The sequence below is a fragment of the Allobosea sp. CS1GBMeth4 genome, assembly GCF_900185715.1.
Taxonomy (GTDB): Bacteria; Pseudomonadota; Alphaproteobacteria; order Rhizobiales; family Beijerinckiaceae; genus Allobosea.
Window position 1 is genome coordinate 1 of sequence record NZ_FYAS01000009.1, and the last position, 110,531, is coordinate 110,531.

Sequence of the window (110,531 nt, forward strand, 5' to 3'; positions counted from 1 at the left end):
GGCAGCAGCGGCTCGATCAGCCGCCACTCCGCTTCGCTCAGATCGTATCGCGCCATCAAAGCCTCCTGACGGAGACGTTGAATCAGCCAAGACCAGCGGCGGCAACCTTTATGGGTTCAGAACCTAGTTCGCCGCCTGCGGCGAGAGCGTGACCGACAATGCGCCGCCGTCGCTCGAAACCGACACTCCCTTTGCCCGAAACGCAGCTTCGATTGCCGCTAGATTGTTGGCAATGGGAACCCGCCTACCGGCCTCGTAATCCCGTACCGTCGAATTCGACACGTTCGCGGCGCCGGCCAGATCGGATTGCGACCAGTCCAGAAACCCACGAGCTGCACGGCACTGTTCGGGCGTCATTACCTACGCCTAGCGCTGGCGCATTTTTCAGTCAACCCCAACGAATAGTGTTGACATCACTCATCTCCGCGGATATCGCCAACGTCAACGATTTTCGTTGGCGAAGGCATGGCACAGCACTTCCTCCTCTCCTCTGCGGCTCGCACCCTCTCGCTGGTGACGGTTGCGCGCATGTCGGACGAGGAAGCCCACAAGGCCTTTCGCATGATCCGGTGGTGCGACACCGGCGGTGAGCCGGTCTGCCCCCGCTGCCAGTGCGGCGCGGTCTACAGCTACAAGACCCGCAAGCTCTATAAGTGCCAGGGCTGCACGCATCAGTTTTCGGTCACGTCCGGCACGATCTTCGCCAGCCGCAAGCTCGCCATCCGCGACTATCTGCTCGCCATCGCGATCTTCGTGAAGGGCGCCAAGGGCCATTCGGCCTTGCAGCTCTCGCGCGACATCAACGTCCAGTACAAGACCGCTTACGTCCTGTCGCACAAGCTGCGCGAGGCGATGGCTGCCGAAATGGCTGAGGCGACGGTCGGCGGTACGGTCGAGGTGGACGGCGGCTATTTCGGTGGCCACGTCCGCCCGGCGAACTACAAGGAGAACCGCCGGGACCGTCGCCTTGCCAAGAACCAGAATGGCAAGCGCCGTGTCGTGGTGGTGATGCGCGAGCGCGGTGGCCGCACGCTGCCGTTCGTCTTCAAGAGCGAGGGTGCTTCACTCTCGACTATCGGCCAGCGCGTGCAGGCGTCTGCAACGGTTCACGCTGACGAAGCCCTGCATTGGGGCGAGCTGCACACCTTCTATCTGACGAAGCGGATCAACCACAGCGAGGCGTACTCTGACGGCGAGGCTTGCACCAATCAGGCGGAAAGTTTCTTTTCTCGCCTGCGCCGCGCTGAGATCGGCACGCACCATCACATCGCCGGCCCGTACCTCAATGCCTACTCGTCGGAGATGGCTTGGCGCGAGGATCATCGCCGCGTGAGCAATGGTGAGCAGTACCTTATGGTTGCCAGCGCTGCGCTCGCGCATCCCGTCAGCCGGCAGTGGAAGGGCTATTGGCAGCGTAGCGCCATATGAGGGATTCGACTCAAGAGTATGCACCATGTCATACTCCGGCCATGGCGAAGGTTGCAAAGCTCCACAGCAAAGGACCACCTGCCCGCAGCAGGGTGGCGCGCCCATCAGTTGATGCGGCGGAATCAATCAAACTACTACTGTCCCCGCTCACCCAAGAAGAGCGCGAGCACGTGCTGGCTGAGATTGAGCAGTATATACGCCCCGTTCCAGTGGCCAAGGCTGGCGATGTTCTCGGCGCGATAGTCAAATTCCTACCGCGGAAAGGAACTTTGACCGTTGATGACTTCAAGGCTGCTGTAAAGAAAACCGGCTTGGAGGCAAAGCCAAAGGAAATCTACAACGCTATTGGCTACCTTAATCGAAAAGGACACATCCGCAGAATCGGCTACGGGAGGTATATTGTCGACGGTGTCGAAGTGATTACCGCTGACGACCTTGGCGGGGAAACCGCTCGCCACGAAGACGATTATCGGACGGATGTTGGAAACCGGCTTGCCCCGAAGGAGCGAAAGTAGGATATTGATCAGACAAGGCCTCGGCCGGCGCGTCTGAGTGAGTGTTCGAGACTCACTCAGACGCTAGGCCGTAGCCTTCGCGCCCGTAGCTCAGCTGGATAGAGCGTGCGGAATGGTATCCCTCAGGTCGCAGGTTCGAATCCTGCCGGGCGCGCCATCCTACTTCGCCACTGCGCATTTGAATCGTAGCATCCGTTTACACGGTTGTGAATCGTGTTTCTGCAAATTGGTTATCGATTTTTCGTCATACTAATTTCGTTAGCATTTCTGGTGGTCGTTCAAATTCCCCCACAGCCGCACGCCGTCGCGTTTGCAAGGGCTTGCAATCTGCCCGCGCTTCAACTGCATGCTCAACGCCTGCACGACGCGATGAGCGACGGAGCTTCGCAGCACCTTGTCGCTTTCATCCATACCCTTCGCGCGCATCACGCGTAGCGCCAGCTCGCGCGTGTCCAGAGGCGATTCCAGCGCCAGCGCGGTGTGACATAGCTTCCCGATCTCGCGCGGCCGGAACAGCCTGCCTATGTCCATGTAGACGGGGAACTGCAAGGGTTCGTCGCCGACCTCGAATAGCCGGATGGTCGCGGACACGTTCGCGAGATCGCGCCGCGCCTGCGCCAGCTTATCCTCATAGAGCTTGATCGCCTCGTTTATGGCGTCGCGCTTGCGGCGGAGGGTGTTCAAAACCTGGGGGTCGCTCATCGCCAAAGGCTAGACCAACGATTCCCGTTGGAGTAGGTCCTTTTAGGTGAGATTGCTACCTAATGCCGAGCTTTTCCGGAGGCGGATGCGTGAGCCGTTTCCGGCCGGCGCGAAAGCGCGCTAGGCAGGGCCATGCGTTCTTCTCGCCACCCTCCCGCGCTGATGCTGCTCGGTACCGGCTCCAATGTCGGCAAGTCGCTCATCGTCGCCGGTCTCTGCCGTCTCTTCGCCGATCGCGGGCTGAAGGTCCGCCCGTTCAAGCCGCAGAACATGTCGAACAATGCCGCCGCCACCGCGCAGGGCGAGATCGGCCGGGCCCAGGCGCTGCAGGCGCGTGCGGCCCGGATCGCGCCGCATGTCGACATGAATCCGGTGCTGCTCAAGCCCGAGGGCGAGCGCGGCAGCCAGGTCATCCTGCAGGGCCGCGTCGCCGGCCATCTCTCGTCGGGGGATTTCAGCCGTCGCGGCGATTTCCTGCCCAAGGTGCTGGAGAGCTTCGAGCGCCTGTGCGACGGCGCCGATCTCGTCCTGGTCGAAGGGGCGGGCTCGCCGGCCGAGACCAATCTGCGCGCCCGCGACATCGCCAATCTCGGCTTCGCGCGCGCTGCGGGCGTACCGGCCGTGATCATCGGCGATATCGACCGGGGCGGGGTGATCGCCAGCCTGATCGGTACCCATGCCGTGCTCGACGCCGACGACCGGGCGATGATTCGCGGCTTCGCGATCAATCGCTTCCGCGGCGACGTCGCCCTGTTCGAGCCGGCGCTCGCCACCATCACCCGGGCGACGGGCTGGCCGAGCCTCGGCGTGGTGCCCTGGTTCGCGGACGCCGCGCGCCTGCCGGCCGAGGACGGGCTCGACCTCGTCCGGGGCGCGACGGCCCGCGGCGGTGCGCTGAAGATCGCCGTGCCCGTGCTGCCCGGCATCGCCAATTTCGACGATCTCGATCCGCTCAAGCTCGAGCCCGCAGTCGAACTCGTCTTCGTCCGCCCCGGCACGCCGCTGCCGGGGGATGCCGCTCTCGTGATCCTGCCGGGCTCGAAGACCACGCTGCGCGATCTCGCACGGCTGCGCGCGGAAGGCTGGGACATCGACATCCTCGCCCATCGCCGCCGCGGCGGCCATGTGCTCGGCCTCTGCGGCGGCTACCAGATGCTCGGCAGGACCGTGCGCGATCCGCTCGGCCTCGAAGGACCGGCCGGGGCGGCGCCCGGTCTCGGCCTGCTCGAGATCGACACCGAGCTCACCGCCGACAAGACCGTCAGGGAGGTCATGGTCGAGCATCCCGGCAGCGGTACCGCCGGGCGCGCCTACGAGATCCATCTCGGCCGCAGCGAAGGACCCGACCGGGCGCGGGCGCCGTTCCGCGTCGGGGAGCGTCCGGAAGGCGCCCGCAGCGCCGACGGCAAGGTCGTCGGAACCTATCTCCACGGTGTCCTCGCCTCCGATCCGCTGCGCCGGGCCTGGCTCGGGAGCCTGGCCGGCGGCCCGCTCGCGATCGGGGAGGCCTACGAACCGGCGGTTGAGGCGGCGCTCGATGCGCTCGCCGCCCATCTCGAGCGCCATCTCGACATTGCGAGACTGCTCGAACTGGCGCGGTCGCGCTCCTGACACCGGGCGGGAGCCCGGCGAAAAATTGTCAGGAGGGTGCAAATAAAGCTTTGCTGTTCAAATTGTTGACGAATGACGAAATTCGTCATATTAAGAAATGGCGTCCGAGGGCGGCCTACAGGATCACGTCATCAGACCGGGAAACTGCCCTGGCATGAGCACATCAGAGCGCGATACACGGCACGAGATCATCGACGTCGCCGAGCGGTTCTTCCGCCAGATCGGCTATCAGAAGACGACGGTCGCCGACATCGCCAAGTCGCTGCGCATGAGCCCGGCGAATGTCTACCGTTTCTTCGACTCGAAGAAGGCGATCAACGAGGCGGTCGCCGAACGCTCGATGACCGAGCTCGAGGCGACCGTCGCCGCGATCGCCGGCGAGAAGCGGCCCGCCGTCGAGCGCCTGCGCGACATCCTCGCCGCGACCTGCCGCATCAGCGCCGCCCGCTATCTCGACAATCACCGCCTGCACGAGATGGTGGCCTGCGCCATGGAGGAGAGCTGGGACGTCATCCGCGGCCATATCGAGCGCTATGACGCGATCCTGCGCGTCGTCGTCGCCGACGGCATCGCCAAGGGCGAGTTCACCGCCCGCGATCCGATCACGGCGACCCGGTGCGTGCGCATGGCGATGATGCGCTTCTATCACCCGCTCCTCCTCGGCCAATGCGCCGAACTGCCCGGGCCGAGCGTCGAGGAGATGATCGACTTCGTCCTCGCTGGATTGGGGGCTGCGCGCCCGGCGGCCTGACCGGCTGCTTCCAGCCTGCGTTGACAAGGCGCCGAGGGAGCGGGATACCCCGCCGCGCATGCTGAACCTCTCCAAACAGAGCGCCAAGAAGCTCGCCGTCATCGCCCATGACCTGGCGATGACCGCGCTCGCGGTCGTCTTCGTCTTCGCCGTTCGCTTCGAGGGCTGGCTGTTCGAGGAGCGGATGCGGCAATTGCCGACGATCCTGCCGTTCTTCGTCGCCTATGCCGGCGCGATCTACTGGTTCTTCCAGCTCTACCGCTCGAAATGGCGCTTCGCTTCGCTGCCGGACCTCTCGAACATCGTCCGGGCGGTGACGGTCCTGACCCTGACCCTGCTGGTCGTGGACTACGTCCTGGTCGCGCCGAACTTCTACGGCTACTTCTTCTTCGGCAAGATCACCATCGCGCTCTACTGGCTGGTGCAGATCGCGCTGCTCGGCGGCCCGCGCCTGGCCTATCGCTACTTCAAGTACTCCCGCTCCAAGCACCAGGCGGCGCGCGAGGCGACGCTGCCGGCCCTCCTGCTCGGCCGGGGCGTCGAGGTCGAGATGGTCATCCGCGCCATGGAGTCGGGGGCGATGGGCAAGATGCGCCCGGCCGGCATCCTGACGCCGCGGCCGGACGATCTCGGCCAGTCGATCCGCGGCGTGCCGGTGCTCGGCCTGCTGGCGCAGATGGAGACGGTCGCGACCGACGCCGGCGAGCGTGGCGAGCCGTTCCGCCGCATCGTCGCGACGCCGAGCGCCCTGGCGCCGGAGGCCGAGCCCGACAAATGGCTCGCCCGCACGCGCAAGCTCGCCATTCCGATCTCGCGCCTCGATACGCTCGGCGAGAGCATGCGCGGCAGCGAACTGGCGCCGCTCGAGATCGAGGATCTCTTGGTGCGGCCCTCGGTCAAGATCGACCGCGAGCGGCTCGGGCGCTTCCTCAAGGGCAAACGCGTCGTCGTCACCGGTGGCGGTGGCTCGATCGGCTCCGAGATCTGCCTGCGCTGTGCCGCCTTCGGAGCGGCCGAGCTGCTCGTCGTCGAGAACTCCGAACCGGCGCTGTTCCACGTCACCGAGGCGCTGGCGGCACAGGACCTGCCGGTCCGGATCACCGGCGCGCTCGCCGATGTCCGCGACGAGGCGCGCATCGGCGAGCTGTTCAAGGCCTTCGCGCCCGATATCGTCATCCATGCCGCCGCGCTGAAGCACGTGCCCTATCTCGAGGCCGATTGGGGGGAGGGCATCAAGACCAACATCTTCGGCTCGGTCGTCGCCATCGAGGCCGCGATCGCCGCCGGAGCCGCGATCTTCGTGATGATCTCGACCGACAAGGCGATCGAGCCGGTTTCGATGCTGGGCGCGACCAAGCGCTTCGCCGAGATGTACGCCCAGGCGCGCGACGCCGAATTCGCCGCCGGGAACCGCGGCACGCGGCTGGTCGCGGTGCGTTTCGGCAACGTGCTCGGCTCGGTCGGCTCGGTGGTGCCGAAATTCAAGGCGCAGATCGAGCGCGGCGGCCCGGTCACGGTGACCAGCCCGGACATGATCCGCTATTTCATGACCATCCGCGAGGCCTGCGACCTCGTGCTCACCGCCGCCTCGCATGCGCCCGAGCACGAGGCGCAGGACGAGCGCGCCGCCGTCTACGTGCTGAAGATGGGCCAGCCGCTCAAGATCATCGACCTCGCCGAACGGATGATCCGCCTCGCCGGCTACGAGCCGGGCGTCGACATCGAGGTCGCGATCACCGGCGTCAGGCCGGGCGAGCGCCTGAACGAGATCCTCTTCGCCAAGGACGAGCCGATGGCCGAGACCGGCCTCGACGGCGTCATGGCCGCCAAGCCGGTCTTCGCCGGGCGCGCCCGCATGCGAGACTGGCTCGACGAGCTCCAGCGGGCGCTGGCCGCGCACGACCGGCTCGGCGCCGAGGCGGTGCTCGAGGCGGCGATCCCCGATTTCAGCCGGCGTCGGCCGGCGACGCCGCCAGCTGCGCCAGAGCAGCCTTCGTCTGCGCCGGCGGTCGCCAGCCGGCGCTGATCAGCGCCGCCGGCGAGGCGACCAGCCCGTTCGCCAGCCGCTCATAGGCGCCCTCGCGACCGGCGAGCCGCGCCGCCGCAGCCAGCAGCGGCGGCGGGACCGCGATCAGCCCCGGCCCGCGCCCGAGCCCGGCGCGCATGGCGGCGAGCATCTCCGCGACCGACAAGGGCTCCGGGTCCGCGACGATGTAGGCCCGCCGCGGCGGGCAAGCCTCGCTCAGGGCGAAAGCGACGGCTTCGGAGAGGTTCTCGATCGCGAGCAGCGAGCGCTTCGCCGACAGCGCGCCGAACGGCAGCGGCAGAGGCAGGCGGGCCAGTCTCGCGAGCGCGGCCATGTTGGCCTTGACGCCCGGCCCGTAGACCAGCACCGGCCGCAGCGCGACCCAGTCGAGGTCGAGCTCCGCCAGGCCGCGCTCGGCGGCCAGCTTGGAACGGCCATAGGCGTCGGTCGGTGCCGGCGGGTCGGCCTCGCTCAGCGCACGCGCCGCGATCGGCCCGCTCTGCGCCCGGATCGAGGACAGGAAGACGAGGCGCCGCACGCCCGCCGCCTGCGCGGCCCGCGCCAGCGCCAGCGTCGCATCGGTGTTGACCGCCCGGTAGCGCGCCTCGGGGATATCGCCGCCGGCATGAGCCAGCCCGGCGCCGTGGACGACATGGTCGACGCCGTCGAGGATGGGGCGCCAGTCGGTCGGCCCGCCGAGATCGCCGATCGCGACATGCTCGACGCCGGGAAGGGCGGGAGCCGCGCCGCGGCCGGCCGTGCGCACCCGATAGCCGCGGGCCGTGAGGTCGTGCAGCAGGTGCCGGCCGACGAAGCCGCTCGCGCCGGTGAGCAGGATGCGTTCATCGCTCACGGCCGCGCCCGCCGGCGCGAGAAGCGGCGCAGCAGGGCGCCGGTCAGCGCCAGCGCCGCCAGCAGGCAGGCCAGCTGCGACCAGGGCTCCGGCCGGGCGATGCTGAGCGCCGCGAGCGCGACCAGGCAGAGATTGAGCAGCGCGACCTGCGCCACGATCTCGATGACGCGGAAGCCGTGATCGGTCGCCTGCTGGTAGAAATGCGAGCGATGCGCCTGCCAGACCTTTTCGCCGCGCCCGAGGCGGCGGAAGAGCGTGATCGTCGAATCCATCACGTGATAGAGCGGCAGGATCAGCGCCGCAGCCAGCGCGCCGGTGCCGGCGAGGCGGTAGAGCAGATAGGCGCCGAGCAGGCCGAGCGGCAGCGCGCCGACATCGCCGAGGAAAATTCGCGCCACCGGCTTGTTGAACGGTGCGAAGCCGAGCAGCCCGCCGAGCAGCGCCGCGGCGAGCAGGCCGGTGGCGGGGTCGACGAGGCCGTAGCCGCCCGCGAGCGCGATCGCCCCGGTCAGCGGCACCAGCCCGGCGAGCGTGATCCAGTCGATCCCGTCCATGAAGTTGACGAGGTTGACGAACCAGGCGCCGGCGACGAGCGCCAGGCCGCGCTCGGCCCAGAGCGGCAGCGCCTCCGGCAGCAGGCGCAGCTCGGGCGCGGCGTGGAACACCACGATCCCGACGCACAGAATCTGCAACGGCAGGCGCAGGGCGGGCGAGAGCGGCCTGATGTCGTCCCAGGCGCCGACCAGGGCCAGCAAGGCGGCCGCGAGCATGACCAGCACGAGAGCCTGGCGGGCGCTCGCGTCGAGCGGGACGACGGCGAGCGCCAGCGCCAGCGCCAGGAAGGCTCCGGCGAGCACGGCGATGCCGCCGCCCTGCGGCGTCGGCTGCCGATGGCTGGAACGCGCGTTCGGGCGGGCCAGCGCGTAGCGCATCATCACGGGCCGCAGGGCGAGGCACAGCGCGAAGGCGAGGCCGGCGGCGACGGCGATCAGCAGGAGGGGGGTGAAGCGTTCCAAGGCGCGCGGACCATAGCCATAGCGGCCGTCGCTGCAAGGGGCACTTGCATTGGCGAGCACAAAAGCAGAACATGGCCGGCATGGACATCGCCGTTTCCGTCATCGAGCCGCCGCTTGCCCGGCCGGAGATCACCCGCGCCGTCTGCCGCGGCGCCGCGCGCCATCTGCGCGAGCGCGGCTATGCCATCGTCAAGGAAATGACCTTTTCCAATGGCCGGCGCGGCGACATCGTCGCACTCTCGCCCTCCGGCGAATTGCTGGTGGTCGAGGTCAAGTCGGGGATCGAGGATTACCGGGTCGACGGCAAATGGCCCGATTACCGCGACTATTGCGACGGCTTCCTCTTCGCGGTCGCGCCCGAATTCCCGCTGGAGATCCTGCCCGGCGATGTCGGCCTGATCGTCGCCGACGCCTTCGGCGGCGAGATGCTGCGCGAGCCGCCGCGTCACCAGCTGGCACCGGCGCGCCGGAAGATGCTGACCATCGCCTTCGCCAAACTGGCGGCAGCGCGTCTGGCGCTTCTCGAGGATCCGGGCGCCTAGAGCCGGAAAGGCGTGGTTCCGTCGGAGGAATGCTAGACTGCTGCCCGCTGCGGCAGGTCGAGCGCCTTCGGGCCGATGTTCAGGCTGATCTGCAGGCTGTCGGCGATGCGGCGGGCGCGGTCGACGAACAGGAAGGCGGCCGGGCCGGTGCAGAGCTCGGCGACGGTGGCCTCGAACAGCGAAAGCCAGCGCTCGAAATGCGCCGGTTCGAGACCGAGCCCCATATGAACCGCGTGCGGCTTGCCGCGATAGCGCCCGCTCATCAGCGTCACCGACGACCAGAAGTCGCGCAGCTTGGCGAGATGCGGCTCCCAATCCTCGCCGAGCCTGGCGAGGAAGATCGGGCCGAGCAGCGGATCCTGCCGGACCCGGCCGTAGAATGTCTCGACCAGCTCTGCGATCAGCGCCTCGGAAATCCGCTCCGGCAGCGGCGCGGAGCCTTGCCCGGACAGGTCGTCACCGTCTTTCTGGGAAGGCAACGCTCAATGCCTCGGGCTCATCGCGGCGCGCGCTTGGCGAGGATGCGCTGCAGGGTGCGCCGATGCATGCCGAGCCGGCGCGCCGTCTCGGAGACGTTGCGGCTGCACAGTTCATAGACGCGCTGGATATGCTCCCAGCGCACCCGGTCGGCCGACATCGGGTTCTCCGGCGGCACCGGGCGCGCATTCGGCCCCGCCGCCAGCGCCGAATGGATCTCGTCGGCGTCGGCGGGCTTGGCCAGGAAATCATAGGCGCCGAGCTTCACCGCGCTGACGGCGGTCGCGATGTTGCCATAGCCGGTGAGGACGACGCCGCGGGCATCCGGCCGCTTCTCCTTGAGGCGGGCGATCACATCGAGCCCGTTGCCGTCGCCGAGACGCAGGTCGATCACCGCGAAGGCGGGCGCGGCTTCCTCGACGGCCGCGAGCCCGGCCTGGACCGATTCGGCCGTCCGCACCGAATAGCCCCGCCCTTCCATGGCGCGGGCAAGGCGATTCAGGAACGGCTTGTCGTCGTCGACCAGCAGCAGGGACATGTCCCTGCCCGCCTCGTCGGTGGCCTGGCCTGAGGTCGGCGCCGTATCCATCGCCATCATCTCCTCCGGGCGATGCCTGCCCGGCTCAACATCCATTGTACCGATTGCGTGACGCGCTGAAACGTCGCAACGCCTCATTCTGTCGCATATGGGGCCAGAAGCTCGGGGTTTGAAGCCCCGGCGGGCCGGTCGTCGCGCTCGAAAACCATCCGCGGCCAGGTGATGCGGATGCTGGCGCCGGTCGCCGGCAGCGGCAGATTGGAGAATTCCAGCACCGCGCCGCTGCGCTCCAGCAGCGTCTTGGCGATGAACAGGCCGAGGCCGAGGCCGCCGCCGGCCCGCGATTCCTTGGCATGGGAGCGCGACAGATAGGGGTCGCCCGCCCGCATCAGCACCTCCGGCGGGAAGCCCGGCCCGTCGTCGGCGATCGTCAGCATGACGACGTCCTGCGTCCACTGCGCCGTGATCGTCACCTTGGAGCGGGCGAAGTCGACGGCGTTGTCGACGATGTTGCCGAGCCCGTAGATCATGCCGGGATTGCGCCGGCAGACCGGCTCCGGCTTCTCGCCCACGACCGCGATCTCGAAGGGCACGCCGAAGGGCCGCTGCGGTCCCGCCGCCTCTTCGATCAGCAGGCGAAGCGAGAGCTGGTCGAGCGGACCGGCATCGTCGTCCTGGAGCGAGGCCAGCTTGCCGAGGATGCCGCGGCAGCGCTCGACCTGCTCGCGCAGCAGCGTGATGTCCTCCGCCATCTCGCCCCCGGGCGGGGCCAGGCGCGAGAGTTCGCGGGCGACCAGGGCGATGGTGGCGAGCGGCGTGCCGAGCTCGTGCGCCGCGGCGGCGGCCAGTCCGTCGAGCTGCGAGAGGTGCTGCTCGCGGGCCAGCACGAGCTCCGTCGCCGCGAGCGCCTCCGACAGGTCGCGCGCCTCCTTGGCGACGCGCCAGGCATAGATGCCGGTGAAGCCGAGTCCGAGCAGCAAGGCGATCCAGTTGCCGACCTGGTATTGCGGCGGCAGCACCGGACGGTCCGCCCCGGCCCAGGGCAGGGGCCAGTGCAGGAAGACGAGCAGGGTCGCGAGCCCGGCCGCGAGCAGGCCCAGCGCCAGCGTGTGCCGCGGCGGCAGCGCCGTCGCCGAGATCATCACCGGCGCGAGGAACAGGATCGCGAACGGGTTCTGCAGGCCGCCGGTGAGGTAGAGCAGGGCCGCGAGCTGGAGGATGTCGAAGCCGAGCAGCGCCGTCGCCGCGCCCTCGCGCAGCCGATGGCTGAGCGGGAAGCGGATGCGCAGCGCGATGTTGAGCCAGGCCGAGACGGCGATGGCCAGGAAGCACCAGCCGAAGGGCAGGGAAAACCCGAGCCCGAAATGCACCCCCGCGACGGCGACGCTCTGGCCGGCGATCGCCAGCCAGCGCAGGCGCACCAGCGTGTCGAGCCGCAGATGGCGCGGCGCCGATCCGGGCGGCGAGGAGATGAGGTCGGCGATCGTCACGTCACGGCATCTCTGCAAGCCGAACGCCGGCGGGAAAGCAAGAATCTGTGGCTAATCGGCATCACAAGGAAATCTTAGCCGTTTGGACGATTGAATGAGAACAATTTCCACCTAGGCTGCGTTCCCTGTTGCGCTGCACCCTGGATGCGGCGCTGCGAAAGAGCGAAAGGGCCGCCATGTCGTTCGCCTATCACGCCTATGAAGCGGTTCACATGATGGTCAGCCCGGCGCGAGCCGTGTCGGACGCGATGCATCTCGCCTTCAAGAACCCCGCCAACCCGCTGACCTATACGCCGCTCGGACGCTCCATCGCCGCCTCCTGCGAATTGTTCGAGCGCACCACGCGCCGCTATGGCAAACCGGCCTTCGGCCTGGATACGACCACCATGAACGGCGTCAAGGTGCCGGTCGAGGAACGGGTCGTCTGGCAGCGCCCCTTCTGCAACCTGATCTATTTCGACCGCAATATCGAGAGCCGCCGCAAGCCGCAGCCGAAGGTGCTGCTGGTCGCGCCGATGTCCGGCCATTACGCGACGCTGCTGCGCGGCACGGTCGAGACCCTGCTGCCCGATCACGAGGTCTACATCACCGACTGGATCGACGCCCGCCTGGTGCCGCTTGCGGCCGGCAGCTTCGATCTCGACGATTACATCGACTACGTCATCGCCATGCTGCAGAAGCTCGGCCCCGACACCCATGTCATGGCCGTCTGCCAGCCGTCGGTGCCGGTGCTCGCGGCGATCGCGCGCATGGAGGCCGAGGGCGATCCGGCCTCGCCGCGGTCGATGACGCTGATGGGCGGCCCGATCGACACCCGCCGCTCGCCCACCGCGGTCAACCAGCTCGCCATGGAGCGCGGCATCGACTGGTTCCGCCGCAATTGCATCACCCGCGTGCCGTTTCCGCATCTCGGCGCCTTCCGCGAGGTCTATCCCGGCTTCCTGCAGCTCTCGGGCTTCATGGCGATGAACTTCGATCGCCATCTCACCGCGCATTACGAGATGTACAAGCATCTGATCGCCGGCGACGGCGATTCCGCCGAGAAGCATCGGGATTTCTATGACGAGTATCTCGCCGTCATGGACCTGACCGCGGAATTCTACCTGCAGACGGTCGACACGGTCTTCGTCAAGCATGCCCTGCCGAAGGGCGAGATGACGCATCGCGGCAAGCCGGTCGACCTCACCGCCATCCGCGGCGTCGCCCTGATGACGGTCGAGGGCGAGAACGACGACATCTCCGGCGTCGGCCAGACCAAGGCGGCGCATGATCTGTGCGTCAACATTCCCGACGACATGCGGGTCGAGTACCTGCAGAAGGGTGTCGGCCATTACGGCGTCTTCAACGGCTCGCGCTTCCGCGCCGAGATCGCGCCGCGCATCTCCGACTTCATGCTCAACCTCGACATGAAGGCGGCCAATGAGCGCCGCAGCGAGACCGCGGCGACCGCGCGCAAGGCCCTGAAGGTCGCGAGTTGAGCGAGGCGGCTATCGCCGGGGCCGTTTCGGCAGGCTTTTCGCCACGGCTGCAAGCTCGGCGACATGCGCGTCCGCCTCGTGACGGCGTTCCAGCTTCCTGCGGCGGTCAAATTCGAGATACTGTGCTTCGGCGCGGGCTTTCGCCTGATCCGCACTGATCGAGCCGCCGCCGCGGAGCACGGCGCGCCCGAGTTGCTGCAACTGTCGGTCGAGGAGCCGACGTGCATCCTCCATCATGACGAGCCGGCCGATGTCGAGCTGGTCTTCGAAGATGTCGAGCAGGATCGACGTCAGGCGGTTCAGTTCCGTGATCTCGGCGTCGGTGAGATAGTTCTTGGAGACCGTCGCGTCCTGCTTGCGTACATTGTCGGTTGGCCATGTCTGCAGGCCCATGTTCGGAGCCTTGGAGTCGGCGCGCTCCGTCAGGAGCTCGGCCGGCGTCTGCGAGGTCACGGCATAGACGAGCTTGGCCTGGACGCGCTGGTAAAAGATGCGGGCGGCCTCGCTCGATCCGTCATAGTCCTGGCACATCGAGCAGATTCGGCGCAGTTCCTGATAGAGGCTCGCTTCCTCGGAGCGGAGGTCGCGGATGACCTCGCGCAGTTCCGCGATCCGGTCGGTATTGCCGGGCTCCTTCAGCCGGCGGGTGTCGACGACGAAGCCCTTCTTGGCGAATTGGACGAGAACCCCGGTTGCCCAGCGGCGGAATAATGTCGCCTGCGCCGATGACACGCGGTAGCCGACCGAGATCACCATATCGAGGCTGTGGAGCGTAGCGGGCCTGCCGGTACTTGTTTGCACTTTTTGCAAAGAAGTCGCTTCCTCGAGTTCTCCCTCCTCGTAGATGTTGGCGATGTGCCGAGAGACAGTTGAAACATCGCGGCCAAAGAGCTGTCCGATCTGCGCCTGCGTCATCCAGAGCGTCTCGCCCTCATAGCGGATGTCGATCCGTAGGCCCTTCTCTGTCCCGTAGACGAGGAAAAGATCGCCGGTTTCGGCGTCTTCCTCCAGGCGAACCGGTTCGGTCTGATCGTGAGTCATCCGGGTCTCCGATTCCGGGCGGGAACAAACAGAATACACGATATCGGAAAGAGGCAAGCGGAGTGCGACAGCGATACGAAAACGAGACTGTTGTCTCATCCGCGAGGCGACGGGCCCGAACGGCGCCTCGTGCCCCTTCCGCTCGCCGCGCGAATCTCGCACAATTGCCGCGATGCGGTTCTCCCTGTTCAGGCGCAAGCCCGATCCCGACCGGATCGAGGTCGCCCATGCCGGCCTGCTCTATCCGGTCACCGTCAGGCGGCGCTCGACGGCGCGGCGGCTGACGCTGCGCGTCTCGCAGGCGACCGGCGAGATCACCCTGACCCTGCCCGAGCGCGTCGACTTCGGCACCGGCCGCGTCTTCGCCGAGAAGCATGGCGGCTGGATCGCGGCGCGCCTCGCCCGGCGCCCGCAGGGGGTACCCTTCGAGCCCGGAGCCGTTGTGCCGCTGCGCGGGGTGCCGCATCGCATCGTGCACTGGACCAAGGTGCGCGGCGTGACCTGCGCCACGGTTTCGGCCGAGGGCGAGCCGGTCATCGCGGTCTGCGGCGAGGCGGCGCATGTCGCGCGCCGGGTCAGGGATTTCCTCCGGCGCGAGGCGCTGGCCGACCTCGAGAAGGCGGTCCGCAGGCATACTGCGGTGCTCGGTATCCCGGCGCGCAAGATCACGCTGCGCGATACCACCAGCCGCTGGGGCTCATGCTCCTCCAGGGGCCATCTCAGCTTCTCCTGGCGCCTGATCCTCGCGCCGGCGCCGGTGCTCGACTATCTCGCCGCCCATGAGGTCGCCCATCTCAAGGAGATGAACCACTCGCACCGCTTCTGGGCGCTGACGCACAGGCTCTGCCCGCGCACCGACGAGGCGGAGGCCTGGCTCAAGCGCCACGGCGCCGGCCTGCACGGCTATGGCTGAGCCGCCATCATCAGCGCGCCTGACAGGACAGCACGCCCTTCGACCCTGATGTCCGGGCGAAGACCGCCAGACTCGCCGCGGCGAGCAGCCATACGCCGATCCCGCCATAGAGCATCACCGCCCCGAAGCCGTCGGCGAGCGCCTGACGGGCCAGCGCCGCCGGCAGGCCGGTCTCGGCGGCAAAGGGCGCGCCGGCGGCCACCGTCTCCGCTAGGCTGCGCAAGGTCGCCGCATCGGTACCGGGCGGGAGCCTGGCCGCGAGGGATGCGCGCACGCCCTCGACGAGGATGAAGCCCATCACGGCGATGTTGATGGCGAGAGAGATCATGCGTGCGCTCAGATCGATGCCCGAGGCCATGCCGGCGCGCCCGGCCGGGACGGCTGCGGTGGACGTGTTGGTGACCGGCGTGTTGGTGAGGCCGATGCCGATGCCGGAGAGCAGGCAGCCCGGCAGCATGGTGAGCCAGCTCGGCGAGGGCGCGGCGGTGCCGAGCTTCATCGCGACGAAGCCGAGCCCGATGGTGAAGAGCCCGGCGGGGATGACGGCGCCCGGCCGATAGCGCCGCAGCAGATGTTCGGCCAGGGGCGGGACCGCCAGGGTCGGCAGCGTATAGGCGAGCAGCACCAGCCCGGCGCCGAGCCCGTCATGGCCCAGTCCGGCCTCGAACCAGATCGGCAGGTAGATCATGAACGGCCAGTAGCTGACGTTCATCGCCGCTGCCCCGATGATCGCGCCGGAGAAGGCATGGATCCGGAAGACCGAGACATCGATCATCGGGCGGCTGACCGAGCCTTCGATGATGAGAAAGGCGACGAAACTCGCCGCCGCGAGCGCGAGGACGAGCAGAGCCTGCGGGCTGGCGAAGCCGAAGGCCGGGCCCTGGGTGATGAAATAGGCCAGGCAGAACACCGACAGCGACAAGGTCGCGATGCCGCCGAGATCGAGCCGCTCGGCCTCGGGGTCGCGCGATTCCCGCATCGCGACGAAGGCCAGGAGCGCCGTACCCGCGGCCGCCGGCGTATGGACCAGGAAGACCCATTGCCAGCCGACGAGCGCGACGATGGCGCTGCCGATGATCGGTCCGAAGCCGAGACCGATGCCGGCGACGACGCCCCAGACGCTGAAGGCCATCGCCCGCTCGGCCGGTTCGCGAAACTGCTGCGACAGGATGGCGACGCTGCAGATGAAGGCCGCCCCGCCACTCAGGCCCTGGAGCGCGCGGGCAATGACGAGCGTCGTCGCGTCCGGTGCGAGGCCGCAGGCCAGGGCGGCGGCGGCGAAGGCCGAGATGGCGATCAGGAAGACCCGCTTGCGTCCGTAGCGATCCGCGAGCGTGCCGGCGGCCATCAGGACGCCGGTCACCGCGATGGTGTAGGCGTTCATGATCCATTGCAGCTCCCTGAAGCTCGCCGGCAGGGCCTTTTCCAATGTCGGCAGGATCGCCGGCACGCTGGAGATCTCGAGACCGAACATCAGCGCCATCAGGCAGGCGGCGATGAGGGCCGGGGTGCCGCGCGAACGCGACGCCGGCAGCGTTTGGGTGACGTCCATGGGCTCGGATCTTTCCTGTCGGCGGGCGCTCGCGCCCTTCGTCGCGTGGTGGCCACGGTAGCCGGCACCTCGCGATAACAGAACCGAATGGCTTGATATTTTAGCGATGATGAATTGATATGGTTGGCACCATGACACTCGACGTCGACGCGGTCAGAGCTTTCGTCACGATCGCGGAATTGCGCAGTTTCACCCGCGCAGCCGCGGCTCTCGGCAGCCATCAGGCCGCCGTCAGTCTGCGGCTCAAGCGGCTGGAAGAGCGGCTCGGTCACCGGCTGATCGAACGGACGCCGCGGCTCGTGCGCTTGTCCGGGCAGGGAGCGGCCTTCCTCGACGAGGCTCGCGCCTTCCTCGCCGCGCACGACCGGGCGCTGTCGGCTCTGAGCCATGCGCGCCGCCGCTTCGGCCTCGGCATCGCCGCCCATGTCTTCGGGCCGGAAGTGCCGACCCTGCTGGCGCGGCTCAGCGCGCACGATCCCGGCCTGATGATCGAGGTTCAGCTGGGCCATTCCCGCGCCCTGCTCGAAGCGTTCGACAAGGGCGATCTCGACGCGGCGATCGTCCGCCGCGACGACGATCGCCGGCCGGCCGAGGTCCTGGCGCCGGAACTGTTCGGCTGGTACGCCGCGCCGGGCTTCGACCATCGTCCGGGCGAGCCGCTGCGTCTCGCGACGCTCTCGTCGAGCTGTGGCGTGCGCGATATCGCCACCAGGGCGCTCGATGCCGCGGGCATAGCCTGGATCGAGGTCTTCATCGGCGGCGGTTCGATCGCCGTCGATGCCGCCGTCGCCGCGGGCCTCGCCGTCTCGGCCTTCTCCTGCCGCCTCGCCCCGGCCGGCACCGTCGAGGTCAGCCGCCGCTTCGGCCTGCCCGAGCTCCCGACATCGGAGATCGTGATGGTCTCCACCCTCACCGACGCCAGATCGCGCGCCGCCCTGCGCACGCTCGCCGCCGCGTTCCGCGAGCATCGGCCGGCCGCCCGCTGAGGGCGTCGGCGTCAGTTCCGCGCCGTCGGCACGCCCTCGCGGATGACGCGCGGGAAATCCGGGCTGTCGGGCGGAAGGCTGCGCGCCCTTTCGCCGATCCGGCCCAGCCGGACCAACTCGTCGAGCCGGAGATCCCGGCGCACCGCGCCGATGTCCTGGAGATAGCCGGGAAGATAGCCCGAGAGCAGCACGCGCGGATCGAGCGGCAGCGAGAAGCGCCAGCCCGGCGCCACCTGCCGGACGAGCTCGTAGACGACGGTGGTGCAGTTGGTCGTCAGCGTATTGTACCAGCGCGGCTCCTGCGCCAGCCGGTTGATGTCCCCGGCATAGGCGAGCAGCAGGTCGCGCGCCTGCGCGGGCGAAGCGTTGAGCCGGAACAGCCGGGTATCCTCGCCGCGCGCCTGGGTTCTGAGGCCGATCAGGTCGCGCTCGTCCGCCGCGACATAGGCCATCTCGTAATTGCGGAAGAAGCCGGCCAGCGCCGACCACTCCTCGCCCTGCTCGCGCCGGATCTCGATCGAGATCGTCAGCGGGTCGCTGTCCTCGAAGGTGAAGCTGATCAGCAGATGCGCGATCGCCTCGCCAGACCAGTAGGACAGGAACAGGTCGGCGCCGCGGATGCGCGCCAGGTCATAGCTGCGGGTCTCCCAGCGCTGGTCGTAGTCGCTTTCGGTGCGCCAGGTGAAATGGCGCAGATTGCTCACCGTCAGCCGCGAGTCCGCCACCGCCATCTGCGGCAGCCGCGCGAGTTCGGGAATCCAGGCCCGGTCATGCGAGGGCTTGAGACTGCTCCACCAGCCGAGCAGACCGAGGAAGAGCACGGCGAAGGCGAGCGGCAGGCGCGGCGCGCCGGTCCAGAGCCCGAGAGCGCCCGCCAGCCCTGCGAGCCCGAAGCCGCTCGCGGCGGCGATCCCGGTCGCGCCGGGCAGGCGGAAGACCAGGAGCCCGACCCCCCAGGTGGCGGTGCCGAGGACCAGGAGCGTCAGCAGGACCTGCAGCAGGACAAAAATGAGGCGGCTCATCGCCGCCTCTCATAGCCTGCTTTCCCTCCGGCCGGAAACGGCCGGGCGACCGGGCACCGCCCGGCGCTCACGCGGCGAGCGAGCTCGTCGGCGCAGCGGCCTTCACCGCGTCGTCGACATGGCTCTCGAACTTCTCGAAGTTCTTGGCGAACATGCCGACCAGCTTCTTCGCCGTATCGGCGAAGGCAGCCTTATCCTGCCAGGTCTTGACGGGGTAGAGGATGTGCGGCTCGACGCCGGGCACCGAAGTGGGAACGGCGAACCCGAAATAGGGATCCCGGCGGAAATCGGCGCGGTTGAGCGAGCCGTCGAGCGCCGCCGTCAGCAGGCGCCGCGTCACGCGGATCGGCATGCGCCGGCCGGTGCCGTAGCCGCCGCCGGTCCAGCCGGTGTTCACCAGCCAGCAGTCGACATGGTGCTTGGCGATGAAGTCGCGCAGCAGGTTGGCGTATTCGGAGGGGTGGCGCGGCAGGAAGGGCGAGCCGAAGCAGGTCGAGAACTCCGGCTGGACGCCGACGAGCCCGCGCTCGGTGCCGGCGACCTTGGCGGTGTAGCCGGAGAGGAAATGATACATCGCCTCGGCCGGGGTCAGCTTGGCGATCGGCGGCATCACCCCGAAGGCGTCGGCGGTCAGCATCACGATGTTTTTCGGCGTGCCCGCCCGGCCCGAGCGCGAGGCGTTCGGGATGAAGTCGAGCGGGTAGGCCGAGCGGGTGTTCTCGGTCTTGCTCTCGTCGTCGAAGTCGACCTCGCGCGCGATCGGATCCATCACGATGTTCTCGAGCACGGTGCCGAAGCGCTGCGAGGCGGCGAAGATCTGCGGCTCGGCCTCGGCCGAGAGGCGGATCGTCTTGGCGTAGCAGCCGCCCTCGAAGTTGAAGATGCCGTCCTTCGACCAGCCATGCTCGTCGTCGCCGATCAGGGTGCGGTCCGGGTCGGCCGAGAGCGTCGTCTTGCCGGTGCCCGACAGGCCGAAGAAGATCGCCGGGTCGTCCTTGGAGCCGACATTGGCCGAGCAGTGCATCGGCACCACGCCCTTGGCCGGCAGCGTGTAGTTCAGATAGGTGAAGACCGATTTCTTCATCTCGCCGGCATAGGCGGTGCCGCCGATCAGCACGATCTTGCGCGAGAAGTCGATGGCGATCACGGTCTCGCTGCGGCAGCCATGGCGCGCCGGATCGGCCCTGAAGCTCGGCAGGTCGACGATCGTCAGCTCGGGAACGTACCCGGCGATCTCGCCCGCCTCGGGCCGGATCAGCAGGTTGCGGATGAACAGCGAGTGCCAGGCGAATTCGGTGAAGACCCGCGCCTTCACGCGGTGCGACGGGTCGGCGCCGCCATAGAGGTCCTGTGCGAACAGTTCCTTGCCCTCGGCATGCTTGACGAAGTCGGCGAGCAGGGTTTCGAACTGCTCAGACGAGATCGCGCCGTTATTGTCCCACCACACCGTGTCCTCGGTCAGCGCGTCCTTGACCACGAACTTGTCCTTGGGCGAACGGCCGGTGTGGCTGCCGGTGTCGGCGCAGAGCGCGCCGCCGCGGGCGAGCTGGGACTCGCCGCGGGCAAGCGATTGCTCGTAGAGCGGCGCGGCCGCGAGATTCCAGTAGACGGCCTTGAGCCCGCGGAAGCCGAAGCTCTCGGCGCCGCAGTTCGGGTTGACGTGACCGATGGTCTCCACTGGCGTTTCCTCCTGCCGAAAGCCGTCGCCTGGCGATGCCGGCGCCGTGATTGAGAGCGGGGCGAGCCCCACTATGGGCCCGATGGGCCGGTGAAGTGGAGGGCTCTTTAGGCGCATGGCGCCGCCGGCTCAAGTCGCAACGATACCGCGTTTCGAGCCGGGCCGGACCTAAATCGGTTGAAACAGCGATGTGATGAAAAGCCGGGCTCAGCCCTCGTCGCGGGCCTTGGCCGCCAGGGCGACGAGGGCCGCGCGCAGCGCGTCCGGCGTGGTCACCGGCTCGTCGAAAGGCAGGCGCAGCGCCCTGTCGCCGAGCATCAGGTCGGCGCCGTCCGGATCGACCCCGGAGAGGCGCCAGGCCCCGTCTTCGCCGCCGAGCAGCCGCGTGGCGTAGAGCCGGACCGCCTCGGCATGGTCCTCGTTCATATGGGCGAGCACCTCGTCCTCCGCCGCGATCAGCGCCCCGGCTCGCGAGCAGTCGCTGAGCACGTCGTCGGGCTCGAGCTCATAGGCCTTGCCGAAACCGCCATTGAGACTGGCGCGCTGGATCTGGAGCGCGAAGAAGGAGAAATCGGGGAAGTCGACGTAGAGCGACGCCTTGGGCTGGCGCGCCAGGAAGCGGCGGCGGGCGCGCCGGCCGGCATCCGTGTCGCGCTCCACCTGCCGGGCCAGGGCCAGCAGCGTGATCCGGGCATGGGCGAGCGGATCGCCCTTGCCGCCCGGCGCGATCAGCAGCGAGCAGCGCGGGTCGGCGACCAGGTTGCCGGTGTGCCCCGCAAGCGAGGAGACCAGGATGAGCGGTGTGCCGTCGATGTCGGTCGCGAGGCTGGTCAGGCTGGCGAAAGGATGCCCGTCCGTGGTCAGGGTCGCCAGGGACCCGGAGCGTGCGCTGCGCAGGAGACCGCGCGCCAGTCCGCGCGCGCTCGCATCGGTCGGCCTGATCGGATTGGTCGCCATGATGTCGTCACCCGTATCGCGCTGGCGCGGGTTCCGGTCGTTCAGCCGAATCCAGTTGAACGGAAAGCGCGTCCGCGGGTTTTCTGGGGCGAGACGTAGCGAAACCGCCTTGGCTTGGCTAGATTGCAGCCACGCTTTGGCCGTTCTCCCGCGAGAGTGGACGCCTTTGATCGCAACGCCTGGACACGAGAGCCGGAACAGCTGATGCCAACCATTGCGCTGGTCGACGACGACCGCAACATCCTGACCTCGGTTTCGATCGCGTTGGAAGCCGAGGGCTATCGCATCCAGACCTACACCGACGGCGCCTCGGCCCTGGACGGGCTGAAGCAGAATCCGCCGGACCTCGCCATCTTCGACATCAAGATGCCGCGCATGGACGGGATGGAGCTGCTGCGCCGCCTGCGCCAGAAGTCCGACCTGCCGGTGATCTTCCTGACCTCGAAGGACGAGGAGATCGACGAACTCTTCGGCCTCAAGATGGGCGCCGACGACTTCATCCGCAAACCCTTCTCGCAGCGCCTGCTGGTCGAGCGCGTCAAGGCGATCCTGCGCCGCGCCGGCGCGCGCGACGCCGGAGCCGCCACCCGCTCCGAGGACGCCAAGGCGCTGGAGCGCGGCCTGCTGCGCATGGATCCGGAGCGGCACACCTGCACCTGGAAGGGCGAGCCGGTGACGCTGACGGTGACCGAGTTCCTGATCCTGCAGTCGCTGGCGCAGCGCCCGGGCGTGGTCAAGAGCCGCAATGCCCTGATGGACGCGGCCTATGACGACGAGGTCTATGTCGACGACCGCACCATCGACAGCCACATCAAGCGGCTGCGCAAGAAGTTCAATCAGGTCGACGCCGAGTTCGACATGATCGAGACGCTCTACGGCGTCGGCTACCGCTTCAAGGAGACCTGAGACGCGCCCCGGCGCGGCCGAGGACCGCGTTTGCGCGGGCGCCGGGACAGGGTATGAGCCAGGAATGGCGACGATCGAGCAGGAAGAGACCCGCCCTGACGGGCCGCGTCTGGGGCTGACGCTGCGCCGGCGCGCCGCCCTGTTCGCTCGCCGTGCGCTGCGCGCCGTTTCGGGCCGGGCCGCCTCGAGCCTGACCCGGCGCATCGTCGTCCTGAATCTCGCCGGCCTCGTCGCGCTGCTGGTCGGCTTCCTCTATCTCAACCAGTTCCGCGAGGGCCTGATCGAGGCGCGGGTGCAGAGCCTGCTGACGCAGGGCGAGATCATCGCCGGCGCCATCGCCGCCTCCGCCACGGTCGAGACCGACACGATCGCGATCGATCCGGACAAGCTGCTGCAGATGCAGGCCGGCGAGAGCGGCGCCATCGCCGAGGATCCGCTCGACTTCTCGATCAATCCGGAGAAGGTCGCGCCGCTGCTGCGCCGGCTGGTGACTCCGACCAAGACCCGCGCCCGCATCTACGACAAGGACGGGATGCTGACGCTCGATTCGCGCAATCTCTATTCGCGCGGCGACATCCTGCGGCTCGATCTGCCGCGCATCGGCGAGAACGACGAGCCGCCCCTGCTCGAGCGCACCTGGAACATGTTCCGCAACCGGCTGGGCCGGGCCGACCTCCCGGCCTATGACGATTTCGCCAACGCCAACGGCAAGTCCTATACCGAGGTCGCCCGGGCGCTCGCCGGGACCCCGGCGAGCGTGGTGCGGGTCAACACCCGCGGCGAGACCATCGTCTCGGTCGCGGTGCCGGTGCAGCGCTTCCGGGCGGTGCGCGGGGCGCTGCTGCTCTCGACCCAGGGCGGCGACATCGACGCGGTCATCGCCTCGGAACGCTATGCGATCTTCCAGGTCTTCGTGGTCGCGGCCGGGGTGATGATCGTGCTTTCGGTCCTGCTCGCCGGCACCATCGCCGAGCCGATCCGCAAGCTCGCCGACGCCGCCCAGCGCGTCAGGCGCGGTGTCAAGTCGCGCGAGGAGATCCCGGATTTCTCCAGCCGTCATGACGAGATCGGCCATCTTTCGGGCTCGTTCCGCGAGATGACGCAGGCGCTCTACAACCGTATCGAGGCGATCGAACGCTTCGCCGCCGATGTCGCGCACGAGCTGAAGAATCCGCTGACCTCCCTGCGCAGCGCCGTCGAGACCCTGCCCCTGGCGAAGACCGAGGAGGCGCGCGGCCGCCTGCTCGCCGTCATCCGCCACGACGTGAAACGGCTCGACCGGCTGATCTCCGATATCTCCGACGCGTCGCGGCTCGATGCCGAGCTGGCGCGCGACGACGCCGCCCTGCTCGACGTGGCCCAGCTGGCCGAGGCGGTGGTCTCGGTCCAGAACCAGATCCGCCGCGACGGCCAGCCCGTGGTCGAGCTGTCGGTCGACCGGCGCGGCCAGCGCCCGGGCAGCAACCCTTTCCGCGTGCTCGGCCACGATTCCCGCCTGGGCCAGGTCATCGTCAACCTGATCGAGAACGCCCGCTCCTTCTCGCCGGCCGACAAGCCGGTCCGCGTCAAGCTGTCGCGTGTCGCCGGCGACGTGCTGATCACCGTCGAGGATGACGGGCCGGGCATACCCCCACATGCCCTCGAGCGGATCTTCGAGCGCTTCTATACCGACCGTCCGGAGAGCGGCTTCGGCCAGAATTCGGGGCTCGGCCTGTCGATTTCGCGTCAGATCGTCGAAGCGCATCGCGGCACCATCCGGGCCGAGAACCGCTATGCGTCGGAGCAGTCCGAGGGCGAGGACAAGCGGCTTGGCGCCCGCTTCGTCGTGTGCCTGCCCGCGGCGCCGCAATCGGCATGAGCGGAACCTCTCCGCTTCGCCTCCATGCCAGCACCGTCGTCGTCGGCGAGGCCGGCATCCTGATCCGGGGCCCGTCCGGAGCCGGCAAGACGGGCCTGGCGCTGGCGTTGATCGGCCTGGCGCGATTGCAGGGCCGCTTCGCGCGGCTGGTGGCGGACGACCGCACGGCGGTCGCGGTCCGTGCCGGGCGTCTCGTCGCCGCGCCGGTGCCGCCGATCGAGGGGCTCGTCGAGCGCCGCGGCCTCGGCCTGACGCCCGAGCCCCATCTCGCAGCTGCGATAGTGCGCCTGGTGGTCGATTGCGGCGCGGAGCCGGAGCGCATGCCGGAGCCGGAAGCGCTGGTCGCGACCGTCGCCGGGATCGCGCTGCCACGGCTTCGGCTGCTTCCCAGGCCGGGCGACGAGCGCCTCGTGCTCGCGGCGCTTGCGCTCTTCGCAGGCTCTGGTTGAATTGCTTTCGACGAGTTCGAGACAAGTGCCTTGCCTATCTTTCGCACCTGCCGCATAAACCGCGACCTTGTCCGGGCGCCGATGGGCGCTCTCCGGTGGTACTGAATGATCGGACTCGTGCTTGTCACGCATGGGCACTTGGCGACGGAATTCCGCGCCGCGCTCGAGCATGTCGTCGGCCCGCAAGCCAACCTCGCCACCATCGCCATCGCCCCCGATGACGATATGGAGGGCCGCCGACGCGACATCATCGCGGCGGTGGAGCAGGTCGAGAACGGCAAGGGCGTCATCGTCCTGACCGACATGTTCGGCGGCACGCCCTCCAACCTCGCCATCTCGGTGATGGAGCCGGGCCGGATCGACGTCGTCGCCGGCGTCAACCTGCCGATGCTGATCAAGCTCGCCAGCGTGCGCGAGGAGAAGACCCTCGACGAGGCCGTCAGCAGCGCGCAGGATGCCGGCCGGAAATACATCACGGTCGCCAGCCGCGTGCTCGCGGGCAAGTGAGGTTGGCCATGCAGGGCATGCGCGAAGACGAGGTCCGCGACGAGGATTGCGACTGCTCCGAGGTCGAGATTCCGGCCGGCGCCGTCCATGGCGAATTCCAGATCGTCAACAAGAAGGGACTGCACGCCCGCGCCACGGCGAAATTCGTGCAATGCGCCAGCCAGTTCGATGCCGACATCACCGTCAGCCGCTGCGGCGAGACGGTCGGGGCCACCTCGATCATGGGCATCCTGACGCTGGGCGCCGGCATCGGCTCGACCATCACCGTGGTGGCGAAGGGCGCCGAGGCCAGGGAAGCGCTCCAGGCGCTGGGCGCGCTCGTCGCCGATCGGTTCGGCGAGGGCGAATAGGTTTCAGCCGTCATTCCCGGGCGGAGCCCTCGGGTCCGGTCATTGGGGGGCCCGGGATCGACTCGGCGCGGACCCGGCAATCTCGTTCAGAATGGATTGCCGGCGGTGCGCTCGCCGCGAGATCCTCGGGTCGAGCCCGGGCATGACGCTTGGCATCCGGCCGCAGGATATAAAGACATCTTTATATCTTTGATTGCCTTCCGGCGGAGGCCCTGCTACAGAGCGCGCCGTCATGCGAAGCAAGATCGATGGGAGCGCCCCCGTGTCGAACCAGGATTACGTCGTCAAGGACATCGCGCTTGCGGATTACGGCCGCAAGGAGATCAACATGGCCCAGGACGAGATGCCGGGACTGATGGCGATCCGCGCCGAGTACAAGGGCAAGGCTCCGCTCGAGGGCGCGCGCATCGCCGGCTGCCTGCATATGACGATCCAGACCGCGGTGCTGATCGAGACCCTGAAGGAGCTCGGCGCCGACGTGCGCTGGTCGTCCTGCAACATCTTCTCGACGCAGGACCACGCCGCCGCCGCGATCGCCGCCACCGGCACGCCGGTCTTCGCCGTCAAGGGCGAGAGCCTGAAGGAGTACTGGGACTATGTGCTGCGCACCGCGACCTGGGGCGATGGCGGCACGCCGAACATGATCCTCGACGATGGCGGCGACCTCACCATGCTGATCATCCTCGGCGCCGAGGCCGAGGCCGGCAATGCCGCCTTCCTCGACAAGCCGGGCAACGAGGAGGAGACCATCTTCTTCAAGCTGATCAAGCGCCAGCTCAAGGACAATCCTGGCTGGTTCGGCAAGACGCGCGCCGCGATCAAGGGCGTCTCCGAGGAGACCACCACCGGCGTGCACCGCCTCTACGAGCTCGCCAAGGCGGGCCGCCTGCCGTTCCCGGCGATCAACGTCAACGACAGCGTCACCAAGTCGAAGTTCGACAATCTCTATGGCTGCCGCGAATCGCTGGTCGACGCGATCCGCCGCGGCACCGACGTGATGATGTCGGGCAAGGTCGCGGTCGTCGCCGGCTATGGCGATGTCGGCAAGGGCTCGGCCGCCTCGCTGCGCCAGGCCGGCTGCCGCGTGCTCGTCACCGAGATCGATCCGATCTGCGCCCTGCAGGCGGCGATGGAGGGCTACGAGGTCGTGACCATGGAGGACGCCGCCCCGCGCGCCGACATCTTCGTGACCGCGACCGGCAATCTCGACGTCATCACCGTCGACCACATGCGCGCGATGAAGCACCGCGCCATCGTCTGCAACATCGGCCACTTCGACTCCGAGATCCAGGTCGCCGGTCTCAAGAACTTCAAATGGGACAACGTCAAGCCGCAGGTCGACGAGGTCGAGTTCCCCGACGGCAAGCGCATCATCCTGCTCTCGGAAGGCCGGCTGGTGAACCTCGGCAACGCGACCGGCCATCCCTCCTTCGTGATGTCCTGCTCGTTCTCGAACCAGACGCTCGCCCAGATCGAGCTCTGGAACCACCACGCCAAATACGAGACCAAGGTCTACACCCTGCCCAAGCACCTCGACGAGAAGGTCGCGGCGCTTCACCTCGCCAAGGTCGGCGCCAAGCTGACCAAGCTCAACGAGACGCAGGCGAAGTACATCGGCGTGCCGCAGACCGGGCCGTTCAAGCCCGAGCTCTACCGCTACTGACGGCCGCCGGCGGCCGGACGGCACGGCATCGTGCCGCCGGAGCCCGCTGCGGACGCGGCACGGCCCGAGAAGCCCGGCCTTCGCGCCGGGCTTTTTTTGCGCCCTGAAGAAATGTCCGGCTTGAAATACCACTAATAGAGGCCCGGGCACTCCGGGCATCAACTTGTTGAGCGTCTCGGCGCCGCCTGCCGCATCCTCGGCGCCGGCCGGGCTTTACTGTCGATTAAGCACTTCCTGCCGGACTCCTGCGGTGATTACAGTGGCACTGATTCGGGTGGCCGACAGGCTTCGCATGCGCCGTCCGGTTTCGTGCAGCAGTGGCTTTGCGGGGTGTGGGCGTCGGTCCTCTTCGAGGGCCACGGCCGGCTGCCGTGCCGGCGGCACGTCGCCGATCGCGGCCACATCTGGTCTGGGACAGGACGGAAGACGGGAATGAGACGGGCAAGCCAGGTCGGACGGGAGCTGAACGGAGCGGTCCGCTTCCTCCTGCCCGGACTTGCCGGCGCTACGCCGGCTCCCGCTCTCGCCCAGGCCGATGCGTTCCTGCCGTTCCGGGCCGATTGGCTCAATGCCGGCGCCATGTCGATGATCCTCGTCGGGCTGGTCGTCTTCGCCACCACCACCTCGATCCTTTATGTGCGCGAGCGCTCGCGCTGGACGAGGCGGGAGGGCGAGCTCGCCGCCGGGCTGGAGGCGACGCGCGGCCATCAGGAGCGTCTCGGCGCCCTGCTCGCCTCGGACCGGCAGGTCGTGCTGAGCTGGGACGGCCCGAAGGCCAGCCCCGTGCTGGAGGGCGACAGCGGCTTCCTCGGCATCGGCGGCTCCGCCCCCGCGCTGGCCTATGGCACCTGGGCGCCGCCGGCCGATGCGAAGCGGCTCGAACTCGCCACCGAGGCTCTCAAGGAGCACGGCGAAGCCTTCGCCCTCACCGTCAGGGCCAAGACCGGGCGCTATGTCGATGCCGAAGGCCGGCCCGTCGCCGGCCGCGCCGTGATCCGCCTGCGCGAGGTCAGCGGCGAGCGCGCCCGCGCCCTGGCGCTGGAGGACGAGCTCGGCAAGCTCGCCAGCGATCATGCGGCGCTCACCACGCTGCTCGCCGGCGTGCCGCAGCCGGTCTGGACGCGCGCCACCGATGGACGCCTGACCTGGGCCAATGCCGCCTATGCCCGCGCCGTCGAGGCCTCCGACAGCCAGCAGGCGGTCACGGCCGGGCTCGAGCTCTTCGACCGCAGCGAGCGCGAGAGCGCCGAGAAGGCCCGCAGGGAAGGCCGCGTCTTCCAGATGCGCGTGCCGGTGGTGATGGCCGGCCAGCGCCGCATCGTCGACGTGCTCGAGACGCCGACGCCGTCCGGCTATGCCGGCATCGCCACCGACATGAGCGAGCTCGAGGCGGTCCGCGCCGACCTGCAGCGCCAGATGGACGCCCATGTCCGCACCCTCGACCGGCTGAAGACGGGCGTCGCCGTCTTCGACGCCTCGCAGCGCCTGGTCTATCGCAACAGCGGCTACGAGGCGCTCTGGTCGCTCGATCCGGGCTTCCTCGATTCGAGCCCGAGCGACGGCGAGATCCTCGACCGGCTGCGCACGGAACGCCGACTGCCCGAGCTCGGCGACTATCGGACCTGGAAGGCCTCGGTACACGCCGCCTACACGGCGACGCGGGCCAGCGAGGATTGGTGGTACCTGCCGGACGGGCGCACCATCCACGTCGTCGCCAGCCCTAATCCGCAGGGCGGCGTCACCTATCTCTTCGACGACGAGACCGAGCGCTTCACGCTCGAATCGCGCTTCAACGCGCTCTCCCGCACCCAGCGCGAGACGCTCGATTCGCTGCGCGAGGGCGTCGCCGTGTTCGGCTCGGACGGGCGCCTCAAGCTCTCCAATCCGGCCTTCGCCCAGCTCTGGAAGCTCTCGCCTGAACGCGTCGCGGCGGCGCCGCACATCGACGAGGTCGTCGGGCTGAGTCGGCCGCTGTTCCCGGACGATGCCGTCTGGACCGAGATCCGCAGCGCGGTCGCCGGCGTGCGCGATGCGCGCGAGGATTACCGCTGCCATATGGAACGCCGCGACGGCACGGTGCTGGACTGCACTGCGGCGCCCCTGCCGGACGGCGCGACGCTGATCACCTTCGCCGACGTCACCGCCGGCGTGAACGTCGAGCGGGCGCTGACCGAGCGCAACGAGGCGCTGGAGCGCGCCTCGCGGCTGCGCGAGGAGTTCGTGCATCACGTGTCCTACGAACTGCGCTCGCCGCTGACCAACATCATCGGCTTCGCGCAGCTGCTCGGCGAGGAGACGGTCGGTGCGCTGAACGAGAAGCAGCGCGACTATGCCGGCCACATCGTCCGCTCCTCCGGCGCGCTGCTCGCCATCATCAACGACATCCTCGACCTCGCCTCGATCGACAACGGCGCGCTCGCCCTCGATCTCGAGGAAGTCGACGTCGCCCAGACCATCGCCCAGGCCGCGACCGGGCTGCAGGACCGGCTCGCCGACAGCAAGCTCAAGCTCGAGGTCGACATCGCGCCCCAGACCGGGCCGCTGCGCGCCGATCCCAAGCGCCTGCGCCAGATCCTGTTCAACCTGCTCTCCAACGCGATCGGCTTCTCGCAGCCCGGCCAGACCATCCGCGTCAGCGCCGGCCGCTTCGGCGGCGAGATCCGTATCACCGTGGCCGACGAGGGCCGCGGCATCCCGGACGAGGTCAAGGAGAAGGTCTTCGACCGCTTCGAGAGCCATTCGCTCGGCTCGCGCCATCGCGGCGTCGGCCTCGGCCTGTCGATGGTGCGCTCGATCGTCGAGCTGCATGGCGGCCGCGTCGAGCTCGACTCCGCGCCGGGTCGGGGCACGCGCGTCACGGCCGTCTTCCCGCCTGAGGGCATGCGCATCTCGGACGCCGCGGAATGACCGACGAGGCAGCCCGGGCGGGCACTCATCTCGTCACCCTGCCGGACGAGGCCGCGACGGTGCGGCTGGCAGAGGATCTCGCCGACATCCTGAAGACCGGCGACATCGTCGCGCTCTCCGGCCATCTCGGCGCCGGCAAGTCGCTGCTGGCGCGCGCCATGCTGCGCCGCCTCGCCGGCGACCCCGCTCTGGAAGCGCCGAGCCCGACCTTCACTTTGGTGCAGAGCTATGACAGTCCGCGCGGGCTGCTGCTCCATGCCGATCTCTATCGCGTCCGCAGTGCGGACGAGCTCGACGATATCGGCCTGGTCGAGGATCTCGACCTCGCCGTCACCATTGTCGAATGGCCGGACCGGGCCGGCATGCGCCTGCCGGCGGGCCGGCGTCTCGACATCGTGCTCGAGGTCGACCCTGAGAATCCCGAGCGGGGCCGTATCGCGACCCTCTCCGGCGGTGTGCTCTGGCGCCAGCGCCTGGCGCTCGCGATCGGCTCGCGCCGGCTGATCGACGAGGCCGGCTGGAGCGATGCGCGACGCGACTTCATGCTCGGCGACGCCTCGAGCCGGGCCTATGAGCGCCTGACCAGGGCGTCGGGCGAGACCGCGATCCTGATGATCTCGCCGCCGCGGCCGGACGGACCGGCCATCCGGCAGGGCAAGCCCTACAGCGCGATCGCCCATCTCGCCGAAACCGTCGACGCCTTCGTCGCCATGGACAAGGGCCTGCGCTCGCTCGGCCTCTCCGCCCCCGAGATCCTGGCGCAGGACCTCGCCACCGGCCTCTTGCTGATCGAGGATCTCGGCTCGGAGCCGATCGTCGGCGCCGATGGACCGATCCCCGAGCGCTACGAGGCCGCGGCCCGCCTCCTCGCCGAACTGCACCGGCACGCCCTGCCGACCATCCTGCCGGTGGCGGAAGGGCGCGACCATGTCCTGCCCGATTATGACCGCGAGGCGCTCGCCATCGAGACCGAGCTGGTGCTCGACTGGTACGCTCCGCACATCGCCGGCGTCACCCTGCCCGCGGTGACGCGGGCCGAGTTCGGCCGCATCTGGGAAAGGTTGTTCGACGAGCTCTTCGAGACGCCGGCGACCTGGACGCTGCGCGACTATCACTCGCCGAACCTGCTCTGGCTCGCCGATCGCGTCGGCCATGCCCGGCTCGGCCTGATCGATTTCCAGGATTCGGTGCTCGGCCACCCGGCCTATGACCTGGTCTCGCTCGGCCAGGACGCCCGTGTCGACGTGCCGGCGGCGCTGGAGCTGCGCCTGCTCGCCGCCTATGCCGGGGCGCGGCGCGGCACCGATCCGGGCTTCGACCTGCCGGGCTTCGCGCGCGCCTATGCGATCCTCGGCGCACAGCGCAACACCAAGATCGCCGGCATCTTCGCCCGGCTCGACCGGCGCGACGGCAAGCCGGCCTATCTCAGGCACCTGCCGCGGATCGAGGCCTATCTGCGCCGCAATCTCGAGCAGCCGGCCCTCGCCGAGCTGAGAGCCTGGTACGAAGCCCATCTGCCCAAGCTCTTTGCCGGGCAGGAGAAGGCGGATACGAAGGGACCGGACGAGGCCAGCGACCCGGCTTGAAGCGAGGTCAAGTCAAGCGGGCAAGCGCGAGACCCCCTCCCGGATGCGAGAGGGGTTCTCCGTGCCGTTCGTCGCTGTTTGCGCCTGCCGGTCTTTACCCCGGCCCCGCCCCCTGCGTGCCGAGATGGACCGCGTAGAGCGACTGGCTCGCCGCCATGAACAGGCGGTTGCGCTTCGGCCCGCCGAAGCAGATGTTGCCGCAGACTTCCGGCAGGCGGATGCGGCCGATCAGCTTGCCCTCCGGGTTGAAGCAGAGCACGCCGTTGTAGCCGACGGCGCGGCCGGCATTGCTGGAGGCCCAGAGATTGCCCTGCACGTCGCAGCGCAGCCCGTCCGGCCCGCATTTCACCCCGTCGACCATGCAGTCGGAGAACAGCTTGCCGTTCGAGAGCTTGTTGTCCGGGCCGACGTCGAAGACATGGATGTCGCCCTTGCCCCCCGGGCCGGTGTCGCCCGGCCCCTTGCCGGTCGAGGCGACGTAGAGCTTCTTGAAATCGGGCGAGAAGCAGAGCCCGTTCGGGTCGGGCACCTGTTGCTCGGTGACGACGAGGTCGACGCGGCCGCTCGGGTCGATGCGGTAGCAGTTCGTCGGCAATTCGCGCTTGTAGAAGCCGATCTCGGGCGGTTGGCCGAGGCGGGGATTGATCTTGCCGCCCGAATTGCTCGGCCCGCCGGCCGCGTCGGGCGCGCCCTCATAGAGCTGGCCGCCATAGGGCGGATCGGTGAACCAGTAGCTGCCGTCCGGATGGGCGACGACGTCGTTGGGCGAATTCAGCCGCTTGCCGTCGAACTTGTCGGCGAGGATCGTCACCGAGCCGTCGAGCTCGTAGCGCACGACGCGGCGGTTGAGATGCTCGCAGGAGAGCTGCCGGCCCTGGAAGTCGAAGCTGTTGCCGTTGCTGTTGCCGGACGGCGTGCGGAAGACGCTGACGCGCCCGTCATCCTCGAGCCAGCGTAGCTGCCGGTTGTTCGGGATGTCGCTCCAGACCAGGTAGCGGCCCTGCGCGTTCCAGGCCGGCCCCTCCGCCCAGAGCGCGCCCGTCCAGAGCCGCTGGATGGCGGCGTTGGGCTGGGCCAGCCCCTCGAAGGCCGGGTCGACCGCGATGACGTCCGGATCCCAGAAATAGGTAGTCGGCGCGCCGCCGCGGCCGAAATCCCGCGGCGGCGTGGTGACCGTGCTCGGCGGGCCGGGGCGGGCGGCCGGAGCCTGCGCCAGCGCCGTGTCGGCGGCGGCGGCGGCGGCGAGCGCTCCCGCTCCAGCGACCTGCAACAAACGGCGGCGTGACAATGCGGGATGTGATTCAGCGATGCTGTTGCGCGGCATTCGTGACCTCCCTGGATTGAACTATGTCGTTCTTGCCAGGGCATCGGGAGCGCCGATTGCGGCGGTGACGTGGCGGCAGGAGCCCGCCTCGTCATGGCGAGCCCCACTCGAACAGGGCTTCTCAACGCCTTAAATCGGTTTAATAATATCGAGTCCGGCCGTCACCGTTGCGACCAGTCCTCAGGCCGCTAGGTCGGCGACGAGCGCGTCGAGCAGCAGGGCGCCTTCCGGCGTCGCGGCGAGCCGGCCGTCCCGCCTGCGGGCGAGGAAGCCTTCGCCGATCAGGCTGCCGATGCGGTTGCCGTTGAGCTTGCGGCCGGCAAGGCCTTCGAACACGTCGGGATCGATGCCTTCGACGAGGCGCAGGCCCATCAGCAGGTATTCGTCGCCCTGCGCCTCGGCCGAGAGCTTCTCGTTCTCGATCAGGGCGTCGCCGCCGGCCTCGATGCGCTCCAGCCAGGCCTCTGGCCGCTTCTCGGTCGATTGCGCGAGGCGGCCCTCCGCCGTCACCAGCCGGCCATGCGCGCCCGGGCCGACGCCGGCATATTCGCCATAGTGCCAGTAGATCAGGTTATGCCGGCATTCCGCGCCCGGCCGGGCATGGTTCGAGATCTCGTAGACCGGCATCCCGCGCTTCGCCGTGATCTCCTGCGTCACCTCGTAGAGCGCCGCGCCCGCATCGGGATCGGGAATGGCGAGCTTGCCGGCGCGGTAGAGCTGGTCGAAGGCGGTGCCGGGCTCAATGGTCAGCTGATAGAGCGAGAGATGCTCGGCGGCGTGGCCGATCGCGAGCTCGAGCTCCGCCTGCCAGAGCGCCGGCGTCTGCTCCGGCGAGCGGGCATAGATCAGGTCGAAGGAATAGCGTTCGAAATAGCGCTGGGCGATCGCGACGGCGTCGAGCGCCTCCTGTGCCGAATGCATCCGGCCGAGCGCCTTGAGGTCGGCATCGTTCAGCGCCTGCACGCCGAGCGAGACCCGGTTGACGCCGGCCGCGCGGAAATCCCGGAACCGCCCGGCCTCGACGCTGGTCGGATTGGCCTCCAGCGTGACCTCGCAATCGGAGGCGACGGCCCAGTGCTCGCCGATCGCGTCGAGGATCGCGCCGACAGTCGCTCCCTCCATCAGCGAGGGCGTGCCGCCGCCGAAGAAGATCGAGGACACCGTCCGTCCGGGCGCGAGCTCCGCACGCTGGGCGATCTCTCGCCGGAAGGCGGCGACGTAGCGCGCCTGGTCCGGCGGCTGGTGGCGGACATGGGAGTTGAAGTCGCAATAGGGGCATTTGGCCAGGCAGAACGGCCAATGCACATAGACGGCGAAGCCGGCATCCGCCGTCGGATGCGCCGGCACGCCGGGCCGCCCGGTCGAGGCGATGCCGTGCGTCAAGCGGGCTTCCTCAGGCAGGCGGCGGCCAGCACATGGAAGGCGCGGGCCCGGTGCGACAGCCCGGGCGAGCCGTCACGGGGGATGCCGTGCTTTTCCTCCGCCGTCATCTCGCCGAAGGTCTTGGCATGGCCGGCCGGCTGGAAGATCGGGTCGTAGCCGAAGCCGGAGCTGCCGCGCGGCGCGTCGGCGATCGTGCCGAAGACGCGGCCCTCGAACAATTCCTGATGCCCGTCCGGCCAGGCGATCACCAGCGCCGAGACGAAATGCGCCTTGCGCTGCTCGGGCGTGGTCGCGCCACGCTTTGCAAGCTCGGCCTGCACGCGGGCGAGGGCCGGGGCGAAGTCCTTGCCCGGACCGGCCCAGTTGGCCGAGAACAGACCGGGCGCGCCGTCGAGCGCGTCGATGCAGACGCCGGAATCGTCGGCGAGTGCCGGCAGGCCGGAGGCCTGCGCCGCCGCGACCGCCTTGATCGCGGCGTTCTCGGCGAACATGTGGCCGTTCTCCTCCGGCTCCGGCAGGCCGAGCTCGCCGGCGGAGACGAGCTCGATGCCATAGGGTCCCAGCAGCTCGCGCATCTCGCGCAATTTGCCCTGGTTGTGGGTCGCGATCACGACCTTGCCGGTGAGGAGGCGGTTGCTGGTCTCGCGCGCCGTCATTCCGGGGCGCTCCGCAGGAGCGAGCCCGGAACCCATGACCACAGGTTCTGGTCGTCAGGCCTCGTCATCGCAGTTCCTTCGTTGCGGACTGTCCGCTCGCCTCGTGTTCATGGGGTCCGGGCTCTTCGCTGCGCGAAGCCGGAAAGACGGAGAGGTTCAGCTCACCGCCGCCTTCTGCAGGGCGACGAGCTTGCCGACGCCGCCCTTGGCGAGCCTGAGCAGAGCCATCAGCTCCTCCTCGCTGAAAGGCGCGCCCTCGGCCGTGCCCTGCACCTCGACGAGGCCGCCAGCGCCGGTGATGACGAAGTTGGCGTCGGTCTGCGCGCCGGAATCCTCGACATAGTCGAGATCGATGACGGGATTGCCGGCGACGATGCCGCAGGAGACCGCCGCGACATGGTCCTTGAGCGGATTGGCGCCCTTCAGCAGGCCGCGGCCCTCCATCCATTTCAGCGCGTCGTGCAGCGCGACCCAGGCGCCGGTGATCGAGGCGGTGCGGGTGCCGCCATCGGCCTGGAGCACGTCGCAGTCGACGACGATCTGGCGCTCGCCGATCGCGGTCAGGTCGACCACGGCGCGCAGGCTGCGCCCGACCAGGCGCTGGATCTCCTGCGTCCGTCCGGAGGGCTTGCCCGAGGTGACCTCGCGGCGGGTGCGCTCATGCGTCGCGCGCGGCAGCATCGAATATTCGGCGGTGACCCAGCCCTTGCCGGTGCCGCGCAGCCAGGGCGGGCCCTTCTCCTCGACGGTTGCGGCGCAGAGCACCCTGGTCTCGCCGAAGGTCACCATGCACGACCCTTCGGCATAGCGGACCACGCCGCGTTCCAGCGTGACCTTGCGCATCTCGTCGGCCGCGCGCTTCGAGGGTCTCATCATTCCGTTCCTGTCGCCATCAGAGCATTTTCGCGCGTGGTGGGCGCCGGCCCGCGGTAAGAAAATGCGATAAACCAAAACGTTGGAGGATGTCAGGGCTACGAGGACATGCCGAGATCCGCCAGCCCGCGGCTTGTAGGCGCTTAGCACGACAGCGGCAAGGCGAAGCCTGTCGAGAGGGCTTGATCCCGCCGCGCTCGCCGGGGACAATAGGCTATGGACACGAGGCTGTTCGTCAGAGAATGAGCGCCCATTCGCGCCCGGAAGCACCCGGCGGACTGATCGAGATCGACCAGCGCTCGCGCGAGATCTTCCGCCAGATCGTCGATGGCTACCTGACCACCGGCGAGCCGGTCGGCTCGCGCAACATCGCCCGGCTGCTGCCGATGGCGCTGTCGCCGGCGACGGTGCGCAACGTCATGACCGATCTGGAGATGGCCGGGCTGATCTACGCGCCGCACACCTCGGCCGGGCGCCTGCCGACCGAGCGCGGCCTGCGCTTCTTCGTCGACGGCATGATGGAGGTCGGCAATCTCACCTCCGACGAACGGGGTCGCATCGAGGCGCAGATCAGGGCCGCCGCCAGCAACCGTTCGCTCGACCAGACCCTGACCGAGGCGTCCGCGCTGCTGTCCGGCCTGTCGCGCGGGGCCGGCGTCGTCGTCACCACCAAGGCCAATGCCCGCCTGCGCCATATCGAATTCGTCCGGCTCGATGCCGGCCGGGCGCTCGCCGTGCTCGTCGCCGATGACGGCACGGTCGAGAATCGCATCCTGACGCTGCCGCCGGGCCTGCCGGCCTCGGCGCTGGTCGAGGCCGGGAACTTCCTCAACGCCCGCATCGCCGGCAAGACGCTGGACGAACTGCGCCGCGAGATCGCCGACAGCCGCGCCCAGATGGAGCGCGAGCTCGACGAGCTGACGGCGCGGCTGGTCGAGACCGGGATCGCCACGAGCTCCGGCCCGTCGAGCGATCGGCATCTCATCGTCCGCGGCCAGGCCAATCTGCTCGAGGACCTGAAGGCGCAGGAGGATCTGGAACGCATCCGTCTGCTCTTCGCCGATCTGGAGACGCAGACCGAGCTGATCGACCTGCTCGCGCGCGCCGAGGCCGGCGACGGCGTGCGCATCTTCATCGGCTCGGAGAACAAGCTGTTCTCGATGTCGGGCTCCTCGATTATCGCGGCACCCTTCCGCGACGGCGGCCAGCGCATCGTCGGCGTCGTCGGCATCATCGGCCCGACCCGGCTGAACTATGCCCGGATCGTGCCCATGGTCGACTATACCGCCAAGGTGGTCGGGCGCCTGCTCGACAGCGGCCGGTGAGGCGGCCGTTGCGGGCTGCCGCGATCCTGGCGGGAGTGTTGCTGATGACCGGAGCAAGCGAGGCGCAAACCGGCCTGCTCGAAGCCGCGGGCCGCGGCGATCTTGCCGCGGTGAACCGCCAGATCGCAGCCCGCGCCGATCTCGAACAGCGCGACGCCCAGCGCCAGACCCCGCTCCTGCTCGCCGTCGCCGGCAACCATGTCGCCGTCGCCAAGGCGCTGCTCGCAGCGGGCGCGAGCCCCAATGCCCAGGCGTCGAACCAGGACACGCCCTGGCTGCTCGCCGGCGCCAGCGGCCGCACCGAGATCATCGCGGCGATGCTGCCGCTCAAGCCGGACCTGACGATCCGCAATCGCTATGGCGGCAATGCCCTGATCCCGGCCTGCGAGCGCGCCCATGTCGAGACGGCGAAGCTCCTGCTGACATCAGGCATCGACGTGAACCACGTCAACAATCTCGGCTGGACCTGCCTGCTGGAGATCGTGATCCTCGGCGATGGCGGCCCGCGCCATCGCGAGGTGGCGAAGCTCGTGCTCGACGCCGGCGCCGATCCCAATCTCGCCGACAAGGACGGCGTCAGCCCGCTCCAGCACGCCCGCAAGCGTGGCCAGAGCGAGGTCGCCAGGCTGATCGCGGCGGCCGGCGGGCGCTGAGCCCAATGTCATTCCGGGCCCATCGCTGTGTGATGTCCTGGAATGACGGGAAGAGGGCCCGCTACTCCAGCCAGTCGGTGACGAAGCGCTCGCTGGCGTGGATGTCGATCGATTCCAGCATGTCCGGCCCGAGGCTGCGGAACTTGTGCGGCACGCCGGCCGGAACCACCAGGATTTCGCCGGGCCCGGCCTCGATCTCCCGGTCGCCGATCGTGTAGAGGGCCCGCCCGGCCCGTACGATGAAGGTCTCGGGATAGGGGTGGCTGTGCAGCCGCGGCCCCTTGCCGGGCTCGGCGCGGACGAAGATCAGAGAGATCTCGCCGCCGAAACCCTGCACCTCGCCCTGCCATTCGCCCGGGGTCTCGGACCAGTCCGCGCGGCGAATGGCGCGCGGCCCCGCGCGTTCGCCCGCCATCTCAGCCGCGCGCCGCGATCGCCGCCGCCGCGCCGGCCATGACGCCGCCGGTGACACGGTTGATCCGGCGCATGGTGCGTGGGCTCGCGACCAGCCGCCGGGCCCGGTCGGCGGCGTAGGCATAGCCGAGCAGCGTGGTGTTGATGATCAGCATGGTGAGCCCGGCCACCTCGGCGAAGGCGAGCGGCGTCAGCGCCTGCAGGTCGACCACCAGCGGCAGGATCGAGACGAAGAACACCATCACCTTGGGATTGCCGAGCGTCAGCGCGACGCCGCCGAGGAAGAGGCGGACGCCCTCGCCGCGCGCCGCGGGCTCGTCCTCCAGGCTCTTCACCGGGGCAGTCCAGAGCTTCCAGGCGAGATAGCCGAGATAGGCGCAGCCGGCATATTTGATCGCCAGGAAGACACCGTGGAAGCTCTGCATCAGCAGCGTCAGGCCGAGCGCCGAGAAGGCGAGCCAGATCAGGTCGCCGGCCGCGATGCCGAGCACGAACGGCACGGCGCGGCGGAAGCCGGTCGACAGCGAGCGCGCCACGATCGCGGCGATGCCCGGGCCCGGCGAGGCGACGGCGAGGAAATAGACACCGGCGAAAACCAGCAACCCGGCGAGATCCATCGGCGCTTCTCCCTGATTGATGCCGTTGGGACAGCCTAACAGCAAGCGGCCCCGGCGTCCTATCGGCTTGCGTGATGGCGCCGATCAGCCGGGCTGACCGATGATGGACCGCGGCTCCTTTCAGGATGCGGCGCGAACCTCTCCCGCCGTCACCAGGAAGCGCTGCGCCCCGGCGGGAAGATCGCCGAACAGGGCCGGGTCGGCGCCGGTCATCCAGACCTGGCAGCCGAGCTCCGCCAGCGTGGCGTAGAGCGCCGCCCGCCGGCGCGGATCGAGATGGGCGGCGACCTCGTCGAGCAGCACCAGCGGCGGCAGATCGCTCATCGTCGCGACCAGGCGGGCATGGGCGAGCACGAGCCCGATCAGCAGCGCCTTCTGCTCGCCGGTCGAACCCTGGCCGGCCGGAATGCCCTTGGCGGCATGGCGCACGGCGAGGTCGGAGGCCTGGGGGCCCGTGAGGGTGCGCCCGGCCGCCTTGTCGCGCGGGCGCATCTCGCGCAGCAGCTCGCGATAGCGGTCTTCGGCGTCGAGCGCCGGCAGGCTCGCGACCAGCGCGTCGATCTCGCCTTCCAGCGCGATCTCGGCCCGGGGGAAGGGCGAGGCCTCGTCCGCGGCCTGTGCGATGATGGCGGAGAGCCGCGCCACCGTCTCCGCCCGCGCCGCCGCGACCGCGACGCCGAGCTCGGCGATCTCGCGCTCGACCGCGTCGAGCCAGCGCTGCTGGTGCGCGCTCTCCTCGAGGATGCGGTTGCGCGAGCGCAGCGCCTTTTCGAGCGCGTTCGAGCGTGTGCCATGGCCCGGGTCGACCGCCAGCACCAGCCGGTCGAGGAAACGGCGCCGGTCGCCGGCCGCGCCGCGGAACAGCCCGTCCAGGTCGGGCGTCAGCCAGACCAGGCGCAGATAGTCGCTGAAGGCGAGCGCCGAGCCGGCCGGAACGCCGTCGATGCGGGCGATCCGCGCCCGCCGTCCGTCGGCGTCCGGCGGCTCCAGCCCGATCCCGAGCCGCGCCCCGTCATCGGCGAGCGCGATCGAGACCGCGAAGCTGCCGTCTCCCGGCTGGCGCGCCATCTCCGACAGCTCGGCGCGGCGCAGGCCGCGGCCGGGCGCGAACAGCGACAGCGCCTCGAGCAGATTGGTCTTGCCGGCGCCGTTCTCGCCGCACAGTGCGACGAGCCGGCCCTCGATCGCCAGATCGAGGGCCGGATAGGAGCGGAAATTCTGCAGGACGAGGCGGGCGACCGCGGTCAAGAAGCGCTCGCCGGGTCAGACCCGCATCGGCATCAGCACATAGAGGGCCGAAGCGCCTTCGCGGTCCTGGATCACCGTCGGCGAGCCCGGGTCGGCGAGCTTGAGCAGCGCCGTGTCGCCGTCGAGCTGCGCGGCGATGTCCATCAGATAGCGCGCGTTGAAGCCGATATCGAGCGGGCCGGCATCGTAGTCGACCTCGATCTCCTCGGTCGCCGAGCCGGAATCGGGATTGGTCACCGAGAGCGTCATCCGCCGGTCGGCCATGGACAGCTTCACCGCACGGCCGCGCTCGGAGGAGATCGTCGAGACGCGGTCGACCGAGGCGGCGAAGTCGCCCTTGTCGACGGTGAGCAGCTTGTCGTTGCCCGACGGGATGACGCGCTGATAGTCGGGGAAGGTGCCGTCGATCAGCTTCGAGGTCAGCACGACCTCGGCGGTGGCGACGCGGATCTTGGTGGCCGAAAGCTCGACCTGGACCTCGCTCTCGCCGTCCTCGAGCAGCTTCTGGATCTCGGCCACGGCCTTGCGCGGCACGATCACGCCCGGCATGCCGAGCGAGCCCTGCGGCGCGGCGGTGTCGACGCGGGCGAGACGGTGACCATCGGTCGCGACCGCGCGCAGTACCGGGCGCCCGTCGACATCGATCGCGTGCAGATAGATGCCGTTCAGGTAGTAGCGCGTCTCCTCCGTCGAGATCGCGAACTGGGTCTTGTCGATCAGGCGCTTGAACTCGCCGGCCGGCAGCACGAAGCGGTGGGCCATCTCGCCGGCGGTGATGTCCGGGAAGTCGCTTTCCGGCAGGGTCTGCAGGGTGAAGCGCGAGCGGCCGGAACGCAGCACCATCTGCCCGGTCTCGCCGGTGGTCTCCAGCGAGACCTGCGAGCCGTCGGGCAGCTTGCGGACGATGTCGTAGAGGGTGTGGGCCGGAACCGTGGTCGCGCCGGGCTCGACCACCTCGGCCGGCACGGTCTCGACCACCTCGATGTCGAGGTCCGTCGCCTTCAGCTTCAGCCCCTCCTCGCTGCCGCGCAGCAGGAGGTTCGACAGGATCGGGATCGTGTTGCGCCGCTCGACGACGCGATGGACATGCCCGAGCGACTTCAGGAGCGTGGAGCGTTCGACCGTAACCTTCATGGCATCTTCTGGCGTGCTGGCGTCCGCGGCGGGCCGGCGGGCGAAAGAATGGCCCGCGACATTGCCGGAGGGCCGGCCCGCGCGCAAGGGCGCCGGAGGCCGGCCTGCACAGTTAACCGAGCCGGGCCGGGCTTCACTCCTGCAGCATGCGCTTCAGCAGGTCGACCTCGTCATGCAGCAGCCGGTCCTCGACGATCGCCTTCTCGATCTTGCGCACCGCGTGCAGCACGGTGGTGTGGTCGCGCCCGCCGAAGCGGCGGCCGATCTCCGGCAGCGAACGCGGCGTCAGCGCCTTGGCGAGATACATCGCGATCTGGCGCGGCTTGACCACCGCCGCGGTGCGGCGTTCGGACAGGATGTCGGCGCGGCTGACATTGTAGCGGGTCGCGACCAGCTTCTGGATGTCCTCGATCTTGACCCGCCGCGGCTCGCGCGTCCGCACCAGGTCGCGGATCGCCGCCTCGGCCGTCTCCATCGTCACGCTGGCGCCGGTCAGCGTCGCATGCGCCAGGATGCGGTTGGCGGCGCCGTCGAGGTCGCGGCCATTGGTGGCGACGAGCTTGGCGACATAGGCGATCACGTCCGGATTGACGTGGAAGCTCGGATGGGCCGCCTTCAGCCCGTCGAGGCGGGTGGTCAGGATCTTGACGCGCAGCGCCTCGTCGAGCTCGCCGATCTCGACGACGAGCCCGCCGGCGAGGCGCGAGCGGATGCGTTCGTCGAGCGCTTCGAGATCGGCGGGCAGCCGGTCGGCGGCGACGACGATCTGCTTGCCGGCGTCGATCAGCGCGTTGATCGTGTGGCCGAATTCCTGCTGGATCGAGCGGCCCTGGATGAACTGGACGTCGTCGACGATCAGCAGGTCGATGCCGCGCAGCTTCTCCTTGAAGGCGAGCGCCGTCTGCGATTTCAGCGCCGCGACGAAGCCGTACATGAAGCGGTCGGCGGTGAAGTAGGCGACGCGCTTGCCGTGCTGGCGCGCATCCTGCGCGATCGCCTGGATCAGGTGCGTCTTGCCGAGCCCGACCCCGGCATGGAGGTAGAGCGGGTTGTAGGGCGTCGAGCCGGCCGGCGCCGCCGAGATCCGCTCGGCCGCGGCGAAGGCGAGTGCGTTCGACTTGCCGACGACGAAGCTCTGGAAGGTCATCCGCCGGTCGAGCAGCGTGCCGCACGCGTCCATCGGATCGCGTTCGCAAGGCTGGGCAGCGGCCGAGGCGGGAGCGACCTCCGCCAGCGGGGCCGCGTCCCGGGCCTGGGCCGGGCGGACCCGCGGCGCCGACATGTCGAGGGACGGATCGGCGCTCTCGCGCGCCACCTGGCGCACCGAGAGGGCGATGCCGTTGGGCGCATCGAGCTCGGCCATGCAATGCGCCCGCAGACGCTCGGCATAATGGGCTTCGAGCCAGCTCTTCAGGAAGCGGGTCGGCACGGTGAGCTGGGCGACACCCTCGACGATCGCCCCGATCTCGACACGCGCGAACCAGCTGGAGAAGACATCCTCGCCGAGCTCGGCGCGCAGGCGCCGGCGGACCCTGTCCCAGCGTTCCTTGAAGCCGGCGACGCCCGCCGGCTCGGTCAGGACGAGGCTGGTCACCGTCGGGGTGGCCCCAGCCTCAGCCAGATTGACAGTCTCCATCCGCTCGAACATCCGATTGCCCCGTTCACGATAGCGCGCACTTGTCCGCCCGTCCGAGAGGCGGGTGGCTGTGCGATGTCTGGTTTCTAGGAAAAGCATGGCCCTCTTCGCGGTTGCGATGCCGCGAAGCGAGGTCACTCCAACGCTCTTCATGGTATTGCCGCGTGATCGGAAAACTCGATCGCGGCCGCTTGTCTTTTCAGTGCTTTCAAATCTTGAAGTCAAGCAATCTCATTCTTCCAACCCCTTCGGTCGTAAGCCAAAACGATCAACAATTCTGTGGGGGGCCGGTCAGACATCGCTGTCCGCCCGGCGATGAAAAGGACCTTACAGGGCCGCCTCGAACGGGAGCAATATCCCCCTCAGCCGGCTTCGCGGCCCGGGGCCGAGTCGGCCCGTCTCCGGCAATCGGAAAGGGGCCTGCAATCAGTTGGGGAAGTTAAGCTTTTCTTTACGCGGCGGGTCTCGCGCCGGCCCCGAATCTTTTTTTTCCGAGGCTGCGCCCTACCCCTTCCGGGGGAGGGCGATTCCCGCAGGCGAATTGCTTTGCCCACTAAGATGATGAAAAATATGGAGGAATTTTGCGCGGTCGAAAGTCCCGGACGGGACCTGTCGCGACCCCGAAAACCGCCCGGGAGTCAAGTCGGTAAAGCAGTGGAAAGATTGCGGAATCCGCGTTGACAGCAGGTGTTGCGCCGGAGCATCGGGGCCTGGTTTTCACCGCCGGCCGGGCAAACGAAAACCCGGCCTCGCGGCCGGGTCGAAAGCAGTTCGAAATCCGTTCCGGCGAACGCCGGTCAGGACGCCAGTGCGCCGATCCGATGCGCCAGGCGCGAAACCTTCCGGGAGGCGGTGTTCTTGTGAACCACGCCCTTCTGCGCAGCCCGCATGATCTCCGGCTGGGCGGCCTTCAGCGCCTCGGTGGCGGCGCCCTTGTCGCCGGAGGCGATCGCCTCCTCGACCTTGCGCAGGAAGGTGCGCACGCGGCTGCGGCGCGCCTTGTTCACTTCGGTGCGCCGCGCGATCTTGCGCGTGGCCTTCTTGGCCGAAGTCGTGTTGGCCATGCTCTGTCCTCGTCCTCATCGCGGCAGGCGCCTGGCAATCTGCCGGCTGGCACGACCACGAACCCTACCAGTGAAAATGCGAGCGACGGTCCTGCTGGAGCAGGCCGTCGCGAGGCCCGAGCCTATAGTCCCTGCCGCGTCCGTCGTCAACGGCGGAATCGCGCGGCGTCCGTCGCGGCTCGCCGCGTGCCGTCCCGGTCCCGTCAGGCGCCCTCGCCGATGAAGCGCGCGAAGCTGGCGAGGTCGACATTGCCGCCGCTGAGGATGACGCCGACGCGCTTGCCCGCCACCGGCACGGCTCCGGTGAAGGCGGCGGCGGCGGCGAGGCAGCCGGTCGGCTCGACCACGAGCTTCATCCGCTCGGCGAAGAAGCGCATCGCGGCGACGAGCGCCGCATCCGGCACGGTGACGATGTCCTCGACCAGGTCGCGGATGATCGGGAAGGTGTAGTCGCCGAGGAAGGGCGTCTGGGCGCCGTCGGCGATGGTCTTGGGCACGGCGATCTTGACGATCTCGCCCTTGCGCAGCGATTGCTGGCCGTCGTTGCCCGCCTCCGGCTCGACGCCGTAGACCTTGCAGCCCGGGTTGAGCGCCCGGGCCGCGAGCAGAGCGCCGGCGAGCAGCCCGCCGCCGCCGAGGCAGACCAGCAGCACGTCGAGCTCGCCCGCCTCCTCGATCAGCTCCTTCGTCGCCGTGCCCTGGCCGGCGATCACCTCGGGATGGTCGTAGGGCGGGATCAGGGTCAGGCCGCGCTCCGCCGCCAGCCGGCTGCCGAGCTCGAGCCGGTCCTGCGTATAGCGGTCATAGGTCACGACCTCGGCGCCATAGCCCTTGGTCGCCGCGACCTTCGCCGCGGGCGCGTCGAGCGGCATGATGATCGTCGCCGGGGCGCCGAGCAGCCTGCTGGCATAGGCGATCGCCTGGGCATGGTTGCCGGAGGAATAGGTCAGCACGCCCGCCTTGCGCTGCTCGGGGCTGAGCGCCGCGATGGCGTTGTAGCCGCCGCGGAACTTGAAGGCGCCCATGCGCTGCAGGTTCTCGGCCTTGAAGACGAGATTGGCGCCGGTGCGCTCGTTCGCCGTGCGCGAGGTCAGGGCCGGCGTGCGGTGGGCCACGCCGGCGATGCGCTTCGCGGCGGCCTCGACATCGGCATAGCTCGGCAGCGCGATGCCGTCGGTGAGGGGGCGGGCGGCGGCGGTCATGGCGAATCCTGCGTCACTGCGGAGTGCGCGCATGGTGTCAGCAGCGCCGCCGGCCTTTCAAGTGAAAGAACGTGACCCCGGTCATGCGCGGCGCTGATCGCCGGGGCCGGCTGCCTCAGCGATTCCTGAACTCGGGCTTCCGCTTCTCGGCGAAGGCGGCCATGCCTTCCTTCTGGTCATGGGTCGCGAACAGCGCCGAGAAGACGCGGCGCTCGAAGCGCAGGCCCTCGGCCAGCGTCACCTCGAAGGCGCGGTTTACCGCTTCCTTGGCGGTGAGGACCGAAGGCAGCGATTTCGCGGCGATCTGCTCGGCCGCCTTCAGCGCTTCCGTCATCAGCTCGGCGAGCGGCACGATGCGGGCGACGAGCCCGGCCCGCTCGGCCTCCTCCGCGCCCATCATCCGGCCGGTCAGGCACAGATCCATCGCCTTCGCCTTGCCGATCGCATGGGTCAGGCGCTGCGTGCCGCCTGCGCCGGGGATGACGCCGAGGTTGATCTCGGGCTGGCCGAACTTGGCGTTGTCGGCGGCGATGATGAAGTCGGCCATCATGGCGAGCTCGCAGCCGCCGCCGAGCGCGAAGCCCGCCACCGCGGCGATGATCGGCTTGCGGCGCTGGCCGATCCGGTCCCAGTCGGCGAATTTGTCGTCGAGATAGGTGCCGGGATAGGTGCGCTCCTGCATCTCCTTGATGTCGGCGCCGGCGGCGAAGGCCTTGTCCGAGCCGGTGATGACCGTGCAGCCGATGCCGGCATCCCGTTCGAAGCCGTCGAGGGCGGCGTTGACCTCGCCGATCAGCTGGCCGTTGAGGGCGTTCAGCGCCTGCGGCCGGTTCAGCGTGACGATGCCGACCTTGCCCTTCACCTCGACGAGAATGGTCTCATAAGCCATGGCGGCCTCCCTGGGGTCTGTCGCCCGCAGCATTAGCGGGTGGCGCCGCGGCAAGTCCATGCGCGCCGGTGCAAGGCAGGATGCGGGTGCTTGGCATTCGCCGGCCCGCCGAATTTTCGCGACCGCCGCGGCGGTTCATGCGTTGATGCTTCGCAAACCCGTCGAACAGGAGGCAGGCAATGGCCGGCGAAAGCAGAACCGACACGGCCTCGCGGCTGGTCAAGGCCTCACCCGGCGCGATCTACAACGCCTTTGCCGATCCCACCGCGCTGGGCCGCTGGCTGCCGCCGAAAGGAATGAGAGCTCGGATCGAGCGTTTCGAGCCGCGTCCCGGCGGCAGCTACCGCCTGGTCCTGACCTATGACGACCCGTCGGGCGCGCCGGGCAAGGCCGCCGCGGACAGCGATATCGTCGAGGGCCGCTTCCTCGCGCTGGAGCCGGGCGAGCGCATCGTCTGGGAGGTCGGCTTCGTCTCGGACGATCCGGCCTTCGCCGGCACGATGACGATGACCTGGCGCTTCAAGGAGGTCCGCGACGGCACCGAGGTGACGATCCTCTGCGAGAACGTGCCGGCCGGCATCCGCAAGGAGGACCACGATGCCGGCCTGCGCGCGACGCTGGAGAACCTCGCGAGCTTCGTCGAAGAGGCCTGAGGCGGTCAGCGGCGCTGGCAGCGCTCGCAATAGAAGGTCGAGCGGCCTGACTGGACGAGCCGCTTGACCAGATGTCCGCAGCCCGGCGTGACGCAGGGCTCGCCCTCGCGGTCATAGACCCTGAAGCGGTGCTGGAAATAGCCGAGCGAGCCGTCGGCATGGGCGAAGTCGCGCAAGGTCGAGCCACCGGCGGCGACCGCCTCCTCAAGCACCTCGCGGATGATCTGCGCCAGGAGACGGGCCTTCTCGCGCGGCTTGCCGGCCGGTGTCGCCAGCGAGCCCGCCTCCGCCTCGGGATGCAGGCCGGCGCGGAACAGCGCCTCGCAGACATAGATGTTGCCGAGCCCGGCGATCAGCCGCTGGTCGAGCAGCGCGGCCTTCAACGGCGCGATCTTGCCGGAGAACAGCTTGGCCAGCAATTCGCCGGAGAGCTCGTTGCCGAGCGGCTCGATGCCCATCCCGGCGAAATGCCTGGAGCTTTCCAGCCCGGCACGCGGAACGAGGTCCATGAAGCCGAAGCGGCGGACGTCGTTGTAGGTGACCCGCGCGCCCGAGCCGAGATGGAAGACGACATGGTCGTGGACGAGGTGCCGGCCGATCTCGTTGTAATAGGCGCCGGGTTCGGTCGGCGGCGTACCGGGTGCCTCGACGACGAAGCGCCCGCTCATGCCCAGATGCATCACCAGCGCCTGCCCGTCGTCGAGATCGGCGATCAGGTACTTCGCCCGCCGCGACAGCGCCTCGACCCGCCGCCCGGTCAGCCGTTCGGCGAAGCGCTCCGGCAGCGGAAAGCGCAGATCGGGCCGGCGCTGCTCGACGCTCGCGAAGCGCTCGCCGAGCATGGCGGGCTCCAGCCCGCGCCGGACGGTTTCGACCTCGGGAAGTTCAGGCATTAAACGGTCAGAGCCTTGAAGCCGGACGAGCGCTTGACCGGTAGTTCAAATAATGAGCCAGGCGCCGCGGATTTAATGAAGTTCTCCATTTCCGGCCAGCGCCAGAGCAGGGTCGATGCGATTTGGTTTATGGGAGTCTTTTGGAAGCCTGATGCTAGTACGAACCCTTTCAATCCAGATCGCAGCCATGCCGCTCGATTCGCCCTGTTACGGCTAATTCTCAAATCATTCGTCAGAACGACCCAGTCGGCAGGCCTATCCTGATGTAGGCGTTCGATCCAATCGATATCGGGAGTATTGTGGCGAAAACCATAATCCGCCATATCCCGCACGTGCCGTGCAACTCCTCCCTCGGTGCGGATGTAAGCGTTTAGAACTTCGGCAAGCACAGGAGATGTGCAGTTGTCGAAGAAGATTCTCACGCGGCCAAGCCGCGTTCAAAATCCACGGCGCGCTGTACAGCGGCCGGGCTTACACGAAAGAGCTGCGCTGCCCGGGTGATGGAGCCTTCAGCTTCCGCAGCTGCGCTCAAAATCGATGTAGGTACGCCTACACTCTCGATAATTGGTTGGCCAAATTGCCTCGTTGGGTCGAGGACGATGTCGCTGGCGCGGCCTCTAGGCCACCACCGGGCAGCAATATCGGTGTCGAAATCAATACCTTTTAGGCTCGGCTCGATTACCTTGTGCATGACATATTGGCCTCGCTTGAATAGATCGACGAGCGGCCGATCGTCTTCACCTTCGCCCAGCGCCTCCAAGAGCAAGGTTCGACCATCCGTTCTAAAGCGAGATGTCGCAAATGGGTGGTCATGCTCGATCAATTCGCGGGCTAGAACGAGAGCTCTGCGAACCTTTTGAGGGCTCAACCCGGCGGCGATAAAGGCCGAAGCCATCCGGCTTTGCACAAGATCGAGAAAACCAAGGTAGAGCTTGTCGTCGTGCAGATCGATCTGTCCGTGCCAAAGGGGAGCGTAGGTGCGATTTCCAGAACCATGCCCCTTGAGCCAACGGGTCAGTTTTGCAGCTGGCACCTTGATCAGGCGCGCCGCTTCAGCGGGTGTATAAAGCCCTAGGCCAATGAGAGAGGTGTCGTGCTTCGTCAAGAATGAACCCTCGGCCCCAAAACTAGAATCACGCGGCGACGTTTAGGTCAACGCGCGCGACATCCAAGGCGATGGCGCTGATGGCGCGCTTTCGCTATTCATCGCCTCACCCGAACACAAGAGCGGCCTCAACCGTGACAGCAGCCTCCGACACCACCCATTTCGGCTTCGAGAGCGTCCCGCTCGGCGAGAAGCAGGCCAAGGTCGACGACGTCTTCCACAAGGTCGCCGGCCGCTACGACCTGATGAACGACCTGATGTCGGCGGGCCTGCACCGGGTCTGGAAGGAGGCGCTGCTCACCGCGCTGAAGCCGCCGCGCGACCGGCCCTTCCACCATCTCGACGTCGCCGGCGGCACCGGCGACGTCGCCTTCAAGGTGCTGGAGGAGGGCGGGCCGCAGACGCAGGTCACCGTGCTCGACATCAATGCCGAGATGCTGGCCGTCGGCCGCGAGCGCGCCCAGAAGCGCTTTCCGGGCGACGAGCGCATCCGCTTCGTCCAGGGCAATGCCGAGGCGCTGGCGCTGCCCGACAATACCTTCGATGCCTATACGATCGCGTTCGGCATCAGGAACGTCCCCCGCATCGAGAAGGCGCTGGCCGAGGCCTATCGCGTGCTGAAGCGCGGCGGCCGTTTTCTCTGCCTCGAATTCTCCCATGTCGACGTGCCGCTGCTCGACAAGGTCTACGACGCCTATTCCTTCAACCTGATCCCGCCCATGGGCAGGCTCGTCACCGGCGACGGCGAGCCCTATCGCTATCTCGTCGAGTCGATCCGCAAATTCCCGCGCCCGCAGCTCTTCGCCGACATGATCGCGCAGGCGGGCTTCCGCCGCGCCGGCTTCACGCCGATGACCGGCGGGGTGGTGGCGCTGCATTCCGGCTGGAAGCTGTGATGGCCCTCGCCTCGTCATGCTCGGGCTTGACCCGAGCATCTCCGGAAGCGAGCCCCTTTCGGCCTGAGATGGCCGGTGCAAGCCCGGCCATGACGGGTACTGCCGCCGCATGATCTCGGCCCTCGCTCATCTCGCCCGCTCGGCCCGGGTCGGCTTCGTGCTGGCGCGCGAGGGCGCGCTCGCCCTCGTCGACCCCTCGGTGCTGCCGCCGGCGGCGCGGGCGCTGATCGCGCTCGGCCGGCTGATCGAGCGCCGCGGCGCCGGTTCCTCCGCGACGCGCCTCGCCGCGGCGCTGACCCGGCTCGGACCGTCCTATGTCAAGTTCGGTCAGTTCCTGGCGACGCGGCCCGATGTCGTCGGGATGAAGATCGCCGAGGACCTGTCGGCGCTGCAGGACCGGATGCCGCCCTTCCCGATGGCGCAGGCGCGCGCCGCCCTCGCGGCCGCCTACGGCCGGCCGGCCGAGGCGATCTTCGCCGAGTTCGGCGAGCCGGTCGCGGCGGCGTCCATCGCCCAGGTCCATCGGGCCCGCCGCAAGGACGGCTCCGAGGTCGCGGTCAAGATCCTGCGGCCCGGCATCCGCGACCGCTTCCATCGCGATCTCGCCGCCATGCGCTTCGGCGCGCAGCTGGCGGAGGCGCGCTCCCCCGAGGCGCGGCGCCTGCGCATGACGGCGGTGGTCGAGACCCTGGCGCGCTCCGTCGCCATGGAGATGGATCTCAGGCTGGAGGCCGCCGCCCTCTCCGAATTCGCCGAGAACACCCGCGAGGACGCCGATTTCCGCGTGCCGGTGCCGGACTGGCAGCTCACCGCCCGCGAAATCCTGGTCGACGAATGGATCGACGGCATCCGCCTCTCGAATGTCGAGGCGCTGCGCGCCGCCGGGCACGACACGGTCGCGCTCGGCCGCACCGTCATCCAGTCCTTCCTGAAGCATGCGATCCGCGACGGCTTCTTCCACGCCGACATGCATCCGGGCAATCTCTTCGTCGATGCCGAGGGTCGGCTCGTCGCGGTCGACGGCGGCATCATGGGCCGGCTCGGCCACAAGGAGCGGCGCTTCCTCGCCGAGATCCTCTACGGCTTCATCACGCGCGACTACCGGCGCGTCGCCGAGGTGCATTTCGAGGCCGGCTATGTCCCGGGCCATCACTCCGTCGACGATTTCGCCCAGGCGATCCGGGCCGTCGGCGAGCCGATCCACGACAAGCGCGCCGACGAGATCTCGATGGCGAAGGTGCTGACGCTCCTGTTCGAGATCACCGGCCTGTTCGACATGGCGACGCGCACCGAGCTCGTCATGCTGCAGAAGACCATGGTCGTGGTCGAAGGCGTCGCCCGCACGCTCGATCCCCATCTCGACATGTGGACCACGGCCGAGCCGGTGGTGCGCGACTGGCTGACGCGCAATCTCGGGCCGATCGGCAGGCTCGAGGATGCCGGCCGCAGCGTGCGCAGCCTCGCCGCCAGCCTGGCCAACCTGCCGGAGACGGTCGGCCGGGCCGAGCGCGTGCTCGGGCAGCTCGAAGACTCCTCGCGCCACGGCTTCTCGCTGGACGAGGCCAGCGTCCAGGCGATCGGCCGCGCCGAAGCGGCGCGCAATCGCTGGGGCAATTGGGCGCTCTGGCTGATCGCGGCGCTGCTGGCCTGGATCGCGATCTTCGACTAGCGAACCGCCCAGCGTTGCCGCTGGACGACTGGAAACCATTTGAACGGTTTGCGCTTTACAAGCGCCGGCCCGTCGGGATTCCTTTACGGCAAGGCCGGGGCTGTCCCGCATGGCGCGAGCGCCCCAGCGACAGCGACCACAGAGCCGATTCCTCAGGTTGCGTCGTTCAGGAGTCGCGTCATGCATCGCCTTCTCGGCATTCTGGCCTTTCTATGCGCGTCGGTCGCCGGCCTCGCCTCGGCCGAGGCGAGGCTCGACGTCCGCGTCGACATCGCCGCGCAGCGCATGACCGTGACCACCAGCGACGGCGAGATCCACAGCTGGGCGATTTCGTCCGGCCGCAAGGGCTTCCGCTCGCCCAACGGCGTCTATCGCCCGACGCGCCTCGAGCGCAGCTGGTATTCGCGCAAATATGGCGGCGCGATGCCCTATGCCGTCTTCTTCCGCGGCGGCTACGCCATCCATGGCACAACCGCCGTCGGCGCGCTCGGGCGGCCGGCCTCGCATGGCTGCATCCGCCTGCATCCGGCCAACGCCGCCAAGCTGTTCGCGCTGGTCAGGAAGCATGGTTCGGGCAACACCCGCATCGCGCTGAACGGCGCCGCGCCGGACAATCTCTCGCGCTTCGCCAAGGCGTCCGCGGGTACCAAGCACAAGATCGCCAAGGCCAAGGTCAAGACGCAGAAGGCCGTGCTCTCGGCCAAGCAGCAGCGCCCGGGCCCTGCCTGGGGCGAGGCGCGCGAGCAGATCCTGCTCAGGCCCGCCGTGCCCGCCGGCGCGATCGGCTTCCAGCCGCTGTCGGGACCGGGCTGGCGTTGACAATTCCGCCCCGGCACCGAGCCTCGGCCGCCCCGGAATGACCTACAGCTTAGATCGCCTCCGCGGCGATCCGCGCCCAGCCTTCCAGGGCCTCGCGGGGCCGCAGCCGGGCGAGCGGCGAGGCTTCGCGCACGATCCTTTCGCTCGGCGCGCCGGCAGCATGGCTCTGCGGCTCGACGCAGAGGAAATCGGCTCCGGCGGGCGCCCAGACCACCGGGCAGCGCAGGCTCTCGCTCGCGCTCACGGTGATGGCGAGGCCGGCCGAGGGCGTCTCGATCCGGGCCGCCCCGTCCCAGCCGAGAAAGCTCCACGCGGTCTCGGCTCCCGTGGCGAAGACCGGCTTGCCGGCATAGGGGCCGCCTCCGGCGAGGGCTTGCGTGCCGGTGGCGCGGAACTTGTCGCCGAAGATCAGCGCGCCGGCCGCGATCATGGCGAGGCGCGTGTCGGCGGCACAGGGGAACCAGGGATGCAGGCCCATGCCGAAGGGTAGTGCCCGGTCGGACTCGTTGATCAAGGTCAGCACCACGGTCATGCCGCGCTCGTCGAGCCGGATCTCCTGGCGCGCCAGGTAGCGATAGGGATCGGGCCCGGCGGCCCGGCGGTGCACCAGCACGGCATCGCCGGCATCGTGCTTCTCCACCTGCCAGGCCGACTGCCAGCCGAAGCCGTGGATCGTGCCCGACGGATCGTTGGGCGGCACGCCGAAGCGGGTATGGCCGTCGTCGACGAGGCTGCCGAAGGCGCGGTTGGCGAAGGGCAGCATCGCCCAAGCGCCGAACTTGTTGGGCGTGGCCGTCTGCGGCACGAGCCCGGCCGGTGCGTGCAGCAGCGGCTGCGGTCGGCCCTCGGGACAGCGCCAGTCGAGCGCCGCGATCATGCCGCCGGCCTCGGGCGCGATGCGGGCCGTGTAGCGATCGGCCGAGAGCGTCAGCATGTCCGGTGTCCTTCAGGCGATCAGGGGCTGCAGCAGGCCCTGCATGGCCCGCATCCGCGGCAGGAAGTTCGTCTCGATCTCGACCCGGCCGGCATGCTGGACCTGAGCCGAGAGGTTGAAGGCGGCGACGGTCTCGCCGCGGCTGTTGCGCAGGGGCATCGCGACCGAGATCAGCCCGAGCTCGAGCTCCTGGTCGACGATGGCGTGGCCCTGCTCCTTGACCCGGGCGAGGACGGTCATCAGCGCATCCACATCCGTCACGGTCTTCGCCGTCAACGCCCTGGGGCGCCCCGCGAGGATGCGCGCCCGCGCATCGTCCGGGTCGCGCGCTGCCAGGAGCACCCGGCCCATCGATGTGCAGAAGGCCGGCAGGCGCGAGCCGACCGAGAGGCCGACCGACATGATCCGCCTCTGGGCCGAGCGGGCGATGTAGACGATCTCGGGCCCGTCGAGCAGCGAGGCGGAGGAGGATTCGTGTGTCTCCTCCGACAGGCGCTCGAGAAAGGGCTGCACCAGCTGCGGCAGCGCGGTCGACGACAGCCAAGCATAGCCGAGGCGCAGCACCCGCGGCGTCAGCCGGAAGAACTTGCCGTCGAACTCGGCATAGCCGGTCCGTGCCAGCGTCAGCAGGCAGCGGCGTGCCGCCGCGCGCGAGAGATCGGTGGCGCGCGCGACCTCGGCGATGGTCAGCCTGTCGTGGCCGGCGTCGAAGCACTCGATCACCGCCAGCCCTTTCTCGAGCGCGGCCATATGGTCGGGCGACGGCTTGGCGGCTTCGCTGCTTGACCCGGGCACGGCCGCTCTCTAAAGTTCGAAAATCAGAACGATGTGCGATAATCGCACAACATGAGGAGATGTCAAGGTGGCGAGCTTCGTCTCCCTTCAGCAGGGGATCGAGGAGGTGCTGCGCGATGGCGACAGCGTCGCGATGGAGGGGTTCACCCATCTGATCCCGCATGCAGCCGGCCATGAGGCGATCCGCCAGGGCCGCCGGCGCCTGACGCTGATCCGGATGACGCCCGACATCGTCTATGACCAGATGATCGGCATGGGCTGTGCGCAGAAGCTGGTCTTCTCCTGGGGCGGCAATCCCGGGGTGGGCTCGCTCCACCGCCTGCGTGACGCGGTCGAGAACGGCTGGCCGCACCGGCTGGAGCTGGAGGAGCACAGCCATGCCGCCATGGCCAATGCCTACGAGGCCGGCGCGGCGAACCTGCCCTTCGCCGTCTTCCGCGGCTACAAGGGCGTCGACCTGCCCAAGGTCAATCCGGTGATCCGCTCGGTGACCTGCCCCTATACCGGCGAGGTGCTGGCGACGGTGCCGGCGCTCCGGCCCGACGCCGCGGTCATCCACGCGCTCAAGGCCGATCGCGAGGGCAATGTCCTGATCGAAGGCATCGTCGGCGTGCAGAAGGAGGCGGTGCTGGCGGCGAAGCGCTCGCTCGTGACGGTCGAGGAGATCGTCGAGGATTTCGGGCCGCGCAGCGCCAATGCGGTGATCCTGCCGTCCTGGACCGTCACCGCGATCGCGCATGTGCCGGGCGGCGCCTATCCGTCCTACGCTCACGGCTACTACAAGCGCGCCAACGAATTCTACATCGCCTGGGACAAGATCGCCCGCGATCGCGACAGCTTCTTGTCCTGGATCAAGGCGAACGTGTTCGGACAGGGGCCTGATGCCTTCGCCCGGCATGTCCGGCCGCAGGCTCGGGCGGCGGAGTGATGCGATGAGCCACACCCCTTCGGAGATGATGACCATCGCCGCGGCGCGGCTCCTGTCGAACGACGACGTCTGTTTCGTCGGCATCGGCGCGCCGTCCGCCGCCTGCAACCTCGCCCGGCTGACGCACGCGCCGAAGATCACGCTGATCTACGAATCCGGCACGCTCTCGACCCGGCCGGCCGTGCTGCCGCTCTCGATCGGCGACGGCGAGCTCTGCGACACCGCGCTGACCACCGTCTCCGTGCCGGAGATGTTCCGTTACTGGCTGCAGGGCGGGCGCATCACCATCGGCTTCCTCGGCGGCGCCCAGATCGACCGCTACGCCAACCTCAACACCACGGTAGTCGGCCCCTATGACGCGCCGAAGGTGCGGTTGCCCGGCGGCGGCGGCGCGCCCGAGATCGCTTCCAGCTGCGGCGAGATCTTCATCACCATGGCGATGGGCACCCGCGCCTTCGTCGACCGCCTGCCCTTCGTCACCTCCTTCGGCCACGGCTCCGGCAAGGGCGATCGCGAGAAGCTCGGCCTGGCGACCAGGGGCCCGACCAGGGTGATCACCGATCTGTGCGTGATGGAGCCCGATCCGGAAACCGCCGAGCTCACCGTCGTCTCGCTGCATCCCGGCGTGACGCGCGCGCAGGTCGAGGCCGCCTGCGGCTGGCCGCTGCGCTTCGCCGCCGCGCCGGCGGACACGCCGGCTCCGACCGCGGAGGAGCTCGCCATCCTGCGCGATCTCCACGCCCGCACCCGCAAAGCCCATGGAGTGGCGGCATGAGCCTGATCTTTCCGCGCAAGGGGCTGACGGCCCACCCGCTCAACAACTCGCCGGATTATCGCAGCACGCTGAAGCGGGCGCCGTCGCAGCCGCTGATCCTGCTGCCGCACATGCTGTCGGAGACGACGGGGCCCGTCTTCGGCCATGTCGCGGTCTCCGAAACCGACAGCGATCTGACGCGCCACCATGCCGGCGAGCCGCTCGGCGAGCGCATCATCGTCAGCGGCCGCGTCCTCGACGAGGATGGACGGCCGGTGCCGCACACGCTGATCGAGATCTGGCAGGCCAATGCCGCCGGCCGCTATGTTCACGTCAAGGACCAGCACCCGGCGCCGCTCGACCCCAACTTCACCGGGGCGGGGCGCGCCCTCACCGATGCGGAAGGGCGCTACCGCTTCGTCACCATCAAGCCGGGCGCCTATCCCTGGCGCAATCACCACAATGCCTGGCGGCCCGCCCATATCCATTTCTCGCTGTTCGGGCCGAGCTTCCTGTCGCGGGTGATCACCCAGATGTATTTCCCGGGCGATCCGCTCTTCCCCTTCGACCCGATCTTCCAGTCGATCACCGAGGAGCGGGCGCGCAACCGGCTGATCTCGCGCTTCGACCTCGACACGACCCAGCCGGAATGGGCGCTGGGCTACAGGTTCGACATCGTGCTGCGCGGCCGCGAGGCGACGCCGACGGAGGAGCCGCATGAGCATTGAGAAGCCGGACGGCCTGACCCCGTCCCAGACCATCGGTCCCTTCTTCGCCTACGGGCTGACGCCGCGCGCCTATGGCAGGCCGGAGCTCGCCACCGAGCAGGTCGCGGGCGAAAGCGTCGCCGGCGAGCGCATCCGCATCGAGGGCAGGGTCCTCGACGGCGACGGCGAGCCGGTCGGCGATGCGATGATCGAGACTTGGCAGGCCGATTCCGAGGGCCGGTTCCAGGCGGCCGGCAATGCCGGCTTCACCGGCTTCGGACGGGCCGAGGCCACCGCCGAAGGGGCGTTCTTCTTCGAGACGGTTCGCCCCGGAGCGCTGCCGGGGCCGAACGGGTCGCGGCAGGCGCCGCATCTGGCCGTATCGATCTTCGCCCGCGGCCTTCTGGTCAGGCTGGCGACGCGGATCTACTTCGATGACGAGCCGGGCAATGCGCAGGATCCGGTGCTGGCCCTGGTGCCGGCGGAGCGCCGCGGCACGCTGATCGCCAGACGCGGCGCCGACGGCGTCTTCCGCTTCGACATCCGTCTGCAGGGCGAGGGCGAGACGGTCTTTTTCGACCTCTGAGGCTTGGCCGTCATGCCCGGGCTTGACCCGGGCATCTCCGGCAGGAAGATTCCCGGCTCTACGCTTCGCTTCGGCCGGGAATGACGGACGAACAAGCCCTGCCGGAGCCTGCCATGGCCAAACCCCTGATCGCGCTCGACTGGGGCACGACGCGCGCCCGCGCCTTCCTCATCGGCGAGGATGGCGCCGTTCTGGCGAAACGCGTCGCCGACCGCGGCATCCAGTCGGTGCCATCGGGCGGCTTCCCGGCCGCCTTCGCCGAGATCGCCGGCGAGCTCCGCCGGGCCCGCCCCGACGCGGCCGTGCTGCTCGCCGGCATGGTCGGCAGCCGCAATGGCTGGGTCGAGGCGCCCTATGTCGCCTGCCCGGCGCGTGCGGAAGACATCGCTGCCGCGGGCCTGGTCGTTACGCTCGACGACGGCACGCGGGCAACCGTCCTGCCCGGCCTCTCCTACGACGATGGCGCCTTCGACGTGATGCGCGGCGAGGAGACGCTGATCGTCGGTCTCGGCCTGGCCGACGGCGTCGCCTGCCTGCCCGGCACCCATTCGAAATGGGTCGAGGTCGAGGGTGGCCGCATCACCCGATTCGCCAGCTTCATGACCGGCGAGGTTTACGGCCTGCTGCGCGAGCAATCGATCCTGTCGCGGCTGGCCAGCCAGCCGATCGGCGACGATGCCGCCGAAGGCGCGAGCCGTGGGCTCGCGGCGGCGCGGCGGCCGGGCGGGCTGCTCAATGCCGCTTTCCATGCCCGCAGCGAGGTTCTCGCCGGGCGCATGAGCGGCGGTGCGGTCGGCCCCTATCTCTCGGCCCTGCTGGTGGCGCAGGAGATCGAGGGCGCCCGCGCCCTGTTCGGTGGCCTCGCCAATCTCAAGCTCGTGGCGGATGGCGTGCTCGCGCAGAGTTATGGCCGGGCGCTCGCGGCAGCCGGGCTCGACCATGCGCTGGTCACGCCGGAGGATGCTTTCGTCGCCGGCGTGAGCCGGCTCGCCCGGGATCTCGCGGCATGATCATCGTCTTCGGCTCGCTCAATGTCGATCTGGTGACGCCGGTCGAGCGCCTGCCCGGCCCGGGCGAGACCGTCATCGGCCCCGGCTACGCCCTGCACCCCGGCGGCAAGGGCGCCAACCAGGCGCTGGCGGCGCGCCGCGCCGGCGCGGCGGTGACGCTGGTCGGCGCGGTCGGTCGCGACGGCTTCGCCGGGATCGCGCTCGATCTCCTGGCGAAGGACGGCGTCGAGCTGAGCCATGTCGCCCGCCTGGAGGCGCCGACCGGCGCGGCCTTCATCGCCGTCGACGCCCACGGCGCCAATCAGATCGTCGTGGCGGCCGGGGCCAATGCGCTGGCGAAGGCCGATGCCGTCGCGGGCCTCAGGCCGGGCGAGGGCGACCTGCTCCTGCTCCAGCGCGAGGTTCCGGAGGCCGAATGCCTGCGGGCCGCAAAGGCGATGCGCGCCGGCGGTGGCCGGGTGATTCTCAATCTCGCCCCCGCCGGGACGCCGGCGCCGGAGCTGCTGGCGCTCACCGACATCCTGATCGTCAACGAGCATGAGGCGCTGATTCTGGCCCGTTCGTTCGGCTGGGGCGAGACCGAGCCCGACGCGATCGCCCGGCGCATCGACGGCGAGCGCGGCATCGCCTGCATCGTCACGCTTGGCGCTGCCGGTGCGGTCGGCTGGCATGGCGGCGTCAGGCGCCGGCTCGAGGCACCGGTCGTCGACGCGGTCGACACGGTCGCGGCCGGCGACAGCTTCGTCGGCGCCTTCGCCGCCGCGCTGCAGGCCGGCTTCGGCTTTTCCGGCGCTGTTCAGCGCGGGCTCGCGGCCGGCTCGCTCGCCTGCACGGTCGCCGGCGCCCAGCCGAGCGTGCCGCGCCGCGAGGCGATCGAGGCGCTGGTCGGCAGCAGCTTCCTGTAGGGCGTCCGGCATTCCGCTTCCGTCGTCGATCGGCTATGCCGGGCTTGCGTCCCGGCGCTGCCATGCTCAGGCTGCATTCATGTCGCCTGTGGCCTGTCCGTTCCGCAGCGTCCCGTTGCATGGTTTCCGCGCAGGCCCCGCGGCCGGCGCTCCTCGAAGATGGATGGCCCGATGTTTCCGACGCCCCTGCCCGAGCTCTTCCCGAACACCTTCGAATACGAATCGCTGCCGATGGTGAAGCCCACGGGCTTCCGCGAATACGATGCCCGCTGGTTCTTCGGGAAGGAGCTCAACCTGATGGGCGTCCAGGCCGTCGGCATGGGCCTGGGCACGCTGATCAAGCGCATGGGCGTCAAGCCCGAGATCGTCACCGGCCATGATTTCCGCGGCTACTCCGCCTCGATCAAGATGGCCCTGGTCACCGGCCTGATGGCGGCCGGCTGCAAGGTCCACGACATCGGCCTCGCCATGTCGCCCATGGCCTATTTCGCCCAGTTCGCGCTCGACGTGCCCTGCGTCGCCATGGTCACCGCCTCGCATAACGACAATGGCTGGACCGGCGTGAAGATGGGCGCGCAGCGTCCCGTCACCTTTGGCCCGGACGAGATGGGCCAGCTGCGCGACATCGTGCTCGCCGCCGATTTCGACCTGTCCGGCGGCGGCTCCTATGAGTTCGTGCCGGATTTCCCGGCGCGCTACGTCGCCGACCTGACCAACCGCCCCAGGATCACCCGCAAGCTCAAGGTCATCGCCGCCTGCGGCAACGGCACGGCCGGCGCCTTCGCGCCGAAGATCCTGGAGGCGATCGGCTGCGAGGTCATCCCGATGGATGCCGAGCTCGACCATTCCTTCCCGCGCTACAATCCGAACCCCGAAGACATGAAGATGCTGCACGCCATGGCCGACGCCGTGAAGCAGCACGGCGCCGATGTCGCGCTTGGCTTCGACGGCGACGGCGACCGCTGCGGCGTCGTCGACAACCATGGCGAGGAGATCTTCGCCGACAAGATCGGCGTGATGCTGGCGCGCGACCTCGGCAAGCTGCATCCGGGCGCCCAATTCGTCGTCGACGTCAAGTCGACCGGCCTGTTCTCGACCGATCCCGAACTGCAGAAGCTCGGTGTGAAGACCGACTACTGGAAGACCGGCCACTCCTACATCAAGCGCCGCGTCCGCGACCTGCAGGCGCTCGCCGGCTTCGAGAAGTCCGGCCACTTCTTCTTCAACGCGCCGGTCGGCCGCGGCTATGACGACGGCGTCGTCACCGCCATCGCGGTGATCGACATGCTCGACCGCAACCCGGGCAAGTCGATGGCCGAGCTCTACGCCGCCGTGCCGAAGACCTGGGGCACGCCGACCATGGCGGCCAAATGCGCCGACGAGGTCAAATACGGCGTCAGCGACAAGATCACCCGGCGCATCGAGGCGATGCGGGCGGCTGGCCAGACCATCGCCGGCCAAGCCATTCGCGACGTCATCACCGTCAACGGCGTGCGCGTCGTCAACGAGGACGGCACCTGGGGCCTGATCCGCGCCTCCTCGAACAAGCCGGAGCTGGTCGTGGTCTGCGAGAGCCCGGTCTCGGAGGCGCGCATGCGCGAGATGTTCAAGGCGATCGACGGCGTCCTGCGCGAGAACCCGGAAGTCGGCGCCTACAACCAGACGATCTGAGCAAGAGCACGCTGCGAAGAAGTGGCAACGGTTTTTCGCAGCGTGCTCTAAACTACTGGAATCGCCGCGGCTGGCGCGGGGAGCCTACTTCTTCTCCGCGCCCGTCGCCGCCGCGTTGCGGGCGCCGCTCTGGCCGTTGGCGCCGTCGAAGAAGCTCTTGGAATCGCCGAGCTGCGCGCTCGGCTGGCAGACCGGCGTGCAGGAATAGCTTTCGCGCTCGAGGCCGCGCTGCACGGTCAGGATCGAATCGCTGGCGGCGCCGACGCGGACGGTGGACTCGGCCAGCAGCGCTCCGGTCGCGTCCAGCGCGATCAGATTGGTGACGCCGAAGCTCTTGCCGGTGACGATCATCACGCCGTTGCGCTGGACCGTGACGTCGGCGATCGCCGGATTGCCGACGATCACCGTCTGCGCCTTCTCGGGCAGACGCAGCACCTTGGCGTGGTCGACCGTCACCGCCACGGACTCCGCCTTCGCTTCACCCGCTTCGCCGCGGGTTTCCGCTGGCGGGGCGGCGACGAGCCTCGCCTGCGCCTGCGCCCGACCGGCCGTCAGGCCGAGCCCGCCGGCGGCCGCCGACAGGGCGCAGAGAAGAGCCGGGAAGCATCGGAAGAGCCGCGACCCCGGCATCGCAATCGACATGGCTCGCGCCTCAAGGTTTCGAACAGGGCGAGGAAAGCCGAAAATGATGAACCAATTCCTAAGACGCCGGTGTTTGGCGCAGGCCGACTTGTCCGTCGCGGGGCCAAAACTGTCGACGCCGAGTGAAATCTGGAAAGGCCGCGCCGTTGCCCTTGTCATGACCAAGCGTCATATTTGACGACAAAGTCAGGACGTTGGGATGTGATTTGCCTTGGTGAAAGTTTTATACAAGTCGTTAACTGTAGTTTCTCGATAAAAGCACGTTAACCATCTAGGGAAGACCTGTAAAATTCGGCGAATTATTGGGTCGCCTTAACTGATCGGCAAGGCGGGCCGGGTAGTGTCCTCCCTGTCGCTGACCGAAGCCGCTGAGAGCAAAGGCAGCAGTCAAACGTGGTGCAAAGGAGCTACCCATGAAGAACCTGTTCGCGCGCTTCGCCAAGGACGAGTCCGGCGCGACCGCCATCGAATACGGCCTGATCGCCGCCCTGATCGCCGTGGTCTGCATCGGCACCTGGACCGCTATCGGCCCGGCGCTCAACGCCCGCTTCCAGCAGGTCCTCGCCGGCCTCGGCGGCTGATCGGTCTCGGCGCGGGAAAATTCTCCACGCCCCGGACATCGTCCGGGGCGTTTCTCGTTCGGGCGCTAGGATACGTAAGGCTTTGGTGACGCGCGGAACCTACGGTGCCGGCGTTTCCTTCTTGGGATCGACGTCATGTCAATGTCGCTGATTGCCGTTCTCGTCATTTTCCCTGCTGCAATGGCCTATGCTGCTGCGAGCGATCTCGTGACCATGACGATACCGAACTGGCTCTGCCTGCTGCTGCTCGCGGCGTTCGGGCTGTGCGCCGCGTCGATCGGACTTGGCTGGGTCGCATCCGGCTGGCATCTCGCCGCCGGGTTGACGGTGCTCGCTGTCTGCTTCGGCTTGTTTGCGGCCGGCTGGATCGGCGGCGGGGATGCGAAGCTTGCGGCCGTGACGGCACTCTGGCTCGGCTTCGATCAGTTACTCCCCTATTTCTTCATTGCCTCACTGGGCGGCGGGCTTCTGACCGTGCTGATCCTCAGGTTGCGCGCCGTGCCGCTGCCGGCGCTCGCGAGCGGATGGGGCTGGGCGCGGCGCTTGCACGACACCAAGCAGGGCGTGCCCTACGGGATCGCGCTCGCTGCCGCCGCGCTCGTGATTCTTCCCGACACAGCGATATGGCGGGCAGCCATCGGCATGTGAGCGCCAGGTTCCCGTTCCGGAACGGCCGATCCGCACAAAAAGATACCTCCGATTAACCATAAGTTGACAATTCGAGAGCCACGATCCGGCTGAGGGTCGGCGCATGCCGGCCAAGGATCATGTGCCATGAGTCCCGCCCGCATCATCATTCTCGCCGTCGCAGTGGTGGCAGGCCTCGCCGCCGCCCTGCTGGTCGCCCGCCCGCCGAAGGTCACGACGCCGTCGGTGACCACATACGAGCCGGCGCCGACGGTCGAGGTGCTGGTCGCGGCCGCCGATGTCCCGCTCGGCAACAAGCTCGCCGCCGGAGACCTCAAATGGCTGGCCTGGCCGCTCGCCAGCCTGCCCGCCGGCGTCATCCGCCGCCAGGACCTGCCGGAGGGCGAGGGCGAGTTCGTCGGCCAGATCGCCCGCGCGCCGCTCTACGGCTCCGAGCCGATCCGCCGCGAGAAGCTGCTCAAGGCCGAATCCGGCTTCCTCTCGGCGATCCTGCCGCAAGGCAAGCGCGCCGTCGCGATCACCACCGATAATCGCGGGGCCAGCACCGCCGGCGGCTTCATCCTGCCCAATGACCGTGTCGACGTGATCTACACCAGCCGCGACGACAGCAATTCCAAGGATGGTTCGCCCGCCGCCAGCGAGACCCTGATCGGCAATGTCCGCGTGCTGGCGATCGGCCAGAGCATCCAGGAGAAGAACGGCGAGAAGGTCGTGGTCGGCGAGACCGCGACGCTCGAGCTCGATCCGAGACAGGTCGAGGCCGTGACGCTGGCGCAGAAGACCGGAACCCTCTCCCTGGCGCTGCGCAGCCTGCAGGACGCCGGCGACAAGAGCCCGCCCAGCGGGGACGGGGGCCTTACGCTCGTCCGCTACGGCGTCGTCACCAAGACGGTGAAGCCATGACCCCGATCGCGACATCCGCCATGCGCCAGCCGCGCCGCCACCGTGCCTTGGCCCTGTCCCTGACGCTCCTGCCCATCATCGCCCTGCTCGGCGTCGCGCCGGTGCTGGCGCAGCAGAAGGGCGCCGCGCCGGTTCTCAATGTCGGCGCCAGCGAGCACGCGGTCTCGCGCCGGCTCGATCTCTCGATCGGGCGTTCGCTGATCGTCGAATTGCCGCGCGACGCCAAGGAGGTCTTCGTCGCCAATCCGAAGGTGGCGAACGCCGTGGTCCGCTCGGCCCGCAAGCTCTTCGTCATCGGCATGGCCGACGGCTCGACCTCCATGTTCGTGATGGACGCCGAGGGCCGGCAGATCACGGCGCTGGAGATCGAGGTCGGCCGCGACCTCAACGTGCTGCGGCAGACGCTGCGCACGGCAATGCCGGGCGCCGACATCCAGGTCAAGCCGGCGGGGAATTCGATCCTGCTGGTCGGCAATGTCGCGAGCGCCTCCGAGGCGACGCAGGCCATGGACATCGCCAACGCCTTCGTCGGCATCTCCGGTGAGGGGCAGAACGCGACCAAGGGCGCGGTGATCAACTCGCTCACCATCCGCGGCCGTGATCAGGTCATGGTCAAGGTCACGGTTTCCGAAGTCGCCCGCAGGGCGATCAAGCAGCTCGGCATCAACTCGACGGGCGAGTGGAAGCTCGGCAAGTTCAGCATCACCCCGACCATCGACACGCCGTTCTCGCTGCAGCCGCAGCAGCTGGCCGCGACGGCGATCGGCGCCGGCATCGGCAACTCGACCAACGTCACCATGCGGGCGCTCGAGCGCGCTGGCCTGTCGCGCGTGCTCGCCGAGCCGACCGTCACGGCAATCTCCGGCGAGAGCGCCAAGTTCACCGCCGGCGGCGATATCCCGATCCCGAACGGCTACACCTGCGACAACACCAATCGCTGCGTCCTGAACATCACCTACAAGCCCGTCGGCGTGTCCCTGAACTTCACGCCGATCGTGATGTCGGAGGGCAAGATCTCGATGCGCATCGCCACCGAGGTGACGGAACTCGACTTCGAAAACCAGCTTCGTCTCAACCCCACCGAGACCACGGCGGTCAACGCTCCCGGCTTCCGGACGCGCAAATCCGACACCACCGTCGAGCTGCCCTCCGGCGGCACCCTCGCCACGGCGGGCCTGATCCAGCGGGTCTCGCGCCAGGCGATCAACGGCATGCCCGGGCTGATGAACATTCCGATCATCGGCACGCTGTTCCGCTCGCGCGACTACCAGCGCGAGGAGACCGAGCTGATGATCGCCGTGACGCCCTACATCGTGAAGCCGGTCGGCCCGAACGGGCTGCAGCGGCCGGATGACGGTTTCGTCGAGGCGCACGACGCCCAGACGATCCTGATGGGGCGGCTGAACAAGATCTACGGATCGACCAGCGGCGGGCCGATTCCGCAGGCCTACAAGGGCCGCGTCGGCTTCATCGCCGATTGAGGACGGGGCTGCGAGAAGGATGGCGATCGTGACCGTGACCAGCAAGCCCCACCGCGGCGGACAGGCGGCGCTGCCGGCCGCGCTCGCCGCCGCGCTCCTGCTCGGCGCCTGCGCCAGGGGCGACATCTCGACCTCGGGCATCCCGACCGATACCCGCGAGCGCCACCCGATCGTGCTGCGCGATGCGCCGCGCTCGCTCGACGTCTTCGTCGGACGGGCCGGCGGCGCTCTCGACCCGCGTCAGACCGAGGACGTCGCCCGCTTCGGCGAGGATTACCGCCGCAGCGGCAGGGGCGGTCTCGTCGCCGAGGTGCCGACCGGCACCGGGCGCGACCTCGCCGCCCGCGACACGCTCGACGGTATCCGCCGTTCGCTCGCCCGCGCCGGCGTGTCACCCGGCTCGCTCTCGGTCAGGACCTACGCGGTCGCCGATCCCGGCCTCGCCTCGCCCATCCGCCTCACCTACGCCTCGCTGCAGGCTGGACTGCCGCATTCCTGCGGGCAATGGCCGGCCGATCTCGGCGTCTCCAGCTACAAGGGGGATGCGATGAACGAGCCCTATTGGAACCTCGGCTGCGCCAGCCAGGCCAATCTCGCGGCGCAGATCGCCGACCCGCTCGATCTTGTGCGGGCCCGCAGCGAAGGCCGGCTCGATACGCAAAAGCGCATGGAGGCGGTCAAGAAACTGCGCGAGGGCAAGGACCCCTCGACGCAATATCGCCAGGAGCAGACCAAGCTCAGCGACGCCGTCGGAGGCAAATGATGGCGAGCACGCCGGAACTCGAGCCGGGCATGGCCAGCGAGGAGATCATCGCCCCGCTGCCGCGCATCACCTTGCAGGCCTTCTGCGAGACGCAGGAGGTCGCCGGCGTGATGCAGGCGGTGGCGGCCGACCGGCGCATGGGCAAGGTCCAGGCCCGTGTCCAGATGGGCGGCCCCGCCGCCGCGGTCGAAGCCTTCCGGGCCGCGCCGACCCCGAACGTGATCGTGCTCGAAACCGTCAGCGACCCGCCGGCATTGATCGCCCATCTCGACGCGCTCGCCGAGAGCTGCGACCCCGGCACCAAGGTCGTCGTCATCGGCCATGTCAACGACATCCAGCTCTATCGCGAGCTGATTCGGCGCGGCGTCAGCGACTATCTCGTCGCCCCCTTCGGCATTCTCGATCTGCTGCGCACCTTGTCCGAGCTCTACGCCACGGCCGGCTCGGCGGCGCTCGGCCGCTCCATGGCGATCGTCGGCGCGAAGGGCGGCGTCGGCGCCTCGACGGTGGCGCACAACGTCGCCTGGGCCATCGCCCGCGACCTGCTCGCCTCGACGGTGATCGCCGATCTCGACATTCCCTTCGGCACCGCCGGGCTGGATTTCAACCAGGATCCGCCGCAGGGCATCGCCGATGCCGTCTTCGCGCCGGACCGGCTCGACGCCAACATGCTCGACCGGCTGCTCTCGCGCTGCAGCGACAATCTTGCTCTGCTCGCCGCGCCGGCGATGCTGGACCGGACCATCGACCTCGGCGAGGAGGCGTTCGACCTCCTGTTCGACCTGTTGCGCGCCAGCGTGCCCTGCATCGTGCTCGACGTGCCGCATCTGTGGACCGGCTGGGCCAGGCGCGCTCTGATCGGCGCCGACGAGGTCGCGATCGTCGCCGCGCCCGAGCTCGCCTCGCTGCGCAACGCCAAGAATCTGGTGGATCTGCTGCGGGCGGCGCGCCCCAACGACGCCATCCCGCGCCTGATCCTGAACCAGGTCGGCCTGCCGAAGCGGCCGGAGATCGAGGCCGGCGAATTCGCCAAGGCGCTCGGCATCGAGGTGCTGAGCGCGATCCCGTTCGATGCCCAGCTCTTCGGGACCGCGGCCAATAACGGCCAGATGATCGCCGAGATCCAGTCCAGCGGCAAAGTGGCCGAAGCCTTCGGCCATATCGCGACGGTCCTCACCGGGCGTGGCGAACAGAAGCGCGCCAGGCGCAGCCTGTTCGAGCCGCTGGTGGCCAAGCTGATCCGTCGGAAGGCCTGACGATGTTCGGCAAGCGACAGGCGAACGCCCCGGCGCCGCTGAAAGGGCAGAGCGCCGCCCCGGCCGCAGCGCCGCGGCAGCCCGAGCTGCGCCCGGCCGCCGCCGAGGCGCGCCGGCCGGCGCCGCCGCCGCCGCCGGTCGAGGCGCCGAAGTCCGAAGACTACTACCAGATGAAGAGCATGATCTTCGGTGCTCTCATCGAGGCGATCGATCTCTCGCAGCTCGCCAAGCTCGACGGCGAGTCGGCCCGCGAGGAAATCCGCGACATCATCAACGAGATCATCTCGCTGAAGAACGTCGTGCTCTCGATCTCCGAGCAGGAAGAGCTGCTCGACGACATCTGCAACGACGTGCTCGGCTATGGACCGCTGGAGCCGCTGCTCGCCCGCGACGACATCGCCGACATCATGGTCAACGGCGCCGGCCGGACCTATATCGAGACCGGCGGCAAGATTCAGCTGACCAGTATCCGCTTCCGCGACAACGCGCAGCTGATGAACATCTGCCAGCGCATCGTCAGCCAGGTCGGCCGCCGCGTCGACGAGGCCTCGCCGATCTGCGATGCCCGTCTCGCGGACGGCTCGCGCGTCAACGTCATCGCGCCGCCGCTCGCGATCGACGGGCCGGCGCTGACCATCCGCAAGTTCAAGAAGGACAAGCTGACGCTGGATCAGCTCGTGCGCTTCGGGGCGATCTCGCCGCCCGGCGCCGAAATTCTCAAGATCATCGGGCGGGTCCGCTGCAATGTCGTGATCTCGGGCGGGACCGGCTCGGGCAAGACGACGCTGCTCAACTGCCTGACCAACTACATCGAGAACGACGAGCGGGTGATCACCTGCGAGGACGCGGCCGAGCTGCAGCTGCAGCAGCCGCATGTCGTACGCCTCGAGACGCGGCCGCCCAATCTCGAGGGATCGGGCGCGGTGACGATGCGCGATCTCGTCAAGAACTGCCTGCGCATGCGCCCCGAGCGCATCATCGTCGGCGAGGTGCGCGGACCGGAGGCCTTCGACCTGCTGCAGGCGATGAACACCGGCCATGACGGCTCCATGGGCACGCTGCACGCCAACACGCCGCGCGAGTGCCTGAGCCGTATCGAATCGATGATCACCATGGGCGGCTTCAGCCTGCCGTCGAAGACGCTGCGCGAGATGATCTGCTCGTCGATCGACGTGATCATCCAGGCGCAGCGCATGCGCGACGGCTCGCGCCGCATCACCCACATCACCGAGGTGATGGGCATGGAGGGCGACGTCATCATCACCCAGGACCTGATGACCTACGACGTGCTCGGCGAGGATCCGAACGGCCGCCTGATCGGCCGGCACCGTTCGACCGGCATCGGCCGGCCGCGCCTCTGGGAGCGCGCCCGCTATTTCGGCGACGAGCAGAGGCTCGCCGCGGCGCTCGACCAGCTCGAGGCCGAGAGCCAGGCCGACGCCTGAGCGGAAAAGGGCACGTCATGGACTATGGCCAGATCGCTGCCGTCATCCTCGCCGCCGTCTCGGCGGGCGGCGTCGCCTATGCGCTGTTCTATCCGGCGCTGAGCGGCCAGGCGCGGGTCGAGCAGCGCCGCCGCGAGTTCGCCGCTCCGGCCGCAGTCCGCGCCGCGGCCGATCGCGAGGCGCAGAGCCAGGCCCGGCGCGGGCAGGTCGCGCAGAGCCTGAAGGATATCGAGAATCGCGAGAAGGCGCGCCACAAGGTTACCATCGAAGGCCGGATCGAACAGGCCGGGCTGTCCTGGTCGCGCAAGCACTATTGGCTGCTCGGCGTCGCCCTCGCCACCGTCCTGGCCATCGTGCTCCTGATCACCTCGGGCAATTGGGTCCTGGTGCTGGTCGGCTTCCTCGTCGGCCTGCTCGGCCTGCCGCGCTGGTACCTGACCTACCTCGCCAAGAAGCGGATGCTGCGTTTCATCAACGAATTTCCGAACGCGCTCGACGTCATCGTGCGCGGCATCAAGTCGGGCCTGCCGCTGAACGACTGCCTGCGGATCATCGCCAGCGAGGCCCAGGAGCCGGTCAAGACGGAGTTCCGGCTGATCATCGAAGCGCAGACGCTCGGCCTGTCGCTGACCGACGCCGCCACCAAGCTGTATGAGCGCATGCCTTGCACGGAGGCCAATTTCTTCGGCATCGTCCTGGCGATCCAGCAGAAGACCGGCGGCAATCTCGCCGAGACCTTGGCCAACCTATCGCGCGTGATCCGCGAGCGCCGCAAGATGCGCGACAAGATCAAGGCCGTGTCGATGGAAGCCAAGGCGTCTGCTGCGATCATCGGCTCCTTGCCCCCGGCGGTCGCCGGCCTCGTTTATCTGACGAGCCCCGGCTATATGGACGCCCTCTTCTACACGAATGCCGGGCGTATCGCGTTGGCTGGCTGCGGCATCTGGATGATGATCGGCGTGCTGGTCATGCGCAAGATGATCAACTTCGAGATCTGAGGAGCTTTCGCCATGGTCGCGCTCCTGATCGACAGTCTCACGGATATGAGGGTCCTGCTTGCCCTGGTCGGCGGAGTGGCCGTGGCCGTCACGATCATGACCGTGGCGGCGCCCCTGCTCGAAGGCAACGTCCTGGGCAAGCGAATGAAATCAGTCGCCACCGAACGGGACAAGATTCGTGCCCGGGAGCGGGACCGGCTGGCGCGCCAAGTGGACAAGGTCTCGCTCCGCCAGGAACCGAAGGCGTTCATGCGAACCATCGTCGAGCGTTTCAAGCTCGGCGACTGGCTGGGGACAGAGACCGCCAAGAAGCAGCTCACCATGGCGGGCTTCCGCGGTCAGCAGGCCGAGGTCGCCTTCCTGTTCTTCAGGCTGGTCACGCCGATCGGCCTCTTTTTATTCGCGTTGTTCTACGTGTTCGTGCTCAACGACCTCGGCCAGACGGCCATCGTGCGGGTCGGGATCGTGATCGGCGCCGCCTATCTCGGCATCAAGGCGCCGGAGATCTACCTTTCGAACGCGACGAGCAAGCGTCAGCTCTCGATGCGGCGGGCCTTCCCGGACGCGCTCGATCTGATGCTGATCTGCGTCGAATCGGGCATGTCGATCGAGCTGGCCTTCCGCAAGGTCTCGACCGAGATCGGCAGCCAGTCGGTTCCCCTCGCCGAGGAGTTCGCACTCTGCACCGCCGAGCTCTCCTATCTCTCCGAACGTCGGCAGGCTTATGAGAATCTCGCCGCGCGCACCGGTCTGGAATCGGTGAAGTCCGTCTGCACCGCGCTGATCCAGGCCGAGCGCTACGGCACGCCGCTGGGAACCGCCCTGCGCACGCTCGCGCAGGAAAGCCGCGACCAGCGGATGAACGAGGCCGAGAAGAAGGCCGCGGCCCTGCCGCCGAAGCTGACGGTGCCGATGATCCTGTTCTTCCTGCCGGTCCTGTTCGTGGTGATCATGACCCCGGCTGTCCTCAAGGTGTTCGCCACCATGTGAGGCGCCGGAGGGCTCCCGGCCGCCGTCTCAGCCGCTTGCCGGCTGAGCCCCACCCTGCGAGACTCCGGCCGCCGGCGCCGCGGCCCGCGCCGGCGGCTTGGCCTTGCCGCCGCGCAGCATGTCCCAGCTGTTCGGCTGGCTGACCGAGCGGCGCAGATAGGCGATCGTCGCCGAGGCCTCGGCCGGGCTCATGTCCTGGCGGGCGATCTGTTCGGCCTCCTGGAAGCGTCCCTGCAGCCCCAGCACCAGCACGAGGTTCTGGCGCACCCTGGCATCGCCGCCGGGAGCGGCCGCAGCCTCGCGCAGCACGCGTTCGGCCTCCGGCAGGTGCTTCGACAGCGCCAGCGAGAGGCCGAGATTCGACATCACCGTCGGCTCGTTCGGCGCCAGCTTCAGCGCGGTCGCGTAGATCTGCTGGGCGCGCTCGTGCTCGCCGAGCTGGTCGGCCACGGTGCCCTGCGCCGAGAGGATGCGCCAGTCGGGCTTCTCCGGCAGATGGGCGCGGCCGAGCACCTCGTCCGCCTGCTTCAGCCGGCCATTGTCGGCCAGCGAGCGGCCATAGGCGCCGAGCAGTTCGCGGTCTTCGGTATGGACGAGCACGGCCCCCTGCAGCACGGCCAGCGCCTGCGCGTTCTTGTCGAGCGCCCGCAGTGCGCGGGCATAGAAGAAGGCGGCGTTGCGGTCCTTGGGATTGGCCTCGTAGCGCGGCGCCCACTGGGCTTCCTCGCTGCGCCATTGCGCTTCGGTGCGGGGCTGGCTCGGCCTCGAGCCGATCGAGCCGGTGACGTCGCCGGCGCCGCCGCGCAGCTGGCAGGCACCGAGTGCAAGGCAGAGGACGGAGGCCGCGGCGAAGTGGCCGAAGCGGGATGCGCGGGTGAGGGTGGACATCGGCCGGAATGCCTCGCCGGGACGGGATCTGTTGCCTGTGGTGATAAAACGTTAACCCTAACGGATTGTTAATCAGGGCAGAAAGCGCCGGCACTGCATGCCGTCGCCGACGCTTCCGCCATTCGAGGTTCGCCGATCGTGCATCCGCTGCTCCTGCCCGCCGGTACGCCGGCCATTCCCGTGCATTGCGTCGCCAGGGCCGACTGGCCGGCCCTGCGCGACGGGCTCGCGCCCGTGCCGCGCAGCTTCGCGCAGGCACAGGGGTTCGAGGCGCGGCCGGGCCAGCATGCCCTGCTGCCCGACGCCGCCGGCGCGCTGGTCGCCGTGCTGCTCGGCGTCGATCCGGCGGGGCCGCGCCGGCGCGATCCGTTCGCGCCGGGCCGCCTCGCCACCACGCTGCCGCCGGGCGACTACGCCCTGGCGGGCGATCTCGGCGATCCCGCCCTCGCCGCGCTCGGCTGGCTGCTCACCGCCTACCGCTTCGAACGCTATCGCAAGCCGAAGCCGGCTCAGGCGCGGCTCGCTCTGCCCGAGGGCGTCGACGGCGACGAGCTGACCCGCCTCGCGGAGGCGACCGCGCTGGCGCGCGATCTCGTCAACACCTCCGCCGCCGATCTCGGCCCGGCCGAGATCGAGGCGGCCATCCGCGCGCTCGGCGAGGCCTGCGGGGCCGAGGTCGCCAGCACCGTCGGCGACGATTTGCTCGCGGCCAATCTCCCGATGATCCATGCCGTCGGCCGGGCCTCGCCCCGCGCGCCGCGACTGATCGACCTGCGCTGGGGCGCGCCGGAACATCCCAGGCTGACGCTGGTCGGCAAGGGCGTCGCCTTCGACACCGGCGGCCTCAACCTCAAGACCGATGCCGGCATGCTGCTGATGAAGAAGGACATGGGCGGCGCGGCGGCGGCCATCGCCGCGGCGCGCATGATCATGCAGGCTGGGCTGAAGGTCCGCCTGCGCCTTCTGGTTCCTGCCGTCGAGAATGCCGTCTCCGGTTCGTCCTTCCGCCCCGGCGACGTGCTGCGGAGCCGCAAGGGATTGACCGTCGAGATCGGCAACACCGATGCCGAAGGCCGGCTCATCCTCGCCGATGCGCTGGCGCTGGCCGATGAAGAGGCGCCGGAATTGCTGATCGACTTCGCGACGCTGACCGGCGCCGCCCGCGTCGCGCTCGGGCCCGAGCTGCCGCCCTTCTATAGCCATGACGACGGCCTCGCCGCCGAGATCGCCCGCATCGGTGCCGCCGTGAACGATCCGGTCTGGCGGATGCCGCTCTGGCCGCCCTATGACGCGATGCTCGACTCCAGGATCGCCGATGTGAACAACGTCTCCGGCGGCGCTTTCGCCGGCTCGCTGACGGCGGCGCTGTTCCTCAACCGTTTCGTCGAGAACAGCCGCTCCTACGCGCATTTCGACATTTACGGCTGGAACCCGTCGACGAAGCCGGGCCGGCCCGAAGGCGGCGAATGCCAGGCGGCGCGACTGACCTATGCGCTGGCGAAGCAGCTCTACGGCGTGCGCTGAGAGCCTTTCGTCATTGCGAGGCGGCGCAGCCGACGAAGCAATCCGGGAGACGTAGAGCTCCGCTGCCCCTGGATTGCTTCGCTCCGCTCGCAATGACGGTAGGGCGCCCGTTAAGCCTGCGGAGCGGCTCGGCTTGCGCGGCGGCGGAGTCGCGACAATGATACGGCCCCGTAACGATCCGGGGACGGCATGGTGCTGGAGATCAAGCCGACGCAGGCGCTCAGGCTCTGGCGCGAGGTCCATCTCGACCTGGTGCGCGACACGCAAGCCGATCTGTCGGTGCGCCAGACCGCGATCCTCCTCACCATCTATCTGGAATTGCCGCCGCATACGGTGCGTGGCCTGGCGGCCCGGCTCGGCGTCACCAAGCCGGTGATCACCCGCGCCCTCGACTCGTTGGGCAAGCTCGGCCTGGTGACGCGCAAGCGCGACGAACTCGACAAGCGCAATGTCGTGATCCAGCGGACGGTGGCGGGCGCGCTGGCGGTCGAGCACCTTGCCGATCTCGTCACCGCGCGGGCGCGCGAGCTCGGCCCGGCCTGAGCGCTTCGTCCGTTAACCGGACGGGGCTAGAGTGCCGCCATGACCGCGATTCTCGACCGCCGCCTCACCCCCGCCCGCCCGGACCTCGCCGCCCGCCATCTCGACGGCCAGGTCGAGGCGCTCGCCTTCGCCGATCCGGTGCCGATGCGGGTGGTGACGCCCTCGGCGCCGCTGCGGCGCGAGCCCAGGCCAGACGCGCCGCTCGACACCGAGGCGCTCGCCGGTGAGGCGGTCAGGGTCTATGAGCAGCACGAGGGCTGGGCCTGGGGCCAGCTCGTCGGCGATTCCTATGTCGGCTACCTGCCCGAGGATTGCCTGGCGGGCGACGCACCGGCCCCGACGCATCGCGTCTGCGCGCTCCGGACCTTCGTCTACCCCGGCCCGTCGATCAAGCTGCCGCCGCTCGAGGCCCTGTCCATCGGCGCCGGGCTGGCCGTCACCGGCGAGAGCGGCGATTTCTTCACCACCGGGCGCGGCGGCCATGTCTTCAAGCCGCATCTTTGCCCGCGCGATCGGCACGAGCCGGATTTCGTCGCCGTCGCCGAGCGCTTCCTCGACGTACCCTATCTCTGGGGCGGCAAGACCAGCCTCGGTCTCGACTGCTCGGCTTTGGTCCAGCTCGCACTGGCGGCGGCCGGCATCGCGGCACCGCGCGATTCCGACCTGCAGGAGCAGGGGCTCGGCGAGGCCGTAGCCTTCGACGACGGTCTCGTGGGCCTGCGTCGCGGCGATCTGGTGTTCTGGAAGGGCCATGTCGGCATCATGACCGATCCCGACCTGCTGCTGCACGCCACCGCCTTCACGATGAGCGTGATCCGCGAGCCCTTACGCCCGGCGCGCGAGCGCATCCTCGCTCGCAATGGCGGGCCGATCACCGCGATCAAGCGGCTGGGCTGACCGTCATTGCGAGCGCAGCGAAGCAATCCAGGGGCAGCGGAGCTCTACGTCCTCCTGAGTGCTTCGTCGCTGTCGCTCCTCGCGATGACGGATAAGTGTCGCCTCAGTAACCTCGCGCCGGATCGACGACGTTCTGCAACTCGCCGCCGGCTTCCAGCCGCCGGATCTGCGCCGCGATCTGGTCTGCGACGGTCTCGGGTGCCGACATGGCGGCATTGTGCGGCGTCACCGTCACCGCGGGATGGCTCCACAGCGGCGAGTCCGGCGGCAGCGGCTCGGTCTCGAACACGTCGAGCACGGCTTCCCTGAGCTCGCCGGCATCGAGCGCCGCGAGGATGTCGGCCTCGACCTGCAACTTGCCGCGCCCGGCATTGATCAGCGCCGGCCCGCCGAGCCGGCCGTCGCGCGCCAGGCTCGCCAGCAGCGGCCGGTTCAGGATGCCTTGCGTCTCCGGCGTCAGCGGCAGCAGGCAGACCAGGATGTCGGTGCGGGCGAGGAAGCTCGCCATACCGTCCTCGCCGGCGAAGGTCGCGAGTCCGTCGATCGTCTTGGGAGAGCGGCTCCAGCCGGCGACGTCGAAGCCGATCGTCTGGAGCTTGCGGGCCGCGTCCTGCCCGAGCTCGCCGAGTCCCATGATGCCGACGCGGACCTCGCGCGCCGCCGGCTGGTGGCGATCGTCGTCCCAGGACTTCTCGCGCTGCTGCCGGTCGTAGCGGCGCTGCTGGCGCAGCTGCATCAGGCAGTGCAGCACGACGTATTCGCTCATCCGCGTCGTCAGGTCCGGGTCGATCACGCGGGCGATCGGCACCTGCGGCAGGCGGCTGTCGGCGAAGAGATGGTCGACGCCGGCGCCGAGCGAGAAGATCGCGGCGAGGTTCGGCAGGCCGGCGAGGCTGCCCTCGGGATGTTTCCAGCTCGCGACATAGTGCACCGCGCGCCGGTCGAAAGGCTCGCCGAGCGTGACGATCGGCAAGTCCGGCAGCAGCGCGGCGAAGCGCTCGCGCCAGCTTTCGACATGCCAGCCGGTGATGGCCAGAAGCAGGCTCATGGATAGCAACTTTCCTAGGCGGGGATGATCAGCGGGCCACGCGTAACAGCGGTCTCGCCGCGGCGATAGGCGCTCTTCAGGCGGATGCGGGCGGCGTCGAAGCCGGCCTCACTGCGGGCATGGACGATGCCGAGCGGCCGGTCGGGCCCCACCCGGTCGCCCAGCCCGGCGAGCTCGGCGATGCCGACGGCGTGGTCGATCTCGTCCTGCGGGCGGGTGCGGCCGCCGCCGAGCGCGACCACAGCGAGGCCGATGCCGCGCGTGTCGATCGCCTCGACCAGCCCGGGCCGGTCGGAGAAGACCGGGCGGACGATCGGCGCGCGGGCGAGATGCCTGTCGGGATGCTCCAGCAGGTCGGCCGGGCCGCCGAGCGCCGCGATCATGTGGCTGAAGCGCTCCGCCGCCGCGCCGCTGGCGAAGGCGTCCTCGATCTTTGCAGTCGCATCCTCGCGCGTCGCGGCCAGCCGTCCGAGCAGCAGCATCTCGGCGGCGAGCGCCACCGTGACCGCATGGAAGCGCGGCTCGCGCCGGCGTCCGGCCAGGTGATCGAGCGCATAGGCGACTTCGAGCGCGTTGCCGGCGGCGGAGGCGAGCGGCTCGCTCATGTCTGTGAGCAGCGCCCGCGTCGGCAGCCCGGCGCCGTTTCCGACATCGGCGAGGCTCTGCGCCAGCGCCTTCGCCCTGTCGAAATCGCGCATGAAGGCGCCGGAGCCGAACTTCACGTCCATGGCGAGGCCGTGCAGGCCGGCGGCGAGCTTCTTCGACAGGATCGAGGCGGTGATCAGCGGGATCGACTCGACCGTGCCGGTCACGTCCCGGATCGCATAGAGCCGCTTGTCGGCCGGCGCGAGGTCGGCGGTCTGGCCGATGATGGCGCAGCCCACGTCGTGCACCACCTTGCGGAAGAGCTCGATCCCCGGCTGGGTGACATAGCCCGGCACGGCGTCGAGCTTGTCGAGCGTGCCGCCGGTATGGCCGAGGCCGCGGCCGGAGATCATCGGGACATAACCGCCGCAGGCCGCGACCGCAGCGGCGAGCGGCAGCGAGACCGTGTCGCCGACGCCGCCCGTCGAGTGCTTGTCGAGCGCCGGGCCCGGCAGGTCGCGCCAGTCCAGCACCGTTCCGGAATCGCGCATGGCGAGCGTCAGCGCGACGCGCTCCTCGGCATCCATGTCGCGGAAGAAGATCGCCATGGCGAAGGCCGCCGCCTGGCCCTCGCTCACCGAGCCGTCGGTCAGCCCGGCGATCATCTGGCGGATGTCCTGGACATCGAGGCGCTCGCCGTCGCGCTTGGCGGCGATGATCTCCTGCGGCAGGCGCATCAATAGGCTCCGTCGGTCCGCTCCGCCGGGGCGGTGCCGGCGATAATGTCGGCGAGCACGCCGTAGAGCCCGCTGGCGCCGAAGCGGAAGGTTTTCGCCGACGCCCAGTCCGGGCCCATGATCTCGTCGGCAAGGTCGAGATAGGTCCTGGCGTCGGCGAGGGTGCGCAGGCCGCCGGAAGGCTTGAGGCCGACTGGCCGGTCGCAGGCCTTGATCGCCTCTAGCATGGTCCGCGCCGCTGCCGGCGTGGCGGAGGTCTTCGTCTTGCCGGTCGAGGTCTTGATGAAGTCGGCCCCGGCGGCGATGGCGAGCTCGGACGCCGCCCGCACCGAGGCCTGGTCCGGGTACTCCCCGGTTTCGAGGATGACCTTGAGCGTCTTCTCGCCGCAGCTGCCGCGCGCTTCGGCGACCATCTCGTGGGCGATCCTGGCGTCTCCGGCGAGGAAGGCGCGCCAGGGCAGCACCAGGTCGATCTCGTCGGCGCCGTCCGCGATCGCCTCGGCGATGTCGCTGGCGATCAGGCTGCAATTGCTGCCGCCGGCCGGGAAGTTGATCACCGTCGCGATCCGGACCGGAGAGGCCTTCAGCGTCTGGCGCGCCAGCTTGACGAATTGCGGCCAGATGCAGATCGCCGCCACGGGCCCCGGCGCCGCGACGGCGCGGGCGCAGAGCTGCAGCGCGCCGGTCTCGCCGGCCTGGTCGGAGAGGTCCGTCAGGTCGAGCAGGCGCAGCGCACGCAGGGCGAGATCGGCGTCGGACATCGCCATCACAGCTCGCTCAGGAAGGAGCGCAGCACGCGCCGCAGCGCCGTGGTCGCGGTCGCGGCGACGTCCCGCGTCTCGCCATGGCTGGGGGCGCCGCCGAGGATGCCGGCCGCCATGTTGGTCACGATCGAGATGCCGGCGACGCGCAGGCCGAAGCGGCGCGCCAGGATCACCTCCGGCACCGTCGACATGCCGACGAGGTCGGCGCCGAGCGTCTTGGCCATCCGGATCTCCGCCGGCGTCTCGAAGCTCGGACCCGAGAACCACATATAGACGCCCTCGCCCATATTGGCCCCGGAGGCGCCGGCGGCCTTCTTCAGGCGCGCGCGCAGATGCGGATCGTAAGCGTCGATCATCGGCACGAAGCGGCCGTCGCCGACATCGCCGACCAGCGGATTCGGCCCGTTGAAGTTGATATGGTCGGTGATCAGCGCCAGGCTGCCGGGCCTGAGATCCGGCCTGAGCGAGCCGGCGGCGTTGGTGAGGACCAGCGGCGGCGAGCCGAAGGCGGAGAGCACGCCGAGCGGCACCCGCATGATGGCGGGATCGCCGGTCTCGTAGAAATGCGCCCGTCCCTCGAAGACCAGCACCTTCTTGCCGTGCAGCAGGCCGTAGCTGAGGCGCTTGGCATGGCCCGAGACGGAGCCCTTCGGGAAGCCCGGAATGTCCTCGAAGGGCACGGAGACCGGTTCGACCATGTCGTCGATGATGCGGCCGAGCCCGGTGCCGAGCACGACGGCGCAGTCGATGCCGCCATCGATGCCGCGATCGATCAATACCGATGCCGCCTGGTCGAAAAGCGCATCCGCCGCCATGTCGTCGCTCCATCGGCGCGTCGTCCGCGCCCTTCGGGCCCCGCTGTTCCGGCCCGCAAATCACTTCGGCAAATTGGCCGGTCCGAACGAGGCTGGCAACAGCTCGGCCAGCGAAAAGCGGGCGCGGATCCCGTCCGGCCCGGCGATCAGGATCGGCGTCTCCGGTGCGGCGAATTCGCGGATGCGCTGGCGGCAGGCGCCGCAGGGCGTCACCAGCTCGGCGCCGTCGCCGATGACCAGTATGGCGCGGATCGCGCGTGCGCCGCCGGCGACCATGGCCGAGATCGCCCCCGCCTCGGCGCAGGCGCCGACGGGATAGGCCGCGTTCTCGACATTGCAGCCGGGATAGATCCTGCCGTCCTCGGCCAGGATGGCGGCGCCGACCGTGAAGCGCGAATAGGGGGCATAGGCTTGGCCCTGTGCCGCCTGCGCCGCGGCGAAAAGCGCGTCGAGCTCGGTGTCTGCGGTCACTCAGCGTTCCTTGACATAGGGCAGCCCCGAGGCCTTGGGCGGCGTCGCCTTGCCGATGAATCCGGCGAGCAGCACCACGGTCATCACATAGGGCAGGGCCTGGATCGCCTGCACCGGAACCTGTCCGATTCCGGGCAGGACGACGCCCTGCAGCCTGATCGCGATCGCCTCCAGCAGGCCGAACAGCAGGCAGGCGAACAGCACGGGCACCGGCCGCCAATTGGCGAAGATCACGGCGGCGAGCGCGATGAAGCCCTTGCCGGCCGTCATCTGCGGCAGGAAGCCGGCCGATTGCGAGACGGCGAGATAGCTGCCGCCGAGCCCGCACAGCGCGCCGCAGATCACCACCGCGGCATAGCGCAGGCCGGCGACGGAGACGCCGGCGGTGTCGACTGCGGCCGGGTTCTCGCCGACGGCGCGCAGACGCAGGCCGAAGCGGGTGTGCTTCAGGGTGAACGCCGTCAGAACCAGCGCGAGCACGGCGAGATAGACCGGCGCGGCATGGCCGGAGATGGCGATGTCGTAGATCGGGCCGATGACCGGGACCTCCTTGAGCGTCCCGGCCAGCGGCAGGTCGAGCTCGGCGAAGCGCGCCGGCCCCTCGAGCGTCGGCGTGCGCCCGCCCTGCCCGTACCAGGCATTGCCGAGAATGACGGTGAGTCCCGCCGCCAGCATGTTGATCGCGACGCCGGAGACGATCTGGTTGCCGCGCCAGGTGATGGCGGAGAAGCCGTGCACGAGCGCGAGCGCCACCGCCGCGAGCATGCCGGCGCCGAGGCCCGTCCAGGCCGAGCCGCTGTGATGGGCCACGGCGGCCGAGGCGAAGGCGGCGATCAGCATCTTGCCTTCGAGGCCGATGTCGACGACGCCCGAGCGCTCCGACCAGAGCCCGGCCAGCGCGGCGCAGAGCAGCGGAATCGACAATCGAATCGTCGAATCGAGAATGACGGCGAGGGTCTGGACGAGCTCCATCGTCTAGCCTCCACGTCCGAGATTGAGCACGCCGGCGACGAGCCGCCGGAACAGCCCATCCAGCGCGCCGGCGAAGAGGATGACGATGCCGCCGATCACCACGACCATGTCGCGGGTGATGGTCGGCTTGTCGAAGGAGAGTTCGGCTCCGCCCTGGTAGAGCACGCCGAAGAGCAGGGCGGCGAGGGCGACCCCGACCGGATGGCCGCGTCCCATCAGCGCCACCGCGATGCCGACGAAGCCGTAGCCGGCGGTGAAGTCGAGCACGAGCCGGTGCTGCACGCCCATCGCCTCGTTCACGGCGAGGCCGCCGGCGAGCGCGCCCGACAGCGCCATCGCCACAATGATGATCCGCGCCGGCGAGATGCCGGCATAGGCCGCGGCGCGCGGATTGGCGCCGACCGTGCGGATCGCATAGCCCAGCCGGGAGCGATAGATCAGCGCCCAGACCGCGACGAGGGAGGCGAGCGCCAGCAGGAAGGCGGTGTTGAGCGGCGTCGAGGGCATTGTCAGCCCGAACGCCGCGAGCAGTTCGTGGATCGGCGTCAGCAGCGCCTGCCTGGGGAAGTCCGCGGTCTCCGGCTGCATCGAGCCGGCTTTTCCCATCACCTCGACCAGCAGATAGACGATCAGCGTGGCCGCTATGAAATTGAACATGATCGTGGTGATCACGACATGGCTGCCGCGCGTCGCCTGCAGCCAGCCGGGGATCAGGGCCCAGAGCGCGCCGCCCGCCGCCGCGGCGAGGATGGCGAGCGGCACCAGCAGGAGGCCCGGCAGCGGCGCGAGCCAGAGGCAGGCGAGCGCGGCGAAGATGCCGGCGATGGTCGCCTGGCCCTCGCCGCCGATATTGAACAGGCCGGCATGGAAGGCGACGGCGACGGCGAGGCCGGTGAAGATGAAATTGGTGGTGTAGTAGAGCGTGAAGCCGAGGCCCTCCAGGCTGCCGAGCGAGCCCTTCAGCAGAAGCGTGGTCGCCTCCAGCGGGCTTTCCCCGATCGAGAGCACGACGAGCCCTGCGACGGCGAGCGCCGCCGCGACCGAGACCAGCGGCACCAGCGCGGTGTCGGCCCAGCGCGGCAGATCGATCGGCGCGGCGCTCATGCCGCCCTCTCGCTGACGCCGGCCATCAGCAGGCCGAGATCGCGCTCGTCGGTCGCCGCCGCCTCGCGCTCGCCGGTGATCCGGCCGCCGCAGAGCGCGAGGATCCGGTCGGACAGCGCCATCACCTCCTCGAGCTCGACCGAGACGAGCAGGATCGCGACGCCGGCGTCGCGCAGGGCGATCAGGCGGCGATGGATGAACTCGATCGCGCCGATGTCGACGCCGCGCGTCGGCTGGCCGACGAGGAGGACCTTCGGCGCCCGCTCGATCTCGCGGGCGAGCACGATCTTCTGCTGGTTGCCGCCGGAGAACTTCGCCGTCTTCAGGTCAGGATCGAGCGGGCGGACGTCGTAATCCTGCATCGCGGCGCGCGCATGCCGCTCGATGCGTGCCGGCGACAGGAAGGGGCCCGGCCCGAAGGCCGGATCGTCCTGATAGCCGAGGATCGCATTCTCGGCCGCGGTGAAGGCGGTGACGAGCCCGGTGCGCTGCCGATCCTCGGGGATGTGCATCAGCCCGAGCCGGCGCAGATGGGCCGGGTTTCGCTCGGCCGTGCCGAGGATCGTCCCGCCGAGCCGGATCACCCCGCGCGTCGGCTGGGTCAGGCCCGCGAGCACGTCGAGCAGCTCGCTCTGGCCGTTGCCGGCGACGCCGGCGATGCCGACGATCTCGCCTTCGTGCAATGTCAGGCTGGCGTCGCGCAGCGTCTCGCAGCCGCGTTCGTCGACCACGGAGAGGCCGGCCGCCTCGAGCACCGGCGCGCCGCGCTTTCGCGGCGCCTTCTCGACGCGCAGCAGGACGCGCCGGCCGACCATGGCCTCGGCGAGCTCGGCCGGCGAGGTCCGGTTCGTCTCGACATGGGCGACCATCTCGCCGCGCCGCATCACCGAGACGCGGTCGGTCACCGCCATGATCTCGCGCAGCTTGTGGGTGATCAGGATCACCGTCTTGCCCTGCGCCTTCAGCGCCCGCAGCAATTCGAAGAGCTGGTCGGCCTCGGCCGGGGTCAGCACGGCCGTCGGCTCGTCGAGGATCAGCACCTGCGCTCCCCGGTAGAGCGCCTTGAGGACCTCGACGCGCTGCTGCAGGCCGACCGAGAGCTCGCCGACGATCGCGTCGGGATCGATGGCGAGCCCGTATTCCTGGCTGAGCCGCGCCAGCTCCGCCCGCGCCCTCGCGATGCCGCGCTTCAGCAATGCTCCGCCCTCGGCGCCGAGCACGATGTTCTCGACCACGCTGAGCGGCTCGACCAGCATGAAGTGCTGGTGGACCATGCCGATCCCGGCGGCGATCGCATCCGAGGAGGAGCGGATCCGGCGCGGCTCGCCGCGAACCCGGATCTCGCCGGCATCGGCCTCGTAGAAGCCGTAGAGGATCGACATCAGCGTCGACTTGCCGGCGCCGTTCTCGCCGACGATGCCGTGGATCGAGCCGGCGGCGACGGCGAGCGAGACGTCCTTGTTGGCCTTGACCGGGCCGAAGGCCTTGCTGATGCCAATCAGCGCGATCGCGGGTGGAGGAGCGTCCGTCACAGCGACAGCACCATGCCGTCATGGGCGCGCTCTTCCGGCAGAGGTTCCTGATGCCCCAGCATCTGCGGCCCCATATGGGTCAGGATGACGCGCCTCGCGCCGAGCTCGGCCCTGTGGGCGGCGAGCGTGCCGTAGTCGAGATGGTTCGCCAGCACGCGATCCCAGGTGTAGCATTCGATCAGCAGCGCATCCGCGCCGGCCGCGAGCGGAACCAGCGCGTCCGTCCAGGCGCTGTCGCCGGAGAAGGCGAAGACCTTGCCGCCATGGGCCAGCCGGTAACCCTGGCAGGGGCCGGCGCGTTCGTCGTGCCTCATCGGGAAGGCCTCGACCGCGATTCCGGCGAGCGTCGCCGGCGCGTCCGGCGTGATCTCGACATAGGTGATCGGGAAGCGCCAGGCATTGCCGGACGCGCCTGGAAAATCGGCCTCGAGCATCTGCCGCGCCCGCTGTTCGACGCCTTTCGGGCCGGCGATCGTCAGCGGCCGGCTCCGGCGCGAGACGAACTGGGCCTCCAGCAGGAAGGCGGGCAAGCCGCCGAAATGGTCGCCGTGGAAATGCGTGAACAGCAAGGTCGAAAGGCCGTTGCGGTCGATGCCCGCCCTGTTCAGGGCGACCAGGCTCGTCGCGCCGCAATCGAGCAGCAGATGTTCGGCCCCGGCCTCGACCCGGAGGCAGGCGTTGAAGCGTCCGCCGGAGCCGAACGCGTCGCCGGAGCCGATGACGGTGACCTTCATCGCGCCGTCGCGACGCCAGGGTCGGTCACATCGTGCACTTTGAATCCGACATGTAGTCGTGGACCTTGACGGTGCCGGCGATGATGTCGGCCCGCGCCTTGTCGGCGGCGGCCTTCATCTCGGGCGTGATCAGCGCCTTGTTGTTGTCGTCGAGCGCCCAGCCGACGCCGTCCTCCTTCAGCCCGAGCACCGAGACGCCCGGCTTCCAGTTGCCGTCGCGGGCCGCCTTGAACGAGGTGTAGGCGGCGACGTCGACGCGCTTCAGCATCGAGGTCAGCACCTTGCCGGGATGCAGCATGTTCTGGTTCGAATCGACGCCGATGCCGAGCTTGCCGGCATCCGCCGCGGCGCGCAGCACGCCGATGCCGGTGCCGCCGGCGGCGTGGTAGATCACGTCGGCGCCGCGGTCGATCTGCGACTTGGCGAGCTCGCCGCCCTTGACCGGGTCGTTCCAGGCTGCCGGGGTCGAGCCGGTCATGTTCTGGAAGATCTCCGCGTCCTTCTTGCCGGCCTTGACGCCCTGGACATAGCCGCAGGCGAATTTGCGGATCAGCGGGATGTCCATGCCGCCGACGAAGCCGACCTTGCCGGTCTTCGAGGCGAGGCTGGCGAGGAGGCCGACGAGATAGGAGGCCTCGTGCTCCTTGAACACCACCGACTGGACGTTCGGCAGTTCGACCACCATGTCGATGATGGTGAATTTGAGATTGGGGAACTCGGCCGCGACCTTCTGCAGCGCCGTCGCCTGCGAGAAGCCGACGGCGATGATCGGCGAATGGCCGTCGCGCGCGAAGCGGCGCAGCGCCTGCTCGATCTGGGCGTCGTTGGTCGGCTCGAAATCGCGGAACTCGACGCCGGTCTCGGCCTTGAACTTCTCGGCGCCGGCGAAGACGCCCTCGTTGAAGGATTTGTCGAACTTGCCGCCCTTGTCGTAGACGATCGCCGGCTTGATCGCGGTCTGCGCCATGGCCGCCATGGCCGAGAGGGCGACGCCCGCCAGAGCGAGGGCGAGAGATTTCAAACGCATTGAGCCGATCCCCTGTCACGCGCGGAATGGTTGCGCCATCCCTGCCTGCGATCACGATGGCACGGCTTTCGGGCGGGGCCAAGCGGACTTGAAGGCCCGCCCGGCGATATATGTCATATATGAACCGTCGCCTCAGCCGCGCTGGATCGAGACGCCGCCATCGGCGAGGAAGGCGGTGCCGGTGACGAAGCTCGACTGGTCGGAGGCCAGGAACAGCGCCGCGCGGGCGATCTCCTCCGGTTGCGCCATGCGCTTCAGCGCATGGATGCCCTCGACGAAGGCGAGCAGCTCGGGGCCGGCGCCGGGGGCATTGGTGGTCGCGGCCGGCGTGTCGGTGCCGCCCGGCAGGAGCGCGTTGACCCGGATGCCCTTGCCGCCGAGCTCGGCTGCGAGCGCCTTGGCGAGGCCGATCTGCCCGGCCTTGCTCGCGGCGTAGGCGGACATGCCGGCGAGCCCGGCGGTGTAGCCGACGAAGCTCGCCGTGAAGATCAGCGAGCCGCCGCCGCGCGCCTCAAGCGCCGGGACTTGGTACTTCGCGCCGAGGAAGGCGCTGGTCAGGTTGATCGCGATCACCTCGTGCCAGCTTTCGCTCGCCATCTGGCCGATCGGGCCGAGCTCGCCGACGATGCCGGCGTTGTTGAAGCCGATGTCGAGCCCGCCGAAGCGCTCGGTCGCGGTCTCGACCAGGCGCTGCGCCAGCGCCTCGTCGCGGATGTCGCCGGCGACCGCGACCGCCTCGCCGCCGGCTGCGGTGATCTCGGCGACGAGCGCGTCCAGCTCGGCCTGCCGGCGCGCGGTGACGACGAGGCTGGCACCCTCCGCCGCGAACAGCCTCGCCGCGGCCCGGCCGATCCCCGAGCTCGCGCCGGTGACGATCGCGACCTTGTCCTTCAGTGCCGTCATGTCCTGCTCCTTGTTCAGACGATGCGGCGCGGGTGATCGCAGCGCGGGCGGGGTGCGCACACCCGCTTCCTGTCACGGCATCGCACCCGATTGCTGGCGAGCCACGATCAGCCTCGATCACGCTGCTTTTGGACGGAATCGTCCAAATGCAGATAACGTGATCGATTCTAATGGTTTAGAGCATGCTCGATGCGAAAAACCGTTGCCACTTTTTCGCAGCATGCTCTAGCGTGCCCGCCATGACGTTGAGCGAGGCCGAGATCGAGCGCTATGCCCGCCATCTGGTGCTGCCGGAGATCGGCGGGCCGGGGCAGGCGAAGCTGAAGCGTGCGCGGGTGCTGGTGATCGGCGCCGGTGGCCTCGGGGCGCCGCTGATCCCCTATCTGGCGGCGGCCGGCGTCGGCACGATCGGCATCGTCGACGACGACCATGTCTCGCTCTCGAATCTGCAGCGGCAGGTCATCTTCGGCACGGAGGACATCGGCGCGCGCAAGGCGGTCGCCGCCGCCGCCTTCGTCAAGCGGCTCAACCCGCATGTCGAGATCGAGGAATACGTCACCCGGATCGACGCCCACAATGCGCGCGCGCTGGTCGCCTTCTACGACGTCGTCGCCGAGGGCTCGGACAATTTCGCGACGCGCTATGCCGTCTCGGACGCCTGCTTCCACGAGGGCAAGCCGCTGGTGACGGCGGCGCTCGGCCGCTTCGACGGCTCGCTGACCACGATCCGGGCGCATGAGGCGGGCGCCGACGGAAGGCCGAACCCGACCTATCGCTGCCTGTTCCCGAACGAGCCGCCGCCCGGCACGATCGCGCCCTGCGCCGAGGCCGGCGTGCTCGGCGCGCTCGCCGGCGTGATGGGCTCGCTGATGGCGCTGGAGGTGATCCGCGCCATCACCGGCTTCGGCGAGCCGCTGGTCGGCAGGCTGCTGCTGGTCGACGCGATGGCGATGCGCTTCGAGACGATGAAATACGGCTGGGATCCGGACAATCCGCTGAACGGCACGGCAGTCGCCGCGTCGTGATTCCGGGTCAGCCGGAGGGCTGAGCCCGGAACCCACGAACACGACGCCGATGCAGAAGGGTGCCGACATCGCGGAGCCGGGACGAACAAGGCCCGTGCCATGGGTTCAGGGCTCGCCGCTGCGGCGCCCCGGGATGACGGCGCGGAGCGACTGCCTACTGTCGACGGCCTCTCTTCGCCTCGATCACCTCCCAGAGCTGAGCCGCCAGATCCGGCCCGCCGAGCTTCTTGATGGCGCGCACCCCGGTCGGGGCGGTGACGTTGATCTCGGTCAGCCGGCCGCCGATCACGTCGATGCCGACCAGCAGGAGGCCGCGCTCCTTCAGGGCCGGGCCGATGCGCTCGCAGATCTCGAGCTCGCGCTTCGACAGGTCGGTCGGCCTCGCCGCGCCGCCGCGCACCATGTTGGCGCGCAGGTCGCCCGCCGCCGGCACGCGGTTGACCGCGCCGGCCGCCTTGCCGTCGATCAGGATGATGCGCTTGTCGCCCTCGGAGACTTCCCTCAGGAAGGCCTGCACCACCCAGGGCTCGCGGAAGAGATTGGCGAACAGGTCGCAGAGCGAGCCGAAATTCGGGTCGCCCTTGCCGGTCTTGAACACGGTCGCGCCGCCATGGCCGTAGAGCGGCTTCATCACGATCTCGTCGAACTCCTCGCGGAAGGCCTCGATCTCGGCACGGTCGCGCGTGATCAGCGTCGGCGGCATCAGGTCGGGGAAATGCGTGACGAACAGCTTCTCCGGCGCGTTGCGGACCTCGACGGGGTCGTTGACCACCAAAGTCTTCGGATGGATGCGCTCGAGCATGTGCGTCGAGGAGACATAGGCCATGTCGAAGGGCGGGTCCTGGCGCAGCAGCACCACGTCCAGCGTCGAGAGGTCGGTGCGCTCGGCCGGCCCCAGCGTGTAGTGGTCGCCGTCGACATCGCGCACCTCGACCGGTGTGATCGGGGCCGTGACCTTGCCGTCGCGCATCGAGAGCTTGTCCGGCGTGTAGGTGAAGAGCCGGTGGCCGCGCGCCTGCGCCTCCAGCATCAGCGCGAAGCCGGTGTCGCCGGCGATGCGGACCTTCTCGATCGGGTCCATCTGGATGGCGACGTTCAGCGGCATGGGCGGGAGCTCCGGTTGCGGCCGTTATATCGGCTGCGGCACCGCGACTGCGCAAGGGGCGCGGCCCTGCGTCAGAGCATCGCCGATCATGCCGCGATCGCTCGAGCGGGCCTTCAGAGCACGAGCTCGAACACGCGGGGCACATGGCGGGGCAGGCGCCATGGCGCGAGGAAGACCGCGTCGACCCTCAGATGGCGCTGCATCGCCCAGGGATTGCGCGCCAGCCACTGCCGGATGCGCGCTTCCATCAGCCGCCGCTTGTCCGCGGTGATCGCGGCCGCCGCGTCGTCGAGCACGGCGCGCGCCTTCACCTCGACGAAGACGATGCTCCGGCCGCGGGCCATGATCAGGTCGATCTCGCCGCCCTTGCCGCCGAAGCGGCGCTGCAGCAGGCGGTAGCCCTTGGCGCTGAGGAAGGCGACGGCGAGCCATTCGCCGCGGCGGCCGGCGAGGCCGGAGCGGCGCGCCCGCCGGCTGCGCAGCGCCTCGCTCACGGTGCCCGCGTCAGCTCGAGGGCGCGGGCATAGACGACGCGGCGCGGCTGGCCGCTCGCGGCCGCGACCTGCGCCACCGCCTCCTTCAGCGAGACGTTCGCGAGCGCGGCCCGCAAGGCCTCATCGAGCCCGTCGCCTCGCGCGGTCGCCGCGGAGGCGTCGGGCGGGCCGACCACCACGACGATCTCGCCGCGCGCCTCCTCGGCTTCGGCGTAATGGGCGGCGAGCTCGGGCAGGAGGCCGCGGCGGACATTTTCGTAATATTTGGTCAGTTCGCGCGCGACGGCGCCCGGCCGTGCCCCGAGCACCGTGGCGGCGTCGCTCAGCATCTCGGCGAGCCGGCGCGGCGATTCGAAGAAGACGAGGGTGCCCGGGATCGCGGCGAGCTCGGTCAGGCGGGCCTTGCGCGCGGCGGCCTTCGGCGGCAGGAAGCCCTCGAAGAAGAAGCGGTCGGTCGGCAGGCCCGCCAGCACCAGCGCCGCCAGCACCGCCGAGGGGCCGGGTATGCCGGTCACCGGCAATCCTGCGGCGACGGCCTCGGCGACGAGCTTGTAGCCGGGGTCGGAGACCAGCGGCGTGCCGGCGTCGGAGATCAGCGCCAGCCTGCCGCCCTGGCGCAGCCTTTCCAGGATCTTCGGGCGCATCTGCGCCGCATTGTGCTCGTGATAGGGCAGCAGCGGCGTCGCGATGCCGTAATGCGCCAGCAGCGTCTTCGAGGTCCTGGTGTCCTCGGCCAGCACCGCGTCGGCGGCGGCGAGCGTCGAGAGCGCCCGGAAGGAGATGTCCTTCAGGTTGCCGATCGGCGTCGCGACGATGTGCAGCCCCGGCGCCAGCGGCTCGGCCTCGGCCCGCAGCCCGAAGGCCGCATAGCTCGGGGCGCGACCGGTGACAGGCGGGGCGGGGACGGGGCCGGACATGACGGCGAAACTGCCACAGCGGCGGTCGAGATGCCACCGCCGCACCAGCAACCTAGAGTTAACAACTTGAAAATAGCCTTGCTCGCTGGCAGGACTTGTCCCCGGTTCGGGGCAGGTCGTTCAGCCGGCGCGGACTGTGCCTCGCGCCTCGCCGAGGAGGGGAGACGAACGTCGTGCCGCGTCACTTGAAGCTTCGCGCTGCCCTGCCGAACCGCCGGCTGATCCTGCTCTCGGGTGTCGCCGCCACCCTCGCCGCCTGCAGCGGCGGCACCGGCGGCCTGCCCGGTTTCGACAATCAGACGCCGCCGCAGGGCGGCGCCCAGCCGAGCGGGCCGACCATCGGCACCGGCTCGGTCAAGGTCGGCCTGATCCTGCCGCTGACGGCTGAGGGCTCCGGCGCCACCGTCGGCAACTCGCTGAAGAACGCCGCCGAGATGGCGCTCGCCGAATTCCCCGGCGCCGACCTCACGCTCCTGGTCAAGGACGATCGCGGCACGCCGGACGGCGCCCAGGCCGCGGCGCAGGAGGCCCTCCGCGAGGGCGCGGAGCTGATCATCGGCCCGCTCTTCGCCCCGTCCGTGCAGGCCGTCGGCCAGGTCGCCCGCAGCGCCGGCCGCCCGGTGATCGCCTTCTCGAGCGACAGCAACGTCGCCGCGCGCGGCGTCTACCTGCTCTCCTTCCCGCCGGAGAACGACGTCAACCGCGTCATCGCCTATGCCTCGGCGCAGGGGCGCAAATCCTTCGCCGCGCTGGTCCCCGACACCGCCTATGGCAAGGTCGTCGAGGGCGCCTTCCAGCAGGCGGTCGCCAATCATGGCGGGCGCGTCGTGGTGATCGAGCGCTTCGGCGCCGACCAGAACGGCATGCGCGCCGCCGCGACGCGTCTGGTGCCGGCGCTGCAGCAGGCCGATGCCCTCTTCGTCCCGGCCGACGCCGGCGCCATGCCGACGCTGGGTCTCATCCTGCAGCAGGCCGGCTACGATCCGGCCAAGGTCAAGCCGCTCGGCACCGGCGTCTGGAACGACGCCAATGTCGCGCGCGTGCCGGCGATCCAGGGCGGCTGGTTCGCATCTCCGGACACGGCCGGCTTCAACGCCTTCTCCGGCCGCTATCAGAAGCGCTTCAACAGCGCTCCGACCCGCACCGCCACGCTGTCCTATGATGCCGTCTCGCTGGCGGCGGCGCTGGCCCGGACCCAGGGCAGCCAGCGCTTTTCGGAGAGCGTGCTGACCAATGCCTCCGGCTTCGCCGGCGCCGACGGCGTCTTCCGGTTCCGCCCCGACGGGCAGAACGAGCGCGGGCTTGCGGTGCTCGAACTGCGCAACGGCCAGATCGTCACCGTCAACGCCGCCCCGCGCGAGCTCGGGCCGCGGACGAACTGACACGCCGAAGGCGCGTCATTCTCGGCCGAAGCGCAGCGAAGAGCCGAGAATCTCTTCCAGGATGACGCGCCCTTCACCGGCGCCTTCTCGTCCCGAGATGCCCGGGTCTTCCCCCGGGCATGACGCCGGGACTACCCCCCGATATTGAACGCCGCCAGCGCCGCCATGTTGACGATGTCGGAATCCTTGGCGCCGAGCGGGACGATCTGGACCGGCTTGTCGAGCCCGACCAGGAGCGGGCCTATCACTGTCGCGCCGCCGAGCTCCTGCAGCATCTTGGTCGAGATCGAGGCCGAGTGGAACGCCGGCATCACCAGCACGTTCGCCGTGCCGCTCAGGCGGCAGAACGGGTACTGCGCCATCAGGTCGCGGTTGAGCGCGACATCGGCCGACATTTCGCCGTCATATTCGAAGTCGACGCGCTGGCCGTCGAGGATCGTCACGGCTTCGCGCACCTTCTCCGAGCGCTCCCCGGCGGGATGGCCGAAGGTCGAGAAGGCCAGCATCGCGACCTTCGGCTCGTAGCCGAGCCGGCGCGCGACCCCGGCTGCCTCGATCGCGATTTCCGACAGCTCCTGCGCCGTCGGCATTTCGGTGATCGCCGTGTCGGCGACGAGCACCGTGCGCCCGCGCGTGATCGCGATCGACACGCCGATCAGGCGGTGCCCCGGCCGGTCGTCGATGACGCGGCGGACCTCCTCCAGCGCGATCGAATAGTTGCGGGTGACGCCGGTCACCATCGCATCGGCGTCGCCGAGCGCGACCATCGCGGCGGCAAAATGGTTGCGATCCTGATTGATCAGGCGCTGGCAGTCGCGGAACAGGTAGCCCTGCCGCTGCAGCCGCTCGTAGAGATATTGCGCATAGGCGGCGTTGCGATGCGAGAGCCTGGCGTTCTGGATCTCGATGCCCTTGGCGGCGAGGTCGACGCCGAGATGCTCGGCGGTCTCGTTGATGCGCTCCTCGCGGCCGACGAGGACCGCCTTGCCGAGCTCCTGGGTGACGAAGGAGACCGCGGCGCGGATGACCTGCTCCTCCTCGCCCTCGGCGAAGACGACGCGCTTGGGATAGCGGCGGACCCGCTCGACGATGCGGTTGAGCGTGCCGGCCACGGGGTCGCGTCTGGCCGAGAGCTGTGCCTTGTACGCGTTCATGTCGACGATCGGCTTGCCGGCGACGCCCGACTCCATCGCCGCCCTGGCGACCGCGGCCGGCACGACATGGATCAGGCGCGGATCGAACGGCACCGGGATGATGTAGTCCCTGCCATAGCGCGGGCGCGAGCCCTGATAGGCGGCGGCGACCTCGTCCGGCACGTCCTCGCGGGCGAGCTGCGCCAGCGCTTCCGCCGCGGCGATCTTCATCTCCATGTTGATCGTCGTGGCGCGGACATCGAGCGCCCCGCGGAAGATGTAGGGGAAGCCGAGCACGTTGTTGACCTGGTTCGGATAGTCCGAGCGCCCGGTCGCCATGATCGCGTCGTCGCGGATGGCGTGCACCTCCTCCGGCGTGATCTCCGGATCGGGATTGGCCATGGCGAAGATGATCGGGTTCGGCGCCATGGCGGCGACCATCTCCGGCGTCACGGCGCCCTTCTGCGACAGGCCGAAGAAGGCGTCGGCCCCCTCCAGCGCCTGCGCCAGCGTGCGCCGGTCGGTGACGGCGGCATGGGCCGATTTCCACTGGTTCATGCCCTCGGTGCGGCCCTGGTAGATCACGCCCTTGGTGTCGCAGAGGATGACGTTGTCGGGCTTGAAGCCCATCGCCTTGAGCAGCTCGGTGCAGGCGATCGCGGCGGCGCCGGCGCCGTTGACCACGAGCCTGGTCGTCTGGATGTCGCGCCCGGTCAGGTCGAGCGCGTTGATCAGGCCGGCCGCGGCGATGATCGCGGTGCCGTGCTGGTCGTCATGGAAGACCGGGATGTCCATCATTTCGCGCAGGCGCTGCTCGATGATGAAGCATTCCGGCGCCTTGATGTCCTCGAGGTTGATGCCGCCGAAGGAGGGGCCGAGATAGCGCACCGCGTTGACGAAGGCCTCGGCGTCCTCCGTGTCGACCTCGAGATCGATCGAATCGACGTCGGCGAAGCGCTTGAACAGCACCGACTTGCCTTCCATCACCGGCTTGGAGGCCAGCGCGCCGAGATTGCCGAGCCCGAGGATGGCGGTGCCGTTCGTGATCACGGCGACGAGGTTCGAGCGGGTGGTGTAGTCGTAGGCGCGGCTCGGGTCCTCGGCGATCGCCAGCACCGGCACGGCGACGCCCGGCGAATAGGCCAGCGACAGGTCGCGCTGCGTCGCCATCGGCTTGGTCGGCACGATCTCGAGCTTGCCCGGCCGCCCCTGCGAGTGGAAGAGCAGCGCCTCCTGGTCGGTGAAGGTCGGACGGGCGCGCTTGGTCGGTGTGCGGTCGTTCATGCGTCTGTTCTTTTTCACAGGCGTTTCCTCGGGGGAAACGACCATAGGGCAGCGCCGCTTTCCTCGACAAGGCGCGTTTGGGCGGCGGCGCCTGCGTGCGGACGACGGAGCTCGGCCTCCCGCTTGCCGGGCCCCGTCAGAGCCCGGCCCGGACCCGCGCCACGAAGTCGCCGACATAGCGGTCGAGCTCGACGGCCTGCTCGCTGACCAGGCGGGCGGCCTCGACGACGCGCGTCGCCGCCTCCCCGGTGGCCCGCGCCTCGTCGCCCGTCGCCGCGACATTGCCGGTGACCGTGGCGGCCGAGCCGGCGACGGCCTGGGCGTCGAGGGCGATGCCGGAGGCGATCGCGCCCTGGCCGGTGACGACCTGCGCGATGGCGTTCGAGGTCGTCTCGATCGTGCCGATCGTCCCCTCGATCTGGCCGACGGCGTCGGCCGCCGCGGCGGCGGCGCCGCGGATCTCCTGCAGGGTGGCGGCGATGTCCTGGGTCGCCTGCTGCGTCTGCTCGGCGAGGTTCTTCACTTCGCCCGCGACCACCGCGAAGCCGCGCCCGGCCGCTCCGGCCCGCGCCGCCTCGATCGTGGCGTTGAGCGCCAGCAGATTGGTGCGCACCGCGATGTCCTCGATGAAGGCCAGCACCGCGCCGACCTTGTCGGCGGCGGCCGCCAGCCCGTTGACGTCGCGCCGGGTCGAGCGGACATGATCCGCGGCCTGCCGGGCGGTCTCGGCGGCGAGATCCGTCTGGCGCGTCAGCTCGCGGATCGAGGCGTCGATCCGTTCCGCCGCCTGGGCGACGCTGCCGACGCGGCGCGAGGCGAGCTCCGCCTGCTCCGTCGCCTCGCCGGCCCGGGCGGTGGTGCGATCGGCCGTCGCCGCCATGCCGCGCGCGGCCTCGTGCATGCCGCGTGCGGAGTCGCCGACCCGCCGCAGCGCGGTGCCGACCGTGACCTCGAGATTTGCCGCCAGGTCCTCGAGCGTCGAACGGCGCAGCGCCTCGACCTCGTCGCGGCGCGCCTCCAGCGTCTTCTCCGGCGTGACGTCGAGCAGGATCCCGTCCCAGATCATCGTGCCGTCCGGCAGCCGCCGCATCGTCGCCTCGCTGCGCAGCCAGACGATGCCGCCGCCGGGCGCGGCATAGCGCGCCTCGAAGCGCCAGGGATTGCTGGAGTTCTGCTGCTCGGCGCGCTGCGCCTCGAAGCGCTTGCGGTCTTCCGGCAGCATCTTGCCGAGCCAGGCTTCCGGGTTGCGCTCGACCTCCTCGCGGCCGATCCCGAGCAGGCGGTTGATCGCGAAGGAGGCGAATTGGTAGCGCAGCGTTCCGTCGGGCAGGACCACGCGCTGATAGAGCGTGCCCGGCGCGCTCTGGATCAGCGTGCGCAGGCGGTAGGCCGTCTCGCGCCGGTCGCGGTCGTTGCTGAGGACGAGCCCGACCAGGACGGTGCCGATGGTGCCGACCACGATCATGATCGGCACCGCTTCGCGCAGGAAGCGCTCCGCCGCCGCCCAGTTCGGCATGAAGACGACGGAGGCGAACAGGCAGCCGGCGCTGATCAGGCTGAGCAGGACGAGGTCGCGCGCCATGAGCGAGCGCTTCTGCCGGCCGAGCCAGGCGGCGTAGGCCACGCCGGCGAGAGCGTGCAGCACGATCCCGGCGATCCCGGTCGGCATCCCGACGCCACCGAGGCTGTAGCGCATGCCGATCAGCGGCAGAGCGGTCAGGACGGCGGCGAGCGGCCCGCCGATCGGGCCGGCCAGGATCGCGAAGGTGTTGCGCGAATCGACGACGAGCCCGGGCTGGATCACGAAGGGGTTGGCCATGCTGCAGAGGGCGCCGGCGGCGAAGATCAGGCCGACGGCGAGCTGCCGCAGCAGCGGGCGCTGGTCGATCCAGGCAGCCGTCGCGGTGAGGATCAGGGCGGCAAGAAGCAGGAACGACAGGCTCTCGATCAGATTGATGAACAGCGTCATGGCGGACCCTTGGCCGGGAAGCGGCAGCCTCGACGCTGCTTTAATTTGTTGAAAGCGATCCTAACGGATGGCCTTGCCGGCGCGATTTGCTAGCGTGCGCCGCCCATGCGCCACACCACGCCAAACGACGTCGCGGAAGCGAAGCCCGCCGGTCCGGTCGATGCCGGCCGCGTCACGCCGATGATGACGCAGTACATCGAGATCAAGGCCAGTCATCCGGACTGCCTGCTGTTCTACCGGATGGGCGATTTCTACGAATTGTTCTTCCGGGACGCCGAGATCGCCTCGCGCACGCTGGGCATCGTGCTGACCAAGCGCGGCAAGCATCTCGGCGAGGACATCGCCATGTGCGGCGTCCCCGTCGAGCGTGCCGACGACTATCTGCAGAAGCTGATCGCCGCCGGGCATCGCGTCGCCGTCTGCGAGCAGACCGAGGATCCGACCGAGGCCAAGAAGCGCGGCGCCAAGTCGGTGGTCAAGCGCGAGGTCGTGCGCCTCGTCACGCCGGGCACGATCACCGAGGAGCGACTGCTCGATCCGGGCCGGGCGAGCCTGCTCGTCGCGGTGGCGCGGCGCCGGCTCTCCGACGTGGCGCATGCCTATGGCATTGCGGCGGTCGACATCTCGACCGGCCGTTTCGCCGTGCTCGAAACCGACCAGCGCGGCCTCGCCGTCGAGCTCGCCCGGCTGGAGCCGCGCGAGATCGTTTGCCCCGACGCGATCCACGACGATCCGGAGCTGAGGGAGTTCTGGCGCGACATCGCCGCGCCGGTGACGCCGCTGGCGCGCGAGGGGCTCGATCCCGCCTCCGGCGAGCGCCGGCTCAAGGAGTTCTTCGGCGTCGCGACGCTCGATGCCTTCGGCGCCTTCACGCGCGCCGAGATCGCCGCCGCGGCGGCTGCGCTCGCCTATGTCGAGCGCACCCAGCTCGGTGCCCGTCCGCCGCTGTCGCCGCCCGTCCGCGAGGGCGAGAGCGCGACCATGCTGATCGACGTCGCGACGCGCGCCAATCTCGAACTGACCCGCACCCTCGCCGGCGAGCGCGCCGGCAGCCTGCTCGACACCATCGACCGCACGCAGACGCCGGGCGGCAGCCGCCTGCTCGCGGAACGCCTCGCGGGGCCGCTGACCGATCCGGCCGCGATCGCCAGTCGGCTCGACGCCGTCTCGCTGCTGGTCGAGACCCCCGCGCTGCGCGAGGCGCTGCGCCGCGACCTCGCGCGCGTGCCCGACATCGCCCGCGCCTTGGCGCGGCTTTCGCTCGATCGCGGCGGCCCGCGCGATCTCGCCGCGCTCGGCGCCGGGCTGGAGGCCGCCCGCGCCGTCGCCGCGGCGCTGCTCGGCCGGGGCGATCTGCCGGACGAGCTGCGTGAGGCGGCGCTGGCCCTGGGGCGGACCGATCCCGACCTCGCCCCGCGCCTCTCGGCCACGCTCGCCGACGAACTGCCGCTCCTGAAGCGCGACGGCCGCTTCGTACGCGAGGGCTTCGACGCGGCGCTCGACGAATTGCGCCTGCTTCAGGTCGACTCGCGCAAGGTGATCGCGCAATTGCAGGCCCGCTACGCCGCCGAGACCGATTGCCGGACGCTGCGCATCAAGCACAATTCCATGCTCGGCTATTTCGTCGAGGTGCCGCAGGCGGTCGGCGAGAGCTTCCTCAAGGAGCCCTGGCGCGCCGTCTTCGTGCATCGCCAGACCATGTCGGACGCGATGCGCTTCTCCTCGGTCGAGCTCGGCGAGCTCGAGGCCAAGATCGCCTCGGCCGCCGACCGGGCGCTGAAACGCGAGCTCGCGATCTTCGCGGCGCTGGCCGAGGCGGTGCTGGCCGAGGCCGAGGCGATCAAGGCTGCGGCGCAGGCGCTGGCGGTGATCGACGTCGCAGCGGCGCTGGCCGATCTCGCGGTCGATGGCGGTTGGACCCGTCCGCAGGTCGATGACAGCGCCGCCTTCCGCATCAGAGCCGGCCGCCATCCGGTGGTCGAGGCGGCGCTGAAGCGGCAGGGCCAGCCCTTCGTCGCCAATGACAGCGAACTCTCGGCGACCGCCAAGGGCCGCGATGGCCGCATCTGCCTGATCACCGGCCCGAACATGGCCGGCAAGTCGACCTTCCTGCGGCAGAACGCGCTGATCGCGGTGCTCGCCCAGATGGGCTCCTTCGTGCCGGCCGGCAGCGCCCATATCGGCGTGGTCGACCGGCTGTTCTCCCGGGTCGGCGCCGCCGACGATCTGGCGCGCGGCCGCTCGACCTTCATGGTCGAGATGGTCGAGACCGCCGCGATCCTCAACCAGGCCGGCCCGCGGGCTCTCGTCATCCTCGACGAGATCGGGCGCGGCACCGCGACCTTCGACGGGCTCTCGATCGCCTGGGCGGCGATCGAGCATCTGCACGAGGCCAATCGCTGCCGGGCGCTGTTCGCGACGCACTACCACGAGCTGACGGCACTGGCGGAGCGGCTCGAGCGCGTCGCCAACGCCACCGTGCGCGTCACCGAATGGAACGGTGAAGTGGTCTTCCTGCACGAGGTCGTGCCTGGCGCGGCCGACCGCTCCTACGGCATCCAGGTCGCCAAGCTTGCCGGGCTGCCGCCGGCCGTGGTCGAGCGTGCCCGCGCCATTCTCTCGGAGCTGGAGAAGAGCGAGCGCGAGAAGCCGGTCGCGGCGCTGGTCGACGACTTGCCGCTCTTCGCCGTGCAGATGCGCAAGCCGGCGCCCGTCGCGCCCGCCGCCGGCCCCGATGAATTGCGCGAGGCGCTCCGGGCGCTCGATCCCGACGAGATGACCCCGCGCCAGGCGCTGGAGGCGCTCTACCGGCTCAAGCGGCTCGGCTGAGTGTCATTCCGGGCTTGGGCCTCCGGCCCGCCCCGGAATGATGGCGAGGTTCCGTGGAGGAACCGCCCGATCCCCTCCGCCGCCGCGACGCCGGTCGCGAAGCAGGCCTGGAGCAGATAGCCGCCGGTCGGCGCCTCCCAGTCCATCATCTCGCCGGCTACGAAGACGCCCGGCAGGCGCTTCAGCATGAAGTCCGGATCGATCTCATCGGCCCTGATGCCGCCGGCGGTCGAGATCGCCCGCGCGAGCGAAGCCATGCCGGTGAGCCGCAAGGGAGCGGCCTTGATCAGCCGGGCAAGCGCCGCTGGCTCGGCCGGCAGCGGCCCGCGCGCCGTCTCGCGCAGCACCGCGGCAGCCACCGGCGAGAGCCCGGCCGCCTTGCGCAGATGGTTGCTCAGCGTCTCGCCCGGGCGGCGCCTGGCCAGCCGGCCGGCGAGCTCGGACTCGGTCAGGTCTGGACGCAGGTCGATGGTCAGCACCGCCCCGCCGCCGCGCGCGATCGCGTCGCGCAGCGCGCCCGCCAGGGCGTATACCGCCCCGCCCTCGATACCGCCGGCGTCGATCATCGCCTCGCCGGGCACGCGGCGTCCATCGAAACCGAGCGCTATACGCTTCAATGGTAAGCCGGCAAAGCGGTCACGCATCAGGGGCGACCAGGCGACGGCGAAGCCGGCATTGGCGGGGCGCAGCGGGGCGATCGCGACGCCCTTCCGGGCCAGCAGCCCGACCCAGGAGCCGTCAGCCCCGAGTCGCGGCCAGCTCGCCCCGCCCAGGGCCAGCAGGGTCGCGCGCGGCGTGACGGTCTCCTCGCCCCCGGCCCGTGTCACGAGGCGCAGTGCGCCGCTCTCGTCCCAGCCGGTCCAGAGCCGGCCGGTATGCAGCGCGACGCCGAGCCGGCCGAGCCGCGCGAGCCAGGCGCGCAGCAGCGGCGAGGCCTTCATCGCCTTCGGGAAGATGCGCCCGCTCGAACCGACGAAGCTCCGCGCTCCGAGCCCGTCTGCCCAGTCGCGCAGCGCCTGCGGCGGGAAGGCGCGGATCGCCGGCTCCAGCCAGGAGCGGGCCTCGCCATAGCGCGCGAGGAACGCCTCGAGCGGTTCGGAATGCGTCAGGTTGAGCCCGCCGCGGCCGGCGAGCAGGAACTTGCGCGCCGGCGCGGCCATGCGCTCGTAGATCGCGACGCGATGGCCGGCTTCGGCCAGGCGCTCGGCCGCGATCAGCCCGGCCGGCCCCGCGCCGACGACGGCGACGTCCGGGTCGCTCAATTGCCGAACACGGTGTTGAGCTGGGCGCCGACCATGATGAAGGTGGTGCGTTTCGACATCTCCTTGAGCCGAACCGCGCCGATATAGGTCATCGCCGAGCGCACGCCGCCCATGATCTCCTGCATGGTGCCCTCGACCGGGCCGCGATAGGGCACCTCGACGGTCTTGCCTTCCGAGGCCCGGTATGTGGCGACGCCGCCGGAATAGCGCTTCATCGCCGTGTCGGAGGACATGCCGTAGAAGATCATCGCGACCGGCACCGTCTCGCCGTTCCGCTCCTCGTAACGGATCTCGCCCTCGCACTCGTCGTGGCCGGCGAGCATGCCGCCCATCATCACGAAATCGGCGCCGCCGCCATAGGCCTTGGCGACGTCGCCCGGCACGGTCAGTCCCCCGTCGCCGCAGACCAGGCCCTTGAGGCCATGCGCCGCGTCGGCGCATTCGATGATCGCCGAGAGCTGCGGGTAGCCGACGCCCGTCATCTTGCGGGTGGTGCAGACCGAGCCCGGGCCGATGCCGACCTTGACGATGTCGGCGCCGGCGAGGATCAGCGCCTCGGTCATGTCGCCGGTGACGACGTTGCCGGCCATGATCGCCGCGTTGGGGAAGGCATCGCGCGTCGCCTTGACCGTGTCGACGAACTTCTCCGTGTAGCCATTGGCGACGTCGAGGCAGATCTTGTCGATCGGCGCCTCGGCGTTGACCGCCTTGAGCTTGCGATGGTCGGCCTCGGTGGTCCCGAGCGAATAGAAGGCGTTGGCCGAGCCGGGCTCCCGGAAGAAGCCGATCAGCTCATCGGCGTCGTAATGCTTGTGCAGCGCCACCATGGCGCCGTGCTTCAGCAGGGCGCGCGCCATCGCCATCGTGCCGACCACGTCCATGTTGGCGGCGATCAGCGGGAAGCCGGTCCATTCCCGGCCGGTATGCGCGAAGCGGAAGCTCCTGGTCACGTCGACATGGGCGCGGCTGCCGAGCGTCGAGCGCTTCGGCCGGATCAGCACGTCGCGGAAGTCGAGCTTCGGATCGTTCTCGATGCGCATGGTTGAAGGCTCCGGCAGCTGGCGCAGAGGGTGGGAATGGCGCACGCGGCCGAGGAGCGTGCCGGGGTTCATAGCCGTTCCGCACCCCCGGAAGCAATGCGCCGGCGCGGGCGGAGTTCCGGCGAGAACGCTTTAGCGATCGCTGAAGTTTTTCCTGGACACGCCTCATGCCTCAAGATACTTAAGCGTATGCTTCACCAACCGGACCAGCTCGACCTCATGTTCCAGGCGCTGGCGGATCCGAACCGCCGGCAGATGGTGCAGCGGCTCTGCGAGGGGCCGGCGAGCGTCAGCGAGCTCGCCCGGCCGCTCGAGATGACGCTCTCGGCGGTGGTGCAGCATCTGTCCGTGCTCGAAGCGGCGGGGCTGGTGCGCTCGCAGAAGATCGGGCGGGTCCGCACCTGCCGGCTCGACACGCAGGCGCTGCGGGCTGCGGAGGGCTGGATCAGCGAGCGCCGCGCCCTGTGGGAGCGCCGTTTCGACCGGCTCGGCGCTCTTCTCGCCGAGCAGGACGGAACTCTGGAGACAGGAGAAAAAGCATGATCGAACGGACCGTCGTCCATGCCGACTTCAGCATCGAGCGCCGCTACGGCACGAGCCCGGCGCGCGTTTTCGCCGCCTTTGCCGATCCGGTCGCCAAGCGGCGCTGGTCGACCTGCCATGACGAAAGCGGGCTCGGCGCCTACAGCCTCGATTTCCGGGAGGGCGGGTTCGAGACGATGCGCGGCGCACCGGGGCCGGACGGAATCTACGCGATGCGGGCGGTCTATCACGAGATCGTGCCGCAGGAGCGCATCGTCTATTCCTACGAGATGTTCCGCGACGCGCTGCGCCTCTCCGTGTCGCTGGTGACGCTCGAATTCCGAGGCGACGGCGGCGGCACCCGCCTCGTCTTCACCGAACAGTCCGCTTTCCTCGACGGCCACGACACGCCGCAGGCGCGCGAGCAGGGCACCGGCATCGGCCTCGACCGGCTCGCCGAGGAACTCGCGCGCGCGCCCGCCACCGCCTGAACGCTCCGGCCAGCTTCGATCTCTCAACCCGCGCCGCCTCGGCGGGCAGGAAGGACCAGCCATGTCCCTGACGCTCTATTTCCACCCGCTCTCCTGCTTCTGCCAGAAGGTGCTGATCGCGCTCTACGAGAACGGCACGTCGTTCACGCCCAGCTTCGTCGATTTCGGCGACACCGCCGAGCGGGCCGAGTTCCTTCGGCTCTGGCCGATCGGCAAGTTCCCGCTGCTGCGGGATGCGAGCCGCGATCGGCTGGTTCCCGAGAGCAGCCTGATCATCGAATATCTGGCCCTGCATCATCGCGGATCGGCGCCGCTGCTTCCGCCCGATCCGGATCGGGCGCTCGAGGTCCGCCGGCTCGACCGGCTCGTCGACGGCTATGTCGCGCAGCCCATGCAGAAGATCGTGCTCGACCGCATCCGGCCCGCCGATCGCAAGGATCCGCACGGCGTCGGCGAAGCCCGGGAGATGCTGAGCCGCGCCTATGGCGTGCTGGAGGCCGAGCTCGATGGCCGCAGCTGGGCGGCGGGCGAGCGCTTCACCATGGCCGATTGCGCGGCTGCGCCGGCCCTGTTCTATGCCGAGCGATGCCTCTCCTTCCAGGACAGCCATCCGCGCCTCGCCGCCTATTTCGAGCGCCTGCGGACCCGGCCTTCCTTCGTCCGGGTCCTCGCCGAGGCCGAGCCCTATTTCCGGTTCTTCCCGCGCGAAGACGGCGACGCCGAGCTTCGGCGCTAGCTCAGCCGGCGATCCGGGCCTCCGACGCCTGCCGTGCCACGACCTCCTCATAGGCCGCGCGCAGCCGCTCCAGCACGCGCGGGCCGTCATGGCGGCGCGGTATGCCGAGATGGCTCTCGCGCAGTTCGTCGATGAAATCGTCGAGCAGGGATTGCCCCCCCTCCTGCAGGATCTGCGCGCGCACCGCCAGCTCCGGCGTCACCGGCTGGAAGCGCAGGCCCCAATGCGACAGCTGCGCCAGCACGGGCAGCAGCTGGATGCCCTTCTCGGTCAGGCTGTAGATCGCCTTCTGCTTATGGCTCGGATCATCCGCCCTGGTCAGGATGCCCTGGGCCAGCAGCGTCTTCAGCCGGTCGGCGAGGATGTTGGAGGAGATGCCTTCCTGCGAATTCAGCAGCAGCTCGCGGAAATGTCGGCGATTGCCGAACATCATGTCGCGCAGCACCAGCAGGCTCCAGGCGTCTCCGACGACTTCCAGCGTCAGGTTGATCGGGCAGCCCGAGCGGGGATGGGCGGTCATCGCAATCTCCGGAAAACCGCTTGCAATATCGCATCGGTCTGGGGCTCTTGCAACCGTTCCGCGGCCGCTCGCCCGCCATTCACCCGCAGTTCATCCCCGACCGGTTATCCGGCATGATGGCGACGTCCGGACCGGGAAGACCCGGCTGGCGTCGCCTCCATCGATCCGGGGGGATCTCTCGACCGTGCTCGAGGCCGTCGACCAGCCAGTCGAAGCCGGCCCGCCATCCGATTGGCAGGTCGCCAGCAGCTTCGCCCGCCTCACCGGCGACTTCTGGCGCGGCCGCACCGCCGGACGAGCCTGGTTCTGGTCGCTCTCGCTGGCGGGCGCGATCATCCTCTCGGTCTTCGCCAACGTCACCGTCAACCGCTGGAACGGCTGGTTCTTCGACGCGCTCGAGAAGAAGGACGGCGAGAGCGCCCTGATCGCCATGGCGGTCTTTCCTGTCCTGGTGCTGATCGCGGCCGGGCTCGGCGTCGTCATCCTGATCTCGCGCGAGACCTTCCAGGTGCATTGGCGCGCCCATGTCACCGCCAGGCTCGCCGACGGCTGGATCGGCGAGCGGAGGTTCTACCGGCTCGTACTCTCCGGCTACGAGCCGGCCAATCCGGAATACCGGATCGCCGACGATGTCCGCTGGGCGACCGAGCCGGTGGTCGATTTCGCCATCGGCCTGCTTTCGGCGGTGATCACCGCGGTCACCTTCATCGGCATCCTCTGGTCGATCGGCGGCTCGCTCGGTGTCGAGGCTCACGGCGTCCACTTCGTGATCCCGGCCTACATGGTTCTGGCCGCGATCATCTACGCCGTGCTGGTCTCGGGGCTGATCACCTGGGTCGGACGGCCGCTGCCGCGCCTGATCGCCGCCCGCAACGAGGGCGAGGCGCGTCTGCGCTTCTCGCTGATGCGCATCCGCGACCATGGCGAGACGATCGCGCTCTCGCGCGCCGAGACCGGCGAGCGCCGCGCCGTCGCCGTCACCTACGACACGCTGGTCGCGCGCTGGCTCGCCATGATCCGCCAGCGCGCCCGGCTGACCTGGATCACCAATGGCAGCGGCGCGCTGGTCCCGGTGGTGCCGCTCCTGCTCGCGGCGCCGAAATATCTCTCCGGCGCGATGTCGCTCGGCGACGTCGTCCAGGTCGCCGCCGCCTTCGTCGCCGTGCAGAACGCCTTCAACTGGGTGCTCGACAATTTCATGCGCATCGCCGAATGGCTGGCCTCGGCGCGGCGTGTCGACGAGTTGGCGCAGGCCTTGCGGGCGATCGAGGCCGGCGCCGCGGAGAGCGATATCGCCATCCTCGCCAGCGAGGACGGCGGAGTGCGCCTGGACGAGCTCACCCTCACCGACCGCGACGGCCGCACCCTGCTCGCCGATTTCTCGACCGCCCTGCCCGCCGGCGCGACGCTGCACGTCGCCGGCGAACTCGGCCACGGCAAGGCCGCGCTCATCCAGGCGGTCGCCGGCCTCTGGCCCTGGGGCCGCGGCGCCGTGGCGTTGCCGGAGCAGGCGCTCATCGCCGTGCTGCCGCAGCATCTGCACCTGTCGGAAGGCAGCCTGCGGGTCGCGCTCGATCCCATAGGCGGCCACAGCGATGAGGAGGTGGCCGAGGTGCTGAGGCATTACGGGCTTTCCGGGCTGGTGCCGCAGATCGACCTGGCGCGCGACTGGGACAAGGCGCTGACCACCGGAGACCGCCAGCGCCTCGCCCTCGCCCGCGCCGAGCTGGCGCGCCCCGACATCCTCGTCCTCGACGAGGCCACGAGCGGGCTCGAGACCGAGGCGGCGCTCGACCTGCTGTCGCGGCTGCGCGCGGCGCGGCCGGAGGCGGTGATGCTGCTGATCGGACAGAGCCCCGGCTTCCCGGAAGCGGCCGACCATCACCTCGTCATGCGTCGCGCCGGCGGCGTCGCCCGCATCGCCTCGGCCGAGCCCGCGCGCCAGGCCAGGCCCGCCGAAGCCGGCGGCCGCCGCCCGCCCTCAGTCCACCAGCCTTCGAACGGAGCCCCGCCATGCTGAACATCTGGGACGTCTATTGGGGACTGCGCGTCGAGCAGTGCCCCTGCGACGTGCATTTCGTCGAGTGGCTCGAGGAGCAGGGCCTGACGGGCAGGCGCATCTATCATTTCGGCACCGGCGGCCATCATTATGTCGGCATCCGCTGCGCCGAGCCGGAGCTCGACAACACCGTGCTCGGCATCACCGCCTCGCCCAAGGAATACGAGGCCTTCGTCAAGCTCGCGATCGACAATCCGACGATCACCAAGACCTATTCCGCCTATTTCGGCGACATCTACACCAGCAATGCCAGGCTGCTGCCGCGCTTCGACATCGTCACTCTGTTCCACTCCTGCGAATTCCGCAGCGAGAAGAACGACGTCTATGGGGCGCTGACCGATCTCGAGGTGATGCAGCTCTTCACCGACCAGACCGACCCGGGCGGGCATATCCTCTTCTACACCGGCTCCTTCGCCTATGAGGCGGCGCGGCCGATCATCGCGGAATGGGCGGCCTCGCGTGCGGTCGAGGAGATCGGCGCGTTCAAGACGCTCCGCATCTTCCGCAAGACCGGCTGAGGTGCGAGATCGCCTGAGGTAATTGCGCCGGCGGGCGAATGGCGCTAGCTCTCGCCCGACGACCCACGAACCAGGGAGGGCTGCGTGATCACGTTCTTTCGTCACCATCGTCAGCGCGGCCCCGTTCAGGCCCTGCAAGCCGGCTTGCAGGGCTGACCGCACAGGCGATCATTTTAGGTCTCTTCCAGGTCTGCCCTTCGTGATGGCGTAGCGCTTCCGAGTCCTGAGCTCGACCCGCTGCGCCTCATCCTTTCATCGAGCCAGGCGTTCCGCATTCGCAACGCTCCGGGGCGAGAACCTCGGGCGGATGACGGCGCGCGGCTCGGGCAGTTTCGAGACCGACCATGACCCTGATCACCTTGCGCAATCTCGGCGTCACGCTGGGCGCGCCCCTGTTCGCCGACCTCTCGCTTTCCGTCGCGGCCGGCGACCGCCTCGGCCTCGTCGCCGCCAATGGCCGCGGCAAGTCGACCCTGCTGCGCTGTCTCACCGGCTCTCTGGAGCCCACGGCCGGCGAGATCACGCGCTCGCGCGGCCTGCGCATCGGCCATGTCGAGCAGGACGCGCCGCCGGACCTGCTCGACCAGCCCGTCGAGCAATTGCTGCTCGACATGTTGCCAGCCGATCGGCGCGACACAGAGCATTGGCGTGTCGCGGTTGCGCTCGATGCGCTGTCTGTTCCCGAAGAGCTGCGCAGCCGCCTGCTCGGGCAGTTGAGCGGCGGCTGGCAGAGGCTCGTCCTGCTCGCGCGCGCGGGCATCGCCGAGCCGGATCTGTTGTTGCTCGACGAGCCGACCAACCATCTCGATCTCGCGCGCATCGGCCTGCTGGAAAGCTGGCTCGCCGCCCTGCCGCGCGATATGGCGGTGATCCTGTCGAGCCATGATCGCGCCTTCCTCGACGCGACCACCAGCCGGACGTTGTTCCTGCGCCAGGAGCGCTCGCAGCTCTTCGCACTGCCCTATTCGCCGGCACGCGCGACGCTGGACGAGAACGACGCCGCGACGGCTCGCCAGCACGAACGCGATCTCAAGGTCGTCCAGCAGATGCGACGGCAGGCGGCGAAGCTGAGCAATATCGGCGTCAACTCCGGCAGCGATCTCCTGCTGAGCAAGACGAAGCAGCTGAAGCGTCGGGCCGACGAACTCGAAGCAGTGGCCCGGCCGGCCCATCGCGAGCGCTCCGCCGGGGCGATCAGACTTGCCAGCAGCGCGACGCATGTGCGGGCGCTGGTCGAGATCGACGACGCCGCGGTCGAGACGCCGGACGGACGGCTGCTGTTCAGGAGCGGCAGGCGCTGGATCGGTCCCGGCGACCGCATCGTGCTGCTCGGCCTCAATGGCGCCGGCAAGTCGCGCTTCATCGCCATGCTCCATGCCGCCATTCGCGGCGAGGATCGGCCGGGCATCCGGGCGACGCCCTCGCTGGTGCTCGGCCATGCCAGCCAGAGCCTGGCCGAACTGCCCGATGCCGACACGCCGCATGGGCTGATCAGCCGGGCTTTCGATGTCGGCGACCAGCCTGCCCGCGGCCTGCTCGCCGGCGCCGGCATCGCCATCGAGCGCCAGGTCGAGCCGATCGGCGCGCTCTCGGGCGGGCAGCGGGCCCGGCTCGCCATGCTGGCGCTGCGTCTCGCCCGGCCGAACTTCTACCTGCTGGACGAGCCGACCAACCATCTCGACATCGAGGGTCAGGAGGCATTGGAGGCCGAGCTCATCGCCGGCGAGACCAGCTGCCTGCTGGTCTCGCATGACCGTAGCTTCGTCCGGACCGTCGGCAACCGCTTTTGGCGGATCGACAAGCGGCGGCTGGTCGAGATCGACGGTCCCGAGGCCTTCTTTCGGGAGACGATGGAGGCGCAGGGCTGATCACTCCGGTCATGATGGCCATGTGGCCGGTGCGCCCTGCGCCGGCCTCATGGCGCGCATTCGCCGCGGCGCGCCGGCTTGTGCATCGCGGCGGAGGCGCTATCTCTCGGGGCCGGCCGCCAGGGCCAGACAGCAACCCGTCCTGCTCGCCGCATGCCGCGCGGGCGCAACCCGACAAGAGCGCTGATGTCGTTCGGCCCGCACGAGCCAGGAATGCCGTTGCGCAGGCGCAGCCGCTGGTGGTGGCTCGGCCCGCTGGCCTCTTCGGTGATCTTCATCGCGTCGCTGGTGGTGCTCTACTACATCGTCCGCGAGATCGATCCCGGCGAGCTCGCCCGCGCCTTCGCCAATGCCAGCCGGCGCCAGCTCCTGCTCGCGCTCGGCTTCACCGCGCTGAGCTATCTGCTGCTCACCGGCTACGACGCCCTGGCGCTGCGCCGGCTCGGCCTCTCGATCCCGTACCGGACCACGGCGCTCGCCTCCTTCACCAGCTATTCCGTCGCCTTCACCCTGGGCTTCCCGATCGTGACCGGCGGGACCGTCCGCTACTGGGTCTATTCGGCCAAGGGCGTGCGCGCCTCGGAGGTCGCGAGCCTCACCGTCATCGCCGGCCTCACCTTCTGGCTCGGGCTCGGCATGATCCTGTGCGCCAGCCTGTTCTACGCCACGGAGTCGGTGGCGCAGCTGGCGCGCACCTCGCCGCTGGTGATCCAGGCGGCCGGGGCGGCGGTCGCGCTCGGCACGCTCGGATACCTCCTCTGGGTCGCCACCGGCGAACGCACCTTGCGCGTCAGCGGCTGGAATCTGCCGCTGCCCGGCCTCGGCGTCACCCTGGCGCAGATGCTGCTGGGGGCCTGCGAGGTCTGCGCCGCGGCGGCGGTGCTCTACGTGCTGCTGCCGGGCGGCCACAACCTGCCCTATGAGAGCTTCCTGGCGGCCTATATCGTCGCCTGCCTGATCGGCATCGCCAGCCATGCCCCGGGCGGACTCGGCGTCTTCGAGGCGACCATGCTGATCGCGCTCAGCCGCCTGCCCTTCGAGCAGGTGCTCGGGGCGCTGCTGCTCTTCCGGATCATCTACTACATCCTGCCCTTCATCCTCGCTCTGGTGCTGCTGGCCCTGAACGAGATGGTCCGGCGCATCCGGCGGCGCGATCTCTAGAGCCGGATCCGATCAGATCGAACCAATCTGATCGGTGAAACGGTCTCTGGAGGCGGAGCGATCAGCTCTCGCCGCCATTGCTGAGATACGCTTCCGCGGTCAGCACGATCCTGCGGTCGACCTCGCCGATCGCGTCCTCGTCCTTGTCCTTGTAGGGCACGGCGTGGAGCACATGGCGGATCGCGTTCAGCCGCGTGCGGAACTTGTCGTTGGCACGAACCACGGTCCAGGGAGCCCAGTCGGTCGAGCTCGTCTCCAGCATGCGCTCGAAGGCGGCGGAATAGTCGTCGAAGCGCGGCAGTGCCTCGAAATCGATCGGCGACAGCTTCCAGCGCTTGAGCGGATCGTGCCAGCGCGCGTGCAGGCGGCTCATCTGCATTTCGCGGCCGATGGTCAGGAAGAGCTTGACCAGCCTGACGCCGTCGCGCGCGAGCATGCCTTCGAAGGCCGGCGCCTCGCGCAGGAACTCCTCCGACTGCGCGTGCGTGCAGAAGCCCATGACGCGCTCGACGCCGGCGCGATTGTACCAGGAGCGGTCGAAGAACACGATCTCGCCGGCGGTCGGCATCTCCGCGGCGTAGCGCTGGAAATACCATTGCCCCTTCTCCGTGTCGGAAGGCTTCGACAGGGCGACGATCCGCGCATAGCGCGGGTTGAGATGCTGGGTGAAGCGCGCGATCGCGCCGCCCTTGCCGGCGCCGTCCCGCCCTTCGAAGACGATGACGATGCGCTCGCCATTGTCGCGCGCCCAGGCGAGCAGCTTCAGCAGCTCGATCTGCAGCGGCTCGAGCTCCTTCTCGTAGAGCTTGCGCTTGTACTTGCGATTGTAGGGATAGCCGCCGCTGGCGAAGGCCTTCTCGTCGATGGATTTCGGCAAGGCCGCCGCCTCGATGTCGAAAGCGAGCTCGTGCCGGCCGGCCTCGCCGCGGTTGCCCGCCTTCGTGCCGTTGGGGGTCTTCTTGGCCATTTGCCTTCGTCTCCTGCGCCGGCTCGGAAGGCTAGAGCATTTTCCGGCGCGATGGATACCGCCTCGCGCGGGGGCCCATGCGACGGGACAAGCAAGTCGCGGAGCTCCGCATCGCGGGACCGCGGCGGCGCGCCGCCGCGGCCGGAGCAGGAAGCAATTGCGCTGCCGCCTCGCTCCGGCCTAAGACGCCTCGCCGAAAGGCCACGCACCGGAAGGGCAGGAGCCGCATGCACGCTTTGGTCGATCCCCGGGCACCGGTCACCGCGGCGCTGATCGAGGCCATCGGCGTCCCTGCCGTGCTGCTCGATCCCCAGGGCCTGATCCAGGCCCTGAGCCCGACCGCGCCCGTTCTGGTCGCGGCGCTCGCCACCGGCAAGCCGCTCGCTCTGGTGATGCGCGATCCCGACCTGATCGACGCGATCGAGCAGGTCTCGCGCCAGGGCGGCCGCCGCGCCGTCGAGCTGATCGAGCGCGTGCCGGTCGAGCGCACCTTCCGCATCCATATCGCGGCGCTCGCCGGCGGCGGCCCGCGCCGGTCGGTGCTTCTGACCTTCGAGGATCTCAGCGAGCAGCGCCTGACCGAGCGCATGCGCGTCGATTTCGTCGCCAATGCCAGCCACGAGCTGCGCACGCCGCTGGCCTCCGTGCTCGGCTTCATCGAGACTCTGCAGGGCCCGGCGCGCAACGACGCCGCGGCACGCGACCGGTTCCTGACGATCATGCGCGAGCAGGGGCTGCGCATGGCCCGCCTCGTCGACGACCTGCTCTCCCTCTCGCGCATCGAATTGCGCGCCCATCTGGCGCCGGAGACGCCGGTCGATCTCTCCAGCATCGCGCGCGAGATCCTCGATTCGCTCGTGCTGATGGCCCGCGAGCGCGAGGTCACGCTCAGGCTGCATACGCCGCCGCAGCCGGTCACCGTCGCCGGCGACCGTGACGAATTGCTCCGGCTGATGGAGAACCTGGTCGAGAACGCGATCAAATACGGCCAGCGCGGCGGCCAGGTGGATATCAGCGTCGGCACCGCCGGGGACGAGGCGAGCCTCAGCGTCCGCGACGACGGCCCGGGCATCGCGCCGGAGCATCTGCCGCGGCTGACCGAGCGCTTCTACCGCGTCGACACCGCCGCCAGCCGCGAGGCCGGCGGCACCGGGCTCGGCCTCGCCATCGTCAAGCACATCGTGCTGCGCCATCGCGGCCGGCTGACCATCGAGAGCACGGTCGGCCAGGGCGCGACCTTCCGGGCGATCCTGCCGCGCCTGCCCCAGCCGGTCCATTGATCGTTTATGACGCGCGGCCGGGGGCTTCATGACTATCTGTCATCCAGCTGTCACATAGCCGGTGTTCTAGCAGGGCCGCTGCAGTTGCGACCCGCAAGAGGACATCCCATGCGCAAACTTCTCATTCTCGCGGCCGCGTCGCTCGGTCTGTCCGGCATTGCCCAGGCAGCCGACATCACCGGCGCCGGCGCGACCTTCCCGTTCCCGATCTACTCCAAATGGGCCGAGGCCTATAAGAAGGAGACCGGCATCGGCCTCAACTACCAGTCGATCGGCTCGGGCGGCGGCATCCGCCAGATCAAGGCGAAGACCGTCGCCTTCGGCGCCACCGACGCTCCGCTCAAGGGCGAGGACCTGACCAAGGACGGCCTGATCCAGTTCCCGACCGTGATGGGCGGCGTCGTCCCGGCCATCAACATCCCCGGCATCGAAGCCGGCAAGCTCAAGCTCTCGGGCGAGCTGATCGCCGAGATCTATCTCGGCAACGTCAAGAAGTGGAACGATCCCAAGATCGTCGCGCTGAACGGCGACCTCAAGCTGCCCGACGCCAACATCAACCCGGTCTACCGTTCGGACGGCTCGGGCACCACCTTCGTGTTCACCGACTATCTGTCGCGCGTCTCGGCCGACTGGAAGTCGAAGGTCGGCGCCAACACCTCGGTCCAGTGGGCGGTCGGCATCGGCGGCAAGGGCAATGAGGGCGTCTCGGCCTCGGTCAAGCAGGTCGCCAATTCGATCGGCTATGTCGAATACGCCTATGCCAAGCAGAACAAGCTGGCCTATGCCCTGGTCAAGAACGCCGACGGCAATTTCCCGGCGCCGGACGACAAGGCCTTCCAGGCCGCGGCCGCCAACGCCAACTGGAACGAGGCTCCCGGCTTCGGCATCTCGCTGAACAACCAGAAGGGCGCCCAGGCCTGGCCGATCACCTCAGCCACCTTCCTGCTCGTGCACGCCAAGCCCGAGAAGCCGGAAGAGGTGCAGGCCGCGCTGAAGTTCGTGGACTGGGCCTACAAGAACGGCGACCAGCTCGCTCTCGACCTCGACTACGTGCCGCTGCCGGCCAACGTCAAGGACCAGGTCCGCAATGCCTGGAAGGGCGTGACCGATCCGTCGGGCAAGCCGATCTTCTGATCGCTTGCCTTTCCTTCTCCTCTTGCGGGAGAAGGTGGT

At 69.2% G+C, this 110,531-nt stretch carries 105 protein-coding genes and 1 tRNA gene; 55 read left to right on the top strand and 51 right to left on the bottom strand.

The genetic code is table 11. The annotated features are described in order from the left end of the window. Positions 1–123 precede the first annotated feature (123 nt). A complete protein-coding gene (locus tag CS1GBM4_RS04945; RefSeq protein ID WP_186417588.1) occupies positions 124–357 on the bottom strand; it encodes a helix-turn-helix transcriptional regulator in 234 nt (77 codons plus the stop codon). 108 nt (positions 358–465) lie between these two features. On the opposite strand from CS1GBM4_RS04945, the gene CS1GBM4_RS04950 reads away from it, so the two are divergent. From CS1GBM4_RS04950 to CS1GBM4_RS04960, 3 genes are all read left to right on the top strand, one after another. Continuing rightward, positions 466–1,428 carry an IS1595 family transposase gene (locus CS1GBM4_RS04950; protein ID WP_186417589.1) on the top strand — a complete coding sequence of 321 codons (963 nt, stop codon included), beginning with the start codon at positions 466–468 and terminating at the stop codon, positions 1,426–1,428. A 41-nt stretch (positions 1,429–1,469) separates the two neighbouring features. Then, positions 1,470–1,943: a hypothetical protein gene (locus CS1GBM4_RS04955; protein WP_186417590.1), complete on the top strand. Its 474-nt coding sequence runs from the start codon at positions 1,470–1,472 to the stop codon at positions 1,941–1,943. 79 nt (positions 1,944–2,022) lie between these two features. Beyond that, positions 2,023–2,100: transfer RNA gene (locus CS1GBM4_RS04960), tRNA-Thr, on the top strand. 101 nt (positions 2,101–2,201) lie between these two features. On the opposite strand, the gene CS1GBM4_RS04965 is transcribed toward CS1GBM4_RS04960, so the two are convergent. Continuing rightward, a complete protein-coding gene (locus tag CS1GBM4_RS04965) occupies positions 2,202–2,645 on the bottom strand; it encodes a hypothetical protein (RefSeq protein ID WP_186417591.1) in 444 nt (147 codons plus the stop codon). A gap of 132 nt (positions 2,646–2,777) precedes the next feature. On the opposite strand from CS1GBM4_RS04965, the gene CS1GBM4_RS04970 reads away from it, so the two are divergent. From CS1GBM4_RS04970 to CS1GBM4_RS04980, 3 genes are all read left to right on the top strand, one after another. Continuing rightward, a complete protein-coding gene (locus CS1GBM4_RS04970; protein ID WP_186417592.1) occupies positions 2,778–4,256 on the top strand; it encodes a cobyric acid synthase in 1,479 nt (492 codons plus the stop codon). Positions 4,257–4,410: 154 nt separating this feature from the next. Then, positions 4,411–5,007, top strand: coding sequence for a TetR family transcriptional regulator (locus CS1GBM4_RS04975; RefSeq protein WP_186417593.1), 597 nt, complete (start codon positions 4,411–4,413; stop codon positions 5,005–5,007). Between the two features lie 58 nt (positions 5,008–5,065). Beyond that, positions 5,066–7,033: an SDR family NAD(P)-dependent oxidoreductase gene (locus CS1GBM4_RS04980; protein WP_186417594.1), complete on the top strand. Its 1,968-nt coding sequence runs from the start codon at positions 5,066–5,068 to the stop codon at positions 7,031–7,033. Here CS1GBM4_RS04980 and CS1GBM4_RS04985 read toward each other — a convergent pair. Together CS1GBM4_RS04985 and CS1GBM4_RS04990 are read right to left on the bottom strand one after the other, a co-directional pair. Then, positions 6,954–7,886 carry an NAD-dependent epimerase/dehydratase family protein gene (locus CS1GBM4_RS04985; protein ID WP_186417595.1) on the bottom strand — a complete coding sequence of 311 codons (933 nt, stop codon included), beginning with the start codon at positions 7,884–7,886 and terminating at the stop codon, positions 6,954–6,956. The genes CS1GBM4_RS04980 and CS1GBM4_RS04985 overlap by 80 nt on opposite strands. Beyond that, complete coding sequence (locus CS1GBM4_RS04990) at positions 7,883–8,902, bottom strand: glycosyl transferase (RefSeq protein WP_244607058.1); 1,020 nt, start codon at positions 8,900–8,902, stop codon at positions 7,883–7,885. The genes CS1GBM4_RS04985 and CS1GBM4_RS04990 overlap by 4 nt, the downstream gene beginning before the upstream one ends. Positions 8,903–8,973: 71 nt before the next feature. On the opposite strand from CS1GBM4_RS04990, the gene mmcB reads away from it, so the two are divergent. Further along, positions 8,974–9,444, top strand: a complete 471-nt coding sequence (gene mmcB, locus CS1GBM4_RS04995; protein ID WP_280177675.1) for a DNA repair putative endonuclease MmcB — start codon at positions 8,974–8,976, stop codon at positions 9,442–9,444. 32 nt (positions 9,445–9,476) lie between these two features. Here the strand turns inward: mmcB and CS1GBM4_RS05000 are convergent, their stop codons facing one another. From CS1GBM4_RS05000 to CS1GBM4_RS05010, 3 genes are all read right to left on the bottom strand, one after another. Next, positions 9,477–9,923 carry a group III truncated hemoglobin gene (locus CS1GBM4_RS05000; protein ID WP_244607059.1) on the bottom strand — a complete coding sequence of 149 codons (447 nt, stop codon included), beginning with the start codon at positions 9,921–9,923 and terminating at the stop codon, positions 9,477–9,479. A 17-nt stretch (positions 9,924–9,940) separates the two neighbouring features. Then, positions 9,941–10,510, bottom strand: coding sequence for an ActR/PrrA/RegA family redox response regulator transcription factor (locus tag CS1GBM4_RS05005; RefSeq protein ID WP_186417719.1), 570 nt, complete (start codon positions 10,508–10,510; stop codon positions 9,941–9,943). Positions 10,511–10,593: 83 nt separating this feature from the next. Further along, positions 10,594–11,943, bottom strand: coding sequence for an ActS/PrrB/RegB family redox-sensitive histidine kinase (locus CS1GBM4_RS05010; RefSeq protein WP_186417720.1), 1,350 nt, complete (start codon positions 11,941–11,943; stop codon positions 10,594–10,596). A 182-nt stretch (positions 11,944–12,125) separates the two neighbouring features. On the opposite strand from CS1GBM4_RS05010, the gene phaZ reads away from it, so the two are divergent. Then, entirely contained in the window at positions 12,126–13,427 is a 1,302-nt protein-coding gene (gene phaZ / locus CS1GBM4_RS05015; RefSeq protein ID WP_186417596.1) for a polyhydroxyalkanoate depolymerase, read from the top strand. 9 nt (positions 13,428–13,436) lie between these two features. On the opposite strand, the gene rhuM is transcribed toward phaZ, so the two are convergent. Then, positions 13,437–14,468 carry a RhuM family protein gene (gene rhuM, locus CS1GBM4_RS05020; RefSeq protein ID WP_186417597.1) on the bottom strand — a complete coding sequence of 344 codons (1,032 nt, stop codon included), beginning with the start codon at positions 14,466–14,468 and terminating at the stop codon, positions 13,437–13,439. A gap of 172 nt (positions 14,469–14,640) precedes the next feature. Here rhuM and CS1GBM4_RS05025 point away from each other — a divergent pair, with 172 nt between their 5' ends. Then, a complete protein-coding gene (locus CS1GBM4_RS05025) occupies positions 14,641–15,381 on the top strand; it encodes a SprT family zinc-dependent metalloprotease (protein WP_186417598.1) in 741 nt (246 codons plus the stop codon). A 10-nt stretch (positions 15,382–15,391) separates the two neighbouring features. Here CS1GBM4_RS05025 and CS1GBM4_RS05030 read toward each other — a convergent pair whose 3' ends face one another. Next, positions 15,392–16,933: an MFS transporter gene (locus CS1GBM4_RS05030; protein WP_186417599.1), complete on the bottom strand. Its 1,542-nt coding sequence runs from the start codon at positions 16,931–16,933 to the stop codon at positions 15,392–15,394. Between the two features lie 131 nt (positions 16,934–17,064). Between CS1GBM4_RS05030 and CS1GBM4_RS05035 the strand changes: the two genes are divergently transcribed. Further along, positions 17,065–17,919: a LysR family transcriptional regulator gene (locus tag CS1GBM4_RS05035; RefSeq protein ID WP_186417600.1), complete on the top strand. Its 855-nt coding sequence runs from the start codon at positions 17,065–17,067 to the stop codon at positions 17,917–17,919. 11 nt (positions 17,920–17,930) lie between these two features. Here the strand turns inward: CS1GBM4_RS05035 and CS1GBM4_RS05040 are convergent, their stop codons facing one another. The 3 genes from CS1GBM4_RS05040 to CS1GBM4_RS05050 form a co-directional block, all read right to left on the bottom strand. Then, complete coding sequence (locus tag CS1GBM4_RS05040; protein WP_186417601.1) at positions 17,931–18,941, bottom strand: DUF4105 domain-containing protein; 1,011 nt, start codon at positions 18,939–18,941, stop codon at positions 17,931–17,933. Positions 18,942–19,008: 67 nt separating this feature from the next. Continuing rightward, a complete protein-coding gene (locus tag CS1GBM4_RS05045) occupies positions 19,009–20,619 on the bottom strand; it encodes a phosphoenolpyruvate carboxykinase (protein ID WP_244607060.1) in 1,611 nt (536 codons plus the stop codon). 207 nt (positions 20,620–20,826) lie between these two features. Next, positions 20,827–21,576 (bottom strand): DUF2470 domain-containing protein, encoded by a 750-nt coding sequence (locus CS1GBM4_RS05050; protein WP_186417603.1) that lies wholly within the window; start codon positions 21,574–21,576, stop codon positions 20,827–20,829. A gap of 204 nt (positions 21,577–21,780) precedes the next feature. Between CS1GBM4_RS05050 and CS1GBM4_RS05055 the strand changes: the two genes are divergently transcribed. From CS1GBM4_RS05055 to tsaE, 8 genes are all read left to right on the top strand, one after another. Beyond that, positions 21,781–22,482 carry a response regulator transcription factor gene (locus CS1GBM4_RS05055; RefSeq protein ID WP_186417604.1) on the top strand — a complete coding sequence of 234 codons (702 nt, stop codon included), beginning with the start codon at positions 21,781–21,783 and terminating at the stop codon, positions 22,480–22,482. Positions 22,483–22,546: 64 nt separating this feature from the next. Further along, positions 22,547–24,340, top strand: a complete 1,794-nt coding sequence (locus CS1GBM4_RS05060; protein WP_186417605.1) for a sensor histidine kinase — start codon at positions 22,547–22,549, stop codon at positions 24,338–24,340. Continuing rightward, on the top strand, positions 24,337–24,789 hold the full coding sequence (locus CS1GBM4_RS05065) for a hypothetical protein (RefSeq protein ID WP_186417606.1): 453 nt from the start codon (positions 24,337–24,339) through the stop codon (positions 24,787–24,789). Before CS1GBM4_RS05060 ends, CS1GBM4_RS05065 begins: the two co-directional genes overlap by 4 nt. A gap of 105 nt (positions 24,790–24,894) precedes the next feature. Further along, positions 24,895–25,296, top strand: a complete 402-nt coding sequence (locus CS1GBM4_RS05070) for a PTS sugar transporter subunit IIA (RefSeq protein ID WP_129160293.1) — start codon at positions 24,895–24,897, stop codon at positions 25,294–25,296. A gap of 17 nt (positions 25,297–25,313) precedes the next feature. Beyond that, positions 25,314–25,646, top strand: coding sequence for an HPr family phosphocarrier protein (locus tag CS1GBM4_RS05075; protein ID WP_186417721.1), 333 nt, complete (start codon positions 25,314–25,316; stop codon positions 25,644–25,646). Between the two features lie 232 nt (positions 25,647–25,878). Continuing rightward, positions 25,879–27,309 (top strand): adenosylhomocysteinase, encoded by a 1,431-nt coding sequence (ahcY, locus tag CS1GBM4_RS05080; RefSeq protein WP_186417607.1) that lies wholly within the window; start codon positions 25,879–25,881, stop codon positions 27,307–27,309. A 432-nt stretch (positions 27,310–27,741) separates the two neighbouring features. Then, complete coding sequence (locus tag CS1GBM4_RS05085; RefSeq protein WP_186417608.1) at positions 27,742–30,216, top strand: PAS domain-containing sensor histidine kinase; 2,475 nt, start codon at positions 27,742–27,744, stop codon at positions 30,214–30,216. Next, a complete protein-coding gene (gene tsaE, locus CS1GBM4_RS05090; protein ID WP_186417609.1) occupies positions 30,213–31,802 on the top strand; it encodes a tRNA (adenosine(37)-N6)-threonylcarbamoyltransferase complex ATPase subunit type 1 TsaE in 1,590 nt (529 codons plus the stop codon). Before CS1GBM4_RS05085 ends, tsaE begins: the two co-directional genes overlap by 4 nt. A 94-nt stretch (positions 31,803–31,896) precedes the next feature. Here tsaE and CS1GBM4_RS05095 read toward each other — a convergent pair whose 3' ends face one another. The 4 genes from CS1GBM4_RS05095 to rph all read right to left on the bottom strand — a co-directional run bounded on the left by CS1GBM4_RS05095 (position 31,897) and on the right by rph (position 36,038). Beyond that, entirely contained in the window at positions 31,897–33,126 is a 1,230-nt protein-coding gene (locus tag CS1GBM4_RS05095; RefSeq protein ID WP_186417610.1) for an SMP-30/gluconolactonase/LRE family protein, read from the bottom strand. A gap of 180 nt (positions 33,127–33,306) precedes the next feature. Beyond that, positions 33,307–34,509, bottom strand: a complete 1,203-nt coding sequence (gene hemW / locus CS1GBM4_RS05100; protein WP_244607061.1) for a radical SAM family heme chaperone HemW — start codon at positions 34,507–34,509, stop codon at positions 33,307–33,309. Then, positions 34,506–35,165: an RdgB/HAM1 family non-canonical purine NTP pyrophosphatase gene (gene rdgB / locus CS1GBM4_RS05105; protein ID WP_186417611.1), complete on the bottom strand. Its 660-nt coding sequence runs from the start codon at positions 35,163–35,165 to the stop codon at positions 34,506–34,508. Before rdgB ends, hemW begins: the two co-directional genes overlap by 4 nt. Positions 35,166–35,321: 156 nt before the next feature. Further along, a complete protein-coding gene (gene rph / locus CS1GBM4_RS05110; RefSeq protein WP_186417612.1) occupies positions 35,322–36,038 on the bottom strand; it encodes a ribonuclease PH in 717 nt (238 codons plus the stop codon). A 242-nt stretch (positions 36,039–36,280) separates the two neighbouring features. Between rph and hrcA the strand changes: the two genes are divergently transcribed. Both hrcA and CS1GBM4_RS05120 read left to right on the top strand, forming a co-directional pair. Then, on the top strand, positions 36,281–37,363 hold the full coding sequence (gene hrcA, locus CS1GBM4_RS05115; RefSeq protein WP_186417613.1) for a heat-inducible transcriptional repressor HrcA: 1,083 nt from the start codon (positions 36,281–36,283) through the stop codon (positions 37,361–37,363). A gap of 44 nt (positions 37,364–37,407) precedes the next feature. Next, positions 37,408–38,016, top strand: a complete 609-nt coding sequence (locus CS1GBM4_RS05120; RefSeq protein WP_186417614.1) for an ankyrin repeat domain-containing protein — start codon at positions 37,408–37,410, stop codon at positions 38,014–38,016. 61 nt (positions 38,017–38,077) lie between these two features. On the opposite strand, the gene CS1GBM4_RS05125 is transcribed toward CS1GBM4_RS05120, so the two are convergent. The 8 genes from CS1GBM4_RS05125 to CS1GBM4_RS05160 form a co-directional block, all read right to left on the bottom strand. Continuing rightward, entirely contained in the window at positions 38,078–38,431 is a 354-nt protein-coding gene (locus tag CS1GBM4_RS05125) for a cupin domain-containing protein (protein WP_186417615.1), read from the bottom strand. A gap of 1 nt (position 38,432) precedes the next feature. Further along, positions 38,433–39,047, bottom strand: a complete 615-nt coding sequence (locus CS1GBM4_RS05130; RefSeq protein ID WP_186417616.1) for a LysE family translocator — start codon at positions 39,045–39,047, stop codon at positions 38,433–38,435. A 120-nt stretch (positions 39,048–39,167) separates the two neighbouring features. Next, positions 39,168–40,295 (bottom strand): DNA replication/repair protein RecF, encoded by a 1,128-nt coding sequence (gene recF, locus CS1GBM4_RS05135; RefSeq protein ID WP_186417617.1) that lies wholly within the window; start codon positions 40,293–40,295, stop codon positions 39,168–39,170. 15 nt (positions 40,296–40,310) lie between these two features. Next, a complete protein-coding gene (gene dnaN, locus CS1GBM4_RS05140; RefSeq protein ID WP_186417618.1) occupies positions 40,311–41,429 on the bottom strand; it encodes a DNA polymerase III subunit beta in 1,119 nt (372 codons plus the stop codon). A gap of 133 nt (positions 41,430–41,562) precedes the next feature. After that, on the bottom strand, positions 41,563–43,065 hold the full coding sequence (dnaA, locus tag CS1GBM4_RS05145) for a chromosomal replication initiator protein DnaA (protein ID WP_244607062.1): 1,503 nt from the start codon (positions 43,063–43,065) through the stop codon (positions 41,563–41,565). Between the two features lie 797 nt (positions 43,066–43,862). Beyond that, positions 43,863–44,129, bottom strand: a complete 267-nt coding sequence (gene rpsT, locus CS1GBM4_RS05150; protein ID WP_186417620.1) for a 30S ribosomal protein S20 — start codon at positions 44,127–44,129, stop codon at positions 43,863–43,865. A gap of 203 nt (positions 44,130–44,332) precedes the next feature. After that, positions 44,333–45,331, bottom strand: a complete 999-nt coding sequence (locus CS1GBM4_RS05155; protein ID WP_186417621.1) for a threo-3-hydroxy-L-aspartate ammonia-lyase — start codon at positions 45,329–45,331, stop codon at positions 44,333–44,335. Between the two features lie 115 nt (positions 45,332–45,446). Beyond that, positions 45,447–46,220 (bottom strand): enoyl-CoA hydratase, encoded by a 774-nt coding sequence (locus tag CS1GBM4_RS05160; protein WP_186417622.1) that lies wholly within the window; start codon positions 46,218–46,220, stop codon positions 45,447–45,449. Positions 46,221–46,399: 179 nt separating this feature from the next. Between CS1GBM4_RS05160 and CS1GBM4_RS05165 the strand changes: the two genes are divergently transcribed. Continuing rightward, positions 46,400–46,873 carry an SRPBCC family protein gene (locus CS1GBM4_RS05165; protein ID WP_186417623.1) on the top strand — a complete coding sequence of 158 codons (474 nt, stop codon included), beginning with the start codon at positions 46,400–46,402 and terminating at the stop codon, positions 46,871–46,873. A 5-nt stretch (positions 46,874–46,878) separates the two neighbouring features. Here the strand turns inward: CS1GBM4_RS05165 and mutM are convergent, their stop codons facing one another. The 3 genes from mutM to CS1GBM4_RS05180 are packed head-to-tail and all read right to left on the bottom strand — an operon-like array spanning position 46,879 to position 48,871. Further along, entirely contained in the window at positions 46,879–47,766 is an 888-nt protein-coding gene (gene mutM, locus CS1GBM4_RS05170) for a bifunctional DNA-formamidopyrimidine glycosylase/DNA-(apurinic or apyrimidinic site) lyase (RefSeq protein WP_186417624.1), read from the bottom strand. Then, on the bottom strand, positions 47,766–48,188 hold the full coding sequence (locus CS1GBM4_RS05175) for a hypothetical protein (RefSeq protein WP_186417625.1): 423 nt from the start codon (positions 48,186–48,188) through the stop codon (positions 47,766–47,768). Before CS1GBM4_RS05175 ends, mutM begins: the two co-directional genes overlap by 1 nt. Next, positions 48,185–48,871: a hypothetical protein gene (locus CS1GBM4_RS05180; RefSeq protein ID WP_186417626.1), complete on the bottom strand. Its 687-nt coding sequence runs from the start codon at positions 48,869–48,871 to the stop codon at positions 48,185–48,187. The genes CS1GBM4_RS05175 and CS1GBM4_RS05180 overlap by 4 nt, the downstream gene beginning before the upstream one ends. A gap of 134 nt (positions 48,872–49,005) precedes the next feature. Here CS1GBM4_RS05180 and ubiE point away from each other — a divergent pair, with 134 nt between their 5' ends. From ubiE to CS1GBM4_RS05195, 3 genes are all read left to right on the top strand, one after another. Then, positions 49,006–49,767, top strand: coding sequence for a bifunctional demethylmenaquinone methyltransferase/2-methoxy-6-polyprenyl-1,4-benzoquinol methylase UbiE (gene ubiE, locus CS1GBM4_RS05185; RefSeq protein WP_244607063.1), 762 nt, complete (start codon positions 49,006–49,008; stop codon positions 49,765–49,767). 109 nt (positions 49,768–49,876) lie between these two features. Continuing rightward, on the top strand, positions 49,877–51,436 hold the full coding sequence (gene ubiB, locus CS1GBM4_RS05190) for a 2-polyprenylphenol 6-hydroxylase (RefSeq protein ID WP_186417628.1): 1,560 nt from the start codon (positions 49,877–49,879) through the stop codon (positions 51,434–51,436). 180 nt (positions 51,437–51,616) lie between these two features. Next, positions 51,617–52,255, top strand: a complete 639-nt coding sequence (locus tag CS1GBM4_RS05195; RefSeq protein ID WP_186417629.1) for a L,D-transpeptidase — start codon at positions 51,617–51,619, stop codon at positions 52,253–52,255. 49 nt (positions 52,256–52,304) lie between these two features. On the opposite strand, the gene CS1GBM4_RS05200 is transcribed toward CS1GBM4_RS05195, so the two are convergent. Both CS1GBM4_RS05200 and CS1GBM4_RS05205 read right to left on the bottom strand, forming a co-directional pair. Then, positions 52,305–53,189: a hypothetical protein gene (locus CS1GBM4_RS05200; protein ID WP_186417630.1), complete on the bottom strand. Its 885-nt coding sequence runs from the start codon at positions 53,187–53,189 to the stop codon at positions 52,305–52,307. Positions 53,190–53,201: 12 nt separating this feature from the next. Further along, positions 53,202–53,939 carry an IclR family transcriptional regulator C-terminal domain-containing protein gene (locus CS1GBM4_RS05205; RefSeq protein WP_186417723.1) on the bottom strand — a complete coding sequence of 246 codons (738 nt, stop codon included), beginning with the start codon at positions 53,937–53,939 and terminating at the stop codon, positions 53,202–53,204. Positions 53,940–54,051: 112 nt separating this feature from the next. Between CS1GBM4_RS05205 and CS1GBM4_RS05210 the strand changes: the two genes are divergently transcribed. From CS1GBM4_RS05210 to CS1GBM4_RS05240, 7 genes are all read left to right on the top strand, one after another. Continuing rightward, positions 54,052–54,912 (top strand): CoA transferase subunit A, encoded by an 861-nt coding sequence (locus CS1GBM4_RS05210; RefSeq protein ID WP_186417631.1) that lies wholly within the window; start codon positions 54,052–54,054, stop codon positions 54,910–54,912. A gap of 4 nt (positions 54,913–54,916) precedes the next feature. Continuing rightward, positions 54,917–55,687 carry a CoA-transferase subunit beta gene (locus CS1GBM4_RS05215; RefSeq protein WP_186417632.1) on the top strand — a complete coding sequence of 257 codons (771 nt, stop codon included), beginning with the start codon at positions 54,917–54,919 and terminating at the stop codon, positions 55,685–55,687. After that, entirely contained in the window at positions 55,684–56,394 is a 711-nt protein-coding gene (gene pcaH / locus CS1GBM4_RS05220; protein ID WP_186417633.1) for a protocatechuate 3,4-dioxygenase subunit beta, read from the top strand. The genes CS1GBM4_RS05215 and pcaH overlap by 4 nt, the downstream gene beginning before the upstream one ends. Then, positions 56,384–56,959 carry a protocatechuate 3,4-dioxygenase subunit alpha gene (gene pcaG / locus CS1GBM4_RS05225; RefSeq protein WP_186417634.1) on the top strand — a complete coding sequence of 192 codons (576 nt, stop codon included), beginning with the start codon at positions 56,384–56,386 and terminating at the stop codon, positions 56,957–56,959. The genes pcaH and pcaG overlap by 11 nt, the downstream gene beginning before the upstream one ends. Before the next feature lie 113 nt (positions 56,960–57,072). Then, on the top strand, positions 57,073–57,969 hold the full coding sequence (locus tag CS1GBM4_RS05230; protein ID WP_186417635.1) for a 2-dehydro-3-deoxygalactonokinase: 897 nt from the start codon (positions 57,073–57,075) through the stop codon (positions 57,967–57,969). Further along, on the top strand, positions 57,966–58,874 hold the full coding sequence (locus CS1GBM4_RS05235) for a ribokinase (RefSeq protein ID WP_186417636.1): 909 nt from the start codon (positions 57,966–57,968) through the stop codon (positions 58,872–58,874). Before CS1GBM4_RS05230 ends, CS1GBM4_RS05235 begins: the two co-directional genes overlap by 4 nt. Before the next feature lie 171 nt (positions 58,875–59,045). After that, positions 59,046–60,545, top strand: coding sequence for a phosphomannomutase/phosphoglucomutase (locus tag CS1GBM4_RS05240; RefSeq protein WP_186417637.1), 1,500 nt, complete (start codon positions 59,046–59,048; stop codon positions 60,543–60,545). 84 nt (positions 60,546–60,629) lie between these two features. On the opposite strand, the gene CS1GBM4_RS05245 is transcribed toward CS1GBM4_RS05240, so the two are convergent. Next, positions 60,630–61,187, bottom strand: coding sequence for a pilus assembly protein N-terminal domain-containing protein (locus tag CS1GBM4_RS05245; RefSeq protein WP_244607064.1), 558 nt, complete (start codon positions 61,185–61,187; stop codon positions 60,630–60,632). Positions 61,188–61,600: 413 nt separating this feature from the next. On the opposite strand from CS1GBM4_RS05245, the gene CS1GBM4_RS05250 reads away from it, so the two are divergent. The 9 genes from CS1GBM4_RS05250 (at position 61,601) to CS1GBM4_RS05290 (ending at position 70,252) form a co-directional block, all read left to right on the top strand. Further along, positions 61,601–61,768 (top strand): Flp family type IVb pilin, encoded by a 168-nt coding sequence (locus CS1GBM4_RS05250; RefSeq protein WP_186417638.1) that lies wholly within the window; start codon positions 61,601–61,603, stop codon positions 61,766–61,768. A 135-nt stretch (positions 61,769–61,903) separates the two neighbouring features. Then, complete coding sequence (locus CS1GBM4_RS05255; RefSeq protein ID WP_348522310.1) at positions 61,904–62,416, top strand: prepilin peptidase; 513 nt, start codon at positions 61,904–61,906, stop codon at positions 62,414–62,416. Between the two features lie 126 nt (positions 62,417–62,542). Continuing rightward, entirely contained in the window at positions 62,543–63,319 is a 777-nt protein-coding gene (gene cpaB / locus CS1GBM4_RS05260; protein WP_186417639.1) for a Flp pilus assembly protein CpaB, read from the top strand. Next, positions 63,316–64,800, top strand: a complete 1,485-nt coding sequence (locus CS1GBM4_RS05265; RefSeq protein WP_244607065.1) for a type II and III secretion system protein family protein — start codon at positions 63,316–63,318, stop codon at positions 64,798–64,800. The genes cpaB and CS1GBM4_RS05265 overlap by 4 nt, the downstream gene beginning before the upstream one ends. A gap of 28 nt (positions 64,801–64,828) precedes the next feature. Then, positions 64,829–65,563, top strand: coding sequence for a CpaD family pilus assembly protein (locus CS1GBM4_RS05270; RefSeq protein ID WP_244607066.1), 735 nt, complete (start codon positions 64,829–64,831; stop codon positions 65,561–65,563). Then, a complete protein-coding gene (locus CS1GBM4_RS05275) occupies positions 65,563–66,819 on the top strand; it encodes a CtpF protein (protein ID WP_186417641.1) in 1,257 nt (418 codons plus the stop codon). Before CS1GBM4_RS05270 ends, CS1GBM4_RS05275 begins: the two co-directional genes overlap by 1 nt. A gap of 2 nt (positions 66,820–66,821) precedes the next feature. Then, positions 66,822–68,264, top strand: coding sequence for a CpaF family protein (locus tag CS1GBM4_RS05280; RefSeq protein WP_186417642.1), 1,443 nt, complete (start codon positions 66,822–66,824; stop codon positions 68,262–68,264). A gap of 17 nt (positions 68,265–68,281) precedes the next feature. Next, positions 68,282–69,262: a type II secretion system F family protein gene (locus tag CS1GBM4_RS05285; RefSeq protein ID WP_186417643.1), complete on the top strand. Its 981-nt coding sequence runs from the start codon at positions 68,282–68,284 to the stop codon at positions 69,260–69,262. A 12-nt stretch (positions 69,263–69,274) separates the two neighbouring features. Next, on the top strand, positions 69,275–70,252 hold the full coding sequence (locus CS1GBM4_RS05290) for a type II secretion system F family protein (RefSeq protein WP_186417644.1): 978 nt from the start codon (positions 69,275–69,277) through the stop codon (positions 70,250–70,252). 27 nt (positions 70,253–70,279) lie between these two features. On the opposite strand, the gene CS1GBM4_RS05295 is transcribed toward CS1GBM4_RS05290, so the two are convergent. Continuing rightward, positions 70,280–71,140, bottom strand: a complete 861-nt coding sequence (locus CS1GBM4_RS05295) for a tetratricopeptide repeat protein (RefSeq protein ID WP_186417645.1) — start codon at positions 71,138–71,140, stop codon at positions 70,280–70,282. 138 nt (positions 71,141–71,278) lie between these two features. On the opposite strand from CS1GBM4_RS05295, the gene CS1GBM4_RS05300 reads away from it, so the two are divergent. The 3 genes from CS1GBM4_RS05300 (at position 71,279) to CS1GBM4_RS05310 (ending at position 74,104) form a co-directional block, all read left to right on the top strand. Further along, positions 71,279–72,664 (top strand): leucyl aminopeptidase family protein, encoded by a 1,386-nt coding sequence (locus CS1GBM4_RS05300; protein WP_244607067.1) that lies wholly within the window; start codon positions 71,279–71,281, stop codon positions 72,662–72,664. A 189-nt stretch (positions 72,665–72,853) separates the two neighbouring features. Next, on the top strand, positions 72,854–73,207 hold the full coding sequence (locus CS1GBM4_RS05305) for a MarR family transcriptional regulator (protein ID WP_186417646.1): 354 nt from the start codon (positions 72,854–72,856) through the stop codon (positions 73,205–73,207). 39 nt (positions 73,208–73,246) lie between these two features. Next, positions 73,247–74,104 carry an NlpC/P60 family protein gene (locus CS1GBM4_RS05310; protein ID WP_186417647.1) on the top strand — a complete coding sequence of 286 codons (858 nt, stop codon included), beginning with the start codon at positions 73,247–73,249 and terminating at the stop codon, positions 74,102–74,104. Positions 74,105–74,207: 103 nt separating this feature from the next. On the opposite strand, the gene CS1GBM4_RS05315 is transcribed toward CS1GBM4_RS05310, so the two are convergent. The 11 genes from CS1GBM4_RS05315 to CS1GBM4_RS05365 all read right to left on the bottom strand — a co-directional run bounded on the left by CS1GBM4_RS05315 (position 74,208) and on the right by CS1GBM4_RS05365 (position 84,796). Further along, complete coding sequence (locus CS1GBM4_RS05315) at positions 74,208–75,152, bottom strand: glyoxylate/hydroxypyruvate reductase A (RefSeq protein ID WP_186417648.1); 945 nt, start codon at positions 75,150–75,152, stop codon at positions 74,208–74,210. A gap of 14 nt (positions 75,153–75,166) precedes the next feature. After that, positions 75,167–76,474 carry a thymidine phosphorylase gene (deoA, locus tag CS1GBM4_RS05320; protein ID WP_186417649.1) on the bottom strand — a complete coding sequence of 436 codons (1,308 nt, stop codon included), beginning with the start codon at positions 76,472–76,474 and terminating at the stop codon, positions 75,167–75,169. After that, complete coding sequence (deoC, locus tag CS1GBM4_RS05325) at positions 76,474–77,241, bottom strand: deoxyribose-phosphate aldolase (RefSeq protein ID WP_348522311.1); 768 nt, start codon at positions 77,239–77,241, stop codon at positions 76,474–76,476. The genes deoA and deoC overlap by 1 nt, the downstream gene beginning before the upstream one ends. After that, positions 77,241–78,053 carry a purine-nucleoside phosphorylase gene (locus CS1GBM4_RS05330; protein WP_186417650.1) on the bottom strand — a complete coding sequence of 271 codons (813 nt, stop codon included), beginning with the start codon at positions 78,051–78,053 and terminating at the stop codon, positions 77,241–77,243. Before CS1GBM4_RS05330 ends, deoC begins: the two co-directional genes overlap by 1 nt. A 60-nt stretch (positions 78,054–78,113) precedes the next feature. Next, the gene (locus CS1GBM4_RS05335) at positions 78,114–78,524 is read right to left on the bottom strand and encodes a cytidine deaminase (RefSeq protein WP_186417651.1); all 411 of its coding nucleotides are present in this window, start codon (positions 78,522–78,524) and stop codon (positions 78,114–78,116) included. Beyond that, positions 78,525–79,496, bottom strand: coding sequence for an ABC transporter permease (locus CS1GBM4_RS05340; protein ID WP_186417652.1), 972 nt, complete (start codon positions 79,494–79,496; stop codon positions 78,525–78,527). Positions 79,497–79,499: 3 nt separating this feature from the next. Further along, complete coding sequence (locus CS1GBM4_RS05345) at positions 79,500–80,600, bottom strand: ABC transporter permease (protein WP_186417653.1); 1,101 nt, start codon at positions 80,598–80,600, stop codon at positions 79,500–79,502. Next, complete coding sequence (locus CS1GBM4_RS05350; protein ID WP_186417654.1) at positions 80,597–82,132, bottom strand: ABC transporter ATP-binding protein; 1,536 nt, start codon at positions 82,130–82,132, stop codon at positions 80,597–80,599. Before CS1GBM4_RS05350 ends, CS1GBM4_RS05345 begins: the two co-directional genes overlap by 4 nt. Beyond that, the gene (locus tag CS1GBM4_RS05355; RefSeq protein WP_186417655.1) at positions 82,129–82,866 is read right to left on the bottom strand and encodes an MBL fold metallo-hydrolase; all 738 of its coding nucleotides are present in this window, start codon (positions 82,864–82,866) and stop codon (positions 82,129–82,131) included. The genes CS1GBM4_RS05350 and CS1GBM4_RS05355 overlap by 4 nt, the downstream gene beginning before the upstream one ends. A gap of 25 nt (positions 82,867–82,891) precedes the next feature. Then, complete coding sequence (locus tag CS1GBM4_RS05360; protein WP_186417656.1) at positions 82,892–83,893, bottom strand: BMP family ABC transporter substrate-binding protein; 1,002 nt, start codon at positions 83,891–83,893, stop codon at positions 82,892–82,894. Positions 83,894–84,025: 132 nt separating this feature from the next. After that, on the bottom strand, positions 84,026–84,796 hold the full coding sequence (locus CS1GBM4_RS05365; protein ID WP_186417657.1) for an SDR family oxidoreductase: 771 nt from the start codon (positions 84,794–84,796) through the stop codon (positions 84,026–84,028). A gap of 239 nt (positions 84,797–85,035) precedes the next feature. On the opposite strand from CS1GBM4_RS05365, the gene moeB reads away from it, so the two are divergent. Beyond that, positions 85,036–85,821: a molybdopterin-synthase adenylyltransferase MoeB gene (moeB, locus tag CS1GBM4_RS05370; protein ID WP_186417658.1), complete on the top strand. Its 786-nt coding sequence runs from the start codon at positions 85,036–85,038 to the stop codon at positions 85,819–85,821. A 154-nt stretch (positions 85,822–85,975) separates the two neighbouring features. On the opposite strand, the gene gshB is transcribed toward moeB, so the two are convergent. From gshB to rsmI, 3 genes are all read right to left on the bottom strand, one after another. After that, the gene (gene gshB / locus CS1GBM4_RS05375) at positions 85,976–86,926 is read right to left on the bottom strand and encodes a glutathione synthase (protein ID WP_186417659.1); all 951 of its coding nucleotides are present in this window, start codon (positions 86,924–86,926) and stop codon (positions 85,976–85,978) included. 113 nt (positions 86,927–87,039) lie between these two features. After that, positions 87,040–87,420, bottom strand: a complete 381-nt coding sequence (locus CS1GBM4_RS05380) for a YraN family protein (protein WP_186417660.1) — start codon at positions 87,418–87,420, stop codon at positions 87,040–87,042. Beyond that, positions 87,417–88,337, bottom strand: coding sequence for a 16S rRNA (cytidine(1402)-2'-O)-methyltransferase (rsmI, locus tag CS1GBM4_RS05385; RefSeq protein ID WP_186417661.1), 921 nt, complete (start codon positions 88,335–88,337; stop codon positions 87,417–87,419). Before rsmI ends, CS1GBM4_RS05380 begins: the two co-directional genes overlap by 4 nt. Before the next feature lie 173 nt (positions 88,338–88,510). On the opposite strand from rsmI, the gene CS1GBM4_RS05390 reads away from it, so the two are divergent. Continuing rightward, entirely contained in the window at positions 88,511–89,719 is a 1,209-nt protein-coding gene (locus tag CS1GBM4_RS05390; protein ID WP_186417662.1) for a penicillin-binding protein activator, read from the top strand. A 131-nt stretch (positions 89,720–89,850) separates the two neighbouring features. Here the strand turns inward: CS1GBM4_RS05390 and CS1GBM4_RS05395 are convergent, their stop codons facing one another. Both CS1GBM4_RS05395 and CS1GBM4_RS05400 read right to left on the bottom strand, forming a co-directional pair. Further along, on the bottom strand, positions 89,851–92,136 hold the full coding sequence (locus tag CS1GBM4_RS05395) for an NADP-dependent malic enzyme (protein WP_186417663.1): 2,286 nt from the start codon (positions 92,134–92,136) through the stop codon (positions 89,851–89,853). A gap of 136 nt (positions 92,137–92,272) precedes the next feature. Then, entirely contained in the window at positions 92,273–94,105 is a 1,833-nt protein-coding gene (locus CS1GBM4_RS05400) for a methyl-accepting chemotaxis protein (protein WP_186417664.1), read from the bottom strand. A gap of 180 nt (positions 94,106–94,285) precedes the next feature. Between CS1GBM4_RS05400 and mutS the strand changes: the two genes are divergently transcribed. Then, positions 94,286–96,934 carry a DNA mismatch repair protein MutS gene (mutS, locus tag CS1GBM4_RS05405; RefSeq protein WP_244607073.1) on the top strand — a complete coding sequence of 883 codons (2,649 nt, stop codon included), beginning with the start codon at positions 94,286–94,288 and terminating at the stop codon, positions 96,932–96,934. On the opposite strand, the gene CS1GBM4_RS05410 is transcribed toward mutS, so the two are convergent. After that, positions 96,910–98,196 (bottom strand): TIGR03862 family flavoprotein, encoded by a 1,287-nt coding sequence (locus tag CS1GBM4_RS05410; RefSeq protein ID WP_244607068.1) that lies wholly within the window; start codon positions 98,194–98,196, stop codon positions 96,910–96,912. The two genes, mutS and CS1GBM4_RS05410, sit on opposite strands and share 25 nt — an antisense overlap. Beyond that, positions 98,193–99,236 carry a GMP reductase gene (locus CS1GBM4_RS24515; RefSeq protein WP_244607069.1) on the bottom strand — a complete coding sequence of 348 codons (1,044 nt, stop codon included), beginning with the start codon at positions 99,234–99,236 and terminating at the stop codon, positions 98,193–98,195. Before CS1GBM4_RS24515 ends, CS1GBM4_RS05410 begins: the two co-directional genes overlap by 4 nt. A 189-nt stretch (positions 99,237–99,425) precedes the next feature. On the opposite strand from CS1GBM4_RS24515, the gene CS1GBM4_RS05415 reads away from it, so the two are divergent. The 3 genes from CS1GBM4_RS05415 to CS1GBM4_RS05425 all read left to right on the top strand — a co-directional run bounded on the left by CS1GBM4_RS05415 (position 99,426) and on the right by CS1GBM4_RS05425 (position 100,985). Beyond that, positions 99,426–99,779 carry a metalloregulator ArsR/SmtB family transcription factor gene (locus tag CS1GBM4_RS05415; RefSeq protein ID WP_186417667.1) on the top strand — a complete coding sequence of 118 codons (354 nt, stop codon included), beginning with the start codon at positions 99,426–99,428 and terminating at the stop codon, positions 99,777–99,779. Then, complete coding sequence (locus tag CS1GBM4_RS05420; RefSeq protein ID WP_186417668.1) at positions 99,776–100,249, top strand: SRPBCC family protein; 474 nt, start codon at positions 99,776–99,778, stop codon at positions 100,247–100,249. Before CS1GBM4_RS05415 ends, CS1GBM4_RS05420 begins: the two co-directional genes overlap by 4 nt. Before the next feature lie 61 nt (positions 100,250–100,310). Further along, positions 100,311–100,985 (top strand): glutathione S-transferase family protein, encoded by a 675-nt coding sequence (locus tag CS1GBM4_RS05425; protein WP_186417669.1) that lies wholly within the window; start codon positions 100,311–100,313, stop codon positions 100,983–100,985. Position 100,986: 1 nt separating this feature from the next. Here CS1GBM4_RS05425 and CS1GBM4_RS05430 read toward each other — a convergent pair whose 3' ends face one another. Beyond that, positions 100,987–101,505: a helix-turn-helix domain-containing protein gene (locus tag CS1GBM4_RS05430; RefSeq protein WP_186417670.1), complete on the bottom strand. Its 519-nt coding sequence runs from the start codon at positions 101,503–101,505 to the stop codon at positions 100,987–100,989. A 184-nt stretch (positions 101,506–101,689) separates the two neighbouring features. On the opposite strand from CS1GBM4_RS05430, the gene CS1GBM4_RS05435 reads away from it, so the two are divergent. The 4 genes from CS1GBM4_RS05435 to CS1GBM4_RS05450 all read left to right on the top strand — a co-directional run bounded on the left by CS1GBM4_RS05435 (position 101,690) and on the right by CS1GBM4_RS05450 (position 107,111). Beyond that, positions 101,690–103,525 (top strand): SbmA/BacA-like family transporter, encoded by a 1,836-nt coding sequence (locus CS1GBM4_RS05435; protein WP_186417671.1) that lies wholly within the window; start codon positions 101,690–101,692, stop codon positions 103,523–103,525. Then, a complete protein-coding gene (locus CS1GBM4_RS05440; protein ID WP_210201533.1) occupies positions 103,519–104,082 on the top strand; it encodes a hypothetical protein in 564 nt (187 codons plus the stop codon). The genes CS1GBM4_RS05435 and CS1GBM4_RS05440 overlap by 7 nt, the downstream gene beginning before the upstream one ends. Positions 104,083–104,426: 344 nt before the next feature. Continuing rightward, positions 104,427–105,950, top strand: coding sequence for an ABC-F family ATP-binding cassette domain-containing protein (locus CS1GBM4_RS05445; protein ID WP_186417672.1), 1,524 nt, complete (start codon positions 104,427–104,429; stop codon positions 105,948–105,950). Between the two features lie 213 nt (positions 105,951–106,163). After that, the gene (locus CS1GBM4_RS05450; protein WP_244607070.1) at positions 106,164–107,111 is read left to right on the top strand and encodes a lysylphosphatidylglycerol synthase domain-containing protein; all 948 of its coding nucleotides are present in this window, start codon (positions 106,164–106,166) and stop codon (positions 107,109–107,111) included. A gap of 61 nt (positions 107,112–107,172) precedes the next feature. Here the strand turns inward: CS1GBM4_RS05450 and ppk2 are convergent, their stop codons facing one another. Beyond that, positions 107,173–108,078, bottom strand: a complete 906-nt coding sequence (ppk2, locus tag CS1GBM4_RS05455) for a polyphosphate kinase 2 (RefSeq protein ID WP_186417673.1) — start codon at positions 108,076–108,078, stop codon at positions 107,173–107,175. A 227-nt stretch (positions 108,079–108,305) separates the two neighbouring features. Here ppk2 and CS1GBM4_RS05460 point away from each other — a divergent pair, with 227 nt between their 5' ends. Both CS1GBM4_RS05460 and pstS read left to right on the top strand, forming a co-directional pair. Further along, entirely contained in the window at positions 108,306–109,358 is a 1,053-nt protein-coding gene (locus tag CS1GBM4_RS05460) for an ATP-binding protein (RefSeq protein WP_186417674.1), read from the top strand. 108 nt (positions 109,359–109,466) lie between these two features. Next, positions 109,467–110,492: a phosphate ABC transporter substrate-binding protein PstS gene (gene pstS / locus CS1GBM4_RS05465; protein WP_186417675.1), complete on the top strand. Its 1,026-nt coding sequence runs from the start codon at positions 109,467–109,469 to the stop codon at positions 110,490–110,492. The last annotated feature ends 39 nt before the right edge of the window (positions 110,493–110,531 follow it).

Coding starts and splice junctions, on each gene's coding strand:
- CS1GBM4_RS05290 (WP_186417644.1), top strand. CDS start 69,275: ATGGTCGCGCTCCTGATCGACAGTCTCACGGATATGAGGGTCCTGCTT.
- rsmI (WP_186417661.1), bottom strand. CDS start 88,337: ATGTCCGGCCCCGTCCCCGCCCCGCCTGTCACCGGTCGCGCCCCGAGC.
- rpsT (WP_186417620.1), bottom strand. CDS start 44,129: ATGGCCAACACGACTTCGGCCAAGAAGGCCACGCGCAAGATCGCGCGG.
- gshB (WP_186417659.1), bottom strand. CDS start 86,926: ATGCCGCTGAACGTCGCCATCCAGATGGACCCGATCGAGAAGGTCCGC.
- CS1GBM4_RS05200 (WP_186417630.1), bottom strand. CDS start 53,189: ATGCTGACGCTCTCGGCCGATCGCTACACGGCCCGCATCGCGCCCGAG.
- CS1GBM4_RS05050 (WP_186417603.1), bottom strand. CDS start 21,576: ATGGCGACCAATCCGATCAGGCCGACCGATGCGAGCGCGCGCGGACTG.
- CS1GBM4_RS05295 (WP_186417645.1), bottom strand. CDS start 71,140: ATGTCCACCCTCACCCGCGCATCCCGCTTCGGCCACTTCGCCGCGGCC.
- CS1GBM4_RS05025 (WP_186417598.1), top strand. CDS start 14,641: ATGCGGTTCTCCCTGTTCAGGCGCAAGCCCGATCCCGACCGGATCGAG.
- CS1GBM4_RS05095 (WP_186417610.1), bottom strand. CDS start 33,126: ATGCCGCGCAACAGCATCGCTGAATCACATCCCGCATTGTCACGCCGC.
- CS1GBM4_RS05155 (WP_186417621.1), bottom strand. CDS start 45,331: ATGACCGCCGCCGCCCGCCCCCTCACCGACGGCATCGCGCTGCCGAGC.
- CS1GBM4_RS05035 (WP_186417600.1), top strand. CDS start 17,065: ATGACACTCGACGTCGACGCGGTCAGAGCTTTCGTCACGATCGCGGAA.
- pstS (WP_186417675.1), top strand. CDS start 109,467: ATGCGCAAACTTCTCATTCTCGCGGCCGCGTCGCTCGGTCTGTCCGGC.
- mutM (WP_186417624.1), bottom strand. CDS start 47,766: ATGCCTGAACTTCCCGAGGTCGAAACCGTCCGGCGCGGGCTGGAGCCC.
- CS1GBM4_RS05395 (WP_186417663.1), bottom strand. CDS start 92,136: ATGAACGACCGCACACCGACCAAGCGCGCCCGTCCGACCTTCACCGAC.
- CS1GBM4_RS05245 (WP_244607064.1), bottom strand. CDS start 61,187: ATGTCGATTGCGATGCCGGGGTCGCGGCTCTTCCGATGCTTCCCGGCT.
- CS1GBM4_RS05055 (WP_186417604.1), top strand. CDS start 21,781: ATGCCAACCATTGCGCTGGTCGACGACGACCGCAACATCCTGACCTCG.
- CS1GBM4_RS05040 (WP_186417601.1), bottom strand. CDS start 18,941: ATGAGCCGCCTCATTTTTGTCCTGCTGCAGGTCCTGCTGACGCTCCTG.
- ahcY (WP_186417607.1), top strand. CDS start 25,879: ATGCGAAGCAAGATCGATGGGAGCGCCCCCGTGTCGAACCAGGATTAC.
- rhuM (WP_186417597.1), bottom strand. CDS start 14,468: ATGACTCACGATCAGACCGAACCGGTTCGCCTGGAGGAAGACGCCGAA.
- ppk2 (WP_186417673.1), bottom strand. CDS start 108,078: ATGGCCAAGAAGACCCCCAACGGCACGAAGGCGGGCAACCGCGGCGAG.
- phaZ (WP_186417596.1), top strand. CDS start 12,126: ATGTCGTTCGCCTATCACGCCTATGAAGCGGTTCACATGATGGTCAGC.
- pcaG (WP_186417634.1), top strand. CDS start 56,384: ATGAGCATTGAGAAGCCGGACGGCCTGACCCCGTCCCAGACCATCGGT.
- CS1GBM4_RS05065 (WP_186417606.1), top strand. CDS start 24,337: ATGAGCGGAACCTCTCCGCTTCGCCTCCATGCCAGCACCGTCGTCGTC.
- CS1GBM4_RS05275 (WP_186417641.1), top strand. CDS start 65,563: ATGGCGAGCACGCCGGAACTCGAGCCGGGCATGGCCAGCGAGGAGATC.
- deoC (WP_348522311.1), bottom strand. CDS start 77,241: ATGGCGATGTCCGACGCCGATCTCGCCCTGCGTGCGCTGCGCCTGCTC.
- CS1GBM4_RS05440 (WP_210201533.1), top strand. CDS start 103,519: ATGCTGAACATCTGGGACGTCTATTGGGGACTGCGCGTCGAGCAGTGC.
- CS1GBM4_RS05195 (WP_186417629.1), top strand. CDS start 51,617: ATGCATCGCCTTCTCGGCATTCTGGCCTTTCTATGCGCGTCGGTCGCC.
- CS1GBM4_RS05075 (WP_186417721.1), top strand. CDS start 25,314: ATGCGCGAAGACGAGGTCCGCGACGAGGATTGCGACTGCTCCGAGGTC.
- CS1GBM4_RS05125 (WP_186417615.1), bottom strand. CDS start 38,431: ATGGCGGGCGAACGCGCGGGGCCGCGCGCCATTCGCCGCGCGGACTGG.
- CS1GBM4_RS05315 (WP_186417648.1), bottom strand. CDS start 75,152: ATGAGCCTGCTTCTGGCCATCACCGGCTGGCATGTCGAAAGCTGGCGC.
- hrcA (WP_186417613.1), top strand. CDS start 36,281: ATGAGCGCCCATTCGCGCCCGGAAGCACCCGGCGGACTGATCGAGATC.
- CS1GBM4_RS05250 (WP_186417638.1), top strand. CDS start 61,601: ATGAAGAACCTGTTCGCGCGCTTCGCCAAGGACGAGTCCGGCGCGACC.
- CS1GBM4_RS05420 (WP_186417668.1), top strand. CDS start 99,776: ATGATCGAACGGACCGTCGTCCATGCCGACTTCAGCATCGAGCGCCGC.
- rdgB (WP_186417611.1), bottom strand. CDS start 35,165: ATGACGGCGCGCGAGACCAGCAACCGCCTCCTCACCGGCAAGGTCGTG.
- mmcB (WP_280177675.1), top strand. CDS start 8,974: ATGGCCGGCATGGACATCGCCGTTTCCGTCATCGAGCCGCCGCTTGCC.
- CS1GBM4_RS05165 (WP_186417623.1), top strand. CDS start 46,400: ATGGCCGGCGAAAGCAGAACCGACACGGCCTCGCGGCTGGTCAAGGCC.
- CS1GBM4_RS05305 (WP_186417646.1), top strand. CDS start 72,854: ATGGTGCTGGAGATCAAGCCGACGCAGGCGCTCAGGCTCTGGCGCGAG.
- CS1GBM4_RS05085 (WP_186417608.1), top strand. CDS start 27,742: ATGAGACGGGCAAGCCAGGTCGGACGGGAGCTGAACGGAGCGGTCCGC.
- CS1GBM4_RS05280 (WP_186417642.1), top strand. CDS start 66,822: ATGTTCGGCAAGCGACAGGCGAACGCCCCGGCGCCGCTGAAAGGGCAG.
- dnaA (WP_244607062.1), bottom strand. CDS start 43,065: ATGGAGACTGTCAATCTGGCTGAGGCTGGGGCCACCCCGACGGTGACC.
- deoA (WP_186417649.1), bottom strand. CDS start 76,474: ATGCGCCTGCCGCAGGAGATCATCGCCGCCAAGCGCGACGGCGAGCGC.
- CS1GBM4_RS05005 (WP_186417719.1), bottom strand. CDS start 10,510: ATGGATACGGCGCCGACCTCAGGCCAGGCCACCGACGAGGCGGGCAGG.
- CS1GBM4_RS05365 (WP_186417657.1), bottom strand. CDS start 84,796: ATGACGGCACTGAAGGACAAGGTCGCGATCGTCACCGGCGCGAGCTCG.
- CS1GBM4_RS05310 (WP_186417647.1), top strand. CDS start 73,247: ATGACCGCGATTCTCGACCGCCGCCTCACCCCCGCCCGCCCGGACCTC.
- CS1GBM4_RS05415 (WP_186417667.1), top strand. CDS start 99,426: ATGCTTCACCAACCGGACCAGCTCGACCTCATGTTCCAGGCGCTGGCG.
- CS1GBM4_RS05340 (WP_186417652.1), bottom strand. CDS start 79,496: ATGGAGCTCGTCCAGACCCTCGCCGTCATTCTCGATTCGACGATTCGA.
- CS1GBM4_RS05235 (WP_186417636.1), top strand. CDS start 57,966: ATGATCATCGTCTTCGGCTCGCTCAATGTCGATCTGGTGACGCCGGTC.
- CS1GBM4_RS04980 (WP_186417594.1), top strand. CDS start 5,066: ATGCTGAACCTCTCCAAACAGAGCGCCAAGAAGCTCGCCGTCATCGCC.
- CS1GBM4_RS04975 (WP_186417593.1), top strand. CDS start 4,411: ATGAGCACATCAGAGCGCGATACACGGCACGAGATCATCGACGTCGCC.
- CS1GBM4_RS04955 (WP_186417590.1), top strand. CDS start 1,470: ATGGCGAAGGTTGCAAAGCTCCACAGCAAAGGACCACCTGCCCGCAGC.
- CS1GBM4_RS05205 (WP_186417723.1), bottom strand. CDS start 53,939: ATGGCCGCGCTCGAGAAAGGGCTGGCGGTGATCGAGTGCTTCGACGCC.
- CS1GBM4_RS05060 (WP_186417605.1), top strand. CDS start 22,547: ATGGCGACGATCGAGCAGGAAGAGACCCGCCCTGACGGGCCGCGTCTG.
- CS1GBM4_RS05430 (WP_186417670.1), bottom strand. CDS start 101,505: ATGACCGCCCATCCCCGCTCGGGCTGCCCGATCAACCTGACGCTGGAA.
- CS1GBM4_RS05070 (WP_129160293.1), top strand. CDS start 24,895: ATGATCGGACTCGTGCTTGTCACGCATGGGCACTTGGCGACGGAATTC.
- CS1GBM4_RS05445 (WP_186417672.1), top strand. CDS start 104,427: ATGACCCTGATCACCTTGCGCAATCTCGGCGTCACGCTGGGCGCGCCC.
- CS1GBM4_RS05285 (WP_186417643.1), top strand. CDS start 68,282: ATGGACTATGGCCAGATCGCTGCCGTCATCCTCGCCGCCGTCTCGGCG.
- CS1GBM4_RS05120 (WP_186417614.1), top strand. CDS start 37,408: ATGACCGGAGCAAGCGAGGCGCAAACCGGCCTGCTCGAAGCCGCGGGC.
- CS1GBM4_RS05345 (WP_186417653.1), bottom strand. CDS start 80,600: ATGAGCGCCGCGCCGATCGATCTGCCGCGCTGGGCCGACACCGCGCTG.
- CS1GBM4_RS04970 (WP_186417592.1), top strand. CDS start 2,778: ATGCGTTCTTCTCGCCACCCTCCCGCGCTGATGCTGCTCGGTACCGGC.
- CS1GBM4_RS05355 (WP_186417655.1), bottom strand. CDS start 82,866: ATGAAGGTCACCGTCATCGGCTCCGGCGACGCGTTCGGCTCCGGCGGA.
- CS1GBM4_RS05400 (WP_186417664.1), bottom strand. CDS start 94,105: ATGACGCTGTTCATCAATCTGATCGAGAGCCTGTCGTTCCTGCTTCTT.
- CS1GBM4_RS05450 (WP_244607070.1), top strand. CDS start 106,164: ATGCCGTTGCGCAGGCGCAGCCGCTGGTGGTGGCTCGGCCCGCTGGCC.
- mutS (WP_244607073.1), top strand. CDS start 94,286: ATGATGACGCAGTACATCGAGATCAAGGCCAGTCATCCGGACTGCCTG.
- CS1GBM4_RS05360 (WP_186417656.1), bottom strand. CDS start 83,893: ATGCGTTTGAAATCTCTCGCCCTCGCTCTGGCGGGCGTCGCCCTCTCG.
- dnaN (WP_186417618.1), bottom strand. CDS start 41,429: ATGAAGGTTACGGTCGAACGCTCCACGCTCCTGAAGTCGCTCGGGCAT.
- rph (WP_186417612.1), bottom strand. CDS start 36,038: ATGAGACCCTCGAAGCGCGCGGCCGACGAGATGCGCAAGGTCACGCTG.
- CS1GBM4_RS05240 (WP_186417637.1), top strand. CDS start 59,046: ATGTTTCCGACGCCCCTGCCCGAGCTCTTCCCGAACACCTTCGAATAC.
- pcaH (WP_186417633.1), top strand. CDS start 55,684: ATGAGCCTGATCTTTCCGCGCAAGGGGCTGACGGCCCACCCGCTCAAC.
- CS1GBM4_RS05215 (WP_186417632.1), top strand. CDS start 54,917: ATGAGCCACACCCCTTCGGAGATGATGACCATCGCCGCGGCGCGGCTC.
- CS1GBM4_RS05160 (WP_186417622.1), bottom strand. CDS start 46,220: ATGGCTTATGAGACCATTCTCGTCGAGGTGAAGGGCAAGGTCGGCATC.
- CS1GBM4_RS05330 (WP_186417650.1), bottom strand. CDS start 78,053: ATGGCGGCGGATGCGCTTTTCGACCAGGCGGCATCGGTATTGATCGAT.
- CS1GBM4_RS05255 (WP_348522310.1), top strand. CDS start 61,904: ATGTCAATGTCGCTGATTGCCGTTCTCGTCATTTTCCCTGCTGCAATG.
- cpaB (WP_186417639.1), top strand. CDS start 62,543: ATGAGTCCCGCCCGCATCATCATTCTCGCCGTCGCAGTGGTGGCAGGC.
- CS1GBM4_RS05265 (WP_244607065.1), top strand. CDS start 63,316: ATGACCCCGATCGCGACATCCGCCATGCGCCAGCCGCGCCGCCACCGT.
- CS1GBM4_RS04965 (WP_186417591.1), bottom strand. CDS start 2,645: ATGAGCGACCCCCAGGTTTTGAACACCCTCCGCCGCAAGCGCGACGCC.
- ubiB (WP_186417628.1), top strand. CDS start 49,877: ATGATCTCGGCCCTCGCTCATCTCGCCCGCTCGGCCCGGGTCGGCTTC.
- tsaE (WP_186417609.1), top strand. CDS start 30,213: ATGACCGACGAGGCAGCCCGGGCGGGCACTCATCTCGTCACCCTGCCG.
- moeB (WP_186417658.1), top strand. CDS start 85,036: ATGACGTTGAGCGAGGCCGAGATCGAGCGCTATGCCCGCCATCTGGTG.
- CS1GBM4_RS24515 (WP_244607069.1), bottom strand. CDS start 99,236: ATGCGCATCGAGAACGATCCGAAGCTCGACTTCCGCGACGTGCTGATC.
- CS1GBM4_RS05230 (WP_186417635.1), top strand. CDS start 57,073: ATGGCCAAACCCCTGATCGCGCTCGACTGGGGCACGACGCGCGCCCGC.
- CS1GBM4_RS05460 (WP_186417674.1), top strand. CDS start 108,306: ATGCACGCTTTGGTCGATCCCCGGGCACCGGTCACCGCGGCGCTGATC.
- CS1GBM4_RS05130 (WP_186417616.1), bottom strand. CDS start 39,047: ATGGATCTCGCCGGGTTGCTGGTTTTCGCCGGTGTCTATTTCCTCGCC.
- CS1GBM4_RS05425 (WP_186417669.1), top strand. CDS start 100,311: ATGTCCCTGACGCTCTATTTCCACCCGCTCTCCTGCTTCTGCCAGAAG.
- CS1GBM4_RS04950 (WP_186417589.1), top strand. CDS start 466: ATGGCACAGCACTTCCTCCTCTCCTCTGCGGCTCGCACCCTCTCGCTG.
- CS1GBM4_RS05030 (WP_186417599.1), bottom strand. CDS start 16,933: ATGGACGTCACCCAAACGCTGCCGGCGTCGCGTTCGCGCGGCACCCCG.
- CS1GBM4_RS04945 (WP_186417588.1), bottom strand. CDS start 357: ATGACGCCCGAACAGTGCCGTGCAGCTCGTGGGTTTCTGGACTGGTCG.